This window comes from Pseudomonas sp. NY15435, assembly GCF_048068295.1.
Classification (GTDB): domain Bacteria; phylum Pseudomonadota; class Gammaproteobacteria; order Pseudomonadales; family Pseudomonadaceae; genus Pseudomonas.
In genome coordinates this window covers 1-105,238 of record NZ_JBLUQA010000018.1, presented here as the reverse complement: position 1 = coordinate 105,238, position 105,238 = coordinate 1, and the positions used below count along the sequence as shown (strand labels likewise).

General features: G+C 65.8%; 99 protein-coding genes and 5 pseudogenes. 52 read left to right on the top strand and 52 right to left on the bottom strand.

Annotated elements, in window-relative coordinates; translation table 11 throughout:
* Positions 1–116: pseudogene (locus ACNFH5_RS28855) on the bottom strand (hydrolase); the annotation flags it as partial.
* Positions 117–484: 368 nt separating this feature from the next.
* Here ACNFH5_RS28855 and ACNFH5_RS28850 point away from each other — a divergent pair.
* Together ACNFH5_RS28850 and ACNFH5_RS28845 are read left to right on the top strand one after the other, a co-directional pair.
* Complete coding sequence (locus ACNFH5_RS28850) at positions 485–706, top strand: DUF1654 domain-containing protein (RefSeq protein WP_024763117.1); 222 nt, start codon at positions 485–487, stop codon at positions 704–706.
* Between the two features lie 369 nt (positions 707–1,075).
* A complete protein-coding gene (locus ACNFH5_RS28845; RefSeq protein ID WP_416752072.1) occupies positions 1,076–1,426 on the top strand; it encodes a hypothetical protein in 351 nt (116 codons plus the stop codon).
* A 131-nt stretch (positions 1,427–1,557) separates the two neighbouring features.
* Here ACNFH5_RS28845 and ACNFH5_RS28840 read toward each other — a convergent pair whose 3' ends face one another.
* Positions 1,558–1,881: a hypothetical protein gene (locus ACNFH5_RS28840; protein ID WP_416752070.1), complete on the bottom strand. Its 324-nt coding sequence runs from the start codon at positions 1,879–1,881 to the stop codon at positions 1,558–1,560.
* 158 nt (positions 1,882–2,039) lie between these two features.
* Between ACNFH5_RS28840 and ACNFH5_RS28835 the strand changes: the two genes are divergently transcribed.
* From ACNFH5_RS28835 to ACNFH5_RS28815, 5 genes are all read left to right on the top strand, one after another.
* Positions 2,040–2,306 carry a hypothetical protein gene (locus ACNFH5_RS28835; RefSeq protein ID WP_416752068.1) on the top strand — a complete coding sequence of 89 codons (267 nt, stop codon included), beginning with the start codon at positions 2,040–2,042 and terminating at the stop codon, positions 2,304–2,306.
* Between the two features lie 82 nt (positions 2,307–2,388).
* Positions 2,389–3,273: a LysR family transcriptional regulator gene (locus ACNFH5_RS28830; RefSeq protein WP_416752066.1), complete on the top strand. Its 885-nt coding sequence runs from the start codon at positions 2,389–2,391 to the stop codon at positions 3,271–3,273.
* 7 nt (positions 3,274–3,280) lie between these two features.
* Positions 3,281–3,448 carry a hypothetical protein gene (locus ACNFH5_RS28825; RefSeq protein ID WP_416752064.1) on the top strand — a complete coding sequence of 56 codons (168 nt, stop codon included), beginning with the start codon at positions 3,281–3,283 and terminating at the stop codon, positions 3,446–3,448.
* 11 nt (positions 3,449–3,459) lie between these two features.
* Positions 3,460–4,296, top strand: coding sequence for a bifunctional allantoicase/(S)-ureidoglycine aminohydrolase (locus ACNFH5_RS28820; protein ID WP_416752062.1), 837 nt, complete (start codon positions 3,460–3,462; stop codon positions 4,294–4,296).
* A gap of 182 nt (positions 4,297–4,478) precedes the next feature.
* A complete protein-coding gene (locus ACNFH5_RS28815) occupies positions 4,479–5,000 on the top strand; it encodes a hypothetical protein (RefSeq protein ID WP_416752059.1) in 522 nt (173 codons plus the stop codon).
* A 4-nt stretch (positions 5,001–5,004) separates the two neighbouring features.
* On the opposite strand, the gene ACNFH5_RS28810 is transcribed toward ACNFH5_RS28815, so the two are convergent.
* A complete protein-coding gene (locus tag ACNFH5_RS28810) occupies positions 5,005–5,853 on the bottom strand; it encodes a CAP domain-containing protein (RefSeq protein WP_416752057.1) in 849 nt (282 codons plus the stop codon).
* Between the two features lie 242 nt (positions 5,854–6,095).
* Here ACNFH5_RS28810 and ACNFH5_RS28805 point away from each other — a divergent pair, with 242 nt between their 5' ends.
* On the top strand, positions 6,096–7,538 hold the full coding sequence (locus tag ACNFH5_RS28805; protein WP_416752055.1) for a diguanylate cyclase: 1,443 nt from the start codon (positions 6,096–6,098) through the stop codon (positions 7,536–7,538).
* Positions 7,539–7,545: 7 nt separating this feature from the next.
* Here ACNFH5_RS28805 and ACNFH5_RS28800 read toward each other — a convergent pair whose 3' ends face one another.
* On the bottom strand, positions 7,546–7,839 hold the full coding sequence (locus ACNFH5_RS28800; RefSeq protein ID WP_416752053.1) for a putative quinol monooxygenase: 294 nt from the start codon (positions 7,837–7,839) through the stop codon (positions 7,546–7,548).
* Between the two features lie 166 nt (positions 7,840–8,005).
* Between ACNFH5_RS28800 and ACNFH5_RS28795 the strand changes: the two genes are divergently transcribed.
* Both ACNFH5_RS28795 and ACNFH5_RS28790 read left to right on the top strand, forming a co-directional pair.
* Entirely contained in the window at positions 8,006–8,590 is a 585-nt protein-coding gene (locus ACNFH5_RS28795) for an NAD(P)H-dependent oxidoreductase (protein ID WP_416752051.1), read from the top strand.
* A 517-nt stretch (positions 8,591–9,107) separates the two neighbouring features.
* Positions 9,108–9,389 carry a peptidylprolyl isomerase gene (locus tag ACNFH5_RS28790; RefSeq protein WP_184594568.1) on the top strand — a complete coding sequence of 94 codons (282 nt, stop codon included), beginning with the start codon at positions 9,108–9,110 and terminating at the stop codon, positions 9,387–9,389.
* 82 nt (positions 9,390–9,471) lie between these two features.
* On the opposite strand, the gene ACNFH5_RS28785 is transcribed toward ACNFH5_RS28790, so the two are convergent.
* Positions 9,472–10,098, bottom strand: coding sequence for a LysE family translocator (locus ACNFH5_RS28785; RefSeq protein WP_416752048.1), 627 nt, complete (start codon positions 10,096–10,098; stop codon positions 9,472–9,474).
* A gap of 203 nt (positions 10,099–10,301) precedes the next feature.
* Complete coding sequence (locus tag ACNFH5_RS28780) at positions 10,302–10,961, bottom strand: response regulator (RefSeq protein WP_416752046.1); 660 nt, start codon at positions 10,959–10,961, stop codon at positions 10,302–10,304.
* A gap of 27 nt (positions 10,962–10,988) precedes the next feature.
* On the opposite strand from ACNFH5_RS28780, the gene ACNFH5_RS28775 reads away from it, so the two are divergent.
* The 4 genes and pseudogenes from ACNFH5_RS28775 (at position 10,989) to ACNFH5_RS28760 (ending at position 15,425) form a co-directional block, all read left to right on the top strand.
* The gene (locus tag ACNFH5_RS28775) at positions 10,989–12,743 is read left to right on the top strand and encodes an ATP-binding protein (RefSeq protein ID WP_416752044.1); all 1,755 of its coding nucleotides are present in this window, start codon (positions 10,989–10,991) and stop codon (positions 12,741–12,743) included.
* A gap of 30 nt (positions 12,744–12,773) precedes the next feature.
* Positions 12,774–13,655: pseudogene (locus ACNFH5_RS28770) on the top strand (PAS domain-containing protein); the annotation flags it as partial.
* A complete protein-coding gene (locus ACNFH5_RS28765; protein ID WP_416752082.1) occupies positions 13,635–14,195 on the top strand; it encodes a methyl-accepting chemotaxis protein in 561 nt (186 codons plus the stop codon). The pseudogene ACNFH5_RS28770 and the gene ACNFH5_RS28765, both read left to right, overlap by 21 nt.
* 114 nt (positions 14,196–14,309) lie before the next feature.
* Complete coding sequence (locus ACNFH5_RS28760) at positions 14,310–15,425, top strand: PilT/PilU family type 4a pilus ATPase (RefSeq protein ID WP_416752042.1); 1,116 nt, start codon at positions 14,310–14,312, stop codon at positions 15,423–15,425.
* Between the two features lie 160 nt (positions 15,426–15,585).
* On the opposite strand, the gene ACNFH5_RS28755 is transcribed toward ACNFH5_RS28760, so the two are convergent.
* Positions 15,586–16,863: an SGNH/GDSL hydrolase family protein gene (locus ACNFH5_RS28755; protein WP_416752040.1), complete on the bottom strand. Its 1,278-nt coding sequence runs from the start codon at positions 16,861–16,863 to the stop codon at positions 15,586–15,588.
* Positions 16,864–16,923: 60 nt separating this feature from the next.
* Here ACNFH5_RS28755 and ACNFH5_RS28750 point away from each other — a divergent pair, with 60 nt between their 5' ends.
* Together ACNFH5_RS28750 and ACNFH5_RS28745 are read left to right on the top strand one after the other, a co-directional pair.
* Positions 16,924–17,832, top strand: coding sequence for a LysR substrate-binding domain-containing protein (locus ACNFH5_RS28750; RefSeq protein WP_416752038.1), 909 nt, complete (start codon positions 16,924–16,926; stop codon positions 17,830–17,832).
* A 101-nt stretch (positions 17,833–17,933) separates the two neighbouring features.
* On the top strand, positions 17,934–18,485 hold the full coding sequence (locus tag ACNFH5_RS28745) for a hypothetical protein (protein ID WP_416752036.1): 552 nt from the start codon (positions 17,934–17,936) through the stop codon (positions 18,483–18,485).
* On the opposite strand, the gene ACNFH5_RS28740 is transcribed toward ACNFH5_RS28745, so the two are convergent.
* Positions 18,482–19,387 (bottom strand): YihY/virulence factor BrkB family protein, encoded by a 906-nt coding sequence (locus ACNFH5_RS28740; protein ID WP_416752034.1) that lies wholly within the window; start codon positions 19,385–19,387, stop codon positions 18,482–18,484. The genes ACNFH5_RS28745 and ACNFH5_RS28740 overlap by 4 nt on opposite strands.
* 155 nt (positions 19,388–19,542) lie before the next feature.
* Positions 19,543–19,977 carry a PGDYG domain-containing protein gene (locus ACNFH5_RS28735; protein ID WP_416752032.1) on the bottom strand — a complete coding sequence of 145 codons (435 nt, stop codon included), beginning with the start codon at positions 19,975–19,977 and terminating at the stop codon, positions 19,543–19,545.
* A 218-nt stretch (positions 19,978–20,195) separates the two neighbouring features.
* On the opposite strand from ACNFH5_RS28735, the gene ACNFH5_RS28730 reads away from it, so the two are divergent.
* The 3 genes from ACNFH5_RS28730 (at position 20,196) to ACNFH5_RS28720 (ending at position 21,046) form a co-directional block, all read left to right on the top strand.
* Positions 20,196–20,633 (top strand): hypothetical protein, encoded by a 438-nt coding sequence (locus ACNFH5_RS28730; protein WP_416752030.1) that lies wholly within the window; start codon positions 20,196–20,198, stop codon positions 20,631–20,633.
* A 21-nt stretch (positions 20,634–20,654) separates the two neighbouring features.
* A complete protein-coding gene (locus ACNFH5_RS28725; RefSeq protein WP_416752028.1) occupies positions 20,655–20,843 on the top strand; it encodes a hypothetical protein in 189 nt (62 codons plus the stop codon).
* A gap of 74 nt (positions 20,844–20,917) precedes the next feature.
* Positions 20,918–21,046 (top strand): hypothetical protein, encoded by a 129-nt coding sequence (locus ACNFH5_RS28720; RefSeq protein ID WP_017516671.1) that lies wholly within the window; start codon positions 20,918–20,920, stop codon positions 21,044–21,046.
* 540 nt (positions 21,047–21,586) lie between these two features.
* Here the strand turns inward: ACNFH5_RS28720 and ACNFH5_RS28715 are convergent.
* From ACNFH5_RS28715 to edd, 11 genes and pseudogenes are all read right to left on the bottom strand, one after another.
* Positions 21,587–22,423, bottom strand: coding sequence for a D-hexose-6-phosphate mutarotase (locus ACNFH5_RS28715; protein ID WP_416752026.1), 837 nt, complete (start codon positions 22,421–22,423; stop codon positions 21,587–21,589).
* 341 nt (positions 22,424–22,764) lie between these two features.
* Complete coding sequence (locus ACNFH5_RS28710) at positions 22,765–24,123, bottom strand: carbohydrate porin (protein WP_416752024.1); 1,359 nt, start codon at positions 24,121–24,123, stop codon at positions 22,765–22,767.
* Positions 24,124–24,194: 71 nt separating this feature from the next.
* Positions 24,195–25,355 (bottom strand): ABC transporter ATP-binding protein, encoded by a 1,161-nt coding sequence (locus ACNFH5_RS28705; protein WP_416752022.1) that lies wholly within the window; start codon positions 25,353–25,355, stop codon positions 24,195–24,197.
* An 11-nt stretch (positions 25,356–25,366) separates the two neighbouring features.
* Positions 25,367–26,212, bottom strand: coding sequence for a carbohydrate ABC transporter permease (locus ACNFH5_RS28700; RefSeq protein ID WP_416752020.1), 846 nt, complete (start codon positions 26,210–26,212; stop codon positions 25,367–25,369).
* Positions 26,205–27,131, bottom strand: coding sequence for a carbohydrate ABC transporter permease (locus tag ACNFH5_RS28695; protein ID WP_416752018.1), 927 nt, complete (start codon positions 27,129–27,131; stop codon positions 26,205–26,207). Before ACNFH5_RS28695 ends, ACNFH5_RS28700 begins: the two co-directional genes overlap by 8 nt.
* Before the next feature lie 101 nt (positions 27,132–27,232).
* The gene (locus ACNFH5_RS28690) at positions 27,233–28,495 is read right to left on the bottom strand and encodes an ABC transporter substrate-binding protein (protein WP_416752016.1); all 1,263 of its coding nucleotides are present in this window, start codon (positions 28,493–28,495) and stop codon (positions 27,233–27,235) included.
* Between the two features lie 364 nt (positions 28,496–28,859).
* Positions 28,860–29,165, bottom strand: a pseudogene (locus ACNFH5_RS28685) (endonuclease domain-containing protein); the annotation flags it as partial.
* A gap of 313 nt (positions 29,166–29,478) precedes the next feature.
* A complete protein-coding gene (locus ACNFH5_RS28680; protein WP_416752080.1) occupies positions 29,479–30,900 on the bottom strand; it encodes an ATP-binding protein in 1,422 nt (473 codons plus the stop codon).
* Positions 30,901–30,919: 19 nt separating this feature from the next.
* Positions 30,920–31,654, bottom strand: coding sequence for a response regulator (locus ACNFH5_RS28675; protein WP_301534648.1), 735 nt, complete (start codon positions 31,652–31,654; stop codon positions 30,920–30,922).
* 43 nt (positions 31,655–31,697) lie between these two features.
* A complete protein-coding gene (locus ACNFH5_RS28670; protein WP_416752013.1) occupies positions 31,698–32,696 on the bottom strand; it encodes a glucokinase in 999 nt (332 codons plus the stop codon).
* Positions 32,697–32,816: 120 nt separating this feature from the next.
* Positions 32,817–34,643, bottom strand: coding sequence for a phosphogluconate dehydratase (gene edd, locus ACNFH5_RS28665; RefSeq protein WP_416752011.1), 1,827 nt, complete (start codon positions 34,641–34,643; stop codon positions 32,817–32,819).
* A gap of 128 nt (positions 34,644–34,771) precedes the next feature.
* Between edd and gap the strand changes: the two genes are divergently transcribed.
* Positions 34,772–35,776 (top strand): type I glyceraldehyde-3-phosphate dehydrogenase, encoded by a 1,005-nt coding sequence (gene gap / locus ACNFH5_RS28660; protein WP_416752009.1) that lies wholly within the window; start codon positions 34,772–34,774, stop codon positions 35,774–35,776.
* 86 nt (positions 35,777–35,862) lie between these two features.
* Here gap and ACNFH5_RS28655 read toward each other — a convergent pair whose 3' ends face one another.
* Positions 35,863–36,045: a DUF1289 domain-containing protein gene (locus ACNFH5_RS28655; protein ID WP_416752007.1), complete on the bottom strand. Its 183-nt coding sequence runs from the start codon at positions 36,043–36,045 to the stop codon at positions 35,863–35,865.
* 166 nt (positions 36,046–36,211) lie between these two features.
* Between ACNFH5_RS28655 and ACNFH5_RS28650 the strand changes: the two genes are divergently transcribed.
* The gene (locus tag ACNFH5_RS28650) at positions 36,212–36,991 is read left to right on the top strand and encodes a hypothetical protein (RefSeq protein ID WP_416752005.1); all 780 of its coding nucleotides are present in this window, start codon (positions 36,212–36,214) and stop codon (positions 36,989–36,991) included.
* A gap of 58 nt (positions 36,992–37,049) precedes the next feature.
* Here ACNFH5_RS28650 and bglX read toward each other — a convergent pair whose 3' ends face one another.
* The 6 genes from bglX to ACNFH5_RS28620 all read right to left on the bottom strand — a co-directional run bounded on the left by bglX (position 37,050) and on the right by ACNFH5_RS28620 (position 44,648).
* Entirely contained in the window at positions 37,050–39,347 is a 2,298-nt protein-coding gene (bglX, locus tag ACNFH5_RS28645; protein ID WP_416752078.1) for a beta-glucosidase BglX, read from the bottom strand.
* A gap of 205 nt (positions 39,348–39,552) precedes the next feature.
* Positions 39,553–40,593: an SMC-Scp complex subunit ScpB gene (gene scpB / locus ACNFH5_RS28640; RefSeq protein ID WP_416752003.1), complete on the bottom strand. Its 1,041-nt coding sequence runs from the start codon at positions 40,591–40,593 to the stop codon at positions 39,553–39,555.
* Between the two features lie 84 nt (positions 40,594–40,677).
* Positions 40,678–41,532, bottom strand: coding sequence for a segregation and condensation protein A (locus ACNFH5_RS28635; RefSeq protein ID WP_416752076.1), 855 nt, complete (start codon positions 41,530–41,532; stop codon positions 40,678–40,680).
* 338 nt (positions 41,533–41,870) lie between these two features.
* Positions 41,871–43,085, bottom strand: a complete 1,215-nt coding sequence (locus ACNFH5_RS28630) for a tryptophan--tRNA ligase (RefSeq protein ID WP_416752001.1) — start codon at positions 43,083–43,085, stop codon at positions 41,871–41,873.
* 61 nt (positions 43,086–43,146) lie between these two features.
* Positions 43,147–43,776: an L-threonylcarbamoyladenylate synthase gene (locus ACNFH5_RS28625; RefSeq protein ID WP_259753891.1), complete on the bottom strand. Its 630-nt coding sequence runs from the start codon at positions 43,774–43,776 to the stop codon at positions 43,147–43,149.
* Entirely contained in the window at positions 43,773–44,648 is an 876-nt protein-coding gene (locus tag ACNFH5_RS28620; protein WP_416751998.1) for a PHP domain-containing protein, read from the bottom strand. Before ACNFH5_RS28620 ends, ACNFH5_RS28625 begins: the two co-directional genes overlap by 4 nt.
* A 167-nt stretch (positions 44,649–44,815) precedes the next feature.
* On the opposite strand from ACNFH5_RS28620, the gene ACNFH5_RS28615 reads away from it, so the two are divergent.
* The 7 genes from ACNFH5_RS28615 (at position 44,816) to ACNFH5_RS28585 (ending at position 49,533) form a co-directional block, all read left to right on the top strand.
* Positions 44,816–45,409 carry a septation protein A gene (locus ACNFH5_RS28615; RefSeq protein ID WP_416751996.1) on the top strand — a complete coding sequence of 198 codons (594 nt, stop codon included), beginning with the start codon at positions 44,816–44,818 and terminating at the stop codon, positions 45,407–45,409.
* A gap of 1 nt (position 45,410) precedes the next feature.
* The gene (locus ACNFH5_RS28610) at positions 45,411–45,710 is read left to right on the top strand and encodes a YciI family protein (RefSeq protein ID WP_416751994.1); all 300 of its coding nucleotides are present in this window, start codon (positions 45,411–45,413) and stop codon (positions 45,708–45,710) included.
* A 115-nt stretch (positions 45,711–45,825) separates the two neighbouring features.
* Positions 45,826–46,296: a translation initiation factor 2 (IF-2, GTPase) gene (locus ACNFH5_RS28605; protein WP_416751992.1), complete on the top strand. Its 471-nt coding sequence runs from the start codon at positions 45,826–45,828 to the stop codon at positions 46,294–46,296.
* Between the two features lie 13 nt (positions 46,297–46,309).
* Positions 46,310–46,987 carry a response regulator transcription factor gene (locus ACNFH5_RS28600; RefSeq protein ID WP_416751990.1) on the top strand — a complete coding sequence of 226 codons (678 nt, stop codon included), beginning with the start codon at positions 46,310–46,312 and terminating at the stop codon, positions 46,985–46,987.
* A 156-nt stretch (positions 46,988–47,143) separates the two neighbouring features.
* Positions 47,144–47,599 carry a Spy/CpxP family protein refolding chaperone gene (locus ACNFH5_RS28595; protein WP_416751988.1) on the top strand — a complete coding sequence of 152 codons (456 nt, stop codon included), beginning with the start codon at positions 47,144–47,146 and terminating at the stop codon, positions 47,597–47,599.
* Between the two features lie 90 nt (positions 47,600–47,689).
* Positions 47,690–49,027, top strand: a complete 1,338-nt coding sequence (locus tag ACNFH5_RS28590) for a sensor histidine kinase (RefSeq protein ID WP_416751986.1) — start codon at positions 47,690–47,692, stop codon at positions 49,025–49,027.
* 26 nt (positions 49,028–49,053) lie between these two features.
* Positions 49,054–49,533, top strand: a complete 480-nt coding sequence (locus ACNFH5_RS28585) for a hypothetical protein (protein ID WP_416751984.1) — start codon at positions 49,054–49,056, stop codon at positions 49,531–49,533.
* Here ACNFH5_RS28585 and ACNFH5_RS28580 read toward each other — a convergent pair.
* On the bottom strand, positions 49,514–50,074 hold the full coding sequence (locus tag ACNFH5_RS28580) for a nitroreductase family protein (protein ID WP_416751982.1): 561 nt from the start codon (positions 50,072–50,074) through the stop codon (positions 49,514–49,516). The two genes, ACNFH5_RS28585 and ACNFH5_RS28580, sit on opposite strands and share 20 nt — an antisense overlap.
* 178 nt (positions 50,075–50,252) lie before the next feature.
* On the opposite strand from ACNFH5_RS28580, the gene ACNFH5_RS28575 reads away from it, so the two are divergent.
* Complete coding sequence (locus ACNFH5_RS28575; RefSeq protein ID WP_416751981.1) at positions 50,253–51,707, top strand: TrkH family potassium uptake protein; 1,455 nt, start codon at positions 50,253–50,255, stop codon at positions 51,705–51,707.
* A 174-nt stretch (positions 51,708–51,881) separates the two neighbouring features.
* Here ACNFH5_RS28575 and ACNFH5_RS28570 read toward each other — a convergent pair whose 3' ends face one another.
* Positions 51,882–52,883, bottom strand: coding sequence for an AraC family transcriptional regulator (locus ACNFH5_RS28570; RefSeq protein ID WP_416751979.1), 1,002 nt, complete (start codon positions 52,881–52,883; stop codon positions 51,882–51,884).
* 147 nt (positions 52,884–53,030) lie between these two features.
* Here ACNFH5_RS28570 and ACNFH5_RS28565 point away from each other — a divergent pair, with 147 nt between their 5' ends.
* Complete coding sequence (locus ACNFH5_RS28565; protein WP_416751977.1) at positions 53,031–53,348, top strand: Mpo1-like protein; 318 nt, start codon at positions 53,031–53,033, stop codon at positions 53,346–53,348.
* A gap of 12 nt (positions 53,349–53,360) precedes the next feature.
* On the opposite strand, the gene ACNFH5_RS28560 is transcribed toward ACNFH5_RS28565, so the two are convergent.
* A complete protein-coding gene (locus tag ACNFH5_RS28560; protein WP_416751975.1) occupies positions 53,361–54,881 on the bottom strand; it encodes a glycosyltransferase family 39 protein in 1,521 nt (506 codons plus the stop codon).
* A 57-nt stretch (positions 54,882–54,938) separates the two neighbouring features.
* Positions 54,939–59,255, bottom strand: a complete 4,317-nt coding sequence (locus tag ACNFH5_RS28555; RefSeq protein WP_416751973.1) for a DEAD/DEAH box helicase — start codon at positions 59,253–59,255, stop codon at positions 54,939–54,941.
* Between the two features lie 112 nt (positions 59,256–59,367).
* Here ACNFH5_RS28555 and ACNFH5_RS28550 point away from each other — a divergent pair, with 112 nt between their 5' ends.
* Positions 59,368–59,736: a hypothetical protein gene (locus ACNFH5_RS28550; protein ID WP_416751971.1), complete on the top strand. Its 369-nt coding sequence runs from the start codon at positions 59,368–59,370 to the stop codon at positions 59,734–59,736.
* Between the two features lie 312 nt (positions 59,737–60,048).
* Here the strand turns inward: ACNFH5_RS28550 and ACNFH5_RS28545 are convergent, their stop codons facing one another.
* On the bottom strand, positions 60,049–61,611 hold the full coding sequence (locus ACNFH5_RS28545) for a sigma-54-dependent transcriptional regulator (protein WP_416751969.1): 1,563 nt from the start codon (positions 61,609–61,611) through the stop codon (positions 60,049–60,051).
* A 260-nt stretch (positions 61,612–61,871) separates the two neighbouring features.
* On the opposite strand from ACNFH5_RS28545, the gene phhA reads away from it, so the two are divergent.
* The 3 genes from phhA (at position 61,872) to ACNFH5_RS28530 (ending at position 64,315) form a co-directional block, all read left to right on the top strand.
* Entirely contained in the window at positions 61,872–62,660 is a 789-nt protein-coding gene (gene phhA / locus ACNFH5_RS28540; protein WP_416751967.1) for a phenylalanine 4-monooxygenase, read from the top strand.
* A gap of 105 nt (positions 62,661–62,765) precedes the next feature.
* Positions 62,766–63,122 carry a 4a-hydroxytetrahydrobiopterin dehydratase gene (locus tag ACNFH5_RS28535; protein WP_017517211.1) on the top strand — a complete coding sequence of 119 codons (357 nt, stop codon included), beginning with the start codon at positions 62,766–62,768 and terminating at the stop codon, positions 63,120–63,122.
* Positions 63,119–64,315: an amino acid aminotransferase gene (locus tag ACNFH5_RS28530; protein WP_416751965.1), complete on the top strand. Its 1,197-nt coding sequence runs from the start codon at positions 63,119–63,121 to the stop codon at positions 64,313–64,315. The genes ACNFH5_RS28535 and ACNFH5_RS28530 overlap by 4 nt, the downstream gene beginning before the upstream one ends.
* 176 nt (positions 64,316–64,491) lie before the next feature.
* On the opposite strand, the gene ACNFH5_RS28525 is transcribed toward ACNFH5_RS28530, so the two are convergent.
* The 8 genes from ACNFH5_RS28525 to ACNFH5_RS28490 form a co-directional block, all read right to left on the bottom strand.
* A complete protein-coding gene (locus ACNFH5_RS28525) occupies positions 64,492–65,514 on the bottom strand; it encodes a transporter (RefSeq protein ID WP_416751963.1) in 1,023 nt (340 codons plus the stop codon).
* 184 nt (positions 65,515–65,698) lie between these two features.
* On the bottom strand, positions 65,699–66,829 hold the full coding sequence (locus ACNFH5_RS28520; protein WP_416751961.1) for a TIGR03364 family FAD-dependent oxidoreductase: 1,131 nt from the start codon (positions 66,827–66,829) through the stop codon (positions 65,699–65,701).
* Positions 66,830–67,034: 205 nt separating this feature from the next.
* Entirely contained in the window at positions 67,035–68,060 is a 1,026-nt protein-coding gene (locus tag ACNFH5_RS28515) for a putative 2-aminoethylphosphonate ABC transporter substrate-binding protein (protein WP_416751960.1), read from the bottom strand.
* Positions 68,061–68,155: 95 nt separating this feature from the next.
* Positions 68,156–69,871: a putative 2-aminoethylphosphonate ABC transporter permease subunit gene (locus tag ACNFH5_RS28510; protein WP_416751958.1), complete on the bottom strand. Its 1,716-nt coding sequence runs from the start codon at positions 69,869–69,871 to the stop codon at positions 68,156–68,158.
* Between the two features lies 1 nt (position 69,872).
* On the bottom strand, positions 69,873–70,928 hold the full coding sequence (locus tag ACNFH5_RS28505) for a putative 2-aminoethylphosphonate ABC transporter ATP-binding protein (protein ID WP_416751956.1): 1,056 nt from the start codon (positions 70,926–70,928) through the stop codon (positions 69,873–69,875).
* A gap of 459 nt (positions 70,929–71,387) precedes the next feature.
* Positions 71,388–71,672 carry a hypothetical protein gene (locus tag ACNFH5_RS28500; RefSeq protein ID WP_416751955.1) on the bottom strand — a complete coding sequence of 95 codons (285 nt, stop codon included), beginning with the start codon at positions 71,670–71,672 and terminating at the stop codon, positions 71,388–71,390.
* A gap of 132 nt (positions 71,673–71,804) precedes the next feature.
* Positions 71,805–73,427, bottom strand: a complete 1,623-nt coding sequence (locus ACNFH5_RS28495) for an MFS transporter (protein WP_416751953.1) — start codon at positions 73,425–73,427, stop codon at positions 71,805–71,807.
* A 186-nt stretch (positions 73,428–73,613) separates the two neighbouring features.
* Positions 73,614–75,278: a GMC family oxidoreductase gene (locus ACNFH5_RS28490; protein ID WP_416751950.1), complete on the bottom strand. Its 1,665-nt coding sequence runs from the start codon at positions 75,276–75,278 to the stop codon at positions 73,614–73,616.
* Positions 75,279–75,402: 124 nt separating this feature from the next.
* Here ACNFH5_RS28490 and ACNFH5_RS28485 point away from each other — a divergent pair, with 124 nt between their 5' ends.
* A complete protein-coding gene (locus ACNFH5_RS28485) occupies positions 75,403–76,311 on the top strand; it encodes a LysR family transcriptional regulator (RefSeq protein WP_416751949.1) in 909 nt (302 codons plus the stop codon).
* Between the two features lie 147 nt (positions 76,312–76,458).
* Here ACNFH5_RS28485 and ACNFH5_RS28480 read toward each other — a convergent pair whose 3' ends face one another.
* From ACNFH5_RS28480 to ACNFH5_RS28465, 4 genes are all read right to left on the bottom strand, one after another.
* A complete protein-coding gene (locus tag ACNFH5_RS28480; RefSeq protein ID WP_416751947.1) occupies positions 76,459–77,124 on the bottom strand; it encodes a hypothetical protein in 666 nt (221 codons plus the stop codon).
* A 371-nt stretch (positions 77,125–77,495) separates the two neighbouring features.
* Positions 77,496–77,978 carry a serine protease inhibitor ecotin gene (gene eco, locus ACNFH5_RS28475; RefSeq protein WP_416751945.1) on the bottom strand — a complete coding sequence of 161 codons (483 nt, stop codon included), beginning with the start codon at positions 77,976–77,978 and terminating at the stop codon, positions 77,496–77,498.
* A gap of 110 nt (positions 77,979–78,088) precedes the next feature.
* Entirely contained in the window at positions 78,089–78,874 is a 786-nt protein-coding gene (locus ACNFH5_RS28470; protein ID WP_416751943.1) for a tellurite resistance TerB family protein, read from the bottom strand.
* A 184-nt stretch (positions 78,875–79,058) separates the two neighbouring features.
* On the bottom strand, positions 79,059–79,772 hold the full coding sequence (locus ACNFH5_RS28465; RefSeq protein ID WP_416751941.1) for a tellurite resistance TerB family protein: 714 nt from the start codon (positions 79,770–79,772) through the stop codon (positions 79,059–79,061).
* Between the two features lie 245 nt (positions 79,773–80,017).
* Between ACNFH5_RS28465 and ACNFH5_RS28460 the strand changes: the two genes are divergently transcribed.
* The 11 genes and pseudogenes from ACNFH5_RS28460 (at position 80,018) to ACNFH5_RS28410 (ending at position 92,673) form a co-directional block, all read left to right on the top strand.
* The gene (locus ACNFH5_RS28460; RefSeq protein ID WP_024765694.1) at positions 80,018–80,929 is read left to right on the top strand and encodes a LysR family transcriptional regulator; all 912 of its coding nucleotides are present in this window, start codon (positions 80,018–80,020) and stop codon (positions 80,927–80,929) included.
* Between the two features lie 177 nt (positions 80,930–81,106).
* Positions 81,107–82,561: a gamma-aminobutyraldehyde dehydrogenase gene (locus tag ACNFH5_RS28455; protein ID WP_416751938.1), complete on the top strand. Its 1,455-nt coding sequence runs from the start codon at positions 81,107–81,109 to the stop codon at positions 82,559–82,561.
* A 250-nt stretch (positions 82,562–82,811) separates the two neighbouring features.
* A complete protein-coding gene (gene ydcS, locus ACNFH5_RS28450; protein WP_416751936.1) occupies positions 82,812–83,957 on the top strand; it encodes a putative ABC transporter substrate-binding protein YdcS in 1,146 nt (381 codons plus the stop codon).
* 186 nt (positions 83,958–84,143) lie between these two features.
* Positions 84,144–85,172, top strand: coding sequence for an ABC transporter ATP-binding protein (locus tag ACNFH5_RS28445; RefSeq protein WP_275608302.1), 1,029 nt, complete (start codon positions 84,144–84,146; stop codon positions 85,170–85,172).
* A gap of 1 nt (position 85,173) precedes the next feature.
* Positions 85,174–86,124 carry an ABC transporter permease gene (locus ACNFH5_RS28440; RefSeq protein ID WP_416751933.1) on the top strand — a complete coding sequence of 317 codons (951 nt, stop codon included), beginning with the start codon at positions 85,174–85,176 and terminating at the stop codon, positions 86,122–86,124.
* The gene (locus ACNFH5_RS28435) at positions 86,114–86,920 is read left to right on the top strand and encodes an ABC transporter permease (protein ID WP_138212584.1); all 807 of its coding nucleotides are present in this window, start codon (positions 86,114–86,116) and stop codon (positions 86,918–86,920) included. Before ACNFH5_RS28440 ends, ACNFH5_RS28435 begins: the two co-directional genes overlap by 11 nt.
* A 252-nt stretch (positions 86,921–87,172) precedes the next feature.
* The gene (locus tag ACNFH5_RS28430) at positions 87,173–88,597 is read left to right on the top strand and encodes a gamma-aminobutyraldehyde dehydrogenase (RefSeq protein WP_416751931.1); all 1,425 of its coding nucleotides are present in this window, start codon (positions 87,173–87,175) and stop codon (positions 88,595–88,597) included.
* Between the two features lie 278 nt (positions 88,598–88,875).
* Positions 88,876–90,738, top strand: coding sequence for an FAD-dependent oxidoreductase (locus tag ACNFH5_RS28425; protein ID WP_416751929.1), 1,863 nt, complete (start codon positions 88,876–88,878; stop codon positions 90,736–90,738).
* An 86-nt stretch (positions 90,739–90,824) separates the two neighbouring features.
* Positions 90,825–91,301 carry an ester cyclase gene (locus ACNFH5_RS28420; RefSeq protein ID WP_416751927.1) on the top strand — a complete coding sequence of 159 codons (477 nt, stop codon included), beginning with the start codon at positions 90,825–90,827 and terminating at the stop codon, positions 91,299–91,301.
* Between the two features lie 214 nt (positions 91,302–91,515).
* A pseudogene (locus ACNFH5_RS28415) lies at positions 91,516–91,809 on the top strand (methyl-accepting chemotaxis protein); the annotation flags it as partial.
* A gap of 132 nt (positions 91,810–91,941) precedes the next feature.
* Positions 91,942–92,673: a cache domain-containing protein gene (locus tag ACNFH5_RS28410; protein WP_416752074.1), complete on the top strand. Its 732-nt coding sequence runs from the start codon at positions 91,942–91,944 to the stop codon at positions 92,671–92,673.
* Positions 92,674–92,931: 258 nt separating this feature from the next.
* On the opposite strand, the gene ACNFH5_RS28405 is transcribed toward ACNFH5_RS28410, so the two are convergent.
* On the bottom strand, positions 92,932–93,261 hold the full coding sequence (locus tag ACNFH5_RS28405; RefSeq protein ID WP_416751925.1) for a hypothetical protein: 330 nt from the start codon (positions 93,259–93,261) through the stop codon (positions 92,932–92,934).
* Between the two features lie 350 nt (positions 93,262–93,611).
* On the opposite strand from ACNFH5_RS28405, the gene ACNFH5_RS28400 reads away from it, so the two are divergent.
* Genes ACNFH5_RS28400 through ACNFH5_RS28390 form a run of 3 tightly spaced genes read left to right on the top strand, consistent with a single transcriptional unit; the run spans position 93,612 to position 96,022 of the window.
* Positions 93,612–94,754, top strand: coding sequence for a hypothetical protein (locus ACNFH5_RS28400; protein WP_416751923.1), 1,143 nt, complete (start codon positions 93,612–93,614; stop codon positions 94,752–94,754).
* Between the two features lie 36 nt (positions 94,755–94,790).
* The gene (locus ACNFH5_RS28395; protein WP_416751921.1) at positions 94,791–95,192 is read left to right on the top strand and encodes a TssQ family T6SS-associated lipoprotein; all 402 of its coding nucleotides are present in this window, start codon (positions 94,791–94,793) and stop codon (positions 95,190–95,192) included.
* Between the two features lie 26 nt (positions 95,193–95,218).
* Positions 95,219–96,022: a hypothetical protein gene (locus ACNFH5_RS28390; RefSeq protein WP_416751919.1), complete on the top strand. Its 804-nt coding sequence runs from the start codon at positions 95,219–95,221 to the stop codon at positions 96,020–96,022.
* 85 nt (positions 96,023–96,107) lie between these two features.
* Here ACNFH5_RS28390 and ACNFH5_RS28385 read toward each other — a convergent pair whose 3' ends face one another.
* From ACNFH5_RS28385 to ACNFH5_RS28375, 3 genes are all read right to left on the bottom strand, one after another.
* Positions 96,108–97,214, bottom strand: a complete 1,107-nt coding sequence (locus ACNFH5_RS28385) for an NADH:flavin oxidoreductase/NADH oxidase (RefSeq protein WP_416751918.1) — start codon at positions 97,212–97,214, stop codon at positions 96,108–96,110.
* A 532-nt stretch (positions 97,215–97,746) separates the two neighbouring features.
* Entirely contained in the window at positions 97,747–98,055 is a 309-nt protein-coding gene (locus tag ACNFH5_RS28380) for a ferric uptake regulator family protein (protein WP_416751916.1), read from the bottom strand.
* A gap of 20 nt (positions 98,056–98,075) precedes the next feature.
* Positions 98,076–98,696 carry a hypothetical protein gene (locus tag ACNFH5_RS28375; protein ID WP_416751914.1) on the bottom strand — a complete coding sequence of 207 codons (621 nt, stop codon included), beginning with the start codon at positions 98,694–98,696 and terminating at the stop codon, positions 98,076–98,078.
* A 296-nt stretch (positions 98,697–98,992) separates the two neighbouring features.
* Here ACNFH5_RS28375 and ACNFH5_RS28370 point away from each other — a divergent pair, with 296 nt between their 5' ends.
* Genes ACNFH5_RS28370 through ACNFH5_RS28360 form a run of 3 tightly spaced genes read left to right on the top strand, consistent with a single transcriptional unit; the run spans position 98,993 to position 101,018 of the window.
* Positions 98,993–100,177, top strand: a complete 1,185-nt coding sequence (locus tag ACNFH5_RS28370; protein ID WP_416751912.1) for a PepSY-associated TM helix domain-containing protein — start codon at positions 98,993–98,995, stop codon at positions 100,175–100,177.
* The gene (locus ACNFH5_RS28365) at positions 100,174–100,698 is read left to right on the top strand and encodes a thiamine pyrophosphate-binding protein (RefSeq protein WP_416751910.1); all 525 of its coding nucleotides are present in this window, start codon (positions 100,174–100,176) and stop codon (positions 100,696–100,698) included. The genes ACNFH5_RS28370 and ACNFH5_RS28365 overlap by 4 nt, the downstream gene beginning before the upstream one ends.
* Entirely contained in the window at positions 100,695–101,018 is a 324-nt protein-coding gene (locus ACNFH5_RS28360) for a hypothetical protein (protein ID WP_416751908.1), read from the top strand. Before ACNFH5_RS28365 ends, ACNFH5_RS28360 begins: the two co-directional genes overlap by 4 nt.
* A gap of 60 nt (positions 101,019–101,078) precedes the next feature.
* Here ACNFH5_RS28360 and ACNFH5_RS28355 read toward each other — a convergent pair whose 3' ends face one another.
* From ACNFH5_RS28355 to ACNFH5_RS28340, 4 genes and pseudogenes are all read right to left on the bottom strand, one after another.
* Complete coding sequence (locus ACNFH5_RS28355) at positions 101,079–102,491, bottom strand: purine-cytosine permease family protein (RefSeq protein WP_416751906.1); 1,413 nt, start codon at positions 102,489–102,491, stop codon at positions 101,079–101,081.
* A 106-nt stretch (positions 102,492–102,597) separates the two neighbouring features.
* Positions 102,598–103,743: an acyl-CoA dehydrogenase family protein gene (locus tag ACNFH5_RS28350; RefSeq protein WP_416751904.1), complete on the bottom strand. Its 1,146-nt coding sequence runs from the start codon at positions 103,741–103,743 to the stop codon at positions 102,598–102,600.
* Positions 103,740–104,912 carry a CaiB/BaiF CoA transferase family protein gene (locus ACNFH5_RS28345; RefSeq protein WP_416751902.1) on the bottom strand — a complete coding sequence of 391 codons (1,173 nt, stop codon included), beginning with the start codon at positions 104,910–104,912 and terminating at the stop codon, positions 103,740–103,742. The genes ACNFH5_RS28350 and ACNFH5_RS28345 overlap by 4 nt, the downstream gene beginning before the upstream one ends.
* A gap of 10 nt (positions 104,913–104,922) precedes the next feature.
* Positions 104,923–105,238: pseudogene (locus ACNFH5_RS28340) on the bottom strand (urocanate hydratase); the annotation flags it as partial.

The window sequence follows — 105,238 nt, the reverse complement described above, 5'->3', positions numbered from 1 at the left end:
TTCTTGAACTTGTCCGGATCGATGTCGCGGACCAGCGAGAGCAGACCGGCCTGGTGGTCGACCAGCAGTACGGCGGCGTTGTCTTTGTCCAGGCGGTTGTAGGTGGCGTTGGTCATGGTGAAATCCTCGATTTGCTTTCAGTGGGTGCCGGCTGGGCCGGAAGGTTTTGGACTCGTTTGCAGTGCGTCACTGCATGGGAAGAGAGATTAATTTCGACACCCTTGCTGCACCAGACGGCAAAAATCACTTCTAGCGTTCCATTTTCAGAACGACCAAGACCCAGGAATCCTCAATCCCACAGCGCTCAAGGGCTGTGCCCCTATACGAGCAATGCAACACCCCGCCAATACCCCGAAGTACTGCGCCAGAGCCGTCCCGTTTCGCGTCCGACCGTACCCCATCTACCGACGGTCACGCAGGGCTTTACAAGAAATACTGTATTTACATACAGTATTTTCCATCCACCCCGAACTGGAGGCCCCCCATGCACGCCGCAACCTATAACCAGCTGTCCGCCCGCGTGAACGCCCTGCTGGCAGACCCGACCACCCTGAAGAACCTCGGCATCACCCTGCGCCGCGAACCCAGCGACGACTCCGCCGCCTGGAGCCAACTGGTCACCGACCTGCGCCAGGCCCCGAACCTCACCCTGCTGCCCTTGCAGGACGGCGCGATTCGCCTGGCGTGGCATAGCTGGCTGGATTGAGCAGCCAGCCCGACCCACTGAAAGATTTGTGAATTGCGTAGTAGCCGCATGCCATACCCCCAGGCAGAATCCAGTGCAACAACCGGGATTTCAGGGACGAAACTCCATGGCACAGCCAATCATGCAGCGGCTTCATGCGCAGACCCGTTCGCCCTGCGCAGCGAAGCGATGGCCCTGTACCCCGGCCGTTCCCGGCCACTCTCCTGAACTTCCCCAACGGCGCCCATTGCCGGCGCTGAACACTGATCGATGAACGAAGAACCTCGCCCTTGTGCGGGGCATTTTCGTTGGTGAATCCGACTTGGTTGCACCAGACGCGGCGCTGGATGAACGCCGCCATCCTCAAACCTGTAGAACGGAGTCTGCCCCATGCACCTGCGCACCACCCTGCTCGCCCTCAGCCTGGCCCTGACCGGCAGCGCCCACGCCCTCGAACTGAATGAAGCGCAATCCCGCTACCAGGGCGCCGTCACCTGCATCGATCGCCTCTTCTATGACGGCGGCTACGACGAAGGCGACGCCCAGCGCATCGCACTGATCAATGAATTCCTCAGCCATAACAAACTCCCCGCATACGACCAGGCCGCCTACGACCAGGCTCAACAGAAAGGCACGCAGTTCGACACCCCGGCCTTCATGGCAGGCTACGAACTCTGTAATGAAGTGGACTACGTGACAGCGCTGGGCAAGCGCCACGGGCGGGAGCTGCCGGAAGAGTGACAGCGCCATTCGCTCCGCCGCACAGGCCGGCGGGGCGCCCCCCCAAGGAATCGCGCAAACACGGCCCGCATCTGAAGCGGAAAGTCATTGGGGGTACAGGATGGACCACGAACCTCCCATCCCGGCGAGACTTATGGCGCCCCCATCCGCGCCGTATCGGCGATGGCATTGCAGGTAGTGGGGTTGAGGCAGTAGGTGATGTAGGTCGCCTGCTTGTTACAACCGCGCACGCCGATGGTGTATTCGGTGCGCTCCATGGCGCGGCGGACGCTGGTGACCTTGCTCGACAGCACGCTGCTGGTCACCGCTTCGCAGTTCATCTCGAACTTCGCCCGCGACTCGGTGGCCTTGATCGCGGCCTGTTGGTTCGAAGCGAGGAACTCTTCATTGCTCATGCAGCCGGACAACGTGGCAACAGCAGCCAGCACCGGCAGGGACAGCGATAGACGTTTCATGATGACGCTCTCCGTGTGGTTCCCCCGGATATGGTCAGCTTCTGCAGTCTAGATTGCGCTGCAGGAAACGTCCGGCGTGCAGTCCGTCGGCTGATAAGGCGTAACGCCACCACACCTCTACGCTCACCACTGAGGGTATTGCAGTGGAGCGACGCGTGATGAATCTCGACGACGATTTCGACCTCAGTGACTTCAATTTCGACGATCTGAACAGCGACGAACTCAGCCTGGTTCCCCTGGAACCCGCTGCCACGCCCGTCGCGGCGATGCCGATGAAAGCCAAGTTCCAGATCGACACCCGCCACGGCGAACGCCGCTGCAGCGCCGACCGACGACAAACCATTCGCTTCGAAGACGACCGCCGCAAAGGCGATCGGCGCGGCGGTGGCGTGAACGATCCCTGGGCGAAGACTGTCGACTTCTGAGCGAAGCTGACGCCAGGTGATTTGCCGGGGCTCGGGCTGAGCTGTTAGAAAGCGGTATCGCATTCAGATTTCAGATACCGCCATGAGCGACAGTGACAAACCAAATACCCGCCTCTTCGACCTCGACCTGCTCCGCGCCATCGTCACGGTGGCCGACTGTGGCAGTTTCACCACAGCCGCCGCGCGCCTGCATTCGACCCAGTCCACGGTCAGCCAGAAGATCCGCCGGCTGGAGGAGATGGCCGGGCATCGCCTGCTCGAACGTGGCAATCGTGATGTGCTGCCCACCGATGCCGGCGATACGCTGCTGGGTTACGCCCGGCGCCTGCTGGCGTTGAATGACGAGATGGTCGAGGCGCTGTCCGGCGCGACCGTGGCGTTGACGGTACGCATCGGCGTGCCGGATGACTTCGCCACCGGACGCACCACCGAACAGCTGGCTGCGTTCAACCGCCGTTATCCACAGGTGAAGCTGGAGGTCACCAGCGGGTTGAGCCGCGACCTGTCCGCCAGCTACGACCGCGGCGAGCTGGACCTGGTGCTGCTCAAGCAACGGCAGAACGCCCGCGAGGCGGTGGCCTGCTGGCCAGAAAAGACGCGCTGGGTGGACAGCGCGAAGAATGCCTGCATCGAGCTGGACCCGCTGCCCATCGTTACCTTCCCGCCGCGCGGGGTGTACCGCGACGAGATGATCGCCGCGCTGGAATCCATCGGCCGGCGCTGGCACATCAGCTTCACCAGCTCGAGCCTTTCCGGCATCCAGTCGGCCATCGCCGATGGCATGGGCATTGGTCTGTTGCCACAGCGCGCGGTGACAGCAGAGCATGCCGTGCTGCCGAAGAATACCGGGCTACCCTCGGTGGATATGTTCGAAGTGGCGATGCTGCACCGGCCGGCAGTCGACCCGATGGTGAAGGAGCTGGCGCGGGTGCTATCGCGAGTTCTGGCCCAGGACACGCGAGCCTGAGTGCGTCATGCACGCATTTACAAATCGAATACAGCGGATTTCAACATTTAATTTGTGCATGAACACGCCGCTGGATATCGTGGCTTCCAGCGACAGACAGCGCACCGACAAACGCGCCGCTCTGCACGAATTGCTCACCACGGCGCGCACGCGCCGGGCAGCAAGACAACAATGAGGAACCAACCCATGGCCAAATCCACCTATTACGCGCCGCACGGCGGGCACCCGGCACAGACCGAGCTGCTCACCGACCGCGCCATGTTCACCGAAGCCTATGCCGTGATCCCCAAGGGCGTGATGCGTGACATCGTCACCAGCCACCTGCCCTTCTGGGACAACATGCGTATGTGGGTCATCGCCCGTCCGCTGTCGGGCTTCGCCGAGACCTTCTCGCAGTACATCGTCGAGCTGGCGCCCCAGGGCGGCAGCGACAAGCCCGAGCAGGACATCAACGCCGAAGCGGTGCTGTTCATCGTCGAAGGCGAGCTGACCCTGACCCTGCAGGGCGAAGTACACAAGATGCAGCCGGGCGGCTACGCGTTCATTCCGCCGGGCGCCGACTACAAGGTGCGCAACACCACTGGCCAGCACACCCGCTTCCACTGGATTCGCAAGCACTACCAGAAAGTCGACGGCGTACCGCTGCCCGAAGCCTTCGTCACCAACGAGCAGGACATCGAGCCGCGCGTCATGCCGGACACCGAAGGCCGCTGGAGCACCACCCGCTTCGTCGACATGGCCGACATGCGCCACGACATGCACGTGAACATCGTCAACTTCGAGCCGGGCGGCGTGATCCCGTTCGCCGAGACCCACGTGATGGAGCACGGCCTGTACGTGCTGGAAGGCAAGGCGGTATACCGCCTGAATCAGGATTGGGTCGAGGTGGAAGCCGGCGACTTCATGTGGCTGCGCGCCTTCTGCCCGCAGGCCTGCTACTCCGGTGGCCCCGGCCGCTTCCGCTACCTGCTGTACAAGGATGTGAACCGCCACATGCGCCTGACCCTGAACCAGGCGCACTGAGTGCAAGGTTCAGGCGGGAACTGACTGAGGTTTCCGCTGCGACACATGAAAAACCGGCGCCCTGGCGCCGGTTTTTCCTTTTCGGCACCCCGAGCCGTGACCGACATCGCGTGGCAAGTGGTGCTCAGTCTGCTAAAAGGTCTGGCTGGAAATCGTTTTGCAGTCGTCGAGGAAAGATGCACATGGATGTCCGGTTCCTGCCGCAGACCGAGTTCGACAACGTCCATTTCTATCGCGCCGCCACCCTGCTGATCCTGCTGGCGATGGCCACCTTCACCCTGATCAAGATGTTCAGTGGCGTGGTCAGTCTGTTCTCCGCCCTACCCCTCTGCCTGCTGCTGCTCGGCGCGCGCTTCGCCGTGGAATGGCTGCGCGTCTCGCGGGCGGAACCGGCCTTCATCGAGAAGGGCGAGCTGGTGCTGTGCGGCAACGAAAGTCACCGGCAGATCCCGCTGGAGAAGATCAGTTCGGTGCGCAGCCGCCACAGCCTGTTCATGGTGCGACGCTATCGCTCCTGGTCGGAGCACCTGGCGTTCATGGAATTCACGCTGGACAGCGGCGAGCGCGTCTTCACCCTCGCCGAGAGCCGCGTGTTCGAACTGCCGGCCGCCTCAGGTACCCTGGCGGCGGTCGAGGCGGCCATCCTCGCGGCGAAGGTGAAGCGCCAGGCCACCGAGCCCGGCGCGACCAGCGGCGGTCGATGATGGCTCAGGGCGAGCCGAACATCGCCGTCCAGTAGATGCCCGCGTCGCTCTTCGGGTCTGCCGCGTAGGCCGCGCCCAGTTCGCTGTACTGCGGATTCATCAGGTTGGCGCAATGGCCGGGGCTGGCCAGCCAGCTCTCCACCACCTTCTGCGCGTTGCCCTGCCCGGCGGCGATGTTCTCGCCAATGCGCTGGCCGGCATAGCCGTCCAGCTCAGCGCGGTCGCCCGGCGTGCTGCCGTCGCGGCCCTTGTGATCGAAGTAGTTGTTGTTGGCCATGTCGCGGCTGTGCGCTTCGGCGGTGCCGCCCAGGGTAGCGTTCCAGCTCAGCGCACCGGCCGGGCCGAAGGCTTGCCCGCCGCACTGGCGCGCCGTGCCGCGAGCGCGGTTGATCGCCTGCAGCAACTGCTGCCCCTCGGCCTCCCAGTTGCCCAGCTTGGCCTGCAGCAGCGGGCGGCCGAGCAGGATGCGCCAGTCATCGCCCTCGCGCTTGATCCCCACGTCGACGAACTGCGGGTCCAGCAGTACCTGGCAGAAGCTTTCCTGCAAGGCCTTCATGGCCGCCGTCACATCGCGCGGGCCGGTGAGGCTGAGCATGCGCACGCTGCTCATCGGATAGCCGGCCTGGTTCAGGGCGGCCTTCCACTCCCCTGCCGATGCCGGCAGCGCCAGGCGCGAATCCGGCGACAACGGCGGCAGCGCCTGGGAGGCCTGGCCGCCACAGGACTGCACTTCGCCCCGGTAGGCGTTGATGGCTTCGAGCAGTTGATCCTGGTCTGCCGCGCTGGCGCCGACGGCGGCCAGCAGGCCGAGCGACAACAACAGGCTACGCGGAAGGAACGACTGGCTGGGCATGGACGGCTCCGATGGTCGAAAAGGGCTCAATGATGCGTGATTTCTCGGCATTTGGCTGCGCCTGCAGCGATCAGGTTCCCTTGGCGGAAAAACCTGGAAAAGGTTGCACAACTCTCAGCACGATAAATTGCCTCGCGGCCTGACATAGCGCAAAGGGGCTTCGAACTGCCGTTGTATGCCACCCGACATATCGGACAATTCAGGAACCTGAACGATTTCCGAGCCATGGTGGGAGGTATGCAGTGCTCAAACCGATTCGCGTTTTCTGCTTGACCTTCCTGCTGGCGGTGCTCGCCTCGCTGCTGGCCGGCTGGCACATGCTGCAGATGAAGCAGGATGCGCTGGCCTACGCCCACGCCAGCGGCAAGAACACCCTGCTGCTGGTGGAGCGCGAGTTCCATCGCGACCTGGATGTGCATGCGCAGACGCTGCTGACACTCTCCAATGTCATCACCGGCCCGACAACACCGGACCTGTCACAGCAGGTCCTGCAGGAACTGGTCGAAGGCCACGCCGCCGGCTCGATGCACGCGGGCACGCTCGTGGTGACCGACGCCCAGGGCCAGTTGCTGGCGGACCTGAACCATGCCGGCGAGTCCAGCCGCGACCTGTCGATGCGCGATTACTTCACGCGAGCACAGGGCAATCCTGGTCGAATGTTCCTCAGTCATCCCTTCATGCCGTCCTATCCGGGCTCCTCAGTCAGCACCGCGCTCAGCCGTGCGGTGATCAACAAGGATGGCCAGTTCGTCGGCGTGGTCGCCGCGATCAAGGAGCTGCAGCACCTGGAATCCTTCGTGCGTGGCCTGGACCTGGGTAAGCACGGGGTGATCTCCATCCGTCTGCTCGATGGCAGCGTCCTGGCCCAATGGCCGGCGGACCCACAGCGCCGCACCGAGGAAGAGGCAGCGACCTTCCGCGAGTTCGTTGACAGCGGTCGACCCGACTACTTCCGCCAGCAAAGCAGCGCATCCAATGCCTACTGGCGCGGCTACCGACGCATCGGTGACTACCAGGCAGTGGTGTCGGTGGAGCTGTGCCGCGAAGCGATCCTCAACACCTGGACCGCGCGCACCTGGATCACCAGCGGCTTGCTGGTCGGGATCAACGCCGCCACCCTTTTCTTTGCTTATCGCCTGACACGCCACCTGCGCCGCCGCGACGCCAAGGAAAGCCATCTGCGCAACCAGGCCGACACCGACCCGCTGACCAGCCTGCACAACCGTCGCTGGTTCGATGAGAAGGCGCAGCAGGAATGGCAGCACCGCCGCGCCGGAGACGGCCACCTGGCGGTACTGATGATGGATATCGACCAGTTCAAGGCCTACAACGACCACTACGGCCACCCGCGTGGCGACCTGGCACTGATCAGCGTGGCGCATCTGGTGCGCAAGGGCTGCCGCCGCGAAGAAGATGGCGCCGCGCGCTATGGCGGCGAAGAGTTCGTGATGATCCTCCCCGGCTGCGACAGTGCCGCCGCCGCGCGGGTCGCCGAGTCTATCCGCCGCGAGGTGGAAGAAACCGCGCTGCCCCACGAAAAGAGCCAGCGCGGCGTGGTGACCATCAGCATCGGCGTGGCCAGCACCTCCGACACCGAGGCCCAGAGCATCGAGGCGTTGATCGCCGCGGCGGACGCCAATCTCTACAAGGCCAAGGAAGGCGGGCGCAACCGGGTGGTGGCCTGAGCGCCGGTCAGCGCGGTTGCATGACCTCGACTTCCTGGATATCGAAATCGCGGCGCAGGTACTCCATGCGCCGCTCGTGGAACTCGCGCATGTGCGGCAACGAGGAATGGATGGCCAGGTGTTCGCGGCTCTGCCAGACCTCGAAGAAGGTGAACAGGGTCGGGTCGCTGGCGTCGCGCAGCATGTGGTACTGGATGCAGCCTTCCTCGGCGCGGCTGGGGGTCAGGTAGGTACGGAACAGGTCCTCAAAAGCCTGGGATTTTTCCGGAAGCGTGTGGGCCTGGAGGATGAAGGCGTACATCGGATGGGCATTCCTTGTGGATGGAAAGATTGCCTAATCCTGACGCAAATCAATCCTGCGTATTTTTGAATCTCACGCACGGATCATTTGTCCGAAATCGGGTTTTTCAACCCTGCTCCGCCCGATATTCTGCCGCCATCCAATTTCTCACTTCAGGGCCCACACCATGAAAAAGATCCTGCTGATCAATGGCGGCAAACAGTTCGCTCATTCTGACGGCCGCTACAACGCCACCCTGCACGAAGCCGCCATCGCGCATTTGGACCACGCCGGTTTCGACGTGAAGGAAACCTTCATCGACGGCGGCTACGACATCCAGGAAGAAGTGCAGAAAATGCTCTGGGCCGACGTCATCGTCTACCAGATGCCCGGCTGGTGGATGGGCGCGCCCTGGACCGTCAAGCAGTACCTCGACGAGGTATTCACCGCCGGCCACGGCAGTCTCTACGCCAACGACGGCCGCACCCGTTCCGATTCGTCGCAGAAGTACGGCAGCGGCGGCCTGCTGCAAGGCAAGCAGTACATGATCTCGGCCACCTGGAACGCCCCGCAGCAGGCCTTCGACGACCCGACTGATTTCTTCGAGGGCAAGGGTGTGGACGCTGTGTACTTCCCCTTCCATAAGGCCAACCAGTTCCTGGGCATGAGCCCGCTGCCGACCTTCCTCTGCGTAGACGTGATGAAGCGCCCGAACATCGAGGGCGACGTGCAGCGCTACCAGCAGCACCTGAGCGAGGTGTTTGGCGCCTGAGGGCAGTGTTTGCGTAGGGGCGGACTCTGTCCGCGATGAACTCACGGCGGCTCTGGAGGTGGCGGTTCGCGAGCAAGCTCGCTCCTACAGGGATGGCTTCGGCGTGGGGGCTTCTGTCGGGGCGGGTTGGAGCGGACTCTGTCCGCGATGAACTCACGGTGGCTCTGGGGGTGGGTGGTTCGCGAGCAAGCTCGCTCCTACAGGGATGGCTTCGGCGTGGGGCTTTTGTCGGGGCGGGTTGGAGCGGACTCTGTCCGTGATGCACTCCCGGTGGCTCTGGGGAGGGGCGGGTGGGGCGCCCCAACCCCCCCGACCCAGTAGGGCCCGGCGGGGGGGGGGCTTGTTGTCGGAGCGCGCTGGCGCGCGAACGAACGCTCCGGCAGTTGCAGCGCTGGACAGATCACGGACAGCGTCCACCTCTACACCATCCGCCCTACCATTGGGCAACCGGCATTGGGTTCGCCAGCGGAATCGGCTAGGCTTCGCCCTTTCCTACTGCCTGTTCAGGAGTTATCCCATGGCCCGTGCATCCGCCCGTCACATCCTGGTTTCCAGCGAAGCCAAGTGCAATGAACTCAAAACCGCCATCGAAGGCGGCGCCGACTTCGCCCAGGTGGCGCGCGACAACTCCACCTGTCCGTCCGGCCGCAGCGGTGGCGACCTGGGCAGCTTCCGCCCGGGCCAGATGGTCCGCGAGTTCGATCAGGTCGTGTTCAGCGCGCCGCTGAATGTCGTCCAGGGTCCGGTGAAGACCCAGTTCGGCTACCACCTGGTGGAAGTGACCAGCCGCGAAGACTGATCCGCTTCGCCCGCGCCGCGCCCGTCTCCGGGGGCGGCGCCTGCTCTCCTTCCCGCTCGACTTTTCGCTCAAGATCCCCGCGTCACACTGGCCCGCCTCGGGCCACCAGCATCACTCCCAGCCCCACCAGAATCGAACCGCACACCCGCGGCATCACCCGCTGCCCGCGCCCCTGCCCCAGCACGCCCAGCAGCAGCGAGGCGAACAGCACGGCGAGCACGTCGGCGGTGGAAAACACCAGGTTGACGATCATCCCGAGGATGAAGAACTGCAGGCCCACCGGCAGGCTGGCGGCCGGGTCGACGAACTGCGGCAGAAAGGTGAGGAAGAACAGTGCCGTCTTGGGATTGAGTATCTCCACGACCATGCTGTCGCGCAGCACCTTCGGCCGGGTTTCCACGCCCTCGCCGTGCTCGGACCGGCGACGGCCGAAGATCATCGAGCCGCCGAGCCAGATCAGGTAGGCGGCCCCCGCCAGCTTCAGCGCAAGGTAGAGATTGGGCGCGTGGTGCAGTAACGCGGCGAGCCCGGCGCTGGCGGCGAAGATGTGTACATAGCAGCCCAGGTGAATACCCAGCGCGGCATGCAGTCCGGCGCGGCGGCCGTGGGCGAGGGTCTGCGAGGTCATGTAGAGAATGGCCGGGCCGGGCATGCAGGCGAAGGCCAGCGTCGCCACGGCGAACGAGGCCCAATAGGCAGGCAGTGTCATGGTGTGATCCTTCCCTTGATCGGGTATCGGCCAACGCGCATCAACGTGGCGTCTGGTCCGTTTCGCAAGGTTAGGGAGTGAGGCGGGGCCGGCACATACGACAGTTGCCGTATTTTTCCCCGGCCTGCGGGACGCTAGTCTCTGCCGAACCCTCCACCGACAGGACGCGCAGCATGCGCATGCAGGCAAGGCACTGCTTCGACTCAGGCGCTGGGAATGCCCAGGCGCACTGCGTAGGCCGCGAGCTCCGCGGGGCTGTGCAGGTCGAGCTTGCGCATGAGATTTTCGCGGTGCTTGCGCACGGTCAGCGGGCTGATGCTGAAGTGCTCGGCGATCTCCCGTGCGCTGCGGCCCTGGGCGGCCAGGGAGAGAATCTGCCGCTCGCGGCGGGTCAGCTCCACGGCCGAGAGCAGATCGGCATCGCCTTGCGGGCGCGTGGTCGGACTTTCCAGCTGGAAGCGCAGGGCACGCGCCAGGTAGTGCTGCCCGCTGCGCAGGGCGACTATGGCCTCGAGCAGTTCGGCGGTGTCCTCGCCTTTGCTCAGGTAACCGTGTACGCCGGCATCGAGCACCGAACGCACGGTCGCCAGTTCGGTGTTGGCGGTGAGCACCAGGATTCTCAGCCGGGGATGGCGCTGGCGCAGTTCATGAATGAACTGCAGCCGGTTGAGGCCGGGCATGTTCAGGTCGAGCAGGAGGAGGTCCGCGCGCTGCTCCTCCAGCAGAGCCTGCAGGCGCAAGCCGTCCGCCGCCTCGCCGACGATGCGGATGTCGTCCAGGGTCGACAGCAGCAGGCGCAGGCCGTCCCTTACGATGCCGTGGTCATCGGCGATGAGCACCCGCAGCTCGCGCTTCCCTTCCATCACTCGTCTCCCTGAGGCACTACGGACATGCATAACAGCCTGCAACAGCGCGACCTGGTCGATCTCTTGTTCCGCCAGTCGTATGCCGTGCTCTTCGCCAACCTGGTGATCCCTCTGCCGGTGCTGTACATCTTCCGTAATGCCATGGCGCCGACGGCGATGGTCTTCTGGCTGGCGGTACTCTACTCGCTCACGCTGGCGCGGATTGTCCTGGCACGCACGTACTTCCGGCAAGCCCCTGCGCGCACGCTGGGCAAAAGTTGGCTGTGGAGCAATACGCTGCTGTCCTGGGCGAGCAGCCTGCTGTGGGGCTGGCTGGGCTGGGTCGGCTTCGTCCACGGTGATCCACAATTGTTCGCCTTCACCTGCATCGTGCTCACGGGTCTGGTGTGTGGCGCGGTGCCGTCGCTGTCGGCCCATCCTCCGGCCTATGTCGGCTCGCTGGCCGCAATGCTGCTGCCCGTGCTGGTGCTGTGTCTGAGCGTAGCCGACGAGCAGCACACCACTTACAGCTTCTTCATCCTGTGCCTGGCCGGCGTCAACCTGTACTACAGCCGGGTGACCTACCGCAGCCTGTGCGAAACCATCCGCCTGCGCCAGGAAAATTCCGACCTTGTGCAGGACCTGCGCGAACAGCGCGACCGCGCCCGCGCCGCCGACCAGGCCAAGTCGCGCTTCCTCGCCGCCGCCAGCCACGACCTGCGCCAACCGATCCACGCCCTCGGGCTGTTCGTCGGCGCCCTTGCCGCCCTCGCCGAACGCGGCCCGGTCGACGCCCGCCAGGCGCGCGACATCGCCACACGGCTGCGCGCCATGCTTGGCAACCTTGGCGACCTGCTCAATGGCCTGCTGGACATCTCGCGCCTCGACGCCGGAGTGGTGCCGGTGGCACGCGAACCGATCTCGCTGCGCAAGCTGTTCGGCGACCTGCAGGGCGAGTTCGCTGGCACCGCCAGCGAGCGCAATCTTCGCTGGCGCGTGCGCGAGAGCCGCTTGTGGGTGGACAGCGATCCCCTGCTGCTCAGGCGCGTGCTCGACAACCTGCTGAGCAACGCCTTCCGCTACACCCGCAGCGGCAGCGTGCTGCTGGGCTGCCGTCGGCGCGGCCGGGAGTTGGAGATCCAGGTGATCGACACCGGCGTGGGTATCCATTCCAGCCAGCAGGAGGTCATCTTCGACGAATTCGTCCAACTGCATAACGCGGAGCGCGATCGCAAGCAGGGCCTCGGCCTGGGTCTGGCCATCGTGCGTCACACCGCTCGCCTGCTCGGCCATCGCCTGATACTGCGTTCCCTGCCCGGCCGCGGCTCGGTATTCAGCCTGCGCCTGCCGCTGGCCGAGGCGCCGCTGCAGGTTGCTCCGCCGCCAGAACCAGGCGAACGCGGCCCCGGCCTGGGCATCATGGTGGTGGAGGATCAGTACGACGTGTTGCACGCGCTGTGCAACCTGCTGGAGGTCTGGGGACATCGCGTCTACCCTGGCACCAGTGCCCTGCTCGCCTGTCAGCGGCACATCGAGGCCAGCCATCGTGGCCACGCGCCGGTGGACCTGATCCTCACCGACTACCGCCTGGGCGAAGGCCAGACCGGCGCCGATGCCATCCGGCGCATCCGCGGCTACCTGTCGCGCCGGGTACCGGCGTTGATCGTCACCGGCGACACCTCGCCCGAGCGCATACGCGAAGCCGCCGCCAGCGGCAGCCAACTGCTGCACAAGCCACTGGACACTGACCAGTTGCGCGCCGCGATCGACATCAGCCAGGAGTTATCGAGCACTGTCTGAAAAATAGCGCCAGCCCTTGCTGCACGTGGGATGCGCCAAGTGATTCGGGCTAAAGTCGCGGCGCGATCAGCCGATGCAATAGGTGAAACGAATCGGCAGCAGCCTTCGTGCCTCACCACTAGAGAAAGCCCACGAATGTTCAACTCGCGTCTGAAGCAGGAACTGGCCGCCCTGCGTGAAGAGCTCGCCTCGGTCAACGAGGTCCGCGCCAGCCTCGACCAGGAAATGCTCGTCCTATTCCTCGACCCCCGTGGGCGCATCGAATCGGTGAATGCCAATTTCGAGAAGGAAATGCTCCATCGCGGCGACCAGCTTATCGGCCGACCGCTGCTGGACCTGATTCCCGATCATGTGCGCGGGCTCGACTTCCACCTGCGGGTCAAGCACGCCATTGAACGCGGCGAGCACCTGGCCGGGGTGATCCGCCTGCTGCGCGGCGATGGCGAGGAAGCCTGGCTGCGCTCGATCCTGCAGCCGATGCACGACAGCAGCGGCGTGGTCCGGCACTTCTCGATCCACGCCAGCGACCTGACCCGCACCATCGAGAACTCCCGCGAGCACGAGAACCTGATCGAGGCGCTGCAACGCTCCACCGCGGTGATCGAATTCAACCTGCAGGGCGAAGTGCTCACCGCCAACGACCGCTTCCTCAATGCCATGGGCTACAGCCTGGCGCAGATCCAGGGCAAGCATCACCGGATGTTCTGCGAGCCAGCCGACTACAACTCATCGCAGTACGAGGCCTTCTGGGCCAAGCTGCGCCGCGGCGAGTTCGTCGCCGACCGCTTCAAGCGCGTCGACAGTCGTGGCCATGAAGTCTGGCTGGAAGCGTCGTACAACCCGATCATCGACGCCCACGACCGCCTCTACAAAGTGGTGAAGTTCGCCACCGTGATCACCGAGCAGGTGCACCGCGAGCGGGCCGTGGCCGAAGCCGCGACCATCGCCTTCGACACCTCGCAGACCACCGACGACAGCGCCACCAAGGGTGCCTCCGTGGTGCAGCAGACGGTGGAAGTGATGCGCGAACTGGCCGACCGCATGCAGGAGGCCGCCCAGGGCATCGAGGCGCTGGACCGCCAATCGCAGGCCATCGGCGCGCTGGTGCAGAGCATCCGCAGCATTGCCGACCAGACCAACCTGCTGGCGCTCAACGCCGCCATCGAAGCCGCCCGCGCGGGTGACCAGGGACGCGGCTTCGCGGTAGTCGCCGACGAGGTGCGCCAGCTCGCCTCGCGCACCAGCGCCGCTACCGAGGAAATCACCCGTGTGGTGGAACAGAACCAGCACCTGGCCGGCCAGGCCGTGGCCATGATCGACCGCGGCAAGCAGCAGGCCGAACTCGGGCTGGAGCTCTCCGGCCAGGCCGGCACGGTGATCATCGAGATCCAGGACAGCGCCCAGCGCGTGGTCAACGCCGTGGGCCAGTTCGCCAACCAGCTGTCGACCTGAAGCGCTTCCCTGCGGCACGTCAACACGGCGTGCCGCAGCCTCACCTAGGCTCCCGTCCGGCATTGCGGCTAGGCTCAATGCAGATGTGCATTCCCGCCATCCAAGGACGATCCCATGAGTGACACTCCTCTCCCCGACGTCATCCAGTATCTGCGTCTACTGCCAGAACGCGGCGGCTCCGACATGTTCTTCAGCGTCGGCGCACCGCCCCACCTGAAAGCCGAGGGCCACAGCCAGCCGGCGGATGATCGCGTGCTGCAACCCGGTGAAGTGAAGACGCTGGCCTGGCAGCTGATGTCGCCGGCCCAGGCGCAGGACTTCGAGCGCGACCTGGAGATGAACCTGGCGCTGAGCGTGCCGGACGTTGGGCGTTTCCGCGCGAACATCTACTTCCAGCGGGGCGAAGTGGCGATGGTGGTGCGCCTGATCAAGCAGGTGATCCCGGACGTGACTGCCCTCGGCCTGCCCTCGATCCTCGACAAGCTGGCCATGCAGGATCGCGGGCTGATCCTGGTGATCGGCGCGGCCGGCGCGGGCAAATCGACGACCCTGGCGAGCATGCTGGATTTTCGCAACCGCCACCGCTCCGGGCACATCGTCTGCATCGAGGACCCCATCGAGTTCCTCCACATGCACAAGAAGTCGATCATCGACCAGCGCGAGGTCGGCCTGGATACCCACAGCTATGAGGACGCCCTGCGCAACGTGTTGCGCGAGGCGCCGGACGTGATCATGCTCGGCGAGATCCGCGACGCCGCCACCATGCAGCACGCACTGCACTACGCCGAAACCGGCCACCTGTGCGTCGCCACCCTGCACGGCACCAGTTGCCGCCACGCCATCGAGCGCATCACCCGATTTTTCCCCGACGAGGCCCGCCCGCAGGTGCTGGCCGACCTGTCGCAGAACATTCTCGCCCTGGTCGGCCAGCGCCTAGTGCCCGGCACCCATCAGCGCCGCGCCGTGGCGGTGGAGCTGGTGCTGGGCACGCCGCATATCCGCGGCATCATCCAGCGCGACGAACTGCCCGAGCTCAAGGGCGCGGTGGAGCGCGCGCTGGAAAGCGGCATGCAGAGTTTCGACCAGAGCCTCTACAGACTGCTGGAGGAAGGCCGCGTGAGCGTGGCCGACGCACTGAAGTTCGCCGACTCGCGCACCGACCTCGCATTGAAGATCAAGCTGGAGCGCGGCATGGACGACGACAGCGTCGGGCCGGCGTTTGGCAGTTGAGCAGGCCCGGTTGTTTTTAGTAGGAGCGAGCTTGCTCGCGAACACAGCTCACAGGCGGGCGCGGAGTAAAGCGGTTCGCGAGCAAGCTCGCTCCTACAGGTATGGCGCGTGAATCTTGCTTGAGCGGGCCATGCCCGCGATCAGCGCCCGCAGGGCGCCCCTACAGGACGCCCCTGAGCAACGCATCGATATCCACGCTCTGAGCCATCGCCCGATTCCCCGCATCGCCGGGGTGCAGATGGTCGCCGCTGTCGTAGGCCGGCAGCAGGCGCAACGGATGGGCGGGGTCACGCAACCGCGCGTCCAGGTCCACCACTGCATCGAACTCGCCGCTCTCGCGAATCCACTGGTTCACCCGCTGGCGCAGCGCTTCCTTGTTGGCGGCGTGGTAGTTCTCTATGGGCGACCCGCTCAGCGCGCGCTCGAACGGCAGGATGGTCGCGCCGACGATACGCACGCCGCGCACATGGGCCTGGGCGATCAGTTGGCGGTAACCGCCGACCAGGTCCTCGTACTGCACCAGCGGATTGTTCGGCGCGAAGGTGCTGCCGGGCCAGGAAATATCGTTGATCCCCAGCAGCACAATGGCCGCCTCGACTCCCGGCTTGCCCAGCACGTCGCGCCCGAAGCGCACCAGGGCGCTCTGCCCCATGCCGTCGGAGAGCAAGCGTGCGCCGGAGATGCCGGCATTGATCACACCCACGTTGTGCGCCGCCAGCCGTTGCGCCAGCACGTCCGGCCAGCGCTGGTTGCCGTCCAGGCTGGCGCCACGGCCATCGGTGATGGAGTCGCCGAGTACCGCCACCACGGGCCGCGCATCGGGGCTTTCCACCAGCACGTCGGCAAGGAACAGACGAGCTTCCATCTTGCCGTCCGTCGGCAACTCCACGGCGTCGAGCTGCTCGCCCGGTCCGCCGTAGATGCGCTGCTTGCCATCCCAGTGGAAACTTTCGATGGCGGTCGGCTGCGGCAGGTAGAGCGACACGGCCAGCTCGCCCAGCGGCGGCACGGCAAGGTCCAGTGGATCGCTGAGCAGTTCGGCGCCGGGCGCGATATAGGCCGTGGGTTGCCCGGCGAAGGTCAGGCGCCGGCTCGGACCGCCCAGCCGCCCAGCCGGTGCGGCGAGCGCTACGGCGCCACCACCGATGGCCACTGGCTGGCTGCCATAGGCGTTGGACAGCACGATGCGCACGCGCTGCCCGCCCAGGCTGACCTTCACGCTCTGCCGCAGCGTGTGGTTGCCGATCACACTGGGCACGCCCAGTGGCAGCGGCACCTCCTTGCCCCAGGTGCGTTGTGGGCTGGCGCTCCAGGTTGCCTGCCAGTGGCCTTCCTCGGCCTGCGCCAGCGGCAGGGCAAGGGCGATCAGGGCGGCGAGCAGCAATCGTTTCATGGCGGTCCTCGATATCGATGATGGGATGGACACAGGCTCAGTCATTCCCAATCACGGCGGTAGACGGCATATTGGCAGACCCGTCATTCGATAAACGAATAGGACATGGATACCCTCAAGGCGTTGCACTGCTTCGTCCGCGCCGTGGAATTGGGCAGCCTTTCCGCCGTGGCCCGCGAGTCCGGCAGCAGCCAGCCAACGGTGAGCAAGACCATGGCGGCGCTGGAGCGCCAGGTCGGCGCGCAATTGCTGATCCGCAGCACCACCCGCGTGCAACCCACCGAGCAAGGCCGGCGCTTCTACGAGCACGCCCGGCAGACGCTGGAAAGCTACGCCGAAGGCATCAGCGAGGCCCGTGGCGAGACCGAACAGGTGCGCGGCCGCCTGCGGGTCAGCGCGCCGGTGAGCCTGGGCGTGCTGCGCCTGAATGCACTGCTGCTGGAGTTCATGCAGTTGCACCCGGAAGTCGAGGTGGAGCTGCTGCTCAACGACCGCTTCGTCGATCTCGCCGAGGAAGGCATTGATCTGGCCCTGCGCCTGGGCGGCGAACTGCCCGAACAGCTGATCGCCCGCCCATTGGCTCGCTCACCGCGCTTTCTGGTCGCATCGCCGGCCTGGGTTGCACGTCAGCCGTCGCTGGGCAGTCCCGAAGACCTGCCGCTGGCCGATTACCTGCGCTTCGCCTGGCTCGACGCCGGGCAGAACCTGCTGCTGCGCCATGCCGACGGCCGCGAGCTGAACCTCGCCACACGCAGCCGCTATACGGTGAACAGCTCCCTGGCGATCCGCGAGAGCTACTGCCTGGGCGCCGGCTTCGGCCTCACGCCAGCCTGGCTGGTGGCCGACCTGCTGGCCGACGGCAGCTTGCGGCGCCTGCTCCCGCAGTGGCGCGGTCCCACCCAGGAGGCGACTCTGCTGTATCCTTCGCGCCGTTTTCTGCCGGCCCGGAGCCGCGCGCTGATCGACTTCCTCATCGAGCGCCTGCCGCGCCTGCCCGGTTTCGAAGCCCTGTGAGGCATCAGGCTAAAGTGCAGCGGCTATGCTTCTGGCCAATGAGCAGAACCGACGCGCCCGCCGACCGGTCGAACCCTGACATTCGCCCCCGAGGGACTTGCATGGGCAAGCCACACACACCTTACCTACTGGCCGCTCTGGCCCTGCCACTGCTGCTGGCCGGCTGCTCCACGAGCGCCAGCAACCCCTGCGACGAACCGCTGAGTGGCGAGGCCTGCCGCCAGGAGCGCCTGCTCTACCAGAACGACATGCTGCAGGCGAAACTGCTGATCGCCACCGGCGACCTGGCCAACTACGAGCTGGCAGAGGCGCTGCTCGTCCGTGCCATGGAGAAGGACGAACGCGGCGAAGCGAGCTTCTACATGGCGCTGCTGAAGATCAAGGAAGGCCCACAGGTGGATGAAGTGCTGCCGCTCCTGAAAAAGGCTGCCGACGCTGGCCAACCCTACGCCGTAGCGCTGCTCTACAAGATCTGGTCGGAGCCCTTCCTGGTGGACCAGGCCGACCCGCAGAAGGCGCAACAGTACCTGGAAGACTACGCCAACCTGGACGTCGCCAAGAGCGGCTACCCGTCTTTCGAAAAAGCCACCGCACTGGTCAATGCCCTGCTCAGCGAGCCGCCTGCCGTCACCACACAGCCGGCACAACCCTAGCCCTCCTCCGGCGCAGGCTCGGCCTCCTCGAAGGTCTTCTCGCCGGCATCCTTGCCATGGGGCAGATGGTGTTCGATCACCGCGTTAAGCTCCGCACCCAGCAGCAATACCGCCGACGAAATGTAGAAATACAGCAGCAGCACGATGATCGCGCCGACGCTGCCGTACATGGCGTTATAGTCGGCGAAGTTCTTCACGTAGTAGCCAAAGCCCAGTGAAGCCGCGATCCACAGCACCACCGCGAGCATCGAGCCGGGCGTGATGAAGCGGAACCTCTGCTGCACGTTGGGCGTGACGTAGTAGATGATCGCCACCGCCATCATCATCAGCAGCACGATCACCGGCCAGCGCAGGATGCTCCAGAGGATCACCACGAAGTCCTCCAGCCCCACCTTCGCGGCGATCCAGCCCATCACCTGGGGCCCGAGGATCATCAGCGCGGCGATCAGCATCAGCATGGCCACCAGGCCGAAGGTGTAGAACAGCGACAGCGGGATGCGCTTCCACGCAGGCCGGCCTTCGCGCACGTCATAGGCGGCGTTGAGCGCGATCATCAGCGAGCGCACCGCCGCCGAGGACGACCACAGCGCCACCACGATACCGATGGACAGCAGCCCGCCCTGGCGCTGCTGCAACTGGTCGATCACCGGGTTGACCTGCTCCAGCGCCTGCGCCGGCAACACGTAATCGGCTTGCTGGCGGAGGAAGTCGAAGAACTCCGGCAGGTGCAGGAAACCCAGCAGCGCAATCAGGAACAGCAGGAACGGGAACAGCGAGAACAACCCCTGGTAGGCCAGCGCAGCGGCATAGGTGGGCATCTCGTCGTCGAGAAACTCCTTGAGCGTCAGCCGAATCAGCTTCCAGGGCCCCAGACTGAGCCCGCGCATGTCCATGAATCGCATCCCGCACCGTCCTCCCGATGAGCGTCCCGCCCGCCGGCGGCTGCAAGGTGGACCCGCGCAGCACCGGCAAAGTTGCAACAAATGCGCGGAGCAGAGCGTCCGCCAGCACAGACCTTAGCCGCTGGCGGGGCATGCTGGCCAGAACGGCGGCGGTTTCAGTCGGCCAGGCGATAGACCTTGGCGAAGCGCTCGGCCTTGACCACTCCGTAGTCGCCGGGGGCGTACTGCATGACCCAGTCGCCCGCCGCACCGGCAAGCCGATCGCCACCGGCCGAGCGCAGCAGGGTGAAGGACTCGTCCATGCGCCGAGCCAGCACCGGGCTGGGAATATTGCGATAGGCGCCCGGCTCACCATGGGCGAGCCCGGTGTCCGAGGGCCGGTATTTCGGGTCGAAGCGCTCGCGGGAGACCACCCAGCGCTCACCGGTCGCGCCGCTGATGATCGCGTCGCCAACGGCATAGCGGTTCGGGCCTTCGAGGCTCATCAATTCACCCGGTTCAGTGGCGAATTCGACGGTGACGGTTTCATCCTTCACCACGCGTTGCGCGGCGGGATCGGTGCGAAGGTCAACCTGGGTCAGTTCGATCATGGCGGGGCTGCGGACCTGGGGAAATGGGTAGGGAAACGGTCGCCGGCAAGCCTACTCGCAAAAGAATCGCCCCGCGAGCGGACAGCAGCTGGCGGTGCTCTACACTCACAGGCCATGAGCGTGACCTCACTGCACACTCGACCGAACCCGGCCATTGCCTGGCTGTCGCACATACTGAGCCTGCACCTTTGCCCCCATCAGCCGTACAGGAATCCCCCATGCCGTTTGCCCGTCTCGCCCTGCCCTTCCTGTTGCTCACCAGCCTTGCCGTCCACGCCGAAGACTCCCCCGACGAAACGAAATTCCTCAAGGAATCGGCGGACTATTTCGACCAGGTGACCAAGTCCAACCTGCCGCGCCAGGTGGACAAGGTAACCACCCTCAACAGCGTGCAGCTCGACCCGGCGAAAAAGATGCTGTATTACCGCTACGCCATCTCCAACCTGCGCCTGGACGCCATGGATCTGGGCGCCCGCGCCAAGTTCGAGAGCGGCCTGAAGAAGCAGCTCGAAGGCACCACCTGCCAGCAGCCCGACCTGCTGCAGCGTTTCCGCGAGCACCACCTGAGCGTCACCCACGAGTACGCTGGCAGCGACGCCAAGCCGCTGGCCAGCATCACCATCGATCCGCAGACGCTGAGCTGTGCCAAGACCTGACGCCCTACCGAAGAACCACCGATGAGCCGTGCCGACTACCACCAGGAACACGCCCAGCGCGCCGAGGCCGAAGCCCGGCGCCTGCTGGCCGAACGCGACCACCTCGGCTCCCGCTGGCTGCCCTGGGTGGCCGGCGAGCTGTACCAGCTGAGCCCGCCGCACTACGCCAACATGGTGCGTCGTGAGCTGGAACGTCTGACCGCCGGCTGAACGGCCGCCTGCCACAGGACTATGCTGAAGCAGTCAGCTCTCGGCCCGAGGGCGTCCCGTCGGAGGACAGGCTCATGAAAGGTCTCGACGCGAAGAAACAAGCGAAGAAGAAGCCGCTGAAAACTGCACACGAAAAGCGCATGGCCAAGCGGCAGAAGAAAACCGGCAAGTCGCTGCTGGGTACGCCTCAGCAACCGTCCTGAGGGCGCGCCCTCGTCCCGCGGATGGCCTCGCCGAGAGGCTGTCCGCACTCCCCTCCCTCGATTCGCTCGGCCGGCTCCCGTAGCAGCGGAGCTTCCCCGCCATGTTCTTGCCCAAGGCGGACCCGGCGGGTCCAACGACCACGCGCACGCAGACCCCCCACCTTTGGTCGGCGCGAGCTTGCACGCGACCCCGGTCGCCGGCAGCCCCGCTGGTGGGCGGGTTCGCGAGCAAGCTCGCTCCTACGAAGAACGGTTGCGGCGGTGGTTAGCCATCCGCTTGCAGATGGAACCCCGGGAATACCGAAACGCACGGCACCTCCCCCCCCAGGGACATTCAGACGGCTCCCGTAGGCGCGGAGCGTCTCCGCGATGCTCTTGCCCAGGGCGACACTTCACGTTCACCGTCCAAGAGCGCGCAGCCCGCCCCCCTACTGTAGGAGCGAGCTTGCTCGCGAACGCGTTCGCCGGCAGCACTACAGGTGGACGGGTTCGCGAGCAAGCTCGCTCCTACAGCTCAGCCGACCCGTTGAGTTCTGGAGGTCAGACCAATCCGGCCCGCAGGTTCAGCAGCATCCGTTCGCCCTGGCCGAGGATCAGCCCACCCGCGCGATAACCAGCGGCGCCGATGCACAGGAAGCGCTCCGCCTCACCCGGCTCCACCTGCTCGACCGCGCGGCTGCCGGGGTGCCAGATGACGCTGCCGGCACTGGTGTTCTTGTCGATACGCAGGCGGCGCTGCCAGCCGGCATCTTCCAGCACCAGGGAACCGGTGTTGTAGAGCACCTGCTTGACCGCGCCACGGGGCGCCCAGGTGTTGGGCAGGCCGCTGGCCTTGCCGTCCAGTTCCATGCCATGGACCACCGAGCGACGTAGCGAGCCCACGCGCCAGTATGGCTGCAGGGCGAAGCTGAACAGGCAGTCGCTGTCATCCTCGTGGTAGCTGGAAAGTTCGATGTCCAGGTCCTGACCCAGGCGCGCTTCCAGGCGCACGTGCCAGTCCTCGATGTCCAGCTGCCAACTGACCACCGCCTTCTGGTCGTCGGCCCAGGCGTCGAGCATGCGCCACTCGCGCTGGCGCGCCCAGCCGTGCTGCGGCCAGTCGGCCTCGGTGGGGTGGCTGCCGAACCAGGGCCAGCAGACCGGGATGCCGCCACGGATCGGCGCCGTGCTCAGGCTCGGCCACTGGCTGGAGCACCACAGCAGCGGACGCGCGCCGCGCGGCTGGAAGTGCAGCAGTTGCGCGCCCTGGCGGCTGAAGACCGCCTGGCATTGCGGGTGATCGATGAGCAGCAGGTCGCGACGCTGGAAGCGCACCCAGTCGAAGGGGCGCTTGCCCCGCATGGAATGAAAAAAGCGCTGCAGCGGATGCTCGAGCATTGTCCGGATGTCCTGATCCAATCCCTGCCCGGACATTCCGGGGCGTGAAGATCTCTGTAGTTTCACTACATCTTACAGAAAAGGCGGCGATTCTAACCGCAAAGCCTAGTCACGCGCAGCGCCCGCGCCAATGAAAAAGGGTTCCTCGCCCGCTCCGAGTCCGCCCGCCTCTGGCTTCTGTAGGAGCGAGCTTGCTCGCGAACCGCCTGACACCGGGGCCCGCTTATTCGCGAGCAAGCTCGCTCCTACAAAAAGCAGCCGAGGAACCACCCAACACCCCGCCCGGAACAGACAAAAAAGGCCCGTCGCTATGGACGGGCCAGGTTCGCACCAGGGAGCAATCAGAAAGTGGACTGGATCTTCAGGCCGGCCACCACGGCGTTGTTCACCTCGTCCACGCCACCCGGATGGCGGATGTACTGCAGGTTCGGGCGCACGGTGAGCCAATTGGTCACATGCACGCCGTAGTACAGCTCGGCGTCGTACTCGGTGTCGGTGATCGGCTGGTACAACGGGTTGTCGTAGTCCTCGATACCGTTGACCTGGTTCACCAGGCGCTGGCGATCCTGCACATCGTCGTTGACGTGGATGCGTGCCACGCCGAAGCCGATATCGTCCTTGGGCCGCGCATCGAACGGGCCTTTGTAGACCACACCGAGCTGCTGGTAGTTGTCGACGGTGTTGGTGGCCTTGTCATGCACGGTGAAGTTGGCGAACAGGCTCAGGCCGCGGGAGGCGTCGCCGTTGTGCACGGTGACCTGCTGCTGCGCCACCACCCACCAGCCGTGCTTGCCGCTGTGGCTCTTGGCCGGCTCGCCGGTGAGCGCCTGCGGGTTGCCGTTGACGTCGTCGTACACGTCGTCGGCCTCGGCGGTGCTGTAGTAGTAGCCCAGGCGGTACTCACCCGGCAGTTGTGCGGCACCGACTTTGGGCATCCACACCAGCTCCACCGGCAGGATGGTGCCCTTGGTGCCGCTGCCGTTGAGCTTGAAGCCATTGCCGGTCTCCAGGTTCGACGGGTTCTGGTTGTAGGCGCCAACCTGGGCGTACCACTCGTCGTTGAAGTTCCACTTCACCCGCGCAGCCCACTGGCTGACCGGCCAGTTGTACCAGATACCGCCGACCCAGTTGCCCACCTGCGAGCCGCAGAAGGCCAGGTTCTGGAAGTCGCAGGGGAAGCTGTTGAAGTCCTCGCCCTCGCCGAAACGGCCGACCTTCACGTCCAGCGCGCCGTCGAAGTACTTCTGCTTGATCCACATCTGCGTCAAACGCCAGGTCTGGCCACGGCCCCAGACTTCCTGCACGGAACTGAGCTGCCCGGCACGGGGGTCGCTGATGCGGTCGTTGGAGAGATTGCGACCGCTGCGCTCGGTGACCGTCAGTTGGAACTCGGTGGCGTCCCAGCCGAGGATTTTCTGCAGGTCCAGGTGGGTGCCGAGGGCGAACTGGTCGGAGTAGCGCGCGGTGGTGTGCTGATCGTAGCCGCCACCCAGGTTGCTGGCCGCTTCGCCTACATAGTCGAGCTTGAAGTCGTAGCCCTTTTCCAGCAGCTCGGTGCGCTTGCCGCCCCAGTCGCCCAGGCCCCACAGGGACTCGGCAGAGAAGGCATCGGCGGCATGCGCGACATTGCCCACGCAGCTCAGTGCGAGCAGGCAGCCCAGGGTCCTTGCTGCAGGCAGGTTCTTGTTGTTCTTGTGCATCTCCAGCGTCCTCGTTGTCTTGGTTTTAAGCGTAGTTTCAGGCAGTGAATTTCAGGCAGTGGTCATACAGTTCAGGAATGCTTCTGCCGCGCGAGCGGCGTTACCTTGTTTGCGCCATCGCCACGTGGCTCGGCACGCAGGCGCTCACCGCTCTGCGCATCGAACAGCAGCGCGCGGGAGGGATCGAAGCGCAGCTGCAGGGAAGAGCCTGGCTGCGGCGCCTGGTCCGGCGCGAGGCGGCAGCAGACCTTGACGCCATTGAGGGAGACGAAGACCAGGGTGTCCGGGCCGGTGGGCTCGACCACTTCGACTTCGGCGCGCAGATCGCTCGGGCCGTTGGCGCCATCGGTGGCCAGTTGAACCTGCTCCGGGCGCACGCCGAGTATCAGTTCGCGGCCCTCGACCAGCCCGGAGTCCAGTTGCAGTGGCAGCTCGCAACGGTCCTGGCCACTGTCCAGCAGACCGACCAGCCGGCTGCCCTGCTGCTGCACCTTGAGCGGAATGAAGTTCATCGGCGGCGAGCCGATGAAGCTGGCGACGAACAGGTTCGCCGGGTCGTTGTAGATCTGCTGCGGCGTACCGAACTGCTGCACGATGCCGTCCTTCATCACCGCCACCTTGTCACCCAGGGTCATGGCCTCGATCTGGTCGTGGGTCACGTACACCGTGGTGGTCTTCAGGCGCTGGTGCATCAGCTTGATTTCGGTACGCATCTCCACGCGCAGCTTGGCGTCGAGATTCGACAGCGGCTCGTCGAACAGGTAGATCTTCGGCCGCCGCGCCAGCGCCCGGCCCATGGCCACGCGCTGCTGCTGGCCGCCGGAAAGCTGCGAGGGCTTGCGTTCGAGCAGGTGTTCGATCTGCAGCAGCTTCGAAACGCGAGCCACTTCCGCGTCTATCTCGGGCTTGGGCAGCTTGCGAATTTTCAGGCCGAAAGCAATGTTCTCGCGCACGCTCATGGTTGGGTAAAGGGCGTAGGACTGGAACACCATGGCGATATCGCGATCTTTCGGGCTCATCCCACTGATGTCCTGGCCGTCGACCAGGATGGCGCCGCCGGTGACATTTTCGAGGCCGGCGATGCAGTTCATCAGGGTGGATTTCCCACAGCCAGACGGCCCGACGAGAATCAGGAATTCGCCCGATTCGATCGACAGGTTGATCGATTTCAGAGTGTCCGCCAGGCCCGCGCCGTAGGACTTGTGCAGGTTGTGCAGTTCAAGGGTGGACATCGGTGCTTACCTCAACCTTTGACGGCGCCGGCGGTGAGCCCGCGCACGAAGTACTTGCCGGCCAGTACGTAGACCACCAGCGTGGGCAGCGCCGCGATCATCGCGGCCGCCATGTCGACGTTGTATTCCTTCACGCCCGTGCTGATGTTCACCAGGTTGTTCAGAGCCACCGTGATGGGCTGGGCGTCGCCACTGGCGAACACCACCCCAAAGAGGAAATCATTCCAGATTTGGGTGAACTGCCAGATCAGACAGACCATGACGATGGGGGTGGACATCGGCATCAGAATGCGTAGGAAGATGGTGAAAAACCCCGCACCGTCCAGGCGCGCGGCCTTCACCAGCGCATCAGGAATCGCCACGAAGTAGTTGCGGAAGAACAACGTGGTGAAGGCCAGGCCGTAGATGCAGTGCACCATCACCAGGCCAATGGTGGTGTTGGCCAGACCGAGCTTGCCGAGGGTGAAGGACATCGGCAGGAGGATCACCTGGAACGGCAGGAAGCAGCCGAACAGCAGCGCGCCGAAAAACAACTGCGAGCCGCGGAAGCGCCACATCGATAGCACGTAGCCGTTCATGGCGCCGATGAAGGTGGAGATCAGCACGCCTGGCACGGTGATCTTCACCGAGTTCCAGAAGTAGTCGCCCACCGCGCCCCAGGCTTTCACCCAGCCGATCACGGTGAACACGTCCGGCAGTGCCAACAGGTTGCTGGTGCGGATGTCTTCGGGTGATTTGAAGCTGGTCAGCAGCATCACCAGCAGCGGTATAACGTACAGCGCCACGGCTCCCCAGAGGGTCGCGTGCACCGCCAGGCGGCTCAGGCTGAACGACGATTTAAGGGTCGAGTCATGCATGGCGCTTGCCCCGCAGTTCGGAATACAGGTACGGCACGACGATGGCCAGCACGGCGCCCAGCATCAGCATCGCGCTGGCCGCGCCCAGGCCCATCTGGCCGCGGGTGAAGGTGTGGGCGTACATGAACATCGCCGGCAGGTCGGAGGAGTAGCCGGGGCCGCCGGCGGTCATCGCGGCGACCAGGTCGAAGCTCTTGATGGCGATGTGCGCGAGGATCATCAACGCGCTGAAGAACACCGGGCGCAGGCTCGGCAGGACGATACGCAGGTAGATGGTCGGCAGGCTCGCGCCATCCACCTGGGCGGCGCGCACGATGGCCGGATCGACACCGCGCAGGCCGGCGAGGAACAACGCCATGACGAAGCCGGAGGCCTGCCACACGGCGGCGATCACCAGGCAATAGACGACCCGCTCCGGGTCCACCAGCCAGTCGAAGCGAAAACCCGTCCAGCCCCAGTCGCGCAGCAGCTTGTCCAGCCCCAGGCCGGGGTTGAGCAACCACTTCCAGGCCGTGCCGGTGACAATCATCGACAGCGCCATGGGGTAGAGGTAAACGGTGCGAATGAAGCCTTCGCGGCGGATGCGCTGGTCCAGCAGCACGGCGAGGAAGACCCCGAGCACCAGGCAAACGCCGATGAACAGGCCGCCAAACAGCAGCAGGTTCTTGCTCGCCACCCACCAGCGGTCGTTGTCCCAGAGGCGCAAGTACTGGGTCAGTCCGGCCCAGCTGTAGGCCGGCATGAAGCGCGAATTGGTGAAGGACAGCAGCAGCGTCCAGCCGATGTAGCCGTACACGCAGACCAGCACCACGAGCATGCTCGGGGCCAGCACCAGCTTCGGCAGCCAGGCCTGCAGGCCGTCGAGCAGCGAAGCGCGTGGGCTGGCTGCAGGAGTGAAAGTCGGAGATTGGGTCGCCATCTGCTTTCTCGAGGATGAGTGAGCCCGCCCGGGCTGCGGCGGCCGCCCGGAATCGTTCTGCTGGGAGAGAAGCCGGCTCCGCTACGGAGCCGGCGAGCGCCTTACTGCGCGGCGGCCTGGATGGCGGCGCCCAGTTGCTGCGCGGCCTTCTGCGGATCAGCGGCGGGGTCGTTGAAGAAGTTGGTGACCACGTCGAAGATCGCGCCCTGCACGTAGCTGGAGGCGGCCATGCTATGGGCCATGCTCGGCACCAGGTTGTTGCTGGCGGAGGCGGCCTTGAAGTCCTTCATGGACTGTTGAGCACAGCTGTCGAAGGGCGTCATGTCGACGTCCAGTCTTACCGGGATCGAGCCCTTGTTCAGGCTGAAGTCCTTCTGGAAGGACGGGTCGAGTACCGCCCGCGCCAGGTCTTCCTGGGCCTTGCGGTTTTCCTCGTTGCTCAGCTTGAACATCACCAGCGAGTCGATGTTGTAGTCGAATGCCTTCTGCGTTCCGGGGAACGGCAGGCACTGATAATCCTTGCCCGCCACCTTGCCGGCGGCGGTGAACTCGCTCTTGGCCCAGTCGCCCATGATCTGCATGCCGGCCTTGCCGTTGATGACCATGCCGGTGGCGACGTTCCATTCGCGGCCGGCGGCGTCCGCATCGACGTAGCCGTGCAGCTTCTTCAGCGCAGCGAAGACATCAGCCATCGGCGCGCCGGTAAGGGTTTCCTTGTCCAGCTCGACGAAGGCCTTGCGGTAGCCTTCCGGGCCCATCTTGCTGAGCACCAGGTTCTCGAACAGGGTGCCGTCCTGCCACGGCTGGCTGCCATGGGCCAGCGGCGTGAAGCCGGCGGCCTTGAGCTTGTCGGCGGCGGCGAAGAATTCATCCAGGGTGGTCGGCGGCGTGGCGCCGGCCTTCTTGAAGACTTCCGGGTTGATGTACAGCCAGTTCACCCGGTGCACGTTGACCGGCACGGCCACGTAGTCGCCCTTGTACTTCATGATCTGCGCCACCTGCGGCGGCAGCAGCTGGTCCCACTTGCCCTCGGCCGCGACATCGTTGAGGTCGGCGAGCAGGCCCAGTTCACCCCATTCCTGGATGTCCGGCCCCTTGATCTGCGCGGCAGCCGGCGGATTGCCGGACACGGCGCGAGTCTTCAGCACGGTCATGGCGGCTTCACCACCGCCCCCGGCGACGGCGAAGTCCTTCCAGGTGTGGCCCTTGGCTTCGACGAGCTTCTTCAGGGTTTCGGCGGCGCGCTTTTCACCGGGCGACGTCCACCAGTGCAGCACTTCGACTTCACCGGCATGGGCAAGCATTGGGGAGAGACAGTAGGAGGAAAGACAGATGGCGGCCGACAGGCGACGGATCGCATTCATGGGGAGCACCTTGTTCTTGTTATTGGAGGCAAGTCTGCGCTTGCGATGGTCCGAGTCTATCCAAGGCATTCCGTTCTCCGGGTAACGAAGCGATCTTTGATTGTCACCAGGTGGTGACATTGGGGGCTTTGGTGGGGATGAGCAAAGAGGTGGATTGGAGCGTGAATGCGCGCTTTCGGATACCCCTGGGGGAATTCTGCTCGGCCTACCACCCTCTCCCCCCGCCCTCTCCCTGAAGGGAGAGGGAGCTGTCCTCTGCGATGCCAAGCGAGCAGCTCTCCTGATGCCATCGCAGCTTCAAACATCAACGAGGAGGCCGGCTGACGCCGACATTTCGCTTCACGCCGAGCAGCCCCCTCTCCCTTCAGGGAGAGGGTTGGGGAGAGGGAAAAGCGCCCCCATCAATCGCCAGGCGTATCGCCTCCAGCACCGAATCCATCTTCAACAGCACATCATGATTCCAGAAGCGCAGGACTTTGAAACCTTTGGTTTTGAGCCATGCGTCGCGCTGCTGGTCCCGGCCGGAGTCCAGATGCTGTCCACCATCCAGTTCGATGATCAACATTCGTTCGTGACAAATGAAATCGATGATGTAGGGCACTATGGCCTTCTGCCGGCGGAATTTGAGACCGAGGAAGCGGTGGGCGCGCAGGTGGTGCCAGAGCGCGCGTTCGGCTTCGGTCTAGTCTGTACGGAGTTGTTTTGAATATTGGGTGAGGTGGGATGACATTGGCGGAGCTCCAGCGGGAGTACTGCTGGAGGCTAGTGCCTTACCCCACCACCCTCTCCCCAGCCCTCTCCCTGAAGGGAGAGGGAATTTTCCGAGCTGTCTGTAGCTTTCTGCGCTCCTGGTGACCTTTGTATCAAGCCGACTCAGGTCTGAACGAGCATGCCGGGCAAGTCCCCTCTCCCTTCAGGGAGAGGGTTAGGGAGAGGGAAACGGCCTCAGCACACGCCATACCTACCGGCAAACTCGAACCGCCTTACTCCACCTCCAACCTCGGCAACCGCAACGTCACCCTCAACCCACCCTCCCGGCGATTCTGCAACGTCACTTCCCCACCGTGCGTATGAGCAATGTTGCGCGCGATCCCCAACCCGAGGCCGTAGCCCTGCCCCCGTTCAGACAACCGGAAGCGCGGCTCGAAGACCTTCTCCAGGCGCTGCTCCGGCACACCCGGCCCCTGGTCGTCGACATGCAGGACCACCGCGTCGACATCGTCCTCGATGCTCAGCTGAGCGCGGCCGCCGTACTTCAGTGCGTTGTCCAGCAGGTTGCCGATGCAGCGCTTGAGTGCCAGCGGCTTGCCCGGGTAGGGCTCAAGTGCGGCGCCCAGCACCTCGACGCGGCCATCCGCGATGTAGGGGCCGGCCACGTATTGCAGCAGTTGGTTGAGGTCCACCGGCTCGATGTTCTCGTGGATGTCGGTGTCCTTCACGCATTGCAGCGCTCCCTTCACCAGCAACTCCAACTCGTCGAGGTCGTGACTGAACTTCTCCTGCGCCTGCTCGTCCTCCAGCAGTTCGACCCGCAGGCGCAAGCGGGTGATCGGGGTGCGCAGGTCGTGGGAGATACCGCTGAACAGTTGGCCACGCTCGTTGACGTAACGATCGATGCGCTCGCGCATGGTGTTGAAGGCGCGGGAAACCTCCACCAGTTCGCTCGCCCCGCTCTCCTCCAGCGGCTGATCCTGGCCACCCAGGGCGATGTCGCGGGCGGCGCGGGCCAGGCGTTTGAGCGGGCGACTCTGCCAGTGCACCAGGGTGCCAGTGAACAGCAGCAGCAACAGCGTGGTGAAAACGATGGAAATGACCTGCTGCGGCGGCAGGCCTTCGGGCTCCAGGGTGACATAGGGCGCCGGCATCAGACTGGCGATGTACAACCATTCGCTGACGCCGATGCGGATCTGCGTGACCAGCACCGGCGGGTTCACCGGTTCCAGCGTCAACGCGTAATGCGCCCAGGAGCGCGGCAGTTCTTCCAGCTTCAACTCGCCGTTGAACAGCCGAAGGTCATCGGGACTGACGAACTCCACCTGCAGCTCGACGTCCTTGCCCAACTTCTGGTGCAGCACGTCCTGCACGATGTCGATCACCGCCTGCTTGTTGGTGGTGTCCGGCAGCGCACGCATGTCCAGCGGGCGTTCGTTAAGCGAAACGAAGAAGCGCGTACCGCCCATGCTGCGCAACTGGTCGAGCACCAGCGGACGGTAGCCGATGGGCAGCGAACGGAAGTAACTGACGCTGGCAGCCATGGAATAGGCCAGGCTGCGCGAGCTGGTGAGCAGGCCGTCACGCTGGCTGCTGCGCAGGTGGGAAATCCAGAACAGGCTCGACAGCCCCTGGGCGATCAGCACCGCCAGCAGGGTGAGCAGCAGCATGCGGCCGAGCAGCGAGCGCGGCACCAGTGACCAGCGGCGGCGCTCACTCATGACCGGCGAGGTGCGGGCGAACCTGGGCTGCCAGCAGGTAGCCGCTGCCACGCACGGTCTGGATCAGCCGCGCCGGTTTGTCGGTATCGCGCAGGCGTTGGCGCAAGCGCGAGACGGCCATGTCAACGATGCGCTCCAGCGGCATCACCTCGCGGCCACGGGTGGCGCTGGCGATGGTGTCGCGGTCGAGAATCTGCCGGGGGTTGTCGAGGAACAGCTTGAGCAGCGCGAAGTCGGCGCCACTGAGGAAGTGCTCCTCGCCGTCCTCGTGGAACAGCCGGTGGCTGATGGTATCCAGCCGCCAGTCGTCGAAAGCGATGACCTCGCCGCCGCGTACCTGGGTGAACTGCGCGCGGCGCAGCAGCGCCTTGATCCGCGCCAGCAGCTCGCGGGGGCTGAAGGGCTTGCCGAGGTAGTCGTCGGCGCCCAGTTCCAAGCCCACCACGCGGTCGGCCTCGTCGGAGCTGGCAGTGAGCATGATCACCGGCATGCACGCGTGGCGCTGGTGCGAACGAATCCAGCGACAGAGGCTGAAGCCGTCCTCGTCGGGCAGCATCACGTCGAGAATCGCCAGGGCGGCATCCTCGTCGCACAGCGCACGCCGGAAGCTTTCGCCGTCGGCGACGCTGCGCACCTGGAAGCCGGCGCGGCTGAGGTAGGTTTCCAGCAGCTCGCGGATTTCCTGGTCGTCGTCCACCAGCAGGATGGATTTGGCAGGCTGGTTCACGTCGGGCGTCCTTTCTTGTTGTTCTAATGGATGTAGCGGTGAATCAACCTTCGTTGCGCAGCGCCTGTTCCAGAGCAACACCCGCGCCGAACAGGCCGGGGTGATCTGCCGTCATGACCCACACCGGAATCGGCTCCAGGTACGGCCCGCTGGTCTTGCCACGGGTGCGGAACGCCTCGGCGAAACCGCTGCGCTGGAAGCGTTCGAGGAAGCGCGGGACGATGCCGCCGGTGATGTACACGCCACCCAGCGCGCCGACCGTCAGCACCGCATTGCCGGCAACCCGTGCCAGCCAGAGGAAGAAGTGCTCCAGCACCGCATCGGCGTACGCATCGCCAGCCATGGCACGCTCGCCGATCTCGGCGGCGGTGGCGCAAAGTGGCTCCACGCCGTCGAGCTGGCAGCTCATGCGGTAGAGGTTTTCCAGGCCGCTGCCGGAGAGCACGCGTTCGGCCGAGACGTGGCCGTATTTTTCGCGCAGCAGTTGCCAGATGGCGAAGTCGCGCTCGGAGGTAACCGGCAAGTCGACGTGGCCGCCTTCACAGGGCAATACCTCGAAGCCACCGGAGGGCAGCGGCATCAGGCTGCCTACACCCAGGCCGGTGCCCGGGCCGATGATCAGCTTGGCACGGCCTTCCAGCGCCTTGCCGGGGCGCACCTGCACCAGGTGCTCTTCCGACAGCCGCGAAGCTGCCCAGGCCATGGTGCTGAAATCATTCACCAGCAACAGGTGGCTCAGGCCCAGTTCGGCACGGAAGGCGTCACGGCGGATCACCCAGTGGTTGTTGGTGAATTTGAAGTCGCCAGCGCCAACGGGACCGGCACAGGCCAGGCAGACGTTCTCGACCGAAGACAGCGGCTGGCCGACGCGCTGCAAATAGTCGCGCACGGCGTCTTCCGGGCGCGGGTAGTCGGCGCAGGCCAGGACCTGGATGGATTCGAGGACTTCACCGCGCCACAGGGCGAAGCGGGCGTTGGTGCCACCGATATCGCCGACCAGGGCGAAACCGTTGGAGGAGGACTGAGCGTTACTGGAGTTCATCGCGGGCTCGGGCCTGGAAGTTGGGTGGAAGGTGCGGCGCGGGATCATGCCAGCATAGGACAGCGACGGAAACGTCCCGTGCGACGGACAGGCAGTCCGTCACACAGGACGTCAGACGGGTCAGCTCGGACCGTTGAGTTCAGCCGTGAAGCTGCAGGCGCCCTGCTCTGCCGGGCTGAAGGCATTGCGCATGAAGGCGAACAGCTCGCGGCCCATGCCCAGGTTATCAATGGTCGGTGTCTCGACGAGCGGACGCGCCTGCCATTCCGCCGCGTCCACCAGCACGCGCAGTTCGCCGGTGGTGCCGTCGACGCGCACCACGTCGCCATCGCGCAGCTTGGCCAGCGGGCCACCGTTGAGTGCCTCCGGGGATACGTGGATCGCCGCCGGCACCTTGCCGGACGCGCCGGACATACGCCCGTCGGTGACCAGCGCCACCTTGAAGCCGCGGTCCTGCAGCACGCCGAGGAACGGCGTGAGCTTGTGCAGCTCCGGCATGCCGTTGGCGCGCGGGCCCTGGAAGCGCACCACGGCCACCAGGTCGCGCTCCAGCTCGCCGGCCTTGAAGGCGGCAGCCAGGCTCGACTGGTCGTGGAAGATGCGCACCGGGGCTTCGACGATCTGGTGCTCCACCGCCACGGCGGAAACCTTCATGACGCCGCGGCCGAGATTGCCTTCCATCAGGCGCAGGCCGCCCTCAGGGGAGAACGGCTTGTCGATGGGGCGCAGGATGTTCTCGTCCAGGCTCGCTGCCGGGCCTTCGCGCCAGACCAGCTTGCCGTCGTCCAGGAAAGGTTCCTGAACATAGCGGCGCAGGCCCTTGCCGACCACGGTCTGCACGTCTTCATGCAGCAGGCCGCCATCGAGCAGCTGGCGGATCAGGAAGGACATGCCGCCCGCCGCCTGGAAGTGGTTGATGTCGGCCTGGCCGTTGGGGTAGATGCGCGCCAGCGTCGGCACGATTTCGGAGAGGTCGGCCATGTCCTGCCAGGTCAGCTGGATGCCGGCCGCCTGGGCGATGGCCAGCAGGTGCAGGGTGTGGTTGGTCGAGCCGCCGGTGGCCAGCAGCGCCACCACCGAGTTGACCATGGCCTTCTCGTCGACGATTTCCGCCATGGGCACGAACTGGCCGTTCTCCGGGATCAGGCGCGCAGCCTGGCGGGCGGCTTCGCGGGTCAGTTCGTCGCGCAGCGGGGTGTTCGGGTTGACGAAGGAGGCCCCAGGCAGGTGCAGGCCCATTACCTCCACCAGTAACTGGTTGGTGTTGGCGGTGCCGTAGAAGGTGCAGGTACCCGGCGCGTGGTAGGAAGCCATCTCCGAGGCCAGCAACTCCTCGCGGGTGGCCTTGCCTTCGGCGAACAGCTGGCGCACTGCGGCCTTCTCCTTGTTGGAGATGCCGGTGGGCATCGGGCCGGCGGGCACGAACACCACCGGCAGGTGGCCGAAGCGCAGCGAGCCGATCAGCAGGCCGGGGACGATCTTGTCGCAGACGCCCAGACACAGGGCGGCGTCGAACATGTTGTGGGACAGGGCAATGGCGGTGCCCATGGCGATCACGTCGCGGCTGGCCAGGGACAGCTCCATACCCGGTTCGCCCTGGGTGACGCCATCGCACATGGCCGGCACGCCGCCAGCGAACTGGCCGACCGAGCCGATCTGCCGCAGGGCGTCCTTGATCAGCTCCGGGAAGCGCTCCAGCGGCTGGTGCGCGGAGAGCATGTCGTTGTAAGCGGAGACGATGGCGACGTTGGCCTGGTTCATCAGCCGCAGCGCCTGTTTGTCGGATTCACCACAGGCCGCGACACCATGGGCGAGGTTGCCGCAGGGCAGCGTGCCGCGGTGCGGGCCCTTGGTGGCGGCTGCCTTGACCAGATCGAGGTAGCGCTGTCGCGTGGACGCGCTGCGGGCCTGGATGCGCTGGGTGACTTCAAGCACACGAGGGTGCATGGCAGCATTCTCCTACAGACTATCAGTTGTTGTTTTTACAACATAATCATCGATTACTAGGCGTTTACTTTTCGTCGATTGCGAAATTTAATGGTTTTTACCACAACAAAAGAAAAGAGACGACCTTCATGACTATACGCCTGGCAATCAACGGATTTGGCCGCATCGGTCGGAACGTGCTCCGCGCGCTCTATGCGGGGCACTATCGCCAGCACCTGCAAGTCGTGGCGATCAATGACCTCGGTGACGCCGCGATCAACGCCCACCTGCTGCAATACGACAGCGTCCACGGGCGCTTTCCCGGTCAGGTCGAGCATGACGCCGAAAGCCTCAGAGTAGAAGGCGACATGATTGCCGTCACGGCCATCCGCAACCCGGCGGATTTGCCGTGGAAAGCGCTGGGCGTGGACATCGTGCTGGAGTGCACCGGCCTCTTCACCTCCCGCGACAAGGCCGCCGCACACCTGCAGGCCGGCGCGCGCCAGGTACTGATCTCGGCCCCTGGCCAGGACGCGGATGCCACGGTAGTGTTCGGCGTCAACGAAGGGATTCTGCGCGCGGAACACCAGATCGTCTCCAACGCTTCCTGCACTACCAACTGCCTGGCGCCCGTGGCCCAGGTGCTGCACCGCGAACTGGGCATCGAGCATGGGCTGATGACCACCATCCACGCCTACACCAACGACCAGAACCTCTCCGACGTCTACCACAGCGACCCATACCGGGCACGTTCGGCGACCCAGTCGATGATCCCCACGAAGACCGGTGCCGCCGAGGCGGTGGGCCTGGTGCTGCCAGAGCTGGCCGGCAAACTGACCGGCCTGGCGGTGCGGGTGCCGGTGATCAACGTGTCGCTGGTAGACCTCACGCTGCAGGTCGCCCGCGATACCAGTGCGCAAGAGGTTAACGCGCTGATGGAGCGGGCCAGCGAAACCTCGGCGATCCTCGGTTTCAACCGCCAACCGCTGGTGTCGGTGGATTTCAACCACGATCCGCGCTCGGCCATCTTCGACGCCAGCCATACACGGGTGAACGGCCGGCTGGTGAAGGTGTTGGCCTGGTACGACAACGAATGGGGGTTCTCCAACCGCATGCTGGATACAGCGCGGGCGATGGTTGCGACGCGGGGGTGAAGCGAGGTTCGCGAGCAAGCTCGCTCCTACAGGTCTGGAGTTCCGGCTCTTCGTAGGAGCGAGCTTGCTCGCGAACAGCCTTTCAATCAGCGATACCGCCTTTTCCCCTGCGCCTGCAGCACCAGCAGACGCATATCGGCCTCGGCCCGGATCGCCTCCTGGCCGAGATGATCGACGCGCTTCCACGCCTTTATTTCCTCACGGCTGCGGCCACAGCCCAGGCAGATACCTTCTTCGAACTCGCAGACCTTGATGCACGGACTCTTCACGGACTTCCTCATGGTTTCGGCGGGATGAATGTCAGTGGGCCCCTGCTAATGGACACCCGCGCGGCGCCAAGGTCCAACTCGAATTTCCCATCGTAGCGATCGACGCCAGCAATCGAAGGACGCCTGCCTTGCTAGAATCCGCCCTCCACGCTTTCCGGCCTCGCTGATGCTCGCCCTCAAGCTCACCCTGGTTCCGCTGTTCCTGCTGCTGGTGTCCCTCTCCGGGCGCTGGTGGGGCCCGGCCGTGGCCGGCTGTCTCGCCGCCTTGCCCGCCATCGCCGGCCCCATTCTCTACCTGATCACCGTGGAACATGGCCGCCAGTTCGGCACCCAGGCCGCGCTGCTCGCGCTGGCCGCGATCTTCGCCGCCGAGGCGTTCAACTTAGCCTATGCCTGGATCTGTCGGCGCCAAAGATGGCCGCTCGCGTTGACCGGCGCCATGCTCGCCTGGCTGGTGGCCGGCTGGGCACTGACCCAACTGCCCGTCTCGCCCGTATGGGCATTGCTCGCTGCGGCCGTGGGCGCGTTGACCAGCCAGCTGTTCATGCCCCGTGCCGAGCTCAGCGCCGCCATCGCTCCACTGGGCCGCGTCGAACTGGGCCTGCGCATGCTCGCCGGTGCGCTGCTGACGTTGTCTGTCACCGCCCTCGCCGGTTGGGCAGGACCGAGCTGGAGCGGACTGCTGGCGGTATTCCCGCTGCTCTCCACCGTGCTCTGCGTGTCGTCGCAGCGGCTGCACGGCGCGGGCTTCGTCATCGCCCTGCTGCGCGGCATGGTCACCGGACGCCCGGCCTTCGCGGCCTTTTGCCTGTGGCTGGCCCTGTGCTTGCCGGATAACGACGTCCTGTGGAGCTTCGCCGAAGCGGCGTTGCTGGCGCTACTGGTGCAAGGCGCAGTGCGCTGGCTGATCGGCCTTCGCGCCCGCAGCATGGCAAAAGCCGCCTGAAAGAAAAACGCCACGGCTGAACCAGCCGTGGCGTTTGGTTTGCAGCAGCGGCTAGCGCTTAGAGCAGCGTGAAGCTCTGCTCCTTCACGTTGTCCGAATCCAGGCCAACGTAGACCTTGAACTCGCCCGGCTCCGAGGCGTAACGCAACTGGCTGTCGTAGAAGCGCAGGTCTTCCTCGCGGATCGGGAACTGCACGACCTTCGACTCGCCCGGCTGCAGCAGGATCTTCTCGAAGCCCTTGAGCTCCTTGACCGGACGGCTGATGGAGGCGGCGACGTCGCGCAGGTAGAGCTGCACGGTGGTTTCGCCGGCGACCTTGCCGGTGTTCTTCACGGTCACGCTGGCGGTCAGCTGGTCACCCTTCTTCAACTTGCTGCCCGACAGCTTCACGTCGGAGACGCTGAAGTCGGTGTAGCTCAGGCCGTAGCCGAACGGGTACAGCGGGCCGTTCTCCGAATCGAAGTAGCGCGAGGTGTACTTGTTCGGGTGCTCGTGATCGAACGGGCGGCCGGTGTTCAGGTGGTTGTAGTAGATCGGCACCTGGCCCACCGAGCGCGGGAAGGTCATGGTCAGCTTGCCCGACGGGTTGTAGTCACCGAACAGCACGTCGGCGATGGCGTTGCCACCCTCGGTGCCGCTGAACCAGGTTTCCAGCACGGCGTCGGCGTTGGCACTTTCCCAACGCAGGTCCATCGGCCGGCCGTTCATCAGCACCAGCACCAGCGGCTTGCCGGTGGCCTTGAGGGCCTTGAGCAGCTCGATCTGACTCTGCGCGATGTGCAGGTTGGTCTTGCTCGACGCCTCGTGGGCCATGCCCTGGGATTCGCCAACCACGGCCACCACCACGTCAGCCTGCTTCGCCTTCTCGACGGCCTCGTCGATCATGGCTTTCGGGCTGCGCGGGTCGACCTTCACATCTTCGCTGTACTCATTGAGGTATTTGACGATTTCCGGATCGTCGGTGACGTTGGCGCCCTTGGCGTAGAGCAGCGCAGCGTGGCCACGGGTGGCGGCGCCCATGCCTTCGAGCACGGTCACGGCCTGGAACGCCTTGCCGGCGGCGGACCAGCTACCCATCACGTCGCGCTTGCTGTCGGCCAGCGGGCCGATCAGGGCGATCACGCCGTCACGCTTGAGCGGCAGCACGCCGCCTTCGTTCTTCAGCAGGACCATGCCCTTGCGGGCGATCTCGCGGGCGTCGGCGCGGTGCAGGCGCTCCTCGGCATCGGTGTCGACCGGGTCCTTGCCCTGGAGGTAGCGGTACGGGTCCTGGAACAGGCCCATATCCCACTTGGCGGCGAGCACGTCGCGGCAGGCGCGGTCGATCTCGTCCTGGCTGATCAGCCCGGCCTTGAGCAGCTCGGGCATGTGCTTGCCGTAGAGATCGTCGTTCATGTTCATTTCGACGCCAGCATTGATCGCCGCCTGGGTGGCATCACGCTCGGTGGCGGCCACGCCATGCTTGATCAGCTCGAGCACCGCGCCGTGGTCGCTCAGGGTCAGGCCCTTGTAGCCCCACTGCTTGCGCAGCAGGTCCTGCAGCAGCCACTTGTTGGCAGTGGCCGGCACGCCATTGATGCTGTTCAGCGAGACCATCACCGCGCCGGCGCCGGCGTCGATGGCCGCGCGGTACGGCGGCAGGTAGTCCTGGAACATGCGCTGCGGGCTCATGTCCACGGTGTTGTAGTCGCGGCCGCCTTCGCCGGCGCCGTACAGGGCGAAGTGCTTGACCCCGGCCATGATGGTTTCCGGCTGGTTCAGGCCCTTGCCCTGGTAGCCCTTGACCACCGCGGCGGCGACCTTGCTGGTCAGCCAGGCGTCTTCGCCGAAGCCTTCGGAGACACGGCCCCAGCGCGGATCGCGGGCGATGTCGACGGTGGGCGAATACGTCAGGTTGAGGCCGTCGGCGCTGGCCTCGATGGCCGCGACACGGGCGCTGCGCTCGATCGACGCCATGTCCCAGCTCGCCGCCAGGCCCAGGCCGATGGGGAATACGGTGCGATGGCCGTGGACCACGTCATAGGCGAAGAACAGCGGGATCTTCAGGCGACTCTTCATGGCCGCGTCCTGCAGGTCGCGGATGCCCGGACGGACGACGGTGTTGAATACCGCGCCGGTGGTGCCTTCGGCGATTTCCTTCAGCAGTACCGGTTTGGGATGGTCCGGCCCGACGCTGACCAGGCGCAACTGGCCGATCTTCTCTTCCAGCGTCATGCGCTGCATCAGGCTGTCGATGAAGGCGTCCTTGGACTGGCCGGCCAATGGCACGGCGGGCGCTACGACAGCAGATTCGGCGGCGGAAAGCGAAGCACTGCTCAAACCCAGCAGGAGGCCGAGCCAGCAGATACGGCTGATTGGAGTTCTTTTCATATGGGTACTCAGCAGCCTGCGCGAAGCGCCGGGCCACTGTGGAATGTTGTTAGAGGGGCATCGAACAGGTGGGATTCCGGCAACTCCCCCGGGTGTAGTCGCCAGCGCCTTTCGAACGCGGCACATAAGGTCGTCGCGCCGAAGGCGGAAGTCAATCACCGAACGGCTGGAAAACGCCGTTGGGCGGGTCTCAATGGTCGCGATTGAGCCGGTTGAATTCCATTTCCTCGCGCATGGCTTCACGCAGCGCGCGCTCCTCGTCCCACTCTTCTTCCGGCGCGGGAGCCGGCGGCTGGGGCGCCGCTTCAGGCTGCGCAGCGGGCTCAGCCGACGCATCGGGTTCGACGGCACTCGCAGCCTCAGCGTCGGACGCAACTTCGGGCAGGCCATGGACGCCACTGAAGTCGGCATCCACACCGGTGTCCTCGTCATCGCTCGGCGGGCGGTCGATCAGGTCGTCGAAGTCGGTCTTCAGGCCCTGCTCCATCTCATCCAGCTCGGCGAGCAGGCTGCGGAAGCTGGTTTCCTCCTTCGGCGCCTCCGGCGGTGCGGGCTCCGGCTCCTCGCCAGCATCGCGCACGGCCTGGTCGGCGAGGGCCTGCAAGGACGGCGGAATGTAGTCCTCGTCGTACTCCTCGGGACTCGGCAGGCTGGCCACCGGCGCCATGTCCTCAAGGACCAGCTGCGGTTCGGGCTCCATCAGTTTCAGCTCGGCCAGCGGCGGCAGCTCTTCCAGGCTCTTCAGGTTGAAGTAATCGAGGAAGGTGCGAGTGGTGGCGAGCATCGCCGGGCGGCCGGGAACTTCGCGGTAGCCGACGATGCGGATCCACTCGCGCTCCATCAGCGTCTTGACGATCTGGGTGTTCACCGCGACGCCACGGATTTCCTCGATCTCGCCACGGGTGATGGGCTGGCGATAGGCGATCAGCGCCAGGGTCTCCAGCAGCGCACGGGAATAGCGCTGCGGGCGCTCCTCCCAGAGCCGGCCGACCCAGGAGGCGAACTTCTCGCGCACCTGCAGGCGGTAGCCGGTGGCGACTTCCTTGAGCTCGAAGGCGCGCCCGGAGCAGGACAGGCTCAGTATCGCCAGCGCATCGCGAAACTGCTGCGGCTCGGGGCGTTCGGCTTCCTCGAACAGCTCGCCGAGGCGCTCCAGCGACATGGGCTTGCCGGCAGCCAGGAGGATGCCTTCGAGCAATGTCGCCAGTTCTTGCGGGTCGGACAGGTTCATCGGGAAGCTCGGGTCAGATGGTAAGGATTGGTCGTTCAGGCGGGAAAGCTACTCAAAGCGTGGCGCCAGGGCAACGCTGGCGGATCAGAGCGGCTCTTCGTCGGGCTCTGCGTCCGTCTCGACGCCTTCGTCGAAGCGGCCATCCTCGAAGGTCAGCTCGGCCGGCGGCTCCTCGCGGGGCTCGAAGACATCCTCGTCGCCCTCCTCCAGCACCTCCTCGACGGGCGCGGCGCCTTCCTGCACTTCGGTGCGGGCACGGACATGGATCGGCGCGAAGGCTTCGTTCTGCACCAATTCCACCAGCTGTTCCTTGACCAGCTCGAGCACCGCCATGAAGGTCACCACCACGCCGAGCTTGCCTTCCTCGACGCGGAACAGCGTGATGAAAGGCACGAAGCCCTCCCCCTTCAGACGCTCGAGGATTTCGCTCATGCGCTCGCGGGTGGAGAGCATTTCACGGGTGACCTGGTGGCTTTCGAACAGGTCGGCGCGGCGCAGCACCTCGGCCATGCACAGCATCAGTTCCTGCATGTCCACTTCCGGCAACAGCCGGCGCGCCCGCGCATCAGGCGCGGCAACGGTGGGCACCACGTAGTCGCGCCCCAGACGCGGCAGTTCGTCGAGGTCTTCGGCGGCCTTCTTGAAGCGCTCGTACTCCTGCAGACGACGGATCAGCTCGGCGCGCGGGTCTTCCTCTTCTTCCTCGGCCTCGGCCGAGCGCGGCAGCAGCATGCGCGACTTGATCTCAGCGAGCATGGCGGCCATCACCAGGTACTCGGCGGCCAGCTCAAGGTGCACCGACTTCATCAGCTCGACGTAGCCCATGTACTGGCGGGTGATCTCCGCCACGGGGATGTCGAGGATGTTGATGTTCTGCTTGCGGATCAGATAGAGCAGCAGGTCGAGCGGGCCTTCGAAGGCCTCGAGGAAGACCTCCAGGGCGTCCGGCGGGATGTACAGGTCCTGCGGCATCTCCGTCAGGGCCTCGCCGTAGACGAGCGCCAACTGCACCGGCACCTGGTATTCAGGGGCGGCGGCGGGGGCTTCCGGCTCGGTCAGGTCACTCATCGGCCACTCGTCAGACACTGGGGTTCGAAGGCGGCATTATCCCTGCTTTTGCCGGCGGCGCGAGGGGGTTTTGGCGCAAGGGATGGGCGGTGTCGCATCCCGCGGCACGCAAGGCTCTTCTGTAGGAGCGAGCTTGCTCGCGAACCAAAGCCTCGCTGCAGAGCTGGGTTCGCGAGCAAGCTCGCTCCTACAAGAAGCCAATGCGGTGCCTATCGGTACGACAGCCCCATGGCATGCCGCACTTCCACCAAGGTCTCCCGCGCCGCCTCGCGGGCGCGCTCGGCGCCTTCGGCGAGAATGCTGCGTACCAGCTCGGGGTTGTCCTCATAGTCCAGCGCGCGCTCCTGGATCGGCGCCAGTTCCTGGAGGATCGACTCAATCAGTGGCCGTTTGCAGTCCAGGCAGCCAATGCCGGCGCTGCGGCAGCCCTCCTGCACCCACTGGCGGCAACCATCGTCGGAGTAGATCAGGTGCCACTGCCATACCGGACAACGCTCCGGCTCGCCCGGATCATGGCGGTGTACCCGCGCCGGGTCGGTGGGCATGCGCGCGATCTTTTCCTCGATCACCGTCGGACTGTCGCGCAGGGCGATGGTGTTGTGGTGCGACTTGGACATCTTCTGCCCGTCCAGCCCCGGTATTTTCGACGCATGGCTAGTGAGGGTCTGCGGCTCGGGCAGCAGCACGCGGCTGGTGCCTTCGAGGTAGCCGAACAGCCGATCGCGGTCGCCCAGGGTCAGGTTCTGCTGCTCCATCAGCAGCGCGCGGGCGGTTTCCAGTGCCTCGGCATCGCCCTGTTCCTGCCAGGCACGACGCAGACTGCTGTAGAGCTTGCCGGTCTTCTTGCCCAGGCGGGCGATGGCGGTCTGGGCGCGGTCTTCGAAGTCCACTTCGCCGCCGTACAGGTGGTTGAAGCGGCGGGCGATCTCACGGGTGAATTCCACGTGGGCGAACTGGTCGGAGCCCACCGGCACCAGGCCCGCGCGGTAGATCAGGATGTCCGCGGCCTGCAGCAGTGGATAGCCGAGGAAGCCGAAGGTGGAGAGGTCCTTGTGGACCAGTTTTTCCTGCAGCTCCTTGTAGGTCGGCACGCGCTCCAGCCACGACAGCGGGCAGATCATCGACAGCAGCAGGTGCAACTCGGCGTGCTCGGGCACCTGGGACTGGATGAACAGGGTCGCGGCGCTGGGGCTGACGCCCACCGCCAGCCAGTCGATGGCCATGTCGCGCACGTGCTGGCGGATGCTGGCGGTTTCATCGTACTCGGTGGTCAGGGCATGCCAGTCGACGATGGAGAAGTAGCATTCGTACTCATGCTGCAGTTTCACCCAGTTCTGCAGCACGCCGTGGTAATGCCCCAGGTGCAGGCGCCCGGTGGGGCGCATGCCGGACAGCACACGGCGCAGGGATTCGACGCTGGTCAAGCGGTCAACCTCGCGGGTTCGGCGATGGAACGAGGGAGTATAGCCAGCACGCCGCGCGTGCTCAGGCGTTGACCATGAAGGGTTCCGGATCGCCACAGCCGACGCGCACGACCACCGGGTCTTCGTCGGTCAGGGCGATCACGGTAGAGGCCTCGCCGCCGCCGAAACCGCCGTCGATGATCAGGTCCACCGAATGCTCCAGCAGGTCACGCATCTCGTACGGATCGTTCAGCGGCTCGCTCTGGCCGGGTAGGATCAGGCTGACGCTCATCAGCGGCTCACCCAGCTCTTCCAGCAGCGCCAGGGCGATCGGGCAGGCCGGCACGCGCAGGCCGATGGTGCGGCGCTTGGGGTGCAGCAGCATGCGCGGCACTTCGCGAGTGGCGTTGAGGATGAAGGTGTAGGGGCCAGGGGTATGCGCCTTGAGCAGACGGAACAGGCCGGTGTCGACCTTGGCGTAGAGGCCGAGCTCCGACAGGTCGCGGCAGACCAGGGTGAAGTTGTGCTTGTCGTCCAGCCGGCGGATGTGGCGGATACGCTCCACCGCGGACTTTTCGCCAATGCGACAACCCAGTGCATAGGACGAGTCGGTGGGATAGGCGATCACCCCCCCCTGCCGGACGATCTCCACCGCCTGCTTGATCAGGCGCGCCTGGGGATTTTCCGGGTGGATCTGAAAGAACTGGCTCATGGAGTCTCCTTGATCCCGATGGCGTTCTCGGCGCTGGCAAAGCGCGGCCAGAGTGGCTGCAGGTCCTCCGGCACACTCCGGTAGAGGCCCAGCTCCGACCAGTCGCTGGGGCCGTGGAAGTCACTGCCGGCGGTGACCATCAGGCCGAATTCGCGGGCGAGGATGCTCAGCACGCCGACCTGCTCGGCCGGCTGCGGGCCGTTGCAGACTTCCAGCGCATGGCCGCCGGCGGCAATGAAGTCGGCCACCAGCTTGCGCCGCTTGGTACGGGTGAAATCGTACTGGTAAGGGTGCGCCAGGCTGATCCAGGCGCCCGCCGCGCGCAGCGTGCCAACGGCATCGGCGAGGCTCGGCCAGTGCTGCTTGACGTCGCCCAGCTTGCCGGCGCCCAGCCACTTGCGGAAGGCCTCGGCGCGGTCCTTGACGTAGCCCTGGCGCAGCAGGAATTCGGCGAAGTGCGGGCGCGCCGGTGCGTTCTCGCTGTCACCCAGCTCGGCCTGGATCACCCGCGCGCCCTCGAAGGCGCCGGGCATGCCCTTGGCTTCCAGGCGCCGGCCGATTTCCTCGGCGCGGGTCCAGCGGGCGCGGTGCAGATCGTCCAGCGCCTTGACCAGCGGCTCGGCCGTCACATCGAAGCCATAACCCAGCACGTGAATGGTCGCCCCGCCCCAGGTGCACGACACCTCGACGCCGTCTACCAGTTCCATGCCCAGCGCCTGTGCGGCGCGGCGTGCCTCGGGCAGGCCATCAAGGGTGTCGTGGTCGGTCAACGCCAGCACACGCACGCCGCGCCCATGGGCACGCTCGACCAGGGCCGTCGGGCTGAGCTGTCCGTCGGACGCGGTGCTGTGGCAGTGCAGGTCGACTCGCATGCGGTTTCCTGGGGACGAGGGGATAACTTTCTGTATAGACGCTTCTGTGCCAACGCTCCCGCGGCAACGGCTTGAAACCATGATCTGACGCAGCGTTGGGCGGATGGCCCTTTCAGTTCATCCGCAGGTTGGTATTATGCCGGCTCTACTGGGCTCTGGCTGCCGTAATGAAGCAATTCATCGATTTCATTCCCCTCATCCTCTTCTTCATCGTCTACAAGCTCGACCCGCGCAACGTCGAACTCGCCGGCCAGACCTTCTCTGTCGGCGGGATCTACAGCGCCACGGCCGTGCTGATCGCCACTTCCGTGGTGATCTACGGCGCCTTGCTGATCAAGCAGCGCAAGCTGGACAAGGGCCAGTGGGTCACCCTTGCCGCCTGCCTGGTGTTCGGCGGCATGACCCTGGCCTTCCACAGCGAAACCTTCCTCAAGTGGAAGGCGCCGGTGGTGAACTGGCTCTTCGCCCTGGCCTTCGCCGGCAGCCATTTCATCGGCGGCCAGCCGCTGATCCAGCGCATCATGGGCCACGCGGTGCACCTGACCGATTCCCTCTGGGCGAAGCTGAACGTCGCCTGGGTGCTGTTCTTCCTGATCTGCGGCTGTGTCCAGCTGTTCGTCGCCTTCACCTTCCAGAGCATCTGGGTGGACTTCAAGGTGTTCGGCAGCCTGGGCATGACTCTGCTGTTCCTGATCGGCCAGGGCGTGTTCCTGGCCCGCCACATGCACGATGAGCCTACCGGCGAAAAACCCAAGGACTGACATGCTCTACGCGATCATTGCCCGTGATATCACTGCTTCCCAAGAACGCCGCCTGGCCGCCCGCCCGGCGCACATCGCACGCCTGGAGCAACTGAAGGAAGAAGGCCGCCTGGTACTGGCCGGCCCGCACCCGGCGATCGACAGCAACGACCCGGGCGCAGCCGGCTTCACCGGCAGCCTGATCGTCGCCGAATTCGAGTCGCTGACCGCCGCGCAAGCCTGGGCCGATGCCGACCCGTACCGCGCAGCCGGCGTCTACGCCGACGTCGTGGTCAAGCCGTTCAAGAAAGTCCTGCCGTAACGATCGACCATCGTTGCAGCCCCAAGGCAGGGACGCCGGGGATGCGCAGCCGAACCCGCCGCCTGTTCAGGTCGGCGCTGTGCCATCGAACTGTGCCATCGAACAAGGAGTCGCGATGCATCGACTGCCCCTGCTGTTCTGTCTTGCCCTTCCCCTGCTCGCCCAGGCGGAAGACCCCGTTGCGGAACCCGGCGCACCTGCGCTGTCCAATCCACAGCCTGACGCCCTCCCCGACAACGCCCCCAGTGCCGACGCCGACGTCCAGCTGGACGCCGACCAGCGCATCAAGGCCCTGGAAAGCCGGCTGGCCCAGAGCGAGCAGCAGCGCGAAACGCTGTCCACGCAACTGGCCGCGCAAGCCGGGGAAGCGGACAACAGCCAGGATGAAGCCCGTATCGCCCGCCTGACCCAGGAAAACCAGCGCCTGAAACTGCAACTGCGCGAGGCCCAGGCCAACCAGCCACCGCGCCTGCTCAGCGAGCAGCAGACCTGGTACGTCGCCGGGGCCGGCACCGCGCTGCTGGCGTTCATCCTGGGCATGCTCAGCCGTGGCCGACGCCGCTCGCGCCGTGAATGGATCAATTGAAAGAAGCGTCTTCATGAGTGAACTGCTGCTGATCGACGATGACATCGAACTCTGCGAACTGCTGACCACCTGGCTGACCCAGGAAGGCTTCAGCATCCGCGCCGCCCACGATGGCGCGCAGGCCCGCGCTGCCCTCGGCAGCCGCGCGCCGGACGCGGTCGTGCTCGACGTCATGCTGCCCGACGGCAGCGGCCTGGAACTGCTCAAGTCGCTGCGCAGCGACCACCCGGACCTGCCGGTGCTGATGCTCTCCGCCCGCGGCGAGCCGCTGGACCGCATCCTCGGCCTGGAACTGGGCGCCGACGACTACCTGGCCAAGCCCTGCGACCCACGCGAACTGACCGCTCGCCTGCGCGCCGTGCTGCGTCGCAGTCACCCGGCGCAACCCGCCGCGCAACTGGAACTGGGCGACCTGGCGCTGAACCTGTCACGCGGGGTGGCCAGCATCGGCAGCGACGAGATCAGCCTGACCCTCTCCGAGAGCCGCATCCTCGAAGCCTTGCTGCGCCAGCCGGGCGAGCCACTGGACAAGCAGGCCCTGGCGCAGCTTGCGCTGGGCCGCAAGCTGACGCTGTACGACCGCAGCCTGGACATGCATGTCAGCAACCTGCGCAAGAAGCTCGGCAGCCACCCCGATGGCCGTCCACGCATCCTCGCCCTGCGCGGCCGCGGCTACTTCTACTCGCTCTGAGGCATGCCCGGCCGCTCTGGCCCGGGCTTCGTAAAGTTTCCAGCAGCGCTTCACGTAATCTTTACCGAAGCTTTACGTGGGGCTGACCGCCCTTGACCTTGCCATCCCTAGACTGGGCTCATCCGGTAACGACCGGCCCCTGAAAGGAGAAACACCATGCGCAAGACCCTGACCGCCCTGCTGATCGCCGCCGCCCTGCCGACCGTCGCGCTGGCGGCCACTCCCGCGCCGACCGACACGCCGCCGCCGGCCCCGTTCATGAAAGACCATGGCCACGGTATGCGTGGCGGCGACCACGGCGGCCCGTTCCGCGAACTGAACCTGACCCAGGACCAGCGCCAGCAGATCGGCAAGCTGATGGGCGACTCGATGAAGGATCGCCGCGCGATCACCGAGAAATACTGGAACAAGCTGCCTGAAGCCGACCGCAAGGCCATGCAGGAAGAGCTCAAGGCCAACCACGACAAGACCGACGCCAGCGTTCGCGGCATCCTCACTCCCGAACAGCAGAAGAAGTTCGACGAGTTGAAGAAGCAGCGTGAACAGCGCAAGGCCGAATGGGCGGAATTCCAGACCTGGAAGGCCCAGAAGGACGGCGCCAAGACCAACTGATCGCTCCACGATGTGCAGACGCCGGGTTATTCCCGGCGTCTTGCCGTGAGCCCCGACAACGGATAGACCATGCGGCTGAACAGGAAGACCATGCGTTCACTCTTCTGGCGGATACTCGCCGCCTTCTGGCTCGCCCTCCTGCTGGTGGCCGGACTGTCGATCCTGCTGGGCCGCGCCCTGAACCAGGACACCTGGGTCATCGCCCGCTATCCGGGGCTGCACGACATCGCCAAGCAATGGACCCTGCTCTACGAGACCAAGGGCCCGGATGCCGCCCAGCAGCTGCTGGAAAGTCGCCGGCAGCAATACGAACTCTCGGTGCAGGTGCTCGACGAGACTGGTCAGCGCCTGGTCAACGGCACCTATTTGCCGCGCCCGCCGCGCCCGCGGGACAACAACTTCGACCGCGAGAACATGCCGCGCTTCCCCTGGCGCCAACTGAGCCAGGAATACACCAGCAGTCGCACCGACCAGACCTACCTGTTCATCTACCGCATTCCGCACCCGACGCTGCAGGCCTGGCACCGCAGCAGCCTGCTCTGGCCCCTCAGCGCGCTGGGCATTGCCCTGGTGGTGCTGACCGTCTTCAGCCTGCTGCTGACCCTGTCCATCACCCGCCCGCTGAACCGCCTGCGCCGCGCCGTGCATGACCTTGGCCAGACCAGTTATCAACAGGACAGCCTCGCCCGCCTGGCCCGCCGTGGCGACGAACTGGGCGTGCTGGCCCGCGACTTCAACCGCATGGGCGCCCGCCTCCAGGGCTTGATCGGCAGCCAGCGCCAGTTGCTGCGCGATGTGTCCCACGAACTGCGTTCACCGCTGGCGCGCCTGCGTATTGCCCTGGCCCTGGCCGAACGCGCCGGCCCCGAGCAGCGCGCCGCCATGTGGCCTCGCCTGGAGCAGGAGTGCGACCGCCTGGAAGCACTGATAGGTGAAATCCTCGCCCTCGCCCGCCTCGACGCCGAACCCGGCCCGACCAGCCGCATCGACCTGCTGCCGCTGTTCGAGCGCCTGCGCAACGACGCGGAACTGCTTTACCCGGAACAGAACATCCATCTCGACATCGCCCCGCAGCTGGCGCTGGACGGCTGGCCGGACATGCTCGAACGCGCCCTCGACAACCTGCTGCGCAATGCCCTGCGCTTCAACCCGGCGGACCAGCCGCTGGAAGTGCAGGCATGGATCGACGGCGAGCGCCTGCACATCAGCGTGCGCGACCACGGCCCCGGCGCCAGCGAGGAACACCTGGCGCAACTGGGCGAACCCTTCTTCCGCGCCCCCAACCAGAGCAGCCCCGGCCATGGCCTGGGCCTGGCCATCGCCCGGCGCGCCATCGAGCGCCACCACGGACGACTGCGCCTGGCCAACCATCCCGAGGGTGGTTTCCTGGCCAGCATCGACCTGCCGCTGCGCCGGCAGATCGCCTGAATCGAGCGCACTTTCGGAGAGCAACCATGAGCCTTCCCGCCTTCGCTACCCCGATCCCCGCCCTGCAACAGCCGCTGCCGCCGGCAGCCCTGCTGCGCAGTGAACCCTACGACGACCCGCAGTACCTGGTGCTGGCGGTAGAACTGGCACGCCACGCGGCGCAGTGGCGCGAGCGTTGGCCGGGCCTGCGCCTGAACCTGCCGCAAAGCGGCACCTGGCCACTGGAAAGCTGGCCGGATGCGCTGGGCGAAGCCTTGGATGCGGTGCTGGAAGGGGCGCTGGCGCGCCATCCGTATGCTGCGCTGGAGCTGTCGCTCAGCTCAGCACGCGGTGAGCTGCGTCTGGATCTGCAAGGCTACGACCCGCAGGCGCGGGCCTGGCTGCCGGAAGCCCTGCCTGCGGCACGGCGCCTGGCCGCCTGGCAGGGCGGGCACCTGCTCTGGCGTGCCCGCGACGGCGGCTGGAAGGTTCGCCTGGAACTGCCGCTCAGCCCTTCCAGGCGCTGACGAACCCGGCCGGGTCCAGCGGCGCCGGGCGGCGCAGCTCGCCGACCGGCGTGCCGAGGTAGATGAAACCGACAATGCGCTCGTTCTCGGCCAGGCCCAGGCCTTCGCGCACCAGCGGATCGAACGCCATGGCGCCGGTGCGCCACATCGCTCCCAATCCTTCGACGTAGGCTGCCTGGATGATCCCGTGGGCGGCGCAGCCCGCCGCCAGCCATTGCTCGATCTCCGGCACCTTGGGGTGATCCTGCAGGCGTGCCACGGCCACCACCAGCAGCGGCGCGCGCAGGGGCATGGCACGGGCCTTGTCCAACGCCTCGGGCTTACCGTCCGGCTCATTGGCCGCCACGGCACGGGCAAACAACTCACCCAGTTCCTTGCGTGCCTCGCCTTCCACGGTGAGGAAACGCCAGGGGCGCAGTTGCCCGTGATCCGGCGCACGCAGGGCGCTGCGGAACATGCGATCCAGTTGCTCGGCGGACGGTGCCGGCTCACTCAGGCGAGCGTGGGACACACGGTTGAGCAACGCGTCGAGAGCCTCCATGGGCTGCCTCCAGTCAATCTCGAAAGCCGCCATTGTAGACGCAAAAGGTTCGCATTTTCCCAGCGAAGACTGCGCCAGACTTTCCTGCTCGACTTGTAAAGGGGAACGGGGTCACGCGGTTTACTCTCGCCAGACGGCAGGTAGAATGGCCGGTTCCGCCACATCAGAACGACACCGCATGGCCCTGCCGACACTACGCACCCTCGGATTCATCATCGGCATCTTCGTGATCACGCTGGCGGTCGCCATGCTGGTCCCCATGGCCACGCTGCTCTATTACGGCCGCGCCAATGAGCTGCACCCGTTCATCTGGTCGGCGATCATCACCTTCACCTGCGGGCTGGGCATGGTCATTCCCGGCCGCCCGGAGCAGGTCCACCTGCGCCCGCGGGACATGTACATGCTCACCGTTTCGAGCTGGGTGATCGTCTGCTTCTTCTCCGCCCTGCCCTTCATGTTCGCGCGGCACATCAGCTTCACCGACGCAATCTTCGAGAGCATGTCGGGGATTACCGCCACCGGCTCGACCGTGCTGTCAGGGCTGGACAAGATGTCGCCGGGGATCCTCATCTGGCGCTCGCTGCTGCACTGGCTGGGCGGTATCGGCTTCATCGCCATGGCAGTGGCGATCCTGCCGATGCTGCGCATCGGTGGCATGCGCCTGTTCCAGACCGAATCCTCCGACCGCTCCGACAAGGTCATGCCGCGCTCGCACATGGTGGCCAAGTACATCGTCGGGGTTTACGTGGCAATCACCATCACCGGCACCCTGGCCTTCTGGTGGGCCGGGATGGGCCTGTTCGACTCGCTCAACCACGCCATGTCGGCGATTTCCACCGGCGGTTTCTCCACCTCCGACCAGTCGCTCGCCAAGTGGCACCAGCCGGCGGTGCACTGGGTGGCGGTGGCGGTAATGATCCTGGGCAGCATCCCCTTCGTGCTGTACGTGTCCATGCTGCGCGGCAACCGCAAGGCGCTGATCCGTGACCACCAGGTCCACGGTTTCCTCGGCCTGCTGCTGGTCACCTGGTTGGTGATGGGCACCTGGTACTCGGTGAACTCGGGTCTGTCGTGGTTCGACGCTTTCCGCATCGTCGCGGTAAACGTTACATCGGTGGTCACCACCACCGGCTTCGCGCTGGGTGACTACAGCCTGTGGGGCCACTTCTCGATCATGCTGTTCTTCTACCTGGGCTTCATCGGCGGCTGCTCCGGCTCCACCGCCGGCGGCATCAAGATCTTCCGTTTCCAGGTGGCCTTTACCCTGCTGCGCGCCAGCCTGTACCAGTTGATCCACCCGCGCGCGGTGATCCGCCAGAGCTACAACGGCCATCGCCTGGACGAGGAGATCGTCCGCTCGATCCTGACCTTCTCGTTCTTCTTCGGCGCCACCGTCGGCGCCCTGGCTCTGGGCCTGTCGTTCCTCGGCCTGGACTGGATGACCTCGCTGACCGGCGCGGCCAGCACGGTGGCCGGCGTCGGCCCGGGCATGGGGCCGATCATCGGCCCTTCGGGCAATTTCGCCTCGCTACCGGACGCCGCCAAATGGCTGCTCTGCGGCGGCATGCTGGCGGGCCGCCTGGAGATCATCACGGTGCTGGTGCTGTTCACCCCGGCGTTTTGGCGGCACTGAGGTTGGTATCTCGGTAGGGGCCGGTTTCCGGGTATTCCGGCGTCAAGCGGTTCGCGAGCAAGCTCGCTCCTACAGCCAGCCCCAGCTGCGGTGTGCTCTTCGTAGGAGCGAGCTTGCTCGCGAAGCGGATTCCCCAGTAGCTCCGGGGCCCGAAAATCGCGGATCAAGCCGCCGCTAAGAAAGCCCTTCCCGGTACTCCCCCGGCGTCTTGCCGAACCAGCGGCGGAAAGCGCGGAAGAAGTTGCTCGGCTCGGAAAATCCCAGCAGGTAGGCGATCTCCAGCAGCGTCATGCGCGGCGTGGCGAGGTACTGCTGGGCCAGCTCGCGGCGGGTGTCGTCAAGCAACTGCTGGTAGCTGGTGCCCTCTTCCTGCAGGCGACGCTGCAGGGTGCGCTCGGACAGGTGCAGCGCCTGGGCCACGCTCTCGCGCTTGGGCTCGCCCTGGGGCAACAGGCGGCACAGCACCTGGCGCGTCTGGTGGCTGAAGCGGCTGCTGACGAAGCGTGCCAGGTACTCCCCGGCGAAGCGGTCGTGCAGGCGCGCCAGCTCTTCGTTCGCTGTCGGCAGCGGGGCAGCCATGTCTTCGTGGGAGAACAGCATGGCGCAGTCGGCATGGCCAAAGCTCAGCGGCGCCTGGAACAGCTCCCGGTAAGGCTCGACGTTCTGCGGCGCCTCGCCCGCCAGCCGGACTTCCAGCGGCTTGATGGCGCGCCCGGTGATCCAGCGCAGCATGGCGGTCAGGCTGGCCAACGAGCACTCGGCGCTCTGCCGCGGCACCGGCAGGCGGTCGCCATGGACCACGATGCGGTACAGGCAACCTTCGGGCAGGCGACGGAAGGTCAGGTCGGCGCCTTCGGCGATGATCCGCTGATAGCGCTCCAGGCGCTCGAAGCCCTCGCCCAGGTTGCGGCTGGACATCAGCGCATAGCCGACCACGGGGAACGCGGGCGTATGCACGCGGGCAATGTTCAGGCCGATGGCCGGGTTGCCGGACAGTTCCACGGCACGGTTCCACAGGCGGCTCATGTCGTCCTGAGGGAAGCGCGCGTCGGGGTCGTCGAGCGCCCCGAAATCAAGCCCCAGTTCGGCGAACAGCGCGCGGCAATCGAGGCCTTCCAGCTCCAGGGACTGGACGATTCCCCTCACCCAACTGGACAGGGTTGTACGCTCAGGCATACGTTTTCTTCTGGTTATGGTGGGCTTGCGCGCCGTCTCGTTCAGGCGCGGGCGGCGCACGGGGATACTAAACTGGCACCCTATGTCATCCGCAAGTATGAAGGAGGCGGCCTACACTGGCGCCATCACAACAACAGGAGGTGCGCCATGAGCACCCAGACCGCCGATCGATTCCAGAGCTTCGCCGAGTTCTACCCGTACTACCTGCAGGAACACAGCAACGCCGTGTGCCGCCGCCTGCACTATGTGGGCAGCCTGCTGGTGCTGTCGATCCTCGCCTATGCCGTTGTCAGCGGGCACTGGCTGTGGCTGCTGGCCATGCCGCTGGCAGGCTACGGCTTCGCCTGGGTCGGTCACTTCGTGTTCGAGAAGAACCGCCCGGCCACCTTCAAGTACCCGCTGTGGTCGCTGATGGGCGACTGGGTGATGCTCAAGGACGCCTTCACCGGGCGCATCCGTTTCTGAGCCATTGACCCGCTAGCGCGCGGCGTTACGCAGCGACGCGCGCTCGAACAGCAACGCCTGCACTTCCCCGCCGGCATGCTGGGCGACGCGCCGCCAACTGGCGGGCACGTCCGGAATTTCCTCGTCGTTGTAGCGGCTCATCACCAGCCAGACACGGCCATCGTCCCGCGGAAGATCGGCCAGGCGATCGACGAAGCTGTGCTGGCGATCATCGATCAGCGAACCGAAGCCATAGTGCCCCGGCCGCCCGGACGAGCCATCCGGCGCCGGCGCGGTGTACAGCAGTGGCTCGCAGCCGGTGCGGTTGTAGTAACGGAACGCCAGGTACCAGAGGATATCGTCGACCACCACCCGGTCGCCGGCGCGGTAATGGCTGTTGACGTAGGCGACCATGCCGTCGAACTGCTCGCCTGGGTCGGTCTGGTAAGCACGCGCCAACCCCAGTCCCTGCAATCCGAGCAGCGTCGCCAGCATCGCCACTCCCAGTGCGCGCCGCGCCTGCAGCAGGCGGTCCAGGGCCACTGCGAACAGCAGCGGCAGGCCCAGGGCGAAAGCCGTCAGGTAGCGCTCGACGAACACTGGCGAAACGAAGGACACGCCATACAGCACCAGCAACGGCAAGCCGACATACAGCGCCAGTAGCACGCCCACACGCAGGCGGCTCCGGTCGCGCCGCAGCACCAGCAGGGTCGCCGCCATCACCAACAGCGGCACCCCCACCAGCAGCGGCCAGGCCAACTCCTTGCCGTCGGACTGCGCCAGCCATTGCCAGAGCATTGACGGGACAGAGCGCGCATCCACCGGCGGCTCCCAGCCCACATCGCCGCCCGCGACCAGCACCGCCATGTGCCGAACCAGGTCCAGCAGGCCTGGCAACCAGGGCAGGAACAACACGGCGATCGCCAGATTGGCCAACCACCAGTCGCGCCGCCGCAGCGGGCTTTCAGGCAGCGACGCCAGCCATGCCCAATGCACCAGCAATCCGAACAGGCTGAAGTAGTGGGTGTAGAAAGCCGCCGTCATCAGCAGCGCATAGATCGCCAGATAGCGCCGAAGGCCCGTGTCCAACCAGTAGAGCAATGCCAGGGTCGCTGCCAGCAGGCAGCAGCCGAGCAATGAATACATGCGCACTTCCTGGCTATAGCGCACCGCCGTGGGCAGCAATGCCAGCAGCAGGACCGCGAGCAGCGCAGCGCGGCGGGTGGCGATGCGCCAGACCAGCCAGCCACCGAGAAACACCGCCAGCGTGCCGAACAGCGCGCTGAGCAGGCGCAACGACAGGACGCCCTCGCCGAATACGGCGGTCCACAGATGCAGCAGGTAGAAGTACAGCGGCGGGTGCACGTCATGGGCGGCGTGCTGCCAGAGTTGCAGTGGGGCGTAGCGGGCGAGGAACAGGCTGGAGCTTTCGTCGCCCCAGATGGCCGAGCCGGTCAGTTCATGCAGGCGCAGGCACAGCGCAAGCGCCAGCAGCGGCAGGAACCACCACTGGCGCAACAGGGCTGGCAGGCTCGGTGGCTCGCAGGAAGACATCACAGCCTCGCAGGGAGAAACTTCCGTGCCGCTGAGTGTATGCCAGCCGCGCCCGGACTATCGACGGATCAGCAACTCCCGCGCACGGGCCTGGTTCTCGGGGGCCAGGTCAGCCAGCAACTCAACCTCGCCGGCGATCAGCGCGCCCACCGGCACGCCATCGCGATAGAGCACGCGGTTGCCGCTCACCGCCGGCACCTTGCGCCCCGGCAGCAGGGTGCCGGCCAGGTTCAACGGATCGACCGCCGAAACCACCACCCACTCGCCACTCGCCTCGCGGCGGCGAACTTCGCGCAGCAGGCCGACCGCTTCGGGCAAGGCGAACTGCTCGCCGGTCAGGCCTGCGACGAAACGCCCGCCGCGAATTTCCCCGCGCGCCTCCAGGCGATGGTAGACCCGCAGCAGATCGCGCCACGGCGGCAACCAGTCGGCTTCACGGTCCAGCAGGCGCCAGCAGACCACGCCGTAGCGGCGCAGCAGGGTCATGGCAACGTGTTCGAGGGCCTCAGCCGGCAGCCGTGCCCCCGGTTCCAGCGTCGTACGACGCAGCAGGGCCCAACGCCCGGCATCGGCCATGCCGAACAGCGGCGTGCGCGAGCGGCGTTGCGGATGACGCTTTGCCGCCGGCATCAACAGCGCGCGCAGGCCGGCGAAACTGTCGGCATTCACCCGTCCCGCCGCTACCAACTCGCCCAGTACGGTTTCCAGCTCAGTACGCAACAGGTGACTGTCGCTGGCCAGCTCCTCGAAGAAGGACGCACCCTGCTCCTTGAGCACGTCCAGTACCTTGCTGGCCTTGGCGGACAGCTCGGCATCCGCCTGCCCCGTGCTCAGTACGCTCCACTGTGCCATCTGCGCGCGCGGCAGCAGCACGATGGGCGTGCTCTTCAGCGGCCCTCCCCGGCCTTTCACCGCCGTTCGGCCCGGCAGGCGCGCCCAGACGATACGACCGGCGCGGCACAGGTCGTCCAGCCAGTTGATCCCGTAATCGGCCACACGGCTGGGCAGGATGTCGCTTTCCCAGGCGCTGGCGGCGGCCTGGAAGCCCTCCAGCTGGCTGAGCACGCCGGCCAGCGACTCCGCCCCGCGTGCCCGCGTTCCAGCAGAGACGCGCTGCCAGTCGAACAGGAAGCGCATGAAATCCGCCCGCGCCACCGGTTCGATCTCCCGGCGCAGACGCTTGACCGTGTAACGATGGATGCGCGCCAGCAGGTGGCGCTCGCACCATTCTTCCTCGGCCGCGCCAGGCGTGAAGCGCCCGCGCAGCACGTAGCCTTCACGCTCCAGGCTGGCCAGGGCGAAGCTGGCATCGCCCGCGGAAATACCCAGGTCCTGCGCCAGCTCAGACAACAGCCGCGGGCCGAATCCGGTCAGGCGCGCCCGCACCAGTTCGACCTGCGCTTCGTCCACCGCGCAACTCTCACGCAATGCCGGGGGCAGATCGAGCAGCGGCTTCATCGCGACCTGCGGGTGCAGCGCAAGCCATTGGCTGAGCCGCTCCGCCGCCACCCAGACTGCCCCCACGGGCAGTTCCAGGTGCGTCGCCCTCCCCGCCTTGGCCAGCGACTTGAGCAGGAAAGGCCAACCCTCGTTGGCCTGTGCTTCGCTATCGCGGATACCGCCCAGGCCGGTCAGCGCCTCATGCATCTCGTCGGCGTCGCGGGCTTCAGGCCATGCCTCAGTGCGTACCGCGTCGATGGCATCGGCATCCAGCGCGCCGAGGTCGTCGGCACTTTCCGGATCGGTCCAGCGACGACTCTGCACCGCCTGGGTGCGGCGCTCTTCCAGCGGCGCGTCGTCAAGGAAGGCATAAGGGCTGGCGGACAGCACCTCCGCCGCCAGTGGCGACGGCGCCGGCAGGTCGCGCGCCAGCAGGGTGATTTCGCCGCGCTCCATGCGCCGCAGCAGGTCGAGCCAGCCTTCGCTGTCCATGGCCTCGTGCAGGCAGTCGTCGAGGGTCTGCGCCACCAGCGGGTGATCGGGAATCTCGCGCTCGCCGACGATGTTCTCCAGGCACGCCACCTGGTCGGGGAATACCGACGCGAGCAGGTCTTCGCTGCGCATGCGCTGCAACTGCGGGGCGACTTTCCGCCCGCCACTGTAGCGCGGCAGGGCCAACGCGGTGGTGGCGTTCCAGCGCCAGCGCACGCCGAACAGCGGGGCGTCGAGCAACGCCTGGATCAGCACGTGTTCGGCGCTGTTGGAATGCAGGTAGCGCCATACTTCGTCCAGCGGGAAGCTGTGGCTGGTGGACAGCGAGAGGATGATCGCGTCCTCGGTGGCGGCGGCCTGCAGCTCGAAGTTGAATGTGCGGCAGAAACGTTTGCGCAACGCCAGGCCCCAGGCGCGGTTGACCCGGCTGCCGTAAGGCGAATGGATGACCAGTTGCATACCGCCGGATTCGTCGAAGAAGCGTTCGAGAATCAACGTCTTCTGTGTCGGCAGCGCGCCCAGGGCGTGTCGTGCCCGGGCCAGGTACTCCACCAGTTGCCGCGCCGCCGCGTCGTTCAGGCCGAGCAGGCCCCGCAGCCAGTCGATGGCGCGCGCCAACGGCTCCGGGTCGTTCTCGCCCTGGGCCAGCAGTTCGTCCAACTGCCCGCGCAGGCGCGCGACGCTGGTAGAGAGTTCATCGGTACGCCCCGGTGCCTCGCCGAGCCAGAAGGGAATGTTCGGCGGCTGACCCTGGGCGTCCTCGACGCGCACGCGGCCCGGCTCGACGCGCAGGATGCGGTAGGAAATATTGCCCAGCTGGAACACGTCGCCGGCCAGGCTTTCCACCGCGAAGTCCTCATTCACCGTGCCGACGCTCAGGCCTTGCGGCTCCAGCAGCACGGCGTAGTCGCCGGTATCGGGGATGGTGCCGCCGGAGGTCACCGCGGTCAGCTTGGCTCCGCGCCGGCCCCGCAGGCGCTGGTGCACTGCGTCGCGGTGCAGGTAGGCGCCACGCTGGCCATTACGGCTGGTGTAGCCCTCGGCGAGGGTGCGCAGCATGGCGTCGAAGTGCTCGCGACCGAGGTCGGCGTAAGGCTGCGCTGCAGTGAACAGCTCGAACAGCGCCTCCTCGCGCCATTCCTGGCAGGCCACTTCGGCGACGATCTGCTGGGCCAGCACGTCCAGCGGCGCATGGGGGATGCTCAGCGCATCCAGCTCGTTCTGCCGCACGCTGTCGAGCAGTGCCACGCACTCGATCAGGTCGTCCCGCGAGGTCGGAAACAGCCGCCCCTTGGGCGTGCCGCCGACACTGTGGCCGGAGCGGCCGACGCGCTGCAGGAAGGCGGCAATGGAACGCGGCGAGCCGATCTGGCAGACCAGTTCCACATCGCCGATGTCGATGCCCAGCTCCAGCGAGGCGGTGGCCACCAGCACCTTCAGTTGCCCGGCCTTGAGTCGCCGTTCGGCGCCCAGGCGCAGTTCCTTGGACAGACTGCCGTGGTGCGCTGCGACCCAGCCGGCGCCGATGCGCTCGGCCAGGTGCCGGGTGATGCGCTCGGAGAGCCGCCGGGTGTTGACGAAGACCAGGGTGGTGCGGTGTTCACCGGCCAGCTCGGCGAGACGGTCGTAGACCTTGTCCCAGACATCATGGGACATCACCGCCTCCAGCGGCGCCGCCGGCACTTCCAGATTCAGGTCACGCTCACGGCTGTAGCCAATATCGACGATGCGGCAGGCCTGGTGGCGACCGACCAGGAAACCCGCCACTGCTGCGATGGGCTTCTGCGTGGCGGACAGGCCAATGCGCACCAGCGGCGCTTCGCACAGCGCCTGCAACCGTTCCAGCGACAGCGCCAGGTGGCTGCCGCGCTTGCTCGCGGCCAGCGCATGGATTTCATCGACTATCACGCTGCGCGCGCCGGCCAGCATGGCGCGCCCGGAGTCCGAGCCGAGCAGCACGTAGAGCGATTCCGGCGTGGTGACCAGGATGTGCGGCACCTGCTTGCGCATGGCCTCGCGCTCGCTGGAGGTGGTGTCGCCGGTGCGCACCGCGGTGCGAATGCCCACTTCCGGCAGGCCCTGCTCCACCAGGGCCGCGCGGATACCGGCCAGGGGTTCTTCGAGGTTGATGCGGATATCGTTGGAGAGCGCCTTGAGCGGCGAGACATAGACCACCGTGGTGCGGTCCGGCAGCGCACCGCCGTTCGCCAGCCCCTCGCGAACCAGCGCGTCGATGGCGGAGAGGAACGCCGTGAGCGTCTTGCCTGAGCCGGTGGGCGCCGCCACCAGCGTCGATTCGCCGGCCTGGATCGCCGGCCAGGCCTCGATCTGCGCCTGGGTCGGCGCTGAAAAGTGCTCGCGGAACCAGCCGGCCACCGACGGATGGAAGGCGGACAGCACATCGGCTCGCTTGGCGTGGGAGGAGGTTCGAGGAGCAGTCATGCAGACCAATATGGTGGTGCGCGAAGCTCGTCACAAGGACCACTGATCGCGCCTCGCCGCAGGCCGCAGCAGCCGTTACTCTTCATTCATCCACCCAGCGGAATGACACTCGATGAGCGACCGTGATCGCGACTACTACTGGGAGCAGGTCAGGCAACAGAACCGGCAGAAGCCACCTGAAGACCCGAAGCGCAACTGGCGGATGCTGGTGAAACCCCTGTTGTGGTTCCTCATTCCCCTGCTGATCCTCGCCGCGGGCGCCGCCCTGTGGCGCAACCCCGCCAGCCAGCTCTGGCTGCACGAACGCTGGGTGCTGTTGCAGACCCGCCTGGGCATGACGCCTGACGGCCTGCAGACGACACCCGCCGCCACGCCTTACAGCGACAGCCCGCGCAGGCTGTCCGACTGCATCAAGCCCGGCAACGTGATCGACGACGAGGTGCGGGCCTGCGTGAAGGGGTACCGGCCGAAGACCTGGTGATTGGCAGCCGGCGGCCCTGCCGACGAATGGAGGGCATGACGGTGCGCTCCGCCGTATCGGCTCTTGTAGGAGCGAGCTGGCTCGCGAACCGCGCTCGGACTCCCTCACTGGCCTGATACTGGCGATGCCCGTACCGTCGGCGCGTGGCTATCGATGGGTATCGCTGCGCTCCACGCCATCCTACGAACCTGCTTCGCCGTGACGTCCATGAGGGGGAAAGCCGGATCGCGGACAAAGCCTGCTTCTGAAGGGGCGCACTGGTGCCAGGTGGTTCGCGAGCAAGCTCGCTCCTACGAAGCGCTGACCAACGCCTCAGGTCTCTTCGTTCTGCCCCAACCCATGCATCCGCAGCTTGTTGGCGATGGTGGTGTGGGACACCCCCAGCCGCTTGCCCAGTTGCCGGCTGCTCGGATGTTCCCGATAGAGCCGCTCCAGCACCGCCCTCTCGAACCGGCCGACGATGGCGTCCAACCCGCCTTCCAGGGAGAAGTCCCCCAGCGGATGCGGTGCGCCGTAGTCCGGCAGACGGATGTGCTCGGGGCGGATGGTGCCGCCTTCGCACAGCGAGACCGCCTGGAACAGCGCGTTCTCCAACTGCCGCACGTTGCCCGGCCAGTGGTAGCGGCCGAGGCGGTCCAGAGCCTGGGGCGAGAGCTTGGGCAGCGAGCAGCCGATCTGCCGGCTGGCCTGGTCGAGGAAGTGCTCCACCAGCGGCTCCAGGCCGTCCAGGCACTCGCGCAGCGGCGGGATGTGCAGCGACAGCACATTGAGCCGGTGGTAGAGGTCCTGGCGGAACTCCCCCTTGGTGCACAGCTCGGACAGGTCCACCTGGGTCGCGCAGATCACCCGCACATCCAGGTACACCTCCTCGTCGCTGCCCACGCGGCGGAAGCAGCCATCCTGCAGGAAGCGCAGCAACTTGGCCTGCAGGCGCGGGCTCATCTCGCCGACGCCGTCGAGGAACAACGTGCCGCCGGCGGTCAGCTCCAGCAGGCCGAGCTTGCCCTCGGGGCGCGCGCCTTCGAAAGCGCCGGGGCCGTAGCCGAACAGCTCGGTCTCGGCCATGGACTCGGGCAGGCCGGCGCAGTTCAGCGCCATGAACGGCGACTGCCCGCGCGGGCTGGCGAGGTGGCAGGCGCGGGCCAGCAGCTCCTTGCCGGTGCCCGTCCCGCCTTCGATCAGCAACGGCGCGTCCAGCGGCGCCATGCGGCGCGCTTCACGGACCACGGCGGCCATCACCCGCGAACTCTGGAAGATGCTGTCAAAGCCGCGCAGCTCCAGGCGCCGCACGTTATAGATGCGCTCGCCGACACGGTCGGCGCGGTGCAGGGTGAGCACGGCGCCGGCCAATGCTTCGCTTTCGTCGTGTTCAGTCTGCAGTGGCGCGATATCGGCGAGGAACACATCGCCCTTCACCTTCACCCGCAGGCCGTTGATGCGTGCCTTGTTGGCGCGCACCAGTTCGGGCAGGTCGAGGTCCTCCACGTAGCGCGACAGCGGGATGCCCGGCACTTCGTCGACGCGCACCCCCAGCAACTGAGCGGCGGCGCGGTTGCCGGCGACTATCTGCCCGGCCATGTCGATGGACAGCACCGGGAACTCCAGCGCCGCCAGCAGCGCATTGAGCTCCAGATGTCGGCGCTCACTGGGCATCAGGCCGACGCGCTTGACGCCGAACACGCCGGGCACCGCTTCGAGCTTGGGCTTGAGCGACTGGAACTGCAGGTTGATGAGGTTCGGGCAGAGCAGGTAGATGGCGTTGCCCTGCTCGCCGCCGACTTCGCCACGGTTGACGTTGATGCCGTAGTCGACCAGCAGGTTGAGGATGTCGCGCAGGATGCCGACGCGGTTCTGGCAGTGCACTTTGATGCGCATGGTGGGCCCGTGGTTGTCGTTGTGGTGGGCGCTCCGGCACGGATTTTCGCCAGTTGGCCGGAAATTACCGTCAAGAATATGTGACACCCAGTCGCACCTTCAAGCCATGACCGAATGCCTGCGCTGCCAATCGTAATATTTTCTTTACGGATTGACGCATCACGAGCCTGCCCGCGCAGCGCCAAGGGGGCTGTCCGCCGGCACGCATCGCGCTATTTGTGAGTCATCACAAGAACAGGCAGCTCGACGCCGGAGGCTTCATGAAGACAACGCAGTACGTGGCCCGCCAACCTGACGAAGACGGTTTCATCCACTACCCGGAAACCGAACATCAGGTCTGGAACACCCTGATCACCCGTCAGCTGAAAGTGATCGAGGGCCGCGCTTGTCAGGAGTATCTGGACGGCATCGAGCAGCTCGGCCTGCCCCATGAGCGCATCCCGCAACTGAGCGAGGTCAACCAGGTGCTCCAGGCGGCCACCGGCTGGCGTGTGGCGCGGGTGCCGGCGCTGATCCCGTTCCAGACCTTCTTCGAACTGCTGGCCAGCCAGCAATTCCCCGTCGCCACCTTCATCCGCACCCCGGAAGAGCTGGACTACCTGCAGGAGCCGGACATCTTCCACGAGATATTCGGCCACTGCCCGCTGCTCACCAACCCCTGGTTCGCCGAGTTCACCCACACCTACGGCAAGCTTGGCCTGGCCGCCACGAAGGAAGAGCGCGTATTCCTCGCCCGCCTCTACTGGATGACCATCGAATTCGGCCTGCTGGATACCCCGCAGGGCCTGCGCATCTACGGCGGCGGCATCCTCTCGTCGCCCAGGGAGACGGTCTACAGCCTCTCCAGCGAGCCCGAGCACCAGGCCTTCAACCCGCTGGAATGCATGCGCACGCCGTACCGCATCGACATCCTGCAGCCCCTGTATTTCGTGCTGCCCGAGCTCAAGCGCCTGTTCGACCTGGCCCATGAGGACATCATGGCGCTGGTGCGCGAAGCCATGCGCCTGGGCCTGCACGCGCCGAAGTTTCCGCCGAAACAGGCCGCCTGATCCGCTGCAATCGATCCCATCTGTGCCTAGGATGAGACGTGCTCGCGAGCCTAAGATGGGTCGCGAGCGCACTCCTATGCCACCCCACGACAAGGAGAACCTTTCATGACCGCACTCACCCAAGCCCATTGCGAAGCCTGCCGCGCCGACGCCCCGAAGGTGTCCGACGAAGAACTGGCGGTGCTGATCAAGCAGATCCCGGACTGGAACATCGAGGTCCGTGACAACCACATGGAGCTGGAACGGGTCTTCCTGTTCAAGAACTTCCGCCACGCCCTGGCCTTCACCAATGCGGTGGGCGCCATCGCCGAGGAGGAAGGCCACCACCCCGACCTGCTGACCCAGTGGGGCAAGGTCACCGTCACCTGGTGGAGCCACGAACTGAAGGGCCTGCACCGCAACGACTTCATCATGGCCGCGCGCACCGACGAGCTGGCCGCGAAAGCAGAGGGACGCAAATGAACCATTTCGCCAAGGTCACCCGCGTACCGGGCGACCCGATCCTGGGCCTGCTCGAAGCCTATCGGGCGGACCCCAACCCCGCGCGGCTCGACCTTGGCGTGGGCGTCTACAAGGACGCCCAGGGCCTCACGCCGATCCCCCGCGCGGTGAAGCTCGCCGAACAGCGCCTGGTCGATACCGAGACCACCAAGAGCTACGTCGGTAGCCACGGTGACGCGCTGTTCGCCGCGCGCCTGTGCGAGCTGGTACTGGGCGTCACCTCGCCGCTGCTGGCTGACTCCCGCGCCGATGCCACGCAGACGCCCGGCGGCACCGGCGCCCTGCGCCTGGCGGCTGAGTTCATCGCCCACTGCCTGCCGGGCAAGAACATCTGGCTGAGCGACCCGACCTGGCCGATCCACGAAACGCTGTTCGCCGCCGCCGGCGTGCCGATCAAGCACTACCCCTACGTCGGCGCGGACAATCGCCTCGACGCGGACGCCATGTTCGCCATGCTGGAGAAGATCCCCCAGGGCGACGTGGTGCTGCTGCATGCCTGCTGCCACAACCCCACCGGCTTCGACCTCGATCACGCGCAGTGGCAGCGCGTGCTGGAGATCGTCCGCCGCCGCGAACTGCTGCCGCTGCTGGATTTCGCCTACCAGGGCCTGGGCGACGGGCTGGAGGAGGACGCCTACTCCGTGCGCCTGTTCGCCCAGAGCCTGCCGGAAGTGCTGATCACCAGCTCCTGCTCGAAGAACTTCGGCCTCTACCGCGACCGCGTCGGCGCACTGATCGTCTGCGCCGAGAACGCCGACAAGCTCACCGACATCCGCAGCCAGCTGGCGCTGTTCGCCCGCAGCCTGTGGTCCACCCCGCCGGCCCATGGCGCGGAAGTGGTCGCCACCATCCTCGGCGACCCGGAACTGAAGAACCTGTGGCTGGATGAACTGGACGGCATGCGCGGACGCATTGCCGAGCTGCGTATCGGCCTGGTGGAAGCCCTGCGCCCCCACGGGCTGGCGGATCGCTTCGCGCACATTGCCATCCAGCGCGGGATGTTCTCCTACACGGGCCTGCAGGCTGAGCAGGTGCGCATCCTGCGCGAGGAGCACAGCATCTACCTGGTCAGCAGCGGCCGCGCCAACATCGCCGGGCTCGACGGCGAGCGCCTTGATCACCTGGCGGCAGCCATCGCCCGCGTCTGCCGCTGACACCCTTTCTTCCCCCTCGACCGGCCATAGAGCCGGTCTTTTTTTGCCCGCGAACCGCGCCAACACTCAGTCTGTAGGAGCGAGCTTGCTCGCGAACAACCCCGGCACCAGGGTAGCCGGCTGATCCCGTTCGCGAGCAAGCTCGCTCCTACAGGGCGTTCCCCTGCCGAGGTCGTTCAATAATCATCGCGCTTGCGGAACGCCCAGCGCCCGGCCAGGCCGGTGAAGCTGGCCACCAGCACCACCAGAATCCAGAAACCCTCCGGGTCGCTGGAGAAGGGAATGCCGCCGACGTTCATGCCGAAGAAGCCGGCAATGATATTGATCGGCAGCGCCAGCACCGTGACCACGGTGAGGGTGAACAACGTGCGGTTGCTCTGCTCGTTGATCTTCGCGGCGATTTCTTCCTGCAGCAGCTTGATGCGCTCGCCCAGCGCCGTGAGGTCGTTGATCACCAGGGAAAACTCCTCGGTGGCCTCGCGCAGCACGCGCACGTCGTCGTCCGTCAGCCACACCGGCGGGCGATTGAGCAGCCGCATCAGCGAGCCCGGTTCCAGTGCCAGCAGGCGTTGCAGGCGCACCAGCACGCGGCGCATGGCGCCCAGGTCGGCGCGGCTGGCGGAGAGGCGCGAGGACAGTAGCTGGTCCTCGATGCGATCCACGCTGATGCTCGTCTCGCGGACAATGCGGGTGAGGATTTCGCCCTGGTCGCGCAGCAGGTGGACCAGCAACTCCAGCGGCGAGTTGAAGCGCTCGCCGTGCTTCACCGAGGAGCGCAGCGTATCCACCGAACGCAGCGGCTGCGCGCGAGCAGTGACCAGCAGGCGGCCACGAGCACAGACCCAGAGGGTGGCAACGTCGGACGACATGCGGCTGCTGAAGTCGAACACCACGTCGTTGACCACCGCCAGCAGCGCGCCATCCACATGCTCGATGCGGGTGGAGCGCGAGCCTTCGCGCAGGGTCTCGAAGAAATAGTCGGGCAGCTCCAGGTGCGACTTCATCCAGCGCTCGCAGGCCGCGTGCGCCAGGTTCAGGTGCAGCCAGAGGAACTCATCCGCCGCACGCGGCTCCCGCAGGCGTTGCAGGGCGGTGGGCGAATCGATCTCGAGCCCCGGCTGGTCGGGGCGAAAGCTGAAGCCATAAAGCAGGCCGAACAGATCGGAATCCTGATGGCTCTGGACGATGCTGTGGTTCATGGGGCTGCGGTTCTTGAGGCCGTAATGCGGGCTTGAAACCGGCCCTGTAGGAGCGAGCTTGCTCGCGAACCCGCACGGCACGGACTGTTCGCGAGCAAGCTCGCTCCTACGAAGAGCAGATCACGCCCGCCCTCTGGTGTTATCAGAGGCCCATGAACGACGGATGACAGCCATGTGACAGGCCTCAGCCAAACAGCGCCGCGACAGTGCGCTCGCCCAGCGCCGGGCCGATGCTCATGCCCACGCCGGTATGCATCAGCACGGCGGTGATGCCGTCGGCGGCCTGCAGCACCGAGAACGGCCCCGGCCCGCGCGCGCCGTAGACGCCCTGCCAACGCTCGACCACGTCCACGCGCATGCCCAGGGTGTCCTCGGCCAGCTGCAGCATGAGTTTGTCCACGGCCTCGGCATTGAACGGCGCCGCGTCGCTGCCGTAGTGGTGGGAGTCGCCGATGATCAGCTCGCCATGGGGCGTCGGGCTGACCAGCAGGTGAATGCCCTGCTCCTCCAGCTCCGGTGTCTCGCGGCGAATCTGCTCGCGCACCGCCTCGGCTTCGGGCAGGTCGGAGAAGGCGCCGTAATGCACGCAGCTCAGGCCGGTGAGGATCGAGTGGGCGAGGCCGAAATCGACCTGCGGGCGGACACGGAGCATCTGCAGGCGACATACCTGCGGCAGCAGCGGTGCGATGACCTCGGCCAGCAGCGTCTGGTAGTCATGCCCGGAGCAGACGATCACCTGCCCGGCGGTGAAGCTGCCTGCGGTGGTGCGCAGCACGCCGGTGTCGACGTCACGCACCAGGGTGGAGAAATGGAACTGCACGCCATGCTCGCGGCGCAGGTAATCGATCAGGCTCGGCAGCGCCTCGCGGGAATACAGCTGCTGGTCGTCGAAGCCCAGCAGCGCGGCGCGGTGGTGGCGGAAGTGGCCCTGGTAGAGGTCGTTCAGTTCGCTGCCGCGCAGCAGGCCCACGCGGTAATCCAGCTCCCTGGCACGGCCGGCGCAGAAGGCCTCCAGCAGGTGCTCCTCGGCTTCGCTGCGGGCGAACAGCAACGAACCATTGCGCCGCAGGGAGAAACCGGCGCTCTCTGCCCACTGCGCCCAGATCGGCCGACTGGCGCGCGCCAGGTCCGACATCACGCCCGGCGGCTGGCCGGTGACCAGCGCCTGGCCAAAGTTGCGCACCGAGGCGCCCAGGGGCGTAGCCGTGCGCTCGAAGACGCGTACGGAGAGGCCGCGGCGGGCGGCGGCGTACGCGTGGGAAAGGCCGAGGATGCCGGCGCCGACGATGGCGACGTCGCAGTGGGTGTGGGTCATGGGGATATTTCCTGCGTGGCGAAGAGCCCCTCTCCCCCGCCCTCTCCCTGAAGGGAGAGGGAGCTCTCCTCTGCGAAGAGAAACCCTGAGTTCATCCTGAAACCATCAAAGGCACAGGCAGACGCTGAAACCGAACCAGCACACCGAACAGCCCCCTCTCCCTTCAGGGAGAGGGTTGGGGAGAGGGAGCCGCCAGCACCGAACCTTACTTCTGCGCCACTTTCTCCGACTTGCCGTCATAGCGCTTGCGCCACTCGGCGAGGATCTCGTCGCGGTTCTTCGAGGCCCAGGCGAAGTCGTTCTTGATCAGGCGCTGCTCATAGTCGGCTGGCAGTTCGGTCTGCGGCTTGGCGATGCCCGGCTGGGCCAGCACGGCGAAGTTTTCCTTGTACAGCTCCATGGCTTTCGGGCTGGCGGAGAAGTCGGCGAGTTTCTTCGCGGCGGCTTCATGCTGGGTGCCTTTGACGATGCCGGTGGCTTCGATTTCCCAGCCCAGGCCTTCCTTCGGCAGGACGATGTCCAGCGGTGCGCCCTGGCGCTTGAGCTGCACGGCCGGGTACTCGAAGGAGATGCCGATCGGGAATTCGCCGGCGGCGGCCAGCTTGCACGGCTTGGAGCCGGAGTGGACGTACTGGCCGATGTTCTCGTGCAGCGCGTCCATGTAGGCCCAGCCCTGCTTCTCGCCGAAGGTCTGCAGCCAGGCGGAGACGTCGAGGAAGCCGGTGCCCGAGGACGCCGGGTTCGGCATGACGATCTTGCCCTTGTACTCAGGCTTGGTCAGGTCCTGCCAGCTCACCGGCTTCTCCAGGCCCAGCTTCTGCGCCTCGACCGTGTTGAAGCAGATGGTCGCGGCCCAGACGTCCATGCCGACCCACGCCGGCGGGTTGGCCGGGTCGCGGTAGTTCTTGCCGATGGCGTCCAGGTGCTTGGGCGCGTACTTCTCGAGCATGCCCTGCTGATCGAGGATGGCCAGGCTGGAAGCGGCCAGGCCCCAGACGGCGTCGGCCTGCGGGCGATCCTTCTCGGCCAGCAGCTTGGCGGTGACGATGCCGGTGGAATCACGCACCCACTTGATCTTGATGTCCGGGTTCTCGGCCTCGAAGGCCTGCTTGTAGGCGGTCAGCTGTTCCGGTTCCAGGGCGGTGTAGACGGTCAGCTCGGTATCGGCGGCATGGGCCTGGGCGGCGAAACCGGCCACCACGGCGGCGGCGAGGGCAAGACGTTTGAACATGTGGAGCTCCTTGGCAGTGTTGGTCTCCCGCTCGGGGCGGGTTTGTCAGGGGTTGAGCCCGGCAGGTAGATGCCAGGCGACAGCGTCCAGCGGTGTTACGGGTTCGCGCCCTTCCTCCAGGCCTGGGAGCGGCGCAGCAGGCCGCGCGAGGCGCCGGCCAGCAGCAGCGACACGGCGGCGGAGGTGAGCAGGATCAGGGTCGACATGGCGGCGGCGCCGCCGACGTTGCCGGAGTCGTCCATGTTCAGCACGGCGACGGCGGCGAGGATGGTGTCCGGGTTGTAGAGGAAGATCGCCGCCGAGACCGTGGTCATCGCCGAGACGAACAGGTAGCGGGTGATGTCCAGCAGCGCCGGCAGGCAGATCGGCACGGTGACGCGCAGGTAGTGGCGCCACAGCGGCATCTTCAGCGACAGCGCGGCGGCCTCGAATTCGCCGTCGAGCTGGCGCAGCGCGGCGGTGGCGGTCATCTGCGCGGTGGTCAGGTAGTGAGCGATGGTGCACACCACCAGCAGCGCCATGCTGCCGTAGAACACATGCAGCGGGTTGCCCGGCAGGTTGAAGAAGAACACGTAGCCAAGGCCCAGCACGAGGCCCGGCACGGCCATCGGCACGAAACAGAGCATGCGCAGCAGTTGGCTCAGCCAGCGCTGCTCGCGGGTCTTCTCGATCAGGTAGGCGCCGGTGAAGATCAGCGCGCTGCCGATGATCGCGGTGCACACGGCCATGGTCAGGCTGTTGCGGTAGGCCAGCCAGCCACCGCCGGCGGTGGTGTTGAAGTCGTAGTGGTGCAGCGACAGCGAGAGGTTATAGGGCCAGAACTTCACCAGCGAGGAGTACACCGCCATGCCCAGCACGCCCAGTAGCACCGCGCTGATCAGCACGACGATGGCGAGGAAGGCAGCATCGCGACGACGCGATGGCTTGGGATGGTAGACCTGCGCACGGCCGCTCATGGCGTCGCCCTGGCGGCGGCGCAGCCAGGTGTCCACGGCGAAGCTGAGCAGCGCCGGCAGCAGCAGGATCATGCCGATCTGCGCGCCACGGCCGAACTGCTGCTGCCCGACCACCGCCTTGTAGGCCTCCAGCGCCAGCACCTGATAGTCGCCGCCCACCACGACTGGTACGCCGAAGTCGGTGATGGTCAGGGTGAACACCAGACAGAAGGCGGCGAAAACGCCCTGCCGCGAAGCCGGCCAGGTGATGCTGCGGAAAGCTTTCCACGGCCCGGCGCCCATGCTGGAGGCGGCGTCGAACAGGCGCGCATCGGCCAGTGACAGCGCCGAGAGCAGGATCATCAGCGCATGGGGGAAGGTATAGATCGCCTCGCCCAGGACGATGCCCCAGAAACCGTAGATGTTGTCCGGCAGCAGATGGCGCAGCAGGCCCTGGTTGCCGAACAGGTAGATCAGCGCGATGCCCGGCAGCATCGACGGCGCCAGCAGCGGCAGCAGGGAGATTCCGCGCCACAGGCCTTTGGCCGGGATCAGCGTACGTTGCAGCGCGTAGGCAAACAGATAGGCCGCCGGCACGACAATGCACGCCACGCTCACGGAAACCTTCAGGCTGTTGCCCAGCAGCCAGTGGAAGTTGTCGCTGCGCAGCAACTCGCCCATGGCCGCCAGGCCGCCGCCCTGCCCCGCTTCGCCGCTGAAGCCGCGCCAGAAGATGGCCAGCAGCGGCATCAGCACCGCGAGCGTCAGCAGAACCAGCAGCAGGACCTTGCCGCCACGGACGAACAGGCGATCACCCAGATCGCCGCGAGCCTTGCCGACGGACAGCGCCGGACTGTGCTTCACCACGGCTTCCATCTCAGGCAAACACCTGCAGGCTGCGCGGCGGCAGCGACACCCAGATGTCCGGCGTGCCCAGGCGCGGCATGTCCTCGGGCGCCAGCTCGGCGAGCAGCGCGTGGCCCGGCAGTTGCTCCAGCTCGAAGCTCATGCGGCAGCGGTTGCCAAGGAAGGTGATCTCGCGGATCTGCGCGCGGAACAGGTTTTCCTGGTGCACCGCCGGGTTCACGCTGATCGCCTCAGGGCGGCAGAACAGCCGGCCCGAGGCGCTCTGCGCCTGGCTGTGCAGGCGCAGGTTGAGGCTGCCGACGCGGGCATGGCCATCGCTGCCGCGCTCGAACGGCAGCCAGTTGCCCTGGCCGACGAACTCGGCGACGAAGGGCGTGCTCGGGGTGCTGTAGATCTCCTGGGCGGTGCCGTACTGCTCGATGCGCCCGTGGTTCATCACCGCGATGCGATCGGCCATCAGCATGGCCTCGTCCTGGTTGTGGGTGACCATCACGGTGGTGATGCCCAGGCTCTTCTGCAGTTGGCGCAGCTCGCCACACAGGTGCTCGCGGACGCGCGCATCCAGCGCCGACATCGGCTCGTCGAGCAACAGCAGCGACGGGCTCGGCGCCAGCGCGCGGGCCATGGCGACGCGTTGCTGCTGGCCACCGGAGAGCTGGCCGGGGTACTTCTTCTCGCTGCCGGTCAGGCCGACCAGCTCGAGCATCTCGGCAACACGGCGGCGGACTTCTTCCTTGCTGGCGTTGGTGAGGCCGTAGGAAATGTTCTGCTCCACCGTGAGGTTGGGGAACAGCGCGTAGGACTGGAACAGGATGCCGTAGTCCCGCGCCTGCGGCGGCAGGTTCGACACGTCGCGCTCGCCCAGGTGCAGAGTGCCCACATCCTGTTGTTCCAGGCCGGCGATGCAGCGTAGCAGCGTGGTCTTGCCGCAACCCGAGGGGCCGAGCAGGCAGACCAGTTCACCGGCCTTGACGTCCAGCGACACGCCGTCGAGGGCGACGAACTGGCCGAAGCGCTTGCGGATGTGACGCACGCTGAGCGGCGTGCCGGCGATGGTGGGATGCATGGCGGTACCTCGTTTTCTTGTGGTCCACGCCGCGTGTGCCGTGGCGTGAAGGAACGAGGTCCATGCTAGGGAGGGATTGCGACGGCACTATTGCTAAAGGGCCAAGTGCGCCGATAGATCCATAGGCAGATTTTGGTATGGGGGTGAAAAAACTTGCATAGGCGCGTCGATCCCGACGCTGCACTTACGCCGACGTGCAGGAGCGAGCTTGCTCGCGAAACTGAATTCGAAGGGGAATCTGTTCGCGAGCGAGCTCGCTCCTACAGAAAATGCTCGCCCTCGCTGCGACCTGTAGCGAAACACCCGTGGCTGGATTGGGGCTTCCGCAGTTGGGCGACGTGGATGCCGCGAGAAGCGCGATGGACCAGGGACTGGCCTTCGTCAGCTGGAGCATCGATTCAACGAGGGAATTCTACGCCCCAAGCGAAACCGACTGCCGGAGCCCGCCCCTTGAACGGCTCAGAACCCGTCGAGATCGATCAACTCACCCTCGAAGCGGATCGACCCGCCCTCCTCGCTCGCCTCGCCGCCCTGGATTTCGCCGTAATAAGACAGCCCATTCTCCAGGGTCACGCAGACGTGGGTCGGTTCTTCCGGAGCATCCAGCTGGCCCTTGAAGCTCACCTCGATCACACCCTCTTCCGGCGCACTGAGGCTCACCATCACGCGGGCGTTATCCACCGCTTCGGCCTCGCGCCCCCAATGTTCGGCGCTGACGGTCACGGTGGCGATTTCCTGTTTCATGCTCAATGGGTCTCCGCAAAGGGCCCTGCGCAATACGCGCCGGGAAATAGCGCAAGGGTAAGGCGAGCCTGGACACCGCGCAATGAATGCGAAGGGCGCCCGCAGGCGCCCCTCGTCCCTCTTCTGGGCAAATCAGTCGGCGTGGATGTCGTTGTCCTTGGTCTCGCGCAGGAACAATAGCGAGCAGACCAGGCTCATCGCCGTGATCAGCACCGGGTACCACAGGCCGTAGAAGATGTTGCCGGTGTACACCACCAGCGCGAACGAGATGGTCGGCAGCAGACCGCCAAACCAGCCGTTGCCGATGTGGTACGGCAGCGACAGCGAGGTGTAGCGGATGCGCGTCGGGAACAGTTCGACCATCAGCGCCGCCAGCGGGCCGTAGCAGCAGGTGGCGATGAAGATCAGCGCAACGATGATGGCGACCACCATCGGCCGGTTCACCAGCGAGGAATCGGCCACGGTCGGGTAGCCGGCATCCTTGACCGCTGTACCCAGCGCGGCGGCGTCGAAGCCTTCGATACGCTTCTCGCCTACGGTTACCACCAGCTCGCTGCCAGCCGGGGCGGCCACTGAACTGTAGGGCACGCCGCCCTTCACCAGCAGGGTCTTGGCCTTGTCGCAGGCGCTGTCGAATTTGGCCTTGCCCACCGGGTCGAACTGGAAGGTACAGGTCGCCGGGTCCGCCATCACAGTGACCGGCGCCTGGCGCGAGGCCGCGTCGATCTGCGGGTTGGCGTAATGGGTCAGCGCCTTGAACAGCGGGAAGTACAGCACCGTGGCCAGCAGCAGGCCGGTGATCAGCACCGGCTTGCGACCGACCTTGTCCGACAGCCAGCCCATGATCACGAACAGCGGCGCGCCAATCACCAGGGAGATGATCAACAGTCCGTTGGACAGCGCCGGGTCCACCTTCAGCACCTGGGTGAGGAAGAACATCACGTAGAACTGCGCCGCGTAAAAGGTCACCGCCTGGCCGGCGTTGATGCTGAACAGCGCGATCAGCACGATCTTCAGGTTGCTCCAATTGGTGAACGACTCCTTGAGCGGCGACTTGCTCACCTTGCCCTCGGCCTTCATCTTCAGGAATGCCGGCGACTCGTGCATGGACAGGCGAATCCAGGTGGAAATGCCCAGCAGCACGATGGAGATCAGGAACGGCAGGCGCCAGCCCCAGGTTTCGAACTCCGGCCCGGTGATCTGGCGGCAGCCCCAGATCACCACCAGCGACAGCAGCAGGCCGCCGGTGGCGGTGCACTGGATCCAGCTGGTGTAGGCGCCGCGTTTATGGTCCGGCGCATGCTCGGCCACGTAGATCGCTGCGCCGCCGTACTCGCCACCCAATGCCAGGCCCTGGAGCAGACGCAACACGATGAGGATGACCGGCGCCGCCACACCGATGGTGGCATAGGCCGGCAGCAGACCGACGGCGAAGGTCGACAGGCCCATCAACAGGATGGTGACGAGGAAGGTGTACTTGCGCCCGATCATGTCGCCCAGGCGGCCGAACACCAGCGCGCCGAAGGGGCGGACGAGGAAGCCGGCGGCGAATGCCAGCAGGGCAAAGATGAAGGCGGTGGTGTCGTTGACCCCGGCGAAGAAGTGCTTGGCGATGATCGCTGCCAGCGAGCCGTAGAGGAAGAAATCATACCACTCGAACACTGTGCCGAGCGACGAGGCGAAGATCACCTTGCGCTCATCGCGGCGCGAGGTCGCGGGCCGCTCGTAGGAACTGGACTGCGCTACATCGGTCATTACGGGCTCTCCTGCCCCTTCTGGGGGCTTTTGTTTTTGTCAGCCTCGACTGCCACGGCTTTCACACCGCGCGATAGCGTTTTCTTCGGCTCCTTGTAGGAGCGAGCTTGCTCGCGAACCACCGTGCACTCAGGCGGAGCGCTAGCAGAAATCCACGCAACGGAAGGTGGGGAGACGGTTCTACCGTCACGCCACCGGAGCTTCCTCCTGTGTGCGCCCACTGGAAGGGATGACCTCCACGCTGCGCGCGGGTTCGCTCAAAATCATCTGCGCGGCCTTTTCCGCGATCACCAGCACCGGCGAACAACTGTTGCCGGAGGTCAGGCTGGGCATGATCGAAGCGTCGGCGATGCGCAGGCCGGGTATTCCATGTACGCGCAGCTGGCTGTCCACCACTGCGCCCTCGCCCTGCCCCATGCGACAGGTGCCGGCCGGGTGGAAGATGGTGGTGCCGATCTCGGCGGCGGCGCGATGCAGGTCTTCTTCGGTCTGGTAATCCGGGCCGGGCTTGAACTCCACCGGCTGGTAGCGCGCCAGCGCAGGCGCAGCAGCGATGCGCCGCGTCAGGCGAATGGCATCGGCAGCCACGCGCAGGTCCTCCGGATGGCTCAGGTAGTTGGGCTGGATCACCGGCTTGTCGCGCGGGTCGAGCGAGCGCAGCGTTACCGTGCCACGGCTCAGCGGCCGCAGATCGCACACCGACGCGGTGAACGCCGGGAAGCTGTGCAGCGGCTCGCCGAAGCGTTCCAGCGACAATGGCTGCACGTGATATTCGAGGTTGGCCGAGCGCTGGTTCGGGTCGGACCTGGCGAACGCACCCAACTGGCTCGGCGCCATGGACAGCGGGCCGCTGCGCTTGAGCAGGTACTCCAGGCCCATGCCCATCTTGCCCCACAGCGTCGAGGCGATCTGGTTCAGCGAGGGCGCACCGTTCATGCGGTAGATCAGGCGCAGTTGCAGGTGGTCCTGCAGGTTGCCGCCCACGCCGGATAGCGCGTGGCGCACGCCGATGCCGTGCTTCTCCAGCAGGTCGCGCGGGCCGATGCCGGAGCGTTGCAGCAGCACCGGCGTATTGATCGCCCCCGCGCAGAGAATCACCTCGCGCCGGGCCCGCAGCTCACGCCGCGCACCTTGCCAGTTCACTTCCAGCCCGGCGGCGCGGCCGTTCTCCAGCAGCACGCGCAGGGCCTCGACATTCGTCAGCACGGTGAGATTGGGGCGGTTGGCAATGGGCCGCAGGAAGGCCTTGGACGCGTTCCAGCGCACACCGGAACGCTGGTTGACCTGGAAGTAGCCGCAGCCTTCGTTGTCGCCGCCGTTGAAATCCTCCACCGGGCGCACACCGGACTGCGCCGCCGCCTCGCGGAAGGCGTCGAGAATCGCCCACGACAACCGCTGCTTCTCCACCCGCCATTCGCCGCCCGAGCCGTGCAGCTCGCTCGTTCCGGCGAAGTGGTCCTCCATTTTCATGAACAGCGGCAGCAGATCGTTCCAGCCCCAGCCGGGATTACCCTCGGCCGCCCAGCCGTCATAGTCCAGCGCCTGGCCGCGCATGTAGATCATGCCGTTGATCGAGGAGCAGCCGCCCAGCGTGCGCCCACGCGGGTACTTGATCGCGCGGCCGTTCAGGCCCGGCACCTTTTCGGTGTCGAAACACCAGTCGGTGCGCGGGTTGCCGATGCAATAGAGGTAACCGACGGGAATGTGAATCCAGGGATAGTTGTCCGGGCCGCCGGCTTCGAGCAGCAGCACGCGGTTGGCAGGGTCGGCGGACAGGCGATTGGCCAGCAGGCAGCCGGCAGGGCCCGCGCCGACGATCAGGTAGTCATAAGCATCCAGTGCCTGGGGCATGGAAAAGTACCTCGTCGTGCTTGTTCTTTTTGTATGACGACCGAGCCTAGTCGTTCGTTCGTGATAAAAGAACAGTCGTTTCGAGTCACCTGCTGTGCGTTTTCTAACAACAAGGACTGCCGAGATGTTCGACTGGAATGACCTGCGCTACTTCCTGGAGCTGCATCGCAGTGGCCGCCTGCTGACCACCGCCAAGCGCCTGGGCACCACGCACGCCACCGTGGCGCGGCATATCGAGAGCATCGAGCGCGACCTCGGCACCCAGTTGTTCGCCCAGCACACCGGCGGCTACCAGCTCACCCCCGCCGGCCAGGCGCTGCTCAAGCACGCCGAGGCCATGGAGAACACCGCCCTGCTCGCCCAGGAGGAAATGAGCCAGGCCATCTCGCCGCTGGGGCAGATCCGCATCGGCGTCACCGAAGGGTTGGGCACCATGTTCCTTGCCCCGCGCATGGGCGAACTGATGCAGCGCTACCCCGGCCTGGAAGTGGAACTGGTCTCCGTGCCGCGCTTCGTCAGCATCACCAACCGCGAGGCAGACATCGCCATCACCCTGGAACGCCCCAGCGCCGACCTGGTCATCAGCCGCCTGCTCACCCGCTACCGCCTGAGCCTGTTCGCCAGCCCCGCCTATCTGGAAAACGCTCCGCCCCTGCGCGACCGCGAGGACCTCGGCCAGCACCCGTGGATTGGCTACGTCGACGACCTGCTGTTCAGCCAGGAACTGCTGTTCCACCACAGCTTCTGCCGCCACCCGCAGGTGGTCTTCCGCAGCACCAGCGTGGTCGCCCAGCAACAGGCCGCCCAGGCGGGCATTGGCATCGCCATCCTCCCGCAGTACATGGGCCTGCACGACCCGCTGCTGGTGCCGGTGCTGCCGGAGGAGTTCATCGAACGGGAATACTGGATGTGCACGCGGCGGGAGTTGCACCGGTCGGTGCGGCTGAGACTGGTGTGGGATTTTCTGGTGGAGGTCTGTGGGCGGGAGCAAGGGGTACTTGTAGGCGCAGGGTCTGGCAGCCCGGTAGGGTGAGGACTCCGTCAAGCCTGACGCCTGGCGGAATCTCGTTGAGCCGTTGGCCCTGGGTGCAGCTGCCGAAATTGTCGCAGGCGTTGCGTCTGGGTTGAAAGCAAGCGCCCCGCCTATTGCGGGGCACTTGGGTTGCGCGGCCGAATCCGCTCAGGCGGCGGCTTTCACCTGGCTAGCGGCGCGGGCGGCCGACTGCAGGATGTGTGGGTGATCATCAAGGTAAGCCTTGATGCGCTTGGCGCTGCGCAGGTCGCCCCAGGCCTTGCCGACCCAGCCCGCCAGCAGGACCGAGAACAGGAAAGCCAGCGCTCCGAGCAGGAAACCGTAGATCGGCAACTTCAGGATCAGCGCAGCCCAGACGAGCGCTCCGCTCAAGGGCAAGGCCACGCCAATGACAAGGGCACTGATCGCTTCGACCTGTTCCGGCCTGCCGATCTCGATTCGCGGGCAGAGCCATATCGGCGAAACCTTCAGGTAACGGGCCAGGCTACGAATCTCCTCGCGCTCCCACATGCCCATGCGGAACAGTCGCATCAGCGCCACCATCTGCTGGTGATTGGCACTGATGCCCGAGGCAGTGCGGAACTTCTCCAGCGCCAGCTCACTGTCCAGGTAAATCGCCAGCTCGCCCGTGGTCCGCGGGTCATCTCGCATGTCCGCCAGCGCCTGCAAACGCCCACGGGAGAAAAGCCCCGGCATGCCCCCAGGGGTCCGCCACAGGAAAACCACCGCGTGCGCCAACGCAGCGGCGATGGTCACGAACGCCGACAAACCTGCCAGCCCGGTAAACAGTAGATCCAGCCAATCGGCCGCCATATCCGCTCCGCCCACTACAAGAAAAATGAAGAAGACGGCACCCTGCCACGCACCGAAGCGGACGCTCCATAGTCAGGGCGAGCGTTGAGAAATGACGGGGATATTTTCGGAAATGACGTACACCGTTACTGCATACAGGCCTGGATCGCGCGGCAGCGCCCTGAGTTCACTGCTGTTCGACACGGCGCGCGTCACCCGTGATCTGGCAGCCTTGTACCAGGCAATCTGGCAGCACCGATGCACCAGGCCGGAGGAGCGCTCTGAGGTTATGCAGGCTTCTTTGTAGGAGCGAGCTTGCTCGCGAAGCCACCCAGCGCCGAAGCCCGGGGAAGGCTGTTCGCGAGCAAGCTCGCTCCTACAACTGGATAGCGTTACTCCGCGCGGGCGTGCTCGACCTTGTCGGAAGTGGACCAGAGGCGGTAGCGCACTTCAACGTCCTTCGGCGCATAGATCACGATGGGCAGCTTGCTGTTATAACGCAGCACGAAGCCCTCGCCGATCACCGGGACGAAGTCCTTCTTGCTCTTGCCTTCCGGGCAGGCCATCAGCGTGCTGGCCGGGCCGCTGACCTTGTCCAGGCGGTAGTAGGAATAGCCCCAGCCTTCCAGGGTCTTCTCCTCCAGGGTGCCACCCAGGCGCTGGCGGTTGCAGTCGACGGTCAGCGTCTTGCCGGCGAGGATCTCTACCTTGAAGTTCTCTTCATGGGCCTGTTTGGGCAGATGGATGACCTGGCGCACGAAGCCTTCTTCGGCCTTGGGATAAGGCGCGACATCTTCGAGCTTGGCAGCGTTGGCCAGGGTGGCGGTGGCGCTGAGCAGCAGCGCGGCGGGCAGGGCGAAACGAGCGAACGGCATGAAGCCTCCTTGCAGAATTGAGGAACGAACGCACCGCACGGGTGCGTTCGTCCGAGCGTCTCTGACCGTCAGATTGTACGAATACTCCTACGGCCATGCCCTGAGTTGTATCAAGCTACTTCACCACCCGCTTTCGCCTGCTGCTCCAGGTGCGCCTGCAGTTCCGGGGCGAGGTTGAGGTTGTAGGCAAGTTCGTCGAGATAGGAGCGTTCGGCGTCCTGCTGATCGTCCACCAGCATCACACTGACCAGGTACATTTCGGCGGCCACGGCGGGGTCGCCCTGGGCGGACTGCGCGACATCCGCGGCGTCCAGCGGCTTGCGCATCTCGGCGTCGATCCAGGCCTGCAGCTGTGGCTCGCCTGCGTGTCGCTGCAGTTCGGCCTGGATGGCGGCTTGTTCGCGCTGGTCAATCCGCCCGTCCGCCTTGGCGGCCGCAAGCATGGCGGTGAGTATTGCGTGGCTGTGGGCCTCGGCTTCGGGGCCGTCAAGCTGATCGACCGTGGTGAGCGATTGCTGCTGCGAGGGATTGGCGCTCTGCTGGCGCTGCCAGTTCTGGTAGGCCTGGAAGGCCATCATGCCCAGTGAGGCGAGCATGGCGTAGTTGACGCCGCCGCCAGCGGAACGTCCCTGGGTAGCCCCGCCACCGCTGTTGCCGCCACCAAGCATGCTGCCCAGCACGCCGCCCAGGCCACCCAGACCACCGCCGCCGGCGCCACCAGAGCTAGCGCCGCCAAGGATCGAGCCGAGGCCCCCGCCACCGCCGCCACCCAGCAGCCCGCCAAGCAAGCCGCCCAGGCCACCCAACGGGTCAGCGCCGCTAGCGCCGCCTTGTTGTTGCGCCGCCGAGCCCTGTCCGGCCCGCAGCAGTTGTTCCAGTAGATCGGTTGTATTCATGACCAGTCCCTCGCCATCGCGCGGTGTGCGTTGGGCAACGATAGTCCCGCCACACCGATGCGCCAGCGCCGTCCGCCAGCCGGCCCGGGTGGGGCAGGAGCCAGGCGAAGGCGATTACCCGTGGGGCCAGGCGAAGCGACTGGGCCCCGGGGCTTGTCCGGCGGTTGCGAAGGCCGTCAAGAACTCACGCGGGCACGGCTTCCAGTGCTTTCTGCGCCTGGGCTTCCAGTTCGACCTTGAGGCCGGCGTCGAGGCTCAGCTGGCGGGCCAGTTCGTCGAGGTAGGCGCGCTCCATGAAGTTGGTTTCGTCGACCATCAGCAGGCTCGCGAGATACATCTCGGCGGCCATTTCCTCGCTGGTAGCGGCGCGGGCAACTTCGGCCGGGTCCAGCGGCTTGGCCAGTTCGCGGTCGAGCCAGCCCTGCAGCTCGACGTCGCCGGTGAGCTTGGCGATTTCGCCATCGATCAGCTGGCGTTCGCGATCATCGATATGTCCGTCGGCCTTTGCGGCGGCGACGATGGCTCGCAGGATGGCGTGGCTGTGCTGCTCGGCCTGGGCCGGCGGCAGGCGGTCGACGGTCTGCGGTTCGCCGCGCGGAGCGCTGGCCTGCTTCTGCTGCCAATTGCCGTACGCCTTGTAGGCCAGTACACCCAGCGCAGCGAGGCCGCCATAAGCGACAACCTTGCCGCCGACCTTGCGCGCCTTCTTGCTGCCCATCAGCAGGCCCAGCGCGCCCGCTGCCAGAGCGCCGCCGCCGGCACCGGAGAGCAGGCTGCCCAGGTCCAGGCCGCCGCCCTTGCTTGGTGACTGACCGCCCTCCTGCCGGGCCACGCCCTTGTTCTGCAGGAGGTCCTGGCCGGATCTGAGAAGCTGGTCAAGCAGGCCGCGAGTGTTCATGGCGATCTCCACTGTCTATCAAAAATGTGGATTCCGACTCTAGTCCAGGGCGCGGCCGGGACGCAGCGACAGTGTGCTTCCGGATATTGCGGGCCTTTGCCGGCGGGTCCGCAGGGCAAATAGGCCGCTTTCATTCGATTAAAAAGAATGCTCCTATAGATTTTCGATAAACAACAATGAAATGCGCCGAGAGCGGCTAGACAAGGCTCTAGATCGCAGCTCCGCGCGCCAGCGGCCAAATCACCATGATGACGCTCCGCCAGATCCGCCACTTCATCGCCGTCGCCGAGACTGGCTCGATCTCCGCCGCCGCCCAGGCGGTGTTCATTTCCCAGTCGACCCTGACCCTGGCCATCCAGCAACTGGAAGAAGAGATCGGCGTACGCCTGTTCGACCGCCACGCCAAGGGCATGACCCTGACCCACCAGGGCCACCAGTTCCTGCGCCAGGCGCACCTGATCCTGGCCACGGTGGAGAACGCCAAGCGCAGCCTGCAGCAGAGCACCGACCAGGTAGCCGGCAGCCTGACCATCGGGGTGACCAGCCTGGTGGCGGGTTACTACCTCGCCGACCTGATCAACCGCTTCCAGCGCGCCTTCCCCAACGTGAAGACCCGCGTGGTGGAGGACGAACGCCCGTACATCGAGCACCTGCTGGTCAGCGGCGAGATCGATGTCGGCGTGCTGATCCTGTCCAACCTGGAGGACCGCCACGCCCTGCAGACCGAGGTACTGACCCACTCGCCGCACCGCCTCTGGCTGCCGGCGCAGCACCCGCTGCTGGAGCGCGACAGCATCGCCCTGGCCGATGTGGCGGGCGAGCCATTGATCCAGCTGAACGCCGACGAGATGGGCCTGCACACGCAGCGCATCTGGTCCCGCGCCGGGCTGGTGCCGCAGGTGACGCTGCGCACGGCGTCCGTGGAAGCGGTGCGAAGCCTGGTAGCGGCCGGCCTTGGCCTGTCGATCCAGCCGGACATGACCTACCGCCCCTGGTCGCTGGAAGGCGACATCATCGAAGCGCGGCCGCTGGTGGACCTGTCCGAACCCCTGGACGTCGGCCTGGCGTGGCGTCGCGGTACCGCGCGGCCGGCACTGGTGGACCCGTTCCTCACCGTCGCCCGCGAGCAACCCAACGCAAAACGCCTTTCGATCTAGAGGCTTATAGCGTTCGATTTAATCGAACGGTGCTTTCAGTAATTAGAATTTGTCGACCCCACGCCTGGACTCTAGTCTCTCGTCCCATACCAAAGGGCCAAGTTCCGGGCACCGCCCCTACGCCGGAGCACGCACATGGCCCCCGAAAACAAGACAGATAAAAGACGAGTTTCCAAGATGACCGGCGCAACCCTGCATACCGCCTTGCTGATCGACGGCCAACTGGTCGCCGGCGAAGGCATGGCCGAGCCGATCATCAACCCGACCACGGGCGAAACCCTCATCAGCATTGCCGACGGCTCCATCGATCAGGTCGAGCAAGCCATCGCCAGCGCACACCGCGCCTTCCCCGTCTGGGCCCGCACTACTCCTGCACAACGTTCCGCCGCACTGCTGGCCATTGCCGATGCCATCGACAAACGTGCGAACGACCTCGCCCAGCTGGAATCGCTGAACTGCGGCAAGCCGCTGCATCTCGCGCGCCAGGACGATATTCCGGCCACCGCCGACGTGTTCCGCTTCTTCGCCGGCGCCGTGCGCTGCCAGCAGGGCCAGCTCGCCGGCGAATACGTGCCCGGCCACACCAGCATGGTGCGTCGCGATCCGGTGGGCGTGGTCGCCTCGATTGCGCCGTGGAACTACCCGCTGATGATGGCCGCGTGGAAGATCGCTCCCGCGCTGGCCGCCGGCAACACGCTGGTGTTCAAGCCCTCCGAACACACCCCGCTGAGCATCCTGGCGCTGGCTCCGGCGCTGGCCGAGATTCTCCCACCGGGCGTGATCAACATCGTCTGCGGCGGCGGCGAAGGCGTCGGCAGTCATCTGGTCAGCCACCCGAAGGTGCGCATGGTCTCGCTCACCGGCGACATCGTCACCGGGCAGAAGATTCTCCAGGCCGCCTCGCGCACGCTCAAACGCACCCATCTGGAACTCGGCGGCAAGGCGCCGGTGATCGTCTGCAACGACGCCGACCTCGAAGCCGTGGTCCAGGGCGTGCGTACCCATGGTTACTACAACGCCGGGCAGGACTGCACCGCCGCCTGCCGCATCTATGCCCAGGCCGGCATCCATGACCGCCTCGTCGCCGAACTGGGCGACGCCGTGGCAAGCATCCGCTTCGCCCGCAAGCGCGACGCCGACAACGAGATCAGCCCGCTGATCAGCGCCCGCCAGCGCGACCGCGTGGCCAGCTTCGTCGAACGCGCCCTCGGCCAGCCGCACATCGAGCGCGTCACCGGCGCCGCCGTGCATTCGGGCCCCGGCTTCTACTACCAGCCGACCCTGCTGGCCGGCTGCAAGCAGCAGGACGAAATCGTCCAGCGCGAAGTATTCGGCCCGGTGGTCACCGTGACCCGCTTCGACCAATTGGAGCAGGCGGTGGACTGGGCCAACGACTCCGAATACGGCCTGGCCTCCTCGGTGTGGACGCAGAACCTGGACAAGGCCTTCCAGATCGCCAACCGCCTGCAGTACGGCTGCACCTGGATCAACACCCATTTCATGCTCGCCAGCGAGATGCCCCACGGCGGGCTCAAGCGCTCGGGCTACGGCAAGGACCTGTCCAGCGACTCGCTGCAGGACTACAGCGTGGTGCGCCACATCATGGCGCGCCACGGCCAGCAACTGGATTGAACCATCCGGCGGGTCACCCGCCGGTTAATAAAAAGAAGCCCGCTATCAGGGCGTGTGAAAACGTAGCGAGCGACGGTCAGGCAAGGCGAAGTCGCTCCGGGAAAGCGGAGTTTATGCCCATAAATGAGCATTTCCCGGAGTGGCTTCAACGCCGCCTGGCCGAGCGCAGTAGTTTTCTCACGTCCTGAAGGGCTGTTGCTCGATTGATCCTGCCCCACCAATAGAGACAACAACGAGAGGGAGACACCCGATGCGCAAGACCGCACTGCTCAGTGCCATCACCACCGCCCTGCTGGCCAGCGCCGGCGTCCAGGCCGCCGAGGCCCTGAAGGAAGACGGCAAAGGCGAAGGCCGCCTGGACATCATCGCCTGGCCCGGCTACATCGAGCGCGGCCAGTCCGACAAGAACTATGACTGGGTCACCCAGTTCGAGAAGGACACCGGCTGCCAGGTCAACGTGAAGACCGCCGCCACCTCCGACGAGATGGTCAGCCTGATGGCCAAGGGCGGTTATGACCTGGTCACCGCCTCGGGCGACGCCTCCCTGCGCCTGATCTACGGCAAGCGCGTGCAGCCGATCGACCCGTCGCTGATCCCCAACTGGAAGAACATCGACCCGCGCCTGAAGGACGCCGCCTGGTACGTGGTCAACGGCAAGACCTACGGCGCGCCGTACCAGTGGGGCCCGAACCTGCTGATGTACAACACCAAGGTCTTCCCCACCGCGCCGGACAGCTGGAAAGTCGTGTTCGACGCGCAGAACCTGCCCGACGGCAAGCCGAACAAGGGCCGCGTGCAGGCCTACGACGGCCCGATCTACGTTGCCGACGCCGCGCTGTACCTGAAGGCCACCCAGCCTGAGCTGGGCATCACCGACCCGTACCAGCTCGACGAGAAGCAGTACGCCGCTGTGGTCGAACTGCTGCGCAAGCAGCATGACCTGATCCACCGCTACTGGCACGACACCACCGTGCAGATGAGCGACTTCAAGAACGAAGGCGTCGCCGCTTCCAGCGCCTGGCCGTACCAGGCCAACGCCCTGAAGGCCGAAGGTCAGCCGATCGCCACCGTGTTCCCGAAAGAGGGCGTCACCGGCTGGGCCGACACCACCATGCTGCACGCCGACGCCCAGCACCCGAGCTGCGCCTACAAATGGCTGAACTGGTCGCTGGAGCCCAAGGTTCAGGGCGACGTGGCGGCCTGGTTCGGCTCCGTGCCGGCGGTGCCGGAAGGCTGCAAGGCCAGCACCCTGCTGGGCGGCGAAGGCTGCGCCACCAACGGCTACAACCAGTTCGACAAGATCGCGTTCTGGAAGACCCCGGTGGCCGAGGGCGGCAAGTTCGTCCCGTACAGCCGCTGGACCCAGGATTACATCGGGATCATGGGCGGCCGCTAAGGCCTGGAGCGTTCGCGAGCAAGCTCGCTCCTACAGTAGGAGCGAGCTTGCTAGCGAACCCGCCCCGTGCGCCTCGCCTTGCCGGCGAGCGCCACGATATCCATCCGATTGCATCGATTCACCCGTATTTCAGATTTACGGGCAGGGCCCGGCCGCGCCGGAGTCCTGTCCCTTGGAGCGTGCACCATGACCACCCCCGCTGTTCAATTCACCCAGGTCTCCCGCCAGTTCGGCGAGGTGAAAGCCGTTGACCGGGTGTCCATCGACATCAAGGACGGCGAGTTCTTCTCCATGCTCGGCCCGTCGGGTTCGGGCAAGACCACCTGCCTGCGCCTGATCGCCGGCTTCGAGCAACCCACCGCAGGCTCCATCCGCATCCATGGCGAGGAGGCCGCCGGCCTGCCGCCCTACCAGCGCGACGTCAACACGGTGTTCCAGGACTACGCGCTGTTCCCGCACATGAGCGTGCTGGAGAACGTTGCCTACGGCCTGAAAGTGAAAGGCATCGGCAAGGCCGAGCGCCTCAAGCGCGCTGAAGAAGCCCTGGCCATGGTTGCCCTGGGCGGCTACGGCGTACGCAAGCCGGTGCAGCTCTCCGGTGGCCAGCGCCAGCGCGTCGCCCTGGCCCGCGCCCTGGTGAACCGCCCTCGTGTGCTGCTGCTGGACGAACCCCTCGGCGCGCTGGACCTCAAGCTGCGCGAGCAGATGCAGAGCGAGCTGAAGAAGCTGCAGCGCCAGCTGGGCATCACCTTCATCTTCGTCACCCACGACCAGAGCGAGGCGCTGTCCATGTCCGACCGCGTCGCGGTGTTCAACAAGGGCCGCATCGAGCAGGTCGACACCCCGCGCAATCTCTACATGAAGCCGGCCACCCCGTTCGTGGCCGAGTTCGTCGGCACCTCCAACGTGCTGCGCGGCGACATCGCCCAGAACCTCACCGGCAACGCCCAGCCCTTCTCCATCCGCCCCGAGCACATCCGCTTCGCCAACGGCGAACGCAGCGCCTCGGACATCGAGATCAGCGGCCTGCTGCACGACATCCAGTACCAGGGCGCGGCGACCCGCTACGAGATCCGTCTCGACAACGGCCAGAACCTCTGCCTCAGCCAGGCCAACAGCCAGTGGGCCGACATCGACCTCGCCCACCAGCCGGGCCAGCGCGTGACCGCTCGCTGGGCGCGCGAGGCGATGGTGGTGCTGAACGAGGGCGCGTGAGATGGAACTGACGATGAATGCAGCGCTGCCGGCGGCCAGCAATGGTCCGCTGCGCCGCCTGTCCAACCTGCTCTACCGCAAGCCGACGCTGTACCTCTCGCTGCTGCTGATCCCGCCGCTGCTGTGGTTCGGCGCGATCTACCTGGGCTCACTGCTGACGCTGCTGTGGCAGGGTTTCTACACCTTCGACGACTTCACCATGACGGTGACGCCGGACCTGACCTGGGCCAACTTCGGTTCGCTGCTGAGTGGCTCCAACTTCGACATCATCCAGCGCACCGTGCTGATGGCGGTCGCCGTGTCCATCGCCAGCGGCGCGGTGGCGTTCCCCATCGCCTACTACATGGCGCGCTACACCACCGGCAAGACCAAGGCGTTCTTCTACATCGCCGTGATGATGCCGATGTGGGCCAGCTACATCGTCAAGGCCTACGCCTGGACGCTGCTGCTGGCCAAGGGCGGCGTGGCGATGTGGTTCGTCCAGCACCTGGGCCTGGAGCCCGTGCTGAACCTGCTGCTGGGCATTCCGGGGATCGGTGGCAACACCCTGTCCACCTCCAGCTTCGGCCGCTTCCTGGTGTTCGTGTACATCTGGCTGCCGTTCATGATCCTGCCGATTCAGGCCTCCCTGGAGCGCCTGCCGCCGTCACTGCTGCAGGCCTCGGCGGACCTTGGCGCGCACCCGCGGCAGACCTTCTTCCAGGTCATCCTGCCGCTGTCGATCCCCGGCATCGCCGCCGGTTCGATCTTCACCTTCAGCCTGACCCTGGGCGACTTCATCGTGCCGCAGCTGGTGGGCCCGCCGGGCTACTTCATCGGCAGCATGGTCTACGCCCAGCAGGGCGCGATCGGCAACATGCCGATGGCCGCCGCCTTCACCCTGGTGCCCATCGTGCTGATCGCCGTGTACCTGTCCATCGTCAAACGTCTGGGGGCCTTCGATGCACTCTGAGAAAGCTTCGTGGGGCCTGAAAGCGGCCGCCTGGGGCGGGCTGGTGTTCCTGCACTTCCCGATCCTGATCATCTTCATGTATGCCTTCAACACCGAGGACGCGGCCTTCAGCTTCCCGCCCAAGGGCTTCACCCTGCACTGGTTCAGCGTCGCCTTCGCGCGCCAGGACGTGCTCGAAGCCATCGAGCTGTCGGTGAAGATCGCCAGCGTCGCCACGCTGATCGCCATGCTCCTGGGCACGCTCGCGGCCGCCGCGCTGTACCGCCGCGACTTCTTCGGCAAGGAAGGCATCTCGCTGATGCTGATCCTGCCGATCGCCCTGCCCGGCATCATCACCGGCATCGCGCTGCTGTCGGCGTTCAAGACCCTCGGCATCGAGCCGGGCTTCCTGACCATCGTCATCGGCCACGCGACCTTCTGCGTGGTGATCGTCTACAACAACGTCATCGCACGCTTCCGCCGCACCTCCCACAGCCTCATCGAAGCCTCGATGGACCTGGGCGCCGACGGCTGGCAGACCTTCCGCTACGTGATCCTGCCCAACCTCGGCTCGGCACTGCTGGCCGGCGGCATGCTGGCGTTCGCGCTGTCCTTCGACGAGATCATCGTCACCACCTTCACCGCCGGCCATGAGCGCACCCTGCCGATCTGGCTGCTCAACCAGTTGGGCCGCCCGCGTGACGTGCCGGTGACCAACGTGGTGGCGATGCTGGTGATGATCGTGACCATGCTGCCGATCCTCGGCGCCTACTACCTGACCAAGGGTGGCGAAGGCGTGGCGGGGAGCGGCAAGTAGCTTGGGTGCCGTGCGCCCTCTCCCCCGCCCTCTCCCTGAAGGGAGAGGGAGTTATCCGTGCCGGCTGACACCCTGGTTCCATCCTGCACCGAACGGTCCCCTCTCCCTCTGGGAGAGGGCTGGGGTGAGGGAAACGCACAGCACCAGAACTACACAGAACCCCTCAGGCCCGCCGGCTCACTCGCCGGCAGGCCCCCAAGAAGAAACACCCAACCGAATTTGCACCACGCTCCTGAACAAGAGGACCCAACCATGCAAACCAACCTGCTGATCAACGGCCAACTGGTCGCTGGCGAAGGCGAGAAGCTCGCCGTCCTGAACCCGTCCCTGGGCACCACCCTGGTGGAGATCGCCGAGGCCACTCCGGCCCAGGTCGACGCCGCCGTGCTGGCTGCCGACGCCGCCTTCGACAGCTGGTCGCAGACCGCGCCGAAAGACCGCGCGATGCTCCTGCTGCAACTGGCCGACGCCATCGACGCCAACGCCGAGGAACTGGCCCGCCTGGAGTCCAACAACTGCGGCAAGCCCTACGCCGCCGCGCTGAACGACGAACTGCCGGCAGTGGCCGACGTGTTCCGCTTCTTCGCCGGCGCCTGCCGCGTGATGCAAGGCTCCGCCGCTGGCGAATACCTGCCGGGCCACACCTCGATGATCCGCCGCGACCCGGTGGGCGTGGTCGCCTCCATCGCGCCGTGGAACTACCCGCTGATGATGGTCGCGTGGAAACTCGGCCCGGCACTGGCCGCTGGCAACACCGTGGTGCTCAAGCCCTCCGAGCAGACCCCGCTGACCGCCCTGCGCCTGGCGCAGCTGATGGCCGGCATCTTCCCCGCCGGCGTGGTCAACCTGGTCTTCGGCCGTGGCCCGACTGTGGGCGAGCCGCTGACCACCCACCCGAAAGTGCGCATGGTCTCGCTGACCGGCTCGGTCGCCACCGGCAGCCGCATCATCGCGGGCACCGCCGACACCGTGAAGCGCATGCACATGGAACTGGGCGGCAAGGCACCGGTACTGATCTTCGACGACGCCGACATCGACGCCGCCGTGGAAGGCATCCGCACCTTCGGCTTCTACAACGCAGGCCAGGACTGCACCGCCGCCTGCCGCATCTACGCGCAGAAAGGCATCTACGCCAAGTTCGTGGAGAAGCTCGGCGAAGCGGTTGCCAGCATCCAGTACGGCGAGCAGGACGACCCGAATACCGAACTGGGCCCGGTCATCACCGAACAGCACCTGGAGCGCGTGATCGGCTTCGTCGAACGCGCCCGTCAGGTGCCGCACATCGAAGTGGTCACTGGCGGCAAGCGTGCCGACCGTGCGGGCTTCTTCTTCGAGCCGACCGTGCTCGCCGGCGCCCGCCAGGATGACGAAGTGGTCCGCCGTGAAATCTTCGGCCCGGTGGTCTCGGTCACCGAGTTCGAGGACGAAGCACAGGCACTGGCCTGGGCCAACGACTCCGACTACGGCCTGGCCTCCTCGGTGTGGACCAGCGACATCGGCCGCGCCCATCGCCTGTCCGCGCGCCTGCAATACGGCTGCACCTGGGTCAACACGCACTTCATGCTGACCACCGAGATGCCCCACGGCGGCATGAAGCTGTCGGGCTACGGCAAGGATATGTCCATGTACGGCCTTGAGGATTACACAGCGATCCGCCACGTAATGATCAAGCACTAAAACGACCGGCTGCGCGTCGGCAGTACAGCGTTGGAAACGGGGGCGGGCCCAGTCATTTACAGCTCGTAAACTCCTGGGCCCGCCCCCGTTTCCGCCTCGTCCTGCTCTAGCTCGCGCGGTCGTTGGTTCCTGGCAATACCGTAAAGATCAAAAGCTTCAAATCGGCGCCCCGCTCGACCGGGACCGCCGCGCGGCCACGCATGCCGCAATCCCTTCCGGTGTGGAAGGGCAAAACCATGACAGCCCTGCCCCGGGCCATCACCTTGCAAGGACTTCCCATGACCATCACCCGCCGCGACTTCCTCAACGGCGTTGCCCTCACCATCGGCGCGGGCCTCACCCCGCTGCAACTTCTCCAGGCCGCTCCGTCCGGCCGCTACTACCCGCCTGCCCTGACCGGCATGCGCGGCAGCCATCCCGGCGCGTTCGAGGTCGCGCACCAGATGGGCTGGGAGAAGAAGGTATTCAATACCGATGGCCTGAAGATCGAGGAGCAGTACGACCTGGTGGTGGTCGGCGGCGGCATCAGCGGCCTGTCCGCGGCCTGGTTCTACCGGCAGAAGCACCCCAAGGCGCGGGTGCTGATCATCGAGAACCACGACGATTTCGGCGGCCACGCCAAGCGCAACGAATTCCAGGCCGGTGGCCGGATGATCCTCGGCTACGGCGGCAGCGAAGCCTTCCAGTCGCCCAAGCACCTGTACAGCGACACGGTCAACAAACTGCTCAAGCAGCTCAACGTCGACGTCGACCGTTTCGAGACCGCCTTCGACCGCGACTTCTACCCGAACCTGGGCCTGTCCCGCGGGGTGTTCTTCGACAAGGCAGGCTTCGGCGAGGCGAAGATGGTCAGCGGCGACCCGACGCCCATGGTGGCCGACGACATCGCCCCGGAAAAACTCAATGCCCGCAGCTGGCGTGCCTTCATTTCCGATTTCCCGCTGCCCGAGGCCGACCGCCAGGCGCTGATCGACCTGCACGAGGCGCCCAGGGATTACCTCGCCGGCAAGACCCGCGAGGAGAAGGAAGCCCACCTGGCCAAGACCAGCTACCAGGATTTCCTGCGCAAGGACGTCGGCCTGAGCGAAGCCGCGACCCGCTACTTCCTCAGCCGTACCAATGACTTCTCGGCCCTGAGCATCGACGCCGTGCCCGCCGATTCGGCGTACTCCGTGGGCTTCCCCGGTTTCGGCGCCATGGACCTCTCGCCCATCAGCGAGGAAGCCAAGGCGGAGATGGAAGAGCCGTACATCTACCACTTCCCCGACGGCAATGCCTCGCTGGCGCGCCTGCTGGTGCGCGGCCTGATTCCGGGCGTGGCGCCGGGCAAGGACATGAACGACATCGTCCTGGCCACCTTCGACTACTCCAAGCTGGACCAGCCGAAGAACGCCGTACGCCTGCGCCTGAACAGCACCGCGGTCAGCGTGAAGAACCGCGACGGCGGCGTGGACGTCGGCTACAGCCGCGCCGGCGCCCTGCACCGTGTGCGCGCCAAACACTGCGTGCTGGCCTGCTACAACATGATCATCCCGTACATCCTGCGCGACCTCTCCGCCGAGCAGAGCCACGCTCTGGCGCAGAACGTGAAGTTCCCGCTGGTGTACACCAAGGTAGTGATCCGCAACTGGCAGAGCTTCATGAAGCTGGGCGTGCACGAAATCTACGCCCCCAGCCAGCCGTACAGCCGCGTGAAGCTGGACTACCCGGTGGACATCGGCGGCTACAGCCATCCGCGCGACCCGAACCAGCCCATCGGCCTGCACATGGTCTACGTGCCCACCAGCCCGAACGCCGGCATGGACGCTCGCACCCAGGCCCGCGTCGGCCGCGGCAAGCTCTACGCCATGAGCTTCGAGCAGATGGAGACGCAGATCCGCGACCAGCTGCAGGCCATGCTCGGCCCCGCCGGCTTCGACCATCAGAAGGACATCCAGGCGATCACCATCAACCGTTGGTCGCACGGCTATTCGTACTTCTCCAACAGCCTCTTCGATGATGAGGAAGAGAGCGAAAAACTGATGAATCTGGCTCGCACCAAGGTCGGCAACGTCACCATCGCCAACTCCGATGCCGCCTGGGACGCCTATGCCCACGCGGCCATCGACGAAGCCTGGCGCGCGGTGGGCGAACTCTCCTGATGTACCCGGCGCCGCGCCCTGCGTGGCGCCACACTCAACGGCCATCCGGCCGAAAACCCGCGGGCACGCCCGCAACGGAGGCAAGCATGCGTCACCTCGTCAGAGCGTTTTACCTGCTGTCGCTGTTCACCTTTGCCAGCCTCGCACAGGCCGCAGAGTCGCCCAAACAGATCGTCGATGCCTACATGGCCGCGTGGAACGCCCACGATGCCGAGAAGGCCGCCGGCTACCTGGCCAAGGATGCGGAGTACTTCGACGTCACCGTCGGCACCCCGCAGAAGGGCCGCGATGCCGCGCGTGACAACGTGATCAAGGTGTTCGTAGGGGCCGTGCCGGATCTTACGTGGAAGATGAACGGCAAGCCGATCGTCGACAAGGACGGCATCGCCTTCCAGTGGACCTTCAGCGGCACCAACACCGGCGCCTGGGACGCCCAGACCCCGGCGACCAACAAGCCGCTGTCGTTCGACGGAGTGAGCTACGTGAAGGTCAAGGACGGCAAGATCGTCTACCAGGGCGACTACTACGACGCCCTCGGCCTGCACAAGCAGCTCGGCTGGTAAACGGGTACGCCCGGCACCGCAGGTCCCGTTTGCGTAGGAGCGGACTCCGTCCGCGATAGTCCCCCGCCCGCGCGAAAACATCGCGGACGGAGTCCGCTCCTACATCCAGACGCCCAGCGCCGTAATACAGCCGCGCCTCCAAGGGCGGCTGACATTAGAAGAAAGAAGCCCTCGCCTACCCCTGCCCTCATCCGCCACTGCAGTGTGCCCACCGATGCCAACCACTCTCGAAAGCCGGCCCACGAGCGCCGAAGACAGCTCCAGCACCCGCTCCACCATCGACCAGGTCAAGCAACTGATTGCTGACCTCAACGTGCGTTGGACCGAGATCAGCAAAGTCTCCGAAGTCATCAAGCAGATCGCCAAGAACACCAACCTGGTGGCCCTCAATGCCGCCATCGAGGCCGCCCGCGCCGGGGAAAGCGGGCGCGGCTTCGCGGTGGTCGCGGACGAGGTGCGCCGCCTGGCAACCCAGTCGGCCAACGCCACCGCCGACATCGGCAACGTCGTCGCCTCGATCAAGAGCGAGAGCGCCCGCGCCCTGGCGGACGTCGAACAGGCCGAACATTCCAGCCTGCTGGACACCGCCCGCGTGGTGCTCGCCAGCGAGACCCAGCGCCTGGAGGCGCGCTTCGCCGTGATGGCCACCGCGCTCTACGGCCTGAAGCACTTCATCCTCGGCATGAAGACCCGCAACCTCGGCCCGCAGCGCGAGCAGATCGACGCGGTGATGCACGAATACCTGACCCGCAACCCTGACCTGCTGGCCTTCGCCTGCGGTTGCGAGCCCAACGCCTTCGACGGCCGCGACCGCGAGTTCATCGACGCCCCCGGCCACGACGCCAGCGGTCGTCTCATGGCCTACTGGCACCGCGGCAGCGGCGTCGCCCAGCGCGAATGCCTGGTCGGCTACGACAAGGCCGACGGCAGCGGCGACTGGTACCAGATCCCCCGCGACAAGGGCCGCGACGTGTTCATGGAGCCCTACGAGTACAGCGTCGGCGGCAGCACCGTGCTGATGACCTCGTTCATGTCCCCCATGACCGCCAATGGCCGCTTCCTCGGCATCCTCGGCGCCGACTACACCCTGCACCAGTTGCAGGAAAGCCTCGGCAAGCTGACCCCCATGGGCAACGGCCAATACGCGCTGCTCTCAAACGCCGGCGTCTACGTCACCCACGCCAATGCCAAGCGCCTGGGCGACAAGGCCAGCGAGCTGCCACAGGAAGCCCGCAGCGCCATCGCCCAGGGGCGAAGCTGGGAACTGGTGAAAGGCCGCCGCGTGCAATTGCTGCAGCCCATCCGCGTAGGCGACAGCGATGCGCCCTGGGCGCTGATGATGAGCTTCGAGTTGGCGCAGGCCGGCGAGTAAGAGTCAGCTAGTGACGCTGTTCGCGAGCAAGCTCGCTCCTACAGATGCCCCTCGACTCCGGATTCAACCGTGTAGGAGCGAGCTTGCTCGCGAACCTGAGCATATGCCTACGCCTTGACCGGCAACTCGGTGATATGGATTTCCGTCACCAGCGCCGGCTTCACCAGCGGCGTACGCGACAGCAGCGCGCCGAAGATGACCTTCGACCCCGGAGTCGACCGTGTAGGAGCGAGCTTGCTCGCGAACCTGGGCGTATACCTACGCCTTGACCGGCAACTCGGTGATATGGATTTCGGTCACCAGCGCCGGCTTCACCAGCGGCGTACGCGACAGCAGCGGGCAGAAGCGCGCCAGCACGCCGATCAGCTCCCACTGGGTATCCAGGGATTTCGCCAGCACTTCCACATCCGCCAGCACCCGCTGGCCGACGCGCTGCAGGTGCGGATCGGGGCTATGGCCAAGCTCCACCGACAACTGGGTGATCAGCGTGCTGAGGTTGGACATGTTGCGGGTGGCGAGGGCAAGGATGTTCGCCAGCAAGGCGATTTCCGATTGCGGGATGACAGCAGGCGTTGCAGAAGCGTCCATGCGTGCTCCAGTGATGCTCGAGTGGGTAGTTGCGCAGTCCTTGCGCGAGCGCGGAGAGAGTAGCATCACAATGCCACTGTGCGACAGATATCACATTTCATTTCTTTTCCTGACCTGGCGGTCACCCTCGGCCAAAAGCGCGACGCCCGCTTCCGAAGCGCGACCTGATGCTCAAATCCCCACCCGGGCCAAGGAAACCGCCGAGCGCGTTTGAGCCACACGAACCCGCTTCCTATGATCCTCGACCATTTTTCCAACTTTGCATTCCTGCCCCTTCTGCACGGCGACCTGTCTGCGGCGCAAGGGCCGGGAAGCGTCCCTTCGCTTCGCCCCCCTTGAAGATGCAGCCGATGGAACCGACCGCGAACCCTCCCCGCCCGCCAGACATTCGGCCAACCCCGAATGGTGCGCCTCCCGAAGACACCCCCGGCGAAGCAGCATCGCAGACTCTCTACCCGCTCGGCGGCATCGAAACATCGCAAACCGCCCCGCCCGTCCCTGCGGAAACCTACAGCTCCTGGGACGGTCCGGGCACGAGCTATGCGCTGCCCAGGCCTGCTGCCGCTCACGTGCCCGCCCCCGTCAATCAAGCCATCGCGCAGGCCGACCAGCCACAGCACGACAACAGTTCCCTGCTGCACCAGCTCGACAGCCTGTCAGTGCTCGAGTCGCCTCTGTGCGAAGCGGAACCCAAACCGTCTTCTGACCGCTCGCTGATCAGCGGCATCATCGTCGGTGCGCTGCTCGCAGCCCTGGCTATCGCCTTATGGAAGCCCTGGGAAAGCGACAGCCCGCCCGATACGCAGGCCGATCACGGGACTGAGGCCCGTGTCACTCCAGAGCAGCAACAGCCGTCCGCGGATAGCCAGACTCAGCTGCTCCCGATGACCGAACACATGACTCAGGAGCCCATGGATGACGAACCACTGGTGATCCCGCCTTCGGAGCCGGTGCCAGAAGAACTCCCTGCGGACACCGTGGCGACACCCGAACCCGCACAAACGACCTTGCCCGCCGCGAATTCCCAGGAGCCAGCGCCGCCGACTACACCCACCGCGCAACCCCAGGAGCCAGCGCCACCCGCCACACCCGCCGCACAACCCCAGGAGCCTTCCGCCCCCGAGGCGCCGCCGCACAGGTTGGCGCCGAAACCTGCCGCACCAGCACAGCCGATCCCGGCTCCGCCAGTCGCCCGCGAGGCCGGAAAGCGCCCGGTGCCGCTGCAGGCCACGACGGTCAGGGCCAAACATCCCCAGAGCCCCCGCAACGCTGCAACGCCAGCCGCAACAGGCACCCTGACCGTTGCCGTCCAGCCCTGGGGCGAGGTCTGGATCAACGGCAAGAAGCGCGGTATCAGCCCGCCGCTACTCAACCTGCAACTGCCGCCCGGCAGCTATACGGTCGAGCTGCGCAACGCCGAGCTACCCAGCTACAGCCAGCCGGTGCAGATATCCGCCGGCCAGTCCGTGACGCTGCGGCACCGCTTCCAGTGAGCGTCGAGCGCCCCCTTTCCTTGCATGGAGCACCCCATGAAGACTCCGCGCCGACTATCGACGCCGCTGTTGATCGCTTGCCTGGCGGCCGCATCCGGTTGCAGCAACCACTACGAAGAACTGCCCGCACCGCCTGCGGACGACTCCCAGGCGCTCGCCAGGGGCGTCTTCAACGAAGGCCAGCGGTTGTATGACGCCGGGCATTACTACCTGGCCGAAGAGCAGTTCCTCGCACCGGCCATCTGGAGCGCCGATACCCAGTTGCAACTGCAGGCGCTCAAGTACCTGGCGTTCAGCTACTGCGTGAGCGAGCGACCGATCCAGTGCCGCTTCGCCTTCGACCGCGCCCTGCAGATCGATCCGTCCTTCCACCTGGGCACTGCCGAAGCGAGCCATCCCCTCTGGGGGCCGGTCTTCGTCCAGGCAGCGCGTCGTTGAATCCTTTCTCTCACAGCGAGGCCCCCATGCCTTTCACTCATCGGTTCTGCCGCTACTTGCTGGCATTCCCTCTGCTGGCCGCACTGCCACTCGCCCAGGCCGACACGCATGAAAGCCTCAGCGCCGCCGTCGAGAGTCTCTGGAGCAGCGAACAAGTATCCACCTCCGTGCTGAGTTCCCAGTTCACCCAACAGGATACGAAGGCCGGCTCCCACTACCGCACCGAGGTGAAGAACTCACCGGCCTATCTGGAAACCGCCGAAGAAGCCGCCTGGGTAGTGATTGGCAGGAAGCGTTTCAACGCCGTCGCCACGCCCTGGGGCGACTTCCCCCGACTGGACATGCGCAGCGCCCGCCTGCTGGAGTTCAAGCTGCCGAAAAAGCACTACCAGGTGCTCGCAGGCCCAGGCGCCGGACTGTTCGGCGTCGGCGACTGGCAACGCTACGGCTTCCTCCATGTGGTCGACGTCAGCGCAGCCCCGCTCTACTACCCGTTGTACGCCGACGCCTATCTGGGTGAGCACGTGCTGGGGCGCCTGCCCGACTCGCCAGTGCTCAACTACGCGCGCCTGGTGCCCGCCAGCCGCAGCAGGAACGGCGAGATCGACGCCTACGAAATCACGCTCTACGCCCTGGAGCGCAAGGGGCTTGAACCGGTGCTGAGGAATGGGCTGCCGCTGTCCTATGCGCTGAAACGCGAGGGGGACGCCTGGGGCATCGACAGGGTGGAGCGCACGCCGGTGACTACAACGCGGGACGAAGAACATCGCGCCTTCACCACCCCGCTACGCCCCCCGCTGTTCTCGAGAAAAGAAGATCGTCGCCCATGAGCGACAGCCGCCAAGGCTGCCGCTCCTTGCTTTGATCGATGGGATGGTGCGGCCATGCAGGCTCGATCCGCGAGCCCCTTCAGCGTCAGGCCTGGCCGAAGGCCTTGCGCTTGGGCGTGCCGCGCTGTGCGGCACGCAGGTACTGCGCCGGCCAGGGCACTGGCTGGCCACCCAGCTCATCGGCGGCGTGCAGCGGCCAATACGGGTCGCGTAGCAGTTCACGGGCCAGCAGGATCAGGTCGGCCTGCCCGGTACGCAGGATGTGCTCGGCCTGCACCGGCTCGGTGATCATCCCCACCGTGCCGCTGGCGACGCCCGCCTCCTTGCGCACCCGTTCGGCGAACTGCGTCTGGTAACCCGGCCCCACGGGAATCTCGGCGTTCACGGCGGTGCCGCCGGAAGACACGTCGATCAGGTCCACACCCAGGTTCTTCAGGCGCCGCGCCAGCTCCACGGTCTCGTCGGGGTTCCAGCCGTCCTCAACCCAGTCGGTGGCGGACAGCCGGACGAACAGCGGCAGTTCCTGCGGCCAGACCGCGCGCACGGCTTCGGTAACTTCCAGGAGGAAGCGGATGCGGTTCTCGAAGCAGGTGCCGTACTGGTCACGGCGCTGGTTGGAAAGCGGCGAGAGGAACTGGTGCAGCAGGTAACCGTGCGCCGCGTGCACCTCGGCGATCTTGAAGCCAGCGGCCAGGGCGCGCTCGGCACCTCGCACAAACTGGTGCTTGATGGTCGCCATCTGCTCTTCGCTCAGGGCGATGGGTGCGGTGTGCTGCGGATCGAAGGCGATGGCCGAGGGCGCCACTGGCGTCCAGCCGCCTTCGCTGATCGGCACCGAGCCGTGCTTGCCCAGCCAGGGCGCCCAGGTGCTGGCCTTGCGGCCGGCGTGGGCCAGCTGCACGCCGGCGACCGCGCCCTGGGACTCGATGAAGCGGGTGATGCGTCGCAAAGGCTCGACCTGCTCGTCATTCCAGATGCCCAGGTCCTCGGCGCTGATCCGCCCGTCCGGAGCGACCGCCGTGGCCTCGACAATCACCAGACCGGCGCCGCCGACTGCACGGCTGCCCAGGTGCACCAGGTGCCAGTCGTTGGCCAGGCCATCCTGGGCGGAGTACTGGCACATGGGGGAAACGGCGATGCGGTTGGACAGGGTCAGCTGGCGCAGGGTCAGGGGCTCGAACAACTGGCTCATGGTGGCACTCCCTTTCTGGTCTTCAGATCTTGTCCTACAACTGTAGACCCGGATCGCCTAAGGATAGGCCCAGATGATCGGTGGCAACTCGATGCGGCTTTCGCAGGAGCAAAGCTTCCCTTCCCGAAATCCCGGCGCAGCCGGGACACCTAGCCAGGCGAAGCGCCGGCCTGCCGGCCGGTTCGCGGATAAGATCCGCTCCTACATGAGATATCGTGCTGGCCCGCCCTCTCCCCGGCCCTCTCCCTGAAGGGAGAGGGAGTTATCGGTGCCGGCTGAAGCAAACGTGTCAGCCGGCACCGAACCAGTCCCATCTCTCTTCAGGGGGAGGGTTAGGGAGAGGGAAGAATCCAGGCGCGGATTCTCAGGTGAAGTCAGTTGCTCCTACAGGTTCAGCGCAAAAAGCTCCGGTCTGCGTAGACCGTAGGGCGCATACGCGCCCTACGGTATTCGACCCGGGGTGCGCAGCCAGACAATCGAGTCTGCGCGGAGCAATTGCTCCTGCAGGAATTTTTGCGGCCGACCGGTGCCGTCAGTGCAACTCGCTAGACCTGCCGATGGCAGCCACAGCGCCGGGTGCCAGGCTGTAGCGCTTGTTCGCGTCGCGCTCCAGCAGGCCGGAGAGGTGCAGCCGACGCAGGGTCTGGCTGACGCAACTGAGGGAGATGGGTAGGCCCGGCTCCTCCAGGTAGGCATGCAACTCGACTGCCGTGGCCTTGCCGCAGATCACCAGCGCATCAAGGATGTTCAACCTTGGCAGGCTGCTGCGCAGCCCGGCGTGTTCCAGCAGTTGACGGGCCGGGCGCGGCAGACGCGGCTGCACCGGGGTACTGACTTTCATCGCTGATCTCAGAGGAGAAGTCATTGGCGCACCTCGAAAGACAGTGTGGAAACGTGGATCACGCTGTCGTAGCGCTTGCCCTCGATGCTGGCGCCGCCATTGACCTGGGCGGAGACCTCCAGCACATAGCGCGCCGGGAACAGCGTGGTCAGGGTCACAGTGCCGTCGGCCGCTGGTTTCAGGCTGCGGCTCCACTGCTCGGAGGTGTACACGTTGACCTGCGATGCCGGCACCACGGTGCCTTTCCAGTGCAGGGCAAAGGTGCTGCCGCCGGGCGTGGTGGGCACCAGTTCAAGATCATTCTGCGCCCGAGTCTCGGTCCGTCCCTCGCGCGCCTGATAGATGGTCAGCGTGCTGCCTTCCGCGCGCTCGGCGGCGACGCGCAGGTCGCCCGGCGCAGCGTTGCCGATCTCGAAGGACTCGACGCCAGCCTTCATCGGCGCGGTCTTGCCCTCGCCCAGTACGACGCGGGGGTTCTGCAACTGCGCCACCGGCAGATGCTCGCCCGGCTGCAGTTCACTGAAATAGCTTTTCGCGCTCTGGCCTGCACTGCGTTCCAGCCACAGATAGTCCGCGCTGGCCAACGGCGCGCAGCTCAGCGCCAAGGCCAGCAGCACGGGCTGGCGAAGGGAAACGTTCATGCGGGGGTTCTCCTGTGCTGTCTGGAAAGACGCCGCTCGCATCCGTTGCGAATCGATCGCTTTCACATAACAAGACGGATGAGCTGCAGAAAACACGCAGCGAAATTGTGTAAATAAATCGAAAAGGTCAGGGAACGCGCTCCGAAACATTTATTTGCAACTGCAGATGGCCGGTTTTTCGATCTCATCCGTCCTTATTCCTAGAACACCGCTGCTCCTGGGTGTCTTCGCGCCTCGCCGGCCTGGGCCGGCGGGGGCCTTTTCCATTGTCTTCCCTTGCGTGGCCGTGACTCCCCATGTCCAAGAAATCCCGTTCCAGGCTCTGGTTCCTGGTCCACAGTTGGCTTGCCCTGCCCATCTGGTTCTTCGTGTTCCTGGTGTGCATCACCGGCACCCTGGCGACCGTGAGCCAGGAGATCGTCTGGCTGACCGACCCGGCCGTGCGCGCCAATGCTCCGGATGGCGACGCCCAGCGCCTGGGCTACGACCAGGTGCTCGCGGCCATGGCCCAACAGCAACCGCAGGCCGCCGTGCGCATGATCAGCGCGCCCAGCGAAACGCATTTCGCGCTGCGGGTCAGCGTCACCTATCCGGACAGCGCCACCGCCATGCTCTACGTGAACCCGTACACCGGGCTCATCCAGGGCAAGATGCCGCTGTTCGACTTCCGCCAGTTCACCCGCGCGCTGCACGGTTGGTGGCTGGTGCCCTTCACCCATGGCTTCAGTTGGGGCTGGTACCTGGTGTCGCTGCTCGGCCTGCCGATGCTGGCCTCCCTGGTCACCGGGCTGGTGGTGTACAAGCGCTTCTGGCGCAGCTTCCTCAAGCCGACCCTGCGCCTGCGCCAGGGCGCGCGCATCTTCTGGGGCGACATGCACCGGCTGATGGGCATCTGGTCGATCTGGTTCATCGCGGTGATCTCCATCACCGGCACCTGGTTCCTGATCCAGGCGGTGCTCTACGACAACGCCATTTCCATCTCCAGCGAGGGTGTACCGAACATCATCCAGCGCGACAGCATTCCGCTGAGCGCCGACGGCAACGCCCCGCCGCGCATCGGCCTGGACGCCGCCGTGCTCGCCGCCCAGCAGCGCATTCCCGGCTTCGAGCCGACCTTCTTCCGCCTGCCCTCCAGCGCCTACGACCCAGTGACCATCTTCGGCAAGGCCTGGTACCCGTTGATGTTCGAAAGCGTCCAGGTGAATCCCTATGACGGCAACGTAGCCTCGACCCGCCTGCTGGGCGACCGCTCGGGCCTGGAGTTCGTCACCGAATCCATGCGCCCGCTGCACACCGGCGATTTCGGCGGCGTGTGGGTCAAGCTGATCTGGTTCGTGTTCGGCCTGATCCTCAGCATGATGGTGCTCAGCGGCCTGATGATCTGGAGCAAACGCACCCTGATCGCCACCGCGAAGGAACTGAAGAAGCAGAAAGCCCGCGACCGGATCACCGTCGCGACCACCCCGGAGACCAGCCAATGAGCGGCAACAGCAAGCTGCGCCGCCAGTGGCTGCGCTGGCGATTCCACCTCAGCGCCCTGCTGGTGCTGATCCCACTGGGCTTCATGCCCCACTACTTCCACGAGGCGAAACTCGACCGCGGCCTGCGGGGTCTGGGCGAACGCGAGATCGGCAACCTGCAGGTCGGCCCCTGGACCGCGCGCATGGCCGAATGGGAAGTGGGCGAGCCGGAAGACGAAGGCCGCGCCGGCTTCGTCAAGGCATTCACCCTGGCCTTCTGCGACAGCTGTTATCCACAGGTAAAGGCCGCCTACCTGCGCATCGGCCAGCCGCGCAGCCTGCGTGCGGCCGGCGGTCTGTTCTCCGGCGCGCCGTACCAGTTGTTCGCCGAGGTCACCATCCCGGCCCGAGTCACCCCGGCCGACCAGCTGTGGCTGACCGTGGAAGGCTGGGACGGAGCCGTGCACCAGGCACAGGTTCCTCTCGACAAGGCCTCGCCCTCGCTGGTGGCCTGGCTGGAAAAAACCCGGAGCAATCGATGAAAGCGATCCTCAACTGCAGCGCACTGCTGCTCGGCCTGGCGGCCAGCGCCAGCGCCCTGGCCCACGCGCCCTTCTGCGAATGCACGGCGCTGGATGCCGAGACCATCCGCTGCGTCGGCGGCTTCACCGACGGCAGCGCCGCGCCGGGCGTAACCCTGGACGTGATGCGCGCCGCCGACAACCAGGTGCTGCTGCCCGGCAAGCTCGGCGCCGACTCCAGCCTGACCTTCAAGCGCCCGGGCGAGGACTTCTACATCCTCTTCGACGTCGGGCCGGGGTATCAGGTTGAAGTCGAGCCCAGTGAAATTCGAGCGCTCTGATCGTCGCCGGCAGAAAGCGGCCCAGGATGGGATGGCGCGCCATGGCTGGCGCGCCCGCCCTCAGACCGCCGTCGACTCACCTGCCTGCGGCAGGATCAGTCGGTCGGGCACATGCCCCTGGCTCTTGCGCGCGAGCAGGTAGTACGCCAGCGCCGGCAAAAGCAGCCCGATCAGCCAGGAGATATCCACGCCACCGAGCTTCTCCACCAACGGGCCGCTGTAGAAACCGCTATCGATGAAGGGCATCTGCACCAGCACGCCGAAGCAGTAGACGCCGATACCGGTCCAGTTCCAGCGGCCGTAGCGGCCGTCGGGATCGGACAGCGCCGGGATGTCGTAGCGCTCGCGGGTAATGCAGTAGTAATCCACCAGGTTGATCGCGCTCCACGGCGTGAAGAACGCCAGCAGGAACAGCAGGAACGACTTGAACGCAGCGAGGAAGGAATGCTGCCCGGCCAGCGCCAGCACAGTGGACAGGCCGACGATGACCAGGACGAACAGCAGACGTTGCAGGTGCGTGACCTTCAACTGGCCACGGAAGCCGCTGATGATGGTGGCGATGCACATGAAGCTGCCGTAGGCATTCAATGTCGCGATGGTCACCTTGCCGAACGCCACGCTGAAGAACAGCGCCGCCGCCATCACACCGCTGGCGCCCAGACCCACTACATAGGCCACCGGCTGACCGGAGAACTCCTTGCCGGCCAATGCCGCAGCGAATACGCCGAGTACCATTGAGGTCTGGGAGCCGATCACCGAGCCCAGGCCCACCGCGAAGAAGGTCTTCGGCGACGAGGTTTCGCTGGGCAGGTAGCGCGAGTAGTCCGCCACGTAGGGCCCGAAGGCGATCTGCCAGGACGCCGCCAGGGAAACCGCGAGCAGGAAGGTATTCCAGGCGAAGTGGCGATTCTCCAGCAGCACGCCGATGTCGTTGACCGACAGCAGGCGCACGAACAGATAGGCGAAGGCGACGATGCCCAGCACGCTGGCGGCCTTGCCCAGCCAGTGGATCACCCGGTAGCCGCAGACCGTCACCGCGACGATCACCGCCGCGAACACCAGGATGCCGACGGTATCGCTGACATGCGCCAACTGGCCGATGGCCTGGCCCGCCAGCACCGTGCCGGTGGCGTTGAAGCCGACGTACATCACGCAAACCAGCACCAGCGGGATCACCGCGCCGAACACGCCGAACTGCACGCGGCTGGAAATCATCTGCGGCAGCCCGAGCTTCGGCCCCTGGGCGCCGTGCAAGGCCATTACCACGCCGCCGAATATCTGCCCGATAAGCAGGCCGATCAGCGACCAGAACACATCGCCGCCGAGCACCACTGCCAGCGCGCCGGTGACGATGGCGGTGATCTGCAGGTTGCAGCCAAACCACAGGGTGAACTGGCTGAACAGGCGACCGTGCCGTTCAGCCTTGGGGATGTAATCGATGGAGCGGGTTTCGATCAGGGACTTACCAGCCATGAAGCTTTCTCCTCGCGGCCGGGCGTGCACCCGGCCGCGCTGTTGTTGTTATGCACAGCGTTTCCTGATTCGCCGGGGCGGCAAGAGCGCCGCCCCGTACCTGCCGTCAATGGCGGGCGGCATCCAGCACGGCGCGGGAGATGATGATCTTCTGCACCTCGGAGGTTCCCTCGAAGATCCGCAGGATTCGCGCGTCACGCACGAAGCGCTCCAGCGGCAGATCGCGGATGTAGCCGTAGCCACCGTGCAGTTGCAGCGCGGCGTCAGTGATGAAGCCGCAGGCCTCGGCGGCGAACAGCTTGGCGGTGGCCGATTCGAGGCTGAAGCGCTCGCCGCTGTCACGCCGCGCGGCGGCCTGCTGGGTCAGCAGGCGTGCCGCCTGGAACTGCGCGTGCATATCGGCAATGCGCCACTGGGTGCCCTGGTAGGCCGACAGCGGCTTGGGCCCGATCTGCCGCTCGTCCACCCACTTCAGCGCGTACTCCATAGCGGCGCGGGCAATGCCCAGCGACATGGCGGCCACTTCCACGCGGCCGCGGTCCAGTACTTCCATGGCGGTACGGAAGCCCTGGTTTTCTTCGCCCAACAAGGCATCCGCCGGCAACCAGCAGTCCAGCGCCAGCTCGTAGATGGTGCTACCGCGCAGGCCCATGGTCTTTTCCGGGTTGGCGAAGGTCACGCCGGCGGTGCCCTTGGGAATCAGGAAGGCGCTGATGCCGCGGGCACCGGCTTCCGGATCGGTCTTGGCGTAGAGCACGATGAAATCGGCTTCGCGGGCGTTGGTGATGTAGTGCTTGCTACCGCGAATCCGCCAACCGCCGGTTTCGCGCACAGCGCGGGTGCGCATGTCCGCCGGGTTTGAACCGGCCGCCGGCTCAGTCAGGCCGAAGGCGCCGAGCAACTCACCGGAAGCGCAGCGTGGCAACCATTCCTGGCGCTGCTCTTCGGTAGCGCCGATGAGGATCGAGTCGGTGGCCAGGAAGTGCGCAGTCAGCGCCGACGCGGTGGAGGCGCAGGCCGCGGATACCGCTTCGACGACCCGGCTCATGGCCAGGCTGCCGATACCGAAGCCGCCGTAGGTTTCCGGCAGGTTGATGCCCATGAAGCCCAGCTCGCCGAGCGCCTGCAGGCTTTCGGCGCAGAAGACCTCTTCTTCGTCATAGCGCTGGGCGTTGGCGGCCAGCACGTCGCGGCAGACCCGCTCGGCGGAGTCGACAATGGCCAGTTCGGTGGCGTCGATTTCAAAGTTCATTGCACAGCTCCCGTTTTTTGCGTGAGGCCGAACGCGGCGTTGGCTTCGCCCAATTGGGGAGCGCGCGTCGTGGCGTGGGGCTTGCGCCCGTTGAAGTAGACCGGTTGCGGTACCAGCGGCGGCTGGTCATCGGCCGGCTGCACCAGCAGTTGGCGCACCTGCGCCTGCTCGCTGCCGGTGGCCTCGGCGAGGTTCCACACCGGCGAGGCTGGTACGCCGGCATCGAGCAGCAGATCGCAGGCCTGCTCGACACTGCGTTGGCGGGTCCAGGCCTCGATCTCGGCGCGCAGCGCCTGCTCGTTGCGGGTTCGCGAGGGGTCGTCGGCGAAGCGCGAATCCTCGGCCAGCTCGGCGCGGCCGATGCTTTCGCAGAAGCGCCGGAACAGCTTGTCGCTGGCCACCGCGATCACCACCAGACCATCGGCGGCGCGGTAGGTGTCGAACGGCGTCGACACCGGGTGACGGTTACCCACCAGACCCGGCGCCTTGCCGTGGGCGAACAGGTTGGACAGGCCGGTCATCTGCAGACTGACCAGCACGTCGAACATCGCCACGTCGATGTATTGCGCGCTGCTGCCCTGGTGCTCGCGGGCGAACAGCGCGCTGCTGATCGCCCACGCCGCGTAGACGCCGGCGCACAGGTCGCCGAGCGCTTCACCGCTGCGGGTCGGGCCGGTCTCGGGGAAGCCGCTGACGCTCATCAGCCCGGACATCGCCTGGGCGACGATGTCGTAAGCCGGGCGTCGCGACAGCGGGCCATTCTGGCCGAAGCCGGAAATGCTCGCGTAGATCAGCTTCGGGTTGTGCCGCGTGAGGCTATCGAAATCGATACCCAGGCGCTGGGTGACGCCGGGGCGGAAGTTCTCCACCACCACGTCGGCGTCGGCCACCAATTGATAGAAGCGCGCCAGGTCCTCCGGTGTCTTGAAGTCCAGTTCGACGCTGCGCTTGCCGCGGTTGATCAGGCCGAAATAGACGCTTTCGCCGTCCTTGAACGGGCCGAGGTGGCGGCTATCGTCACCGTGCCCGGGCACTTCGAACTTGATCACTTCGGCGCCGAGGTCGGCGAGCATCGCCGTGCAGTGCGGGCCGGCCAGCACGCGGCTCAGATCCAGTACGCGCACGCCGTTGAGCGGCTGCGGCGTAGGCAGTTCAGTCACATTGCTCATGCTCGATTCCTCAGCCGGTGATCATCGGCAGGTTCAGGCCCTGCTCCTTGGCACAATCAATCGCGATCTGGTAGCCGGCGTCGGCATGGCGCATTACGCCGGTGCCTGGGTCGTTGGTCAGGACGCGGGCGATTCGCGCGGCAGCCTCGTCGGTGCCGTCGCAGACAATCACCATGCCCGAGTGCTGGGAGAAGCCCATGCCCACGCCGCCGCCATGGTGCAGCGAGACCCAGGTGGCGCCGCTGGCGGTGTTCAGCAGGGCGTTGAGCAGCGGCCAGTCGGACACGGCGTCGGAGCCGTCGCGCATGGCTTCGGTTTCGCGGTTC

Excerpts from the sequence above, each read along its gene's own strand:
- ACNFH5_RS28850 (WP_024763117.1), top strand. The coding sequence starts at position 485 with ATGCACGCCGCAACCTATAACCAGCTGTCCGCCCGCGTGAACGCCCTG.
- ACNFH5_RS28845 (WP_416752072.1), top strand. The coding sequence starts at position 1,076 with ATGCACCTGCGCACCACCCTGCTCGCCCTCAGCCTGGCCCTGACCGGC.
- ACNFH5_RS28840 (WP_416752070.1), bottom strand. The coding sequence starts at position 1,881 with ATGAAACGTCTATCGCTGTCCCTGCCGGTGCTGGCTGCTGTTGCCACG.
- ACNFH5_RS28835 (WP_416752068.1), top strand. The coding sequence starts at position 2,040 with ATGAATCTCGACGACGATTTCGACCTCAGTGACTTCAATTTCGACGAT.
- ACNFH5_RS28830 (WP_416752066.1), top strand. The coding sequence starts at position 2,389 with ATGAGCGACAGTGACAAACCAAATACCCGCCTCTTCGACCTCGACCTG.
- ACNFH5_RS28825 (WP_416752064.1), top strand. The coding sequence starts at position 3,281 with ATGCACGCATTTACAAATCGAATACAGCGGATTTCAACATTTAATTTG.
- ACNFH5_RS28820 (WP_416752062.1), top strand. The coding sequence starts at position 3,460 with ATGGCCAAATCCACCTATTACGCGCCGCACGGCGGGCACCCGGCACAG.
- ACNFH5_RS28815 (WP_416752059.1), top strand. The coding sequence starts at position 4,479 with ATGGATGTCCGGTTCCTGCCGCAGACCGAGTTCGACAACGTCCATTTC.
- ACNFH5_RS28810 (WP_416752057.1), bottom strand. The coding sequence starts at position 5,853 with ATGCCCAGCCAGTCGTTCCTTCCGCGTAGCCTGTTGTTGTCGCTCGGC.
- ACNFH5_RS28800 (WP_416752053.1), bottom strand. The coding sequence starts at position 7,839 with ATGTACGCCTTCATCCTCCAGGCCCACACGCTTCCGGAAAAATCCCAG.
- ACNFH5_RS28795 (WP_416752051.1), top strand. The coding sequence starts at position 8,006 with ATGAAAAAGATCCTGCTGATCAATGGCGGCAAACAGTTCGCTCATTCT.
- ACNFH5_RS28790 (WP_184594568.1), top strand. The coding sequence starts at position 9,108 with ATGGCCCGTGCATCCGCCCGTCACATCCTGGTTTCCAGCGAAGCCAAG.
- ACNFH5_RS28785 (WP_416752048.1), bottom strand. The coding sequence starts at position 10,098 with ATGACACTGCCTGCCTATTGGGCCTCGTTCGCCGTGGCGACGCTGGCC.
- ACNFH5_RS28780 (WP_416752046.1), bottom strand. The coding sequence starts at position 10,961 with ATGGAAGGGAAGCGCGAGCTGCGGGTGCTCATCGCCGATGACCACGGC.
- ACNFH5_RS28775 (WP_416752044.1), top strand. The coding sequence starts at position 10,989 with ATGCATAACAGCCTGCAACAGCGCGACCTGGTCGATCTCTTGTTCCGC.
- ACNFH5_RS28760 (WP_416752042.1), top strand. The coding sequence starts at position 14,310 with ATGAGTGACACTCCTCTCCCCGACGTCATCCAGTATCTGCGTCTACTG.
- ACNFH5_RS28755 (WP_416752040.1), bottom strand. The coding sequence starts at position 16,863 with ATGACTGAGCCTGTGTCCATCCCATCATCGATATCGAGGACCGCCATG.
- ACNFH5_RS28750 (WP_416752038.1), top strand. The coding sequence starts at position 16,924 with ATGGATACCCTCAAGGCGTTGCACTGCTTCGTCCGCGCCGTGGAATTG.
- ACNFH5_RS28745 (WP_416752036.1), top strand. The coding sequence starts at position 17,934 with ATGGGCAAGCCACACACACCTTACCTACTGGCCGCTCTGGCCCTGCCA.
- ACNFH5_RS28740 (WP_416752034.1), bottom strand. The coding sequence starts at position 19,387 with ATGCGATTCATGGACATGCGCGGGCTCAGTCTGGGGCCCTGGAAGCTG.
- ACNFH5_RS28735 (WP_416752032.1), bottom strand. The coding sequence starts at position 19,977 with ATGATCGAACTGACCCAGGTTGACCTTCGCACCGATCCCGCCGCGCAA.
- ACNFH5_RS28730 (WP_416752030.1), top strand. The coding sequence starts at position 20,196 with ATGCCGTTTGCCCGTCTCGCCCTGCCCTTCCTGTTGCTCACCAGCCTT.
- ACNFH5_RS28725 (WP_416752028.1), top strand. The coding sequence starts at position 20,655 with ATGAGCCGTGCCGACTACCACCAGGAACACGCCCAGCGCGCCGAGGCC.
- ACNFH5_RS28720 (WP_017516671.1), top strand. The coding sequence starts at position 20,918 with ATGAAAGGTCTCGACGCGAAGAAACAAGCGAAGAAGAAGCCGCTGAAA.
- ACNFH5_RS28715 (WP_416752026.1), bottom strand. The coding sequence starts at position 22,423 with ATGCTCGAGCATCCGCTGCAGCGCTTTTTTCATTCCATGCGGGGCAAG.
- ACNFH5_RS28710 (WP_416752024.1), bottom strand. The coding sequence starts at position 24,123 with ATGCACAAGAACAACAAGAACCTGCCTGCAGCAAGGACCCTGGGCTGC.
- ACNFH5_RS28705 (WP_416752022.1), bottom strand. The coding sequence starts at position 25,355 with ATGTCCACCCTTGAACTGCACAACCTGCACAAGTCCTACGGCGCGGGC.
- ACNFH5_RS28700 (WP_416752020.1), bottom strand. The coding sequence starts at position 26,212 with ATGCATGACTCGACCCTTAAATCGTCGTTCAGCCTGAGCCGCCTGGCG.
- ACNFH5_RS28695 (WP_416752018.1), bottom strand. The coding sequence starts at position 27,131 with ATGGCGACCCAATCTCCGACTTTCACTCCTGCAGCCAGCCCACGCGCT.
- ACNFH5_RS28690 (WP_416752016.1), bottom strand. The coding sequence starts at position 28,495 with ATGAATGCGATCCGTCGCCTGTCGGCCGCCATCTGTCTTTCCTCCTAC.
- ACNFH5_RS28670 (WP_416752013.1), bottom strand. The coding sequence starts at position 32,696 with ATGAACTCCAGTAACGCTCAGTCCTCCTCCAACGGTTTCGCCCTGGTC.
- edd (WP_416752011.1), bottom strand. The coding sequence starts at position 34,643 with ATGCACCCTCGTGTGCTTGAAGTCACCCAGCGCATCCAGGCCCGCAGC.
- gap (WP_416752009.1), top strand. The coding sequence starts at position 34,772 with ATGACTATACGCCTGGCAATCAACGGATTTGGCCGCATCGGTCGGAAC.
- ACNFH5_RS28650 (WP_416752005.1), top strand. The coding sequence starts at position 36,212 with ATGCTCGCCCTCAAGCTCACCCTGGTTCCGCTGTTCCTGCTGCTGGTG.
- scpB (WP_416752003.1), bottom strand. The coding sequence starts at position 40,593 with ATGAACCTGTCCGACCCGCAAGAACTGGCGACATTGCTCGAAGGCATC.
- ACNFH5_RS28625 (WP_259753891.1), bottom strand. The coding sequence starts at position 43,776 with ATGAGCCAGTTCTTTCAGATCCACCCGGAAAATCCCCAGGCGCGCCTG.
- ACNFH5_RS28620 (WP_416751998.1), bottom strand. The coding sequence starts at position 44,648 with ATGCGAGTCGACCTGCACTGCCACAGCACCGCGTCCGACGGACAGCTC.
- ACNFH5_RS28615 (WP_416751996.1), top strand. The coding sequence starts at position 44,816 with ATGAAGCAATTCATCGATTTCATTCCCCTCATCCTCTTCTTCATCGTC.
- ACNFH5_RS28610 (WP_416751994.1), top strand. The coding sequence starts at position 45,411 with ATGCTCTACGCGATCATTGCCCGTGATATCACTGCTTCCCAAGAACGC.
- ACNFH5_RS28605 (WP_416751992.1), top strand. The coding sequence starts at position 45,826 with ATGCATCGACTGCCCCTGCTGTTCTGTCTTGCCCTTCCCCTGCTCGCC.
- ACNFH5_RS28600 (WP_416751990.1), top strand. The coding sequence starts at position 46,310 with ATGAGTGAACTGCTGCTGATCGACGATGACATCGAACTCTGCGAACTG.
- ACNFH5_RS28595 (WP_416751988.1), top strand. The coding sequence starts at position 47,144 with ATGCGCAAGACCCTGACCGCCCTGCTGATCGCCGCCGCCCTGCCGACC.
- ACNFH5_RS28590 (WP_416751986.1), top strand. The coding sequence starts at position 47,690 with ATGCGTTCACTCTTCTGGCGGATACTCGCCGCCTTCTGGCTCGCCCTC.
- ACNFH5_RS28585 (WP_416751984.1), top strand. The coding sequence starts at position 49,054 with ATGAGCCTTCCCGCCTTCGCTACCCCGATCCCCGCCCTGCAACAGCCG.
- ACNFH5_RS28580 (WP_416751982.1), bottom strand. The coding sequence starts at position 50,074 with ATGGAGGCTCTCGACGCGTTGCTCAACCGTGTGTCCCACGCTCGCCTG.
- ACNFH5_RS28575 (WP_416751981.1), top strand. The coding sequence starts at position 50,253 with ATGGCCCTGCCGACACTACGCACCCTCGGATTCATCATCGGCATCTTC.
- ACNFH5_RS28570 (WP_416751979.1), bottom strand. The coding sequence starts at position 52,883 with ATGCCTGAGCGTACAACCCTGTCCAGTTGGGTGAGGGGAATCGTCCAG.
- ACNFH5_RS28565 (WP_416751977.1), top strand. The coding sequence starts at position 53,031 with ATGAGCACCCAGACCGCCGATCGATTCCAGAGCTTCGCCGAGTTCTAC.
- ACNFH5_RS28560 (WP_416751975.1), bottom strand. The coding sequence starts at position 54,881 with ATGTCTTCCTGCGAGCCACCGAGCCTGCCAGCCCTGTTGCGCCAGTGG.
- ACNFH5_RS28555 (WP_416751973.1), bottom strand. The coding sequence starts at position 59,255 with ATGACTGCTCCTCGAACCTCCTCCCACGCCAAGCGAGCCGATGTGCTG.
- ACNFH5_RS28550 (WP_416751971.1), top strand. The coding sequence starts at position 59,368 with ATGAGCGACCGTGATCGCGACTACTACTGGGAGCAGGTCAGGCAACAG.
- ACNFH5_RS28545 (WP_416751969.1), bottom strand. The coding sequence starts at position 61,611 with ATGCGCATCAAAGTGCACTGCCAGAACCGCGTCGGCATCCTGCGCGAC.
- phhA (WP_416751967.1), top strand. The coding sequence starts at position 61,872 with ATGAAGACAACGCAGTACGTGGCCCGCCAACCTGACGAAGACGGTTTC.
- ACNFH5_RS28535 (WP_017517211.1), top strand. The coding sequence starts at position 62,766 with ATGACCGCACTCACCCAAGCCCATTGCGAAGCCTGCCGCGCCGACGCC.
- ACNFH5_RS28530 (WP_416751965.1), top strand. The coding sequence starts at position 63,119 with ATGAACCATTTCGCCAAGGTCACCCGCGTACCGGGCGACCCGATCCTG.
- ACNFH5_RS28525 (WP_416751963.1), bottom strand. The coding sequence starts at position 65,514 with ATGAACCACAGCATCGTCCAGAGCCATCAGGATTCCGATCTGTTCGGC.
- ACNFH5_RS28520 (WP_416751961.1), bottom strand. The coding sequence starts at position 66,829 with ATGACCCACACCCACTGCGACGTCGCCATCGTCGGCGCCGGCATCCTC.
- ACNFH5_RS28515 (WP_416751960.1), bottom strand. The coding sequence starts at position 68,060 with ATGTTCAAACGTCTTGCCCTCGCCGCCGCCGTGGTGGCCGGTTTCGCC.
- ACNFH5_RS28510 (WP_416751958.1), bottom strand. The coding sequence starts at position 69,871 with ATGGAAGCCGTGGTGAAGCACAGTCCGGCGCTGTCCGTCGGCAAGGCT.
- ACNFH5_RS28505 (WP_416751956.1), bottom strand. The coding sequence starts at position 70,928 with ATGCATCCCACCATCGCCGGCACGCCGCTCAGCGTGCGTCACATCCGC.
- ACNFH5_RS28500 (WP_416751955.1), bottom strand. The coding sequence starts at position 71,672 with ATGAAACAGGAAATCGCCACCGTGACCGTCAGCGCCGAACATTGGGGG.
- ACNFH5_RS28495 (WP_416751953.1), bottom strand. The coding sequence starts at position 73,427 with ATGACCGATGTAGCGCAGTCCAGTTCCTACGAGCGGCCCGCGACCTCG.
- ACNFH5_RS28490 (WP_416751950.1), bottom strand. The coding sequence starts at position 75,278 with ATGCCCCAGGCACTGGATGCTTATGACTACCTGATCGTCGGCGCGGGC.
- ACNFH5_RS28485 (WP_416751949.1), top strand. The coding sequence starts at position 75,403 with ATGTTCGACTGGAATGACCTGCGCTACTTCCTGGAGCTGCATCGCAGT.
- ACNFH5_RS28480 (WP_416751947.1), bottom strand. The coding sequence starts at position 77,124 with ATGGCGGCCGATTGGCTGGATCTACTGTTTACCGGGCTGGCAGGTTTG.
- eco (WP_416751945.1), bottom strand. The coding sequence starts at position 77,978 with ATGCCGTTCGCTCGTTTCGCCCTGCCCGCCGCGCTGCTGCTCAGCGCC.
- ACNFH5_RS28470 (WP_416751943.1), bottom strand. The coding sequence starts at position 78,874 with ATGAATACAACCGATCTACTGGAACAACTGCTGCGGGCCGGACAGGGC.
- ACNFH5_RS28465 (WP_416751941.1), bottom strand. The coding sequence starts at position 79,772 with ATGAACACTCGCGGCCTGCTTGACCAGCTTCTCAGATCCGGCCAGGAC.
- ACNFH5_RS28460 (WP_024765694.1), top strand. The coding sequence starts at position 80,018 with ATGATGACGCTCCGCCAGATCCGCCACTTCATCGCCGTCGCCGAGACT.
- ACNFH5_RS28455 (WP_416751938.1), top strand. The coding sequence starts at position 81,107 with ATGACCGGCGCAACCCTGCATACCGCCTTGCTGATCGACGGCCAACTG.
- ydcS (WP_416751936.1), top strand. The coding sequence starts at position 82,812 with ATGCGCAAGACCGCACTGCTCAGTGCCATCACCACCGCCCTGCTGGCC.
- ACNFH5_RS28445 (WP_275608302.1), top strand. The coding sequence starts at position 84,144 with ATGACCACCCCCGCTGTTCAATTCACCCAGGTCTCCCGCCAGTTCGGC.
- ACNFH5_RS28440 (WP_416751933.1), top strand. The coding sequence starts at position 85,174 with ATGGAACTGACGATGAATGCAGCGCTGCCGGCGGCCAGCAATGGTCCG.
- ACNFH5_RS28435 (WP_138212584.1), top strand. The coding sequence starts at position 86,114 with ATGCACTCTGAGAAAGCTTCGTGGGGCCTGAAAGCGGCCGCCTGGGGC.
- ACNFH5_RS28430 (WP_416751931.1), top strand. The coding sequence starts at position 87,173 with ATGCAAACCAACCTGCTGATCAACGGCCAACTGGTCGCTGGCGAAGGC.
- ACNFH5_RS28425 (WP_416751929.1), top strand. The coding sequence starts at position 88,876 with ATGACCATCACCCGCCGCGACTTCCTCAACGGCGTTGCCCTCACCATC.
- ACNFH5_RS28420 (WP_416751927.1), top strand. The coding sequence starts at position 90,825 with ATGCGTCACCTCGTCAGAGCGTTTTACCTGCTGTCGCTGTTCACCTTT.
- ACNFH5_RS28410 (WP_416752074.1), top strand. The coding sequence starts at position 91,942 with ATGGCCACCGCGCTCTACGGCCTGAAGCACTTCATCCTCGGCATGAAG.
- ACNFH5_RS28405 (WP_416751925.1), bottom strand. The coding sequence starts at position 93,261 with ATGGACGCTTCTGCAACGCCTGCTGTCATCCCGCAATCGGAAATCGCC.
- ACNFH5_RS28400 (WP_416751923.1), top strand. The coding sequence starts at position 93,612 with ATGGAACCGACCGCGAACCCTCCCCGCCCGCCAGACATTCGGCCAACC.
- ACNFH5_RS28395 (WP_416751921.1), top strand. The coding sequence starts at position 94,791 with ATGAAGACTCCGCGCCGACTATCGACGCCGCTGTTGATCGCTTGCCTG.
- ACNFH5_RS28390 (WP_416751919.1), top strand. The coding sequence starts at position 95,219 with ATGCCTTTCACTCATCGGTTCTGCCGCTACTTGCTGGCATTCCCTCTG.
- ACNFH5_RS28385 (WP_416751918.1), bottom strand. The coding sequence starts at position 97,214 with ATGAGCCAGTTGTTCGAGCCCCTGACCCTGCGCCAGCTGACCCTGTCC.
- ACNFH5_RS28380 (WP_416751916.1), bottom strand. The coding sequence starts at position 98,055 with ATGAAAGTCAGTACCCCGGTGCAGCCGCGTCTGCCGCGCCCGGCCCGT.
- ACNFH5_RS28375 (WP_416751914.1), bottom strand. The coding sequence starts at position 98,696 with ATGAACGTTTCCCTTCGCCAGCCCGTGCTGCTGGCCTTGGCGCTGAGC.
- ACNFH5_RS28370 (WP_416751912.1), top strand. The coding sequence starts at position 98,993 with ATGTCCAAGAAATCCCGTTCCAGGCTCTGGTTCCTGGTCCACAGTTGG.
- ACNFH5_RS28365 (WP_416751910.1), top strand. The coding sequence starts at position 100,174 with ATGAGCGGCAACAGCAAGCTGCGCCGCCAGTGGCTGCGCTGGCGATTC.
- ACNFH5_RS28360 (WP_416751908.1), top strand. The coding sequence starts at position 100,695 with ATGAAAGCGATCCTCAACTGCAGCGCACTGCTGCTCGGCCTGGCGGCC.
- ACNFH5_RS28355 (WP_416751906.1), bottom strand. The coding sequence starts at position 102,491 with ATGGCTGGTAAGTCCCTGATCGAAACCCGCTCCATCGATTACATCCCC.
- ACNFH5_RS28350 (WP_416751904.1), bottom strand. The coding sequence starts at position 103,743 with ATGAACTTTGAAATCGACGCCACCGAACTGGCCATTGTCGACTCCGCC.
- ACNFH5_RS28345 (WP_416751902.1), bottom strand. The coding sequence starts at position 104,912 with ATGAGCAATGTGACTGAACTGCCTACGCCGCAGCCGCTCAACGGCGTG.